The sequence below is a fragment of the Tritonibacter sp. SIMBA_163 genome, from assembly GCF_046535935.1.
GTDB lineage: Bacteria > Pseudomonadota > Alphaproteobacteria > Rhodobacterales > Rhodobacteraceae > Epibacterium > Epibacterium scottomollicae.
This window is the reverse complement of the sequence record NZ_JAWJBP010000002.1, coordinates 344882-458380: the sequence shown is the minus strand read 5'-3', so window position 1 is coordinate 458380 and position 113499 is coordinate 344882. Positions and strand designations below refer to the sequence as shown.

Below are 113499 nucleotides of genomic sequence, written 5' to 3'. Positions count from 1 at the left end.
GCCGAATTTCTCGAACAGCTCGCCCGCCGGAGCGGAGGCGCCAAAGCCCTCCATGCCGACAAAGCCCGCTTTCTTCTCTTGGCCACGTTCGCCCAGCAGCAGGCGATCCCAGCCGCCATCCCGCACGGCAGCCTCGATCGCCACACGCACCGGGCCTGCAGGCAGAACCTTGCGACGGTAGCTCTCGTCCTGCGCGTGGAACAGCTCCATACAAGGAACGGACACAACGCGGGTGCCGATGCCTTTGGCTTCAAGAAGATCCTTGGCTGCCATCGCAGTGGACACCTCGGACCCGGAGGCCATCAGGATCACCTGACGCTTGCTCTCGGCCTCGGCCAGCACATAAGCACCTTTCTCGGTGAGGTTCGACAGCTTGTGTTCGGTGCGCACGGTGGGCAGGCCCTGACGGGTCAGGGCGATCACCGACGGTGTCTCTTTCGAGGTAAGCGCGATTTCCCAGGCTTCCGCCGTCTCCACCGCATCCGCCGGACGGAACGTGTAGGTGTTCGGGGTGGCGCGGCAGATCGCCAGATGCTCGACCGGCTGGTGGGTCGGGCCATCTTCGCCCACACCGATGGAGTCATGGGTCATGACAAACACGGTGGGGATCTTCGACAGTGCAGCCAGACGCATCGCCGGGCGGGCATAATCGGTGAAGCAGAAGAAGGTGCCGCCATAGGGGCGAATACCACCGTGCAGCGCCATGCCGTTCATCGCCGCGGCCATGCCGTGCTCGCGGATACCCCAATAGACATAACGACCCTTGCGGTTGTCGGTGTCGAACATACCCAGATCGCCGGTCTTGGTGTTGTTGGATCCGGTAAGATCCGCCGAGCCACCAATGGTTTCAGGCATGATCGGGTTGATCACTTCCAGCGCCATCTCAGATGCCTTGCGGGTCGCGACCTTGGGCTGCGATTCAGAGACCTGTTTTTTCAGTGCCTTGATGGTGGCGGAGAGCTTCTTGGGGGCCTCCAGCGCAAAGATACGGTTGAACCGATCCTGCTTCTGCTGCGACAGCTCCGCAAAGCGACCTTCCCATTCCGCACGCGCGTCTGCGCCGCGTTTGCCGATCTCTTCCCACTGGGATTTGATCTCGGCAGGCACCTGATACGCGCCACCGGTCCAGCCATAGGCGTCCTTGGCAGCTTTGAGCTGATCCGCATCGGTCAGCGCGCCGTGACCCTTGGAGGTGTCCTGTGCCGCGTGACCCAGAGCAATATGGGTCTTGCAGGCAATCATCGACGGTTTCTTGGTCTTCTTGGCGGCTTCGATCGCGGCGTCGATCTGCACCGGATCATGGCCGTCGATTTCCTGCACATGCCAGCCGGAGGCCTTGAAACGCTGCACCTGGTTGGTGCGGTCCGACAGGTCCAGCTGACCGTCGATGGTGATGTTGTTGTTGTCCCAGAACACCACCAGCTTGCCCAGCTGATGACGCCCGGCAAGGCCCAGGGCCTCCTGGCTGATGCCTTCCATCAGGCAGCCGTCGCCGGCGATGACATAGGTGTGGTGATCCACAACCTTCTTGCCGTATTGCGCGCGCAGCATTTCCTCGGCCATGGCAAAGCCGACGGCGTTGGAAATCCCCTGACCCAGCGGGCCAGTGGTGACCTCAACGGCGTCCAGCAGGAAGTTTTCCGGGTGGCCTGCAGTCAGCGCGCCGGACTGGCGGAAGTTCTTGATCTGATCCAGCGTGACCTGTGCATCGCCCATGAGATAGAGCAGCGAATAGATCAGCATGGAACCGTGGCCCGCCGACAGAATGAACCGATCCCGGTCGGCCCATTTGGGGGCGGAGACGTCAAACTTCATGTGCTTTTCAAACAGCACGGTTGCAACGTCGGCCATGCCGATCGGCATGCCGGAGTGACCGGAGTTCGCACCCGCAACCGCATCCAGCGTCAGGGCGCGAATGGCGGCGGCTTTGTTCCAATGATCGGGGTTTTCAGAGCGCAGGGCTGTCAGATCCACTGAACTGTTCCTCTTTGGGTTCGCAGGGTTTGTCGCTGGATAGCAGCTAAGGGCCAAAGATCAAGCGCTGAGGGCTTGTTTTGCGGGGGGGCGCATGATCTCGCGCGTGCAAGTGCTTGAAAGCAATGGGGGGGTGTTTTACCCCATCATGCGATAAGCTGACGGCAGCTGATGGTTTCTGCGTTGATTCGTACCCCTGTCCAAGTGCCGGGGGCCATGACTGCAACAAGAAGCATCGTGAAAAACGGCGAAAGACCGGCTGTGGACCGATAGTGGCGACAGGCTCTGTCAGAGGTTCAGACGGGACGAGGCAAAGAGGAACGCATGGAGCAGTTACAAGACTTGCAGGGCCGCATCCAGACTGCGTTGCACCGTATATATGGCGGTGTCGCGGCGCTGGAGCAAAAGCACGCAAACCGGCCTGTGCCGACGTTGGAAGATCTGGACATGCAAAAGCATGCCGAGCTGCTGGCCGACCTCGATGATGAGAAAATGGCCAATGCGCAGCTTGAGGAACGTCTGAAGCTGTTGCATGCCCGGCTTGAGGATATGGAGAAGAAGGTCGCCGCCGTGGATGGCGCCGAGGATCTGATCGCCCTTCATTCCGAGCTTGAGTTGTTGCGCAATGCGGCAGGTAACTCGGTTGAAACAGAGGCCCTGAAAGCGGAAGTGGCGCGCCTGAAGCAGGATCTGGAAGCCGCGCGCAATCAGGCTGCCAGTGAACGCGAAACGCTCGAGGATGATCTGAGCGAAGCGACCGCACAGAACGAACAGTTGCAAGCCCAGCTGGAAGAGCTGTCGGCCATGCCCGAGGCCACATCCGATGCGGGTGCGACTGACAATGCAGGTGCGGCTGATCCGGCCGAGCTGGAGTCAGAGCTGAACGCGCTCCGGGTTGAGCGGGACGAATTGCGCGCCCGCGCCGAGGCTGCAGAGGCCACCGTCACGGAAGCTGATCCGGTGGACGAGGGCGTGAGCGCCGAGCTGGACCAGCGATTGAGCGAGCTTGATGGCGAGCTGCAAGGCCTGCGTGCCAGCAACGACCAGCTGCGCCAGTCCAACGCCGCCCTGCGCGCTGCCAATGCCGAGGGCGTTGGCGACACCTCGCTGATCAATTCTGGCCTCGAGGCCGAGGTCGAGGGGCTGAAGGCGGCACGCGCCACCGATCAGGCCGAAGTCAACGCCGTCTTGGCTCGGCTGGAACCGCTTCTGGCGACGGCCCCCAATCTGCCCGAAGGAGAGGAAGCCTGATGCCTGAAGTGACCATTCACATCGGAGGCCGCGATTTCGAGGTGTCCTGCCAGGAAGGCGAACAGAGCTTTTTGCAGATGGCTGCAGGGATGCTGGACGACGAGGCTCAGGTGCTATCGGACCAGATCGGACGCATGCCCGAGGCGCGTATGCTGCTGATGGCCGGTCTGATGCTCGCGGACAAGACGGCTGCCGTGGAGGACCGCATCAAGGAAGTCGAAGCCACATTGGCAGAAAAGGACGCCGAAATCGCTCGCAAGGAGGCCGAGATGGAGGAGCTGCGCAATGCGCCGCCGCCAGAGCCGGAGCAGGTCGAGGTGCCCGTAGTGCCGCCCCAGGTGGCCGAGACCTTGGCCGAGCTTGCAGCCCGCGCCGAGGCATTGGCTGCCGAGATCGAAGAGAAGGCGGCGCCGGATGATGATGACGACGAAGACGAAGAAGGAGTTGCTGTTGCGGATGAAGGCCCTGCCGCGGATGAGCATTTAGACGAGGCCGCTCCGCATCTGTCCGAACAGCTCTGAGTTCTGCCAGACCGGCGAGAGTATCTCGCCTTCGAATATGAAAAAGCCCGCCAGACCAAAAGGTCGGCGGGCTTAGTGTTTTTGCAGCGCATATTGCCCGGTGGCGGGCGATTGGCTCAGCCGTTGGCTTCGCGGATCTTGTCAGAGGCGTCCTTGTCGAAGCTGATGCCGTTCTGTTCGAACATGCCGTCCAACTCACCAGAGAGGGTCATCTCGGTGATGATGTCACAGCCGCCGACAAATTCGCCCTTCACATACAGCTGCGGGATGGTCGGCCAGTCGGAATATTCCTTGATACCGGAGCGAATGTCCTCATCCGCCAGCACGTTCACGTCGGTGTAGTCGACACCGATGTAGTTCAGCACGCCCGCAACACGGGAAGAGAAACCGCACTGCGGCATTTCCTTGGTGCCCTTCATGTAGAGCACGACGTCATTGGCTTTTACGGTGTCTTCGATACGGGTCTTTGCGTCGGTCATGATTGTGGTCCTTTGTCGTGGCGCCGGGAGCGCGATTACCGCGATAGTGTCCGGCTGATCGATCTGTTGTAGGTATCCGCCTTCTGGTTGGCGCGATGTACGAGTTTTACCGCCTCGAGGTTGGTGGCTTCCATGCCAAGCGGCAGGTCGGGAGAACCCTTGGAGCGGGAGACTGGTTGACTGTCTGCCAATCGGCGTGGCCGTTTGGATCGCCACTTTGCCTCCGCCAGGATGGCACCGGCGACAACGGCAAGACTGACCAATATCCAGCCCGTCCAACTCATTCCGGTGCTTTGGTGGTCAGGGCGAGGGCGTGCAGATCGCCGTCGGGGCCGTCCATCTTGCCTTTGAGCGCGGCATAGACGGCACGTTGCTGTTGCACGCGGTTCTTGCCGCGAAAGCTCTCGTCGACAACCATGGCGGACATGTGAACGCCATCGCTGCCGCCGACCTGGATTTCAGCATCCGGGAAGGTTTCGCGCAGGAGGGATTCGATTTCATGGGCCTGCATTGGCATAGGGCGCATCCTTGCTGTGGTGTTCTTTCGGCAAAATGTAGGGCTGCTGTGCGGGGGACGCAAGCAACTCTACCGTGATTGTAAGGTCTGATTTCGTTTGACGCTTGAGGTCGATCATCCAAACAGGTTCAGGGCGCGCTCCCGCCTGCTTATAGACCGGCCCCGAAGGGGCCTGCCCAACACAGTTGGGCCCGGCACCGCGCGGGCGCGGTGCCGGGCCCAAGGCCGCCAAGGGGGCTTTGCCAAAGGCAAAAGGCACCTGCGGGCGCGGGAGCACCCCCCTTATGAGACTGAGTTACGCGACGGCCTCGGCAAAGCTGGACCGGAACACCTGGCTCAATTCCTCAAGCGTGGCCTCGGAGCCACCGATTTTCACCGCGTCACCGGTAAATTTTCCAACCGTTTCCAGATGAACGCCGGACTGTCCGGCGGCGATCATCAGCGCCTCGGCCTGATCGAAGTTGCAGGCCACAAGATAGCGCGCCTGGTCCTCGCCAAACAGGGTCGGCGTGTCGGCAGCGTCGATCTGAACGCCGACGCCGGCCGCCTCGGCCATCTCGAAGGCCGCCAGCACCAGCCCGCCATCGCTGATATCCGTGCAAGCCTTGATGAAGTCGCGATTGTTGCGGATGAATTCGCCGTTGCGCTTTTCCAGATCCAGATCCACCGCAGGCGCATCGCCATCTTCGCGGTTGAAGACCTCATGCAGCAGCGCTGATTGGCCGAGATGGCCGGCTGTCTCTCCGACCAGCAGCAGCACGTGTCCGTCGCGGACCTCGCCTAGGATCGGCTCCTCATCCGCCGCAATCAGACCCACTGCACCGATGGTGGGTGTCGGCAGGATCGCCTGGCCGTCGGTCTCGTTATAAAGAGAGACATTGCCGGAAACGATCGGCATATCGAGCGCCGAGACAGCCTCGCCGATGCCTTTCAGCGCGCCGACAAACTGACCCATGATCTCGGGCTTTTCGGGGTTGCCGAAGTTCAGGTTGTCGGTGGTTGCCAAGGGCTTGGCTCCCACGGCGCAGAGGTTGCGATAGGCTTCGGCCACCGCCTGCTTGCCGCCCTCGACCGGGTTCGCCTTGACGTAGCGCGGGGTCACGTCAGAGGTGAAGGCCAGCTTCTTGTTGGTGCCATGCACGCGCACAACGCCGCCACCCAGTCCGGGTCGACGGGCGGTGTCGCCCATTACGGTGGTGTCATATTGCTCATAGACCCACTGTTTTCCGGCATAATTGGGCGAGGAGATCAGCGCCTTCAGCCCGTCGATCGGGTCGATGGTCGGCACATCCGCATCGGTCAGTGCCTCGGGGGCCTCGATCTCGATCCAGGGGCGGTCATATTCCGGCGCCGAGGAGGAGAGTTTTGACAGCGGCAGATCCGCTTTGACTTCACCATTGTGCAGAATCAGGAAGCGGTCCTCGGCAATGGTTTCGCCAACGATGGCAAAATCCAGATCCCATTTCTCGAACACTGCCTTTGCTTCAGCCTCAAGCTCGGGCTTCAACACCATCAGCATGCGTTCCTGGGATTCCGACAGCATCATCTCGTAGGCTGTCATGCCCTCTTCGCGCTGGGGCACATCCTCGAGGTTCAGCTTGACGCCAAGCCCGCCCTTGTCGCCCATTTCCACAGCCGAGCAGGTCAGACCCGCGGCGCCCATGTCTTGAATGGAGATCACTGCACCGGTCTGCATCAGCTCCAGCGTCGCCTCCATCAGGCGTTTCTCGGTGAAAGGATCGCCAACCTGCACGGTGGGGCGTTTTTCCTCGATGGTGTCGTCAAATTCCGCCGATGCCATGGTCGCACCGCCAACGCCATCACGTCCGGTCTTGGCGCCGAGGTAGACCACGGGCATGCCCACACCAGAGGCGGCGGAGTAGAAGATCATGTCGGTCTTCACCAGACCGGCAGCAAAGGCGTTTACCAGGCAGTTGCCGTTGTAAGCCGGGTGGAAGCGCACTTCGCCACCCACGCAAGGCACGCCGAAACAGTTGCCGTAGCCGCCAACGCCCTCAACCACGCCATTCACCAGCTGGCGCGTCTTGTGATGCGCCGGTTCGCCAAAGGACAGCGAGTTCATCGAGGCGATCGGGCGCGCGCCCATGGTGAAGACGTCACGCAAAATGCCGCCAACACCAGTGGCGGCACCTTGATAGGGCTCGATGTAGGAGGGGTGGTTGTGGCTTTCCATCTTGAAGACGACCGCGTCGCCATCACCGATGTCCACGATACCGGCGTTCTCGCCGGGGCCGCAGATCACCTGAGGGCCGGAGGTCGGCAGGGTGCGCAGCCATTTCTTTGAGGATTTGTAGGAACAATGCTCGTTCCACATGGCGGAGAAAATGCCGAGCTCGGTAAAAGTCGGCTCCCGGCCCATGATCTCGAGTATCAGATCGTACTCATCGGCATTCAGTCCGTGGCTTTCGATCACTTCAGGCGTAATGGCTGGTTCCTGCATGGCGCTTAGATGGCCCCCCGGGTCGCTTCAGTTGACGGCCTTTTAAAGCAAGGCTGGGGGCGGGGAAAGGGGGCATGATAGGCGATGCGACGCGTCCTGAAACTGCCCGGAAAATGGGCGTGACGGAGGTAGCGTGCCTGAATGCAGGGCGAGGCGCGTGATTTCTCAGGGCTGTGCGGTGCGTCCGCTACGCATTGCCGGGTATCTATTGTAACTCTAATGCACTACACACGCAGAATGCTGAATGCGGCATGTTTGTCTCGGGCCCAGAGCACTGGGGCAGACAAGGCAGGCATTGCGCCAAAAAAAAAGGCCGAGCACTAAGCTCGGCCGTAGTCCAACAGGGAGGTATGAAGTGCGGCGAGTGCCGCGTCTTCATGAGGGTCATTTAGGGTGCCCGCTTCGCTGTCGCAAGTGTTTTGGAACACAAGTTAAATCAAGCCCGCCATGCGCCGTGTGCATAGCTCGCATCAGTATGCGATAACTCTATATTTTTCCGAGTTCTTTCATGTGTTTACGGTGCGTGATGATCTCGTCCTGAACGAAGTCGCGGAAGGCAGAAACCCGCTGTGAGTGACGCAATTCCTCTGGGTAGGCGAGATAGACCGGAACACCGTTGCCATCTTCGTTCGGCAAAACCTGAACCAGATCCGGGAAATCCTCTGTCACATAGTCCGGCAGCACGCCGATCCCCAGATCCTGCAGCACACCCTGAAGCACGCCGAAATAGTTGTTCACCGTCAGCATTGACTTTGGATTATGGGTCATCAGTTTTTGCACCATCACCGCAGCGGACCCCACTTGGGCGGACCGCAGGCTCTGACAGATCAAACGGTGGTCACAGATTTCCTCGATGGTCTCGGGCCAGCTGAACTTGTCGATATAGCCGCGCGACGCATAAAGACGCATCTGCACCGTCATCAACCGCTTGCGGATCAGGTCGGCCTGGCTCGGCTCCTTCATGCGGATGGCGACATCGGCCTCGCGCATCGGCAGGTCGAGCACACGCTCTTCCAGCATCAGGTCGATCTTGAGGTTGGGGTACTGCTCATATAGCTTGGCCAGCCGTGGCGCGAGCCAGAGCGTCCCAAAGCCGGTGGTGGTGGTCACCCGCAATTCGCCGAACACGCCTTCCTCGCTGTCGCGAATCCGGGCCGATGCGGTTTCGAGTCGTTTGGCCATCGTCTTGGTGGCGTCAAACAGCAGTTCACCTTGTTCTGTGAGGATCAATCCACGCGCATGACGGTGGAAGAGCGTGGCGTTCAGGCTCTCCTCCAGTCCCCGAATCTGCCGTGAAACGGCCGATTGAGACAGGTTTAGCCGATCACCGGCGTGGGTCAGACTGCCCGCATCCGCAACCGCGTGAAAGATCCTTAGCTTGTCCCAATCCATTGTTTTTACTCTTTCTGCCTCTTTCTGCCAAACTACATGATGAACAGTATAAGATTCAAACCTTACCGGAGGCTGACACGGATTCTTTAAGAAACGGCTATACAGGTCAGCATTTATGACCTATTATTGGATCCAAAATGCAAGCAAGTCATGGTTGAGGAGGACCGGATGAGCACGCAAAAGATCTCGCTCAATGACCGTTATGATCTCGAAAAGTCGCCCATTCTGCTGAATGGCACGCAGGCGCTTGTGCGTCTGATGCTGATGCAGAAGGCGCGCGACGTGGCCGCCGGGCTGAACACGGCAGGGCTGGTCACCGGCTATCGCGGCTCGCCGCTCGGCGCTGTCGACATGCAGATGAAGCGGGCGGAGAAACTGCTGACGCAGTCCGACGTGACATTCCAATACGGTCTCAACGAGGATCTCGCCGTCACCGCGCTCTGGGGGGCGCAGCAGGCTGAGATCCGCGACGAGGGCAAATACGACGGGGTGTTTGGCCTGTGGTATGGCAAGGGCCCGGGCGTTGATCGCTCCGGCGATGCGCTGCGGCATGCCAATATGGCCGGCTCTTCAAAGCACGGCGGGGTTTTGGTCGCCATGGGCGATGACCATACCGGCGAAAGCTCCACCGTACTGCATCAGTCGGAATGGTCCTTGCTGGATTGTTACCTGCCGATCGTCAGCCCGGCAGGGGTGCAGGAAATCCTCGACTACGGCATCTATGGCTATGCTTTGTCCCGGTTTTCCGGTCTCTGGGTTGGCCTGAAGACGATGAAAGACACCATCGAGGTGACCTCGGTGGTGGACGGAGATCCCGACCGGGTGCAAGTGTCGGCGCCGCAGTTCGACATGCCGGCAGATGGTCTGAACATCCGTCTGGACGATGACCGCTTCCGCCAGGAAGACCGCATCATCGACTACAAACGCTTTGCTGCCGAGGCCTTCAGCCATGCAAACAAGATGGACAAACGCGTCTGGGGCAAGCCCGGCGCCAAGATCGGCTTTGTGGCGGCGGGTAAGAACTGGCTGGATCTGGTTCACGCGCTAAGCCTTTTGAATATCGATGAAAACATGGCTGATCGCCTTGGCATCACCACCTATAAGGTGGGCCAGACCTGGCCGATGGACATGAAGGGGTTCCATGAGTGGGCCGAAGGGCTCGACCTGATCGTGGTGGTCGAAGAAAAGCGCAAGCTGATCGAGATCCAGATCAAGGAAGCGATCTTTGATGATCGGCGCGGGCGTCGTGTCTACGGCTGGTACAAGGGTGGCGCGGGCACCATGCACCGCGAGGAGCTGTTTCCGACAAAATATGCGCTCGACCCGATCATGATTGCCGAGAAACTGGGCAATATCCTGATCGAAGAAGGCCGCGACACCGAGGCGATCCGCGCCGGTCTTGCCTCGCTCGACGATGCCAAACGGGCCGACAATGCCGAGGAAATCGCCGCGCGTTTGCCGTATTTCTGTTCCGGCTGCCCGCATAACTCCTCCACCAAGCTGCCGGATGGCTCGCGGGCCTATGCGGGCATCGGCTGCCACTTCATGGTGCAGTGGATGGACCGCGAAACCGTTGGCTTTACCCATATGGGCGGTGAAGGTGCGAACTGGATTGGCGAAGCGCCGTTCTCCAAAAGAAAGCATGTATTTCAGAACCTTGGCGACGGAACTTACAACCACTCCGGGGTGATGGCGATCCGCGCGGCGCTCGCCGAAGGCACCAATATCACCTATAAGATCCTCTATAATGACGCCGTGGCAATGACCGGTGGCCAGCAGGCCGAAGGCGGCCTCACTGCGCCGCAGATCGCCCATGAGCTGACCGCCATGGGGGTGAAGACCATCGCCGTGGTTTATGACGAAAAAGAGGATGTGGTCGCCAGCCAGTTCCCCTCCGGCATGCGGATGCATGAGCGGGCCGAACTGATGAAGGTCCAACGCGAGTTCGAGGAAGTGGGCGGCGTCTCCGCCATCATCTACATCCAGACCTGCGCGGCCGAAAAACGTCGCCGCCGCAAGAAGGGCCTGTTCCCGGACCCGGACCAGCGCGTGTTCATCAACTCTGATGTCTGCGAGGGCTGCGGCGATTGCGGCGTGCAGTCGAACTGTGTGTCGATCGTACCGAAAGAGACCGAACTGGGCCGCAAGCGCGCCATCGATCAGTCCAGCTGCAATAAGGATTTCTCTTGCGTCAACGGGTTTTGCCCGTCGTTCCTCACCGTTGAGGGCGCTAAGGTGAAGAAGAGCGCAACCGCCAGCCTGGAGCTGCCGGAGCTGCCCGACCCGCAACTGCCCGCGATCAACGGCACCCACAACGTGGTGATCACCGGCGTTGGCGGCACCGGCGTTGTGACCATCGGCGCGGTGCTGGCACAGGCCGCCCAGATCGATGGCAAGGGCGCTGGCATGATGGAAATGGCAGGCCTCGCTCAAAAGGGCGGCGCGGTGCATATCCATTGCCGCATTGCCGAGACACCTTCCGACATCAGCGCCATCCGCGTCGCCACCGGTGAGGCGCATGCGCTGATCGGCGGCGATCTGGTGGTGAGCGCGGGTGCCAAGACCCTTGGTCTGACCTCCACCGGGCGCACGGGCGCGGTGGTGAATAGCCATGAGATCATCACGGGAGAGTTTACCCGAAATACCGATTTTGCCTTGCCAAGCGATAGGTTGCAGGTCGCACTTCAGGCGCGGATGCGCGACCGGGTCGACCTGTTTGACGCCTCAGAGCTGGCGCGCATCAGCATGGGGGATTCGATCTTTTCCAACATGATGGTCTTTGGCGCGGCCTGGCAGCGAGGGTTGATCCCGGTGTCCTATGAGGCGCTGAAACAGGCGATCGAGCTGAATGGAGCTGCGGTCGAGAAGAACCTGCGCGCTTTCGATATCGGCCGCTGGGCGGTGCTGTACCCGCAAGACGCGGCCAAACTCTTGGAGCCGAGCGTTGTGGCGCTGCCGCAATCGCTGGACGACAAGATCGCCTATCGCCGTGCACAGCTGGTCGACTATCAAGGCGAGCGTTTGGCAAAGCGCTATGAGAAGCTCTTGGAGGCCGTTACCGATCCGCGGCTCAAGGAAGCAGTGGCGAAAGGCTACCACAAGCTCTTGTCCTACAAGGACGAATATGAGGTTGCGCGCTTGCTGCTGAGCAGCCGGGAAAAGGCTGAGGCGGAATTTGACGGCGATCTGAAGATCTCCTTCAACCTCGCGCCGCCGTTGCTGGGCGGCAAGGATGCCAATGGGCGTCCGAAAAAGCGCAAGTTCGGCCCCGGCACGGAGCGACTGTTCCGTCTTCTGGCCAAGCTGAAAGGCCTTCGTGGCACGCCGCTGGACGTCTTTGGTTACACCGCCGAACGCAAGATGGAGCGGGCGCTGATCAAACAGTACGAAGCCGACATGAAGACATGGCTGCCGCAGGCGGAGAGCGTCGACATGGACGCGCTGGTTGCCCTTGCGGAGCTGCCGCTGCAGATCCGCGGCTTTGGTCCGGTGAAGATGCAGAGCGAAACGCAGGCGGCCAAGCGTCGCGAGGAGCTGCTGATCGCCCTGAAGCAGGGCACAACGCCGCTGAAGGCTGCAGCGGAATAGTGGCCTACAGGCCACTGTGGCTATGGCACACGTCATGAAGCTGTTACCAAGCCTATGCAATATGCGCGCCCGGCCTTAGGTGGTCGGGCGCCTGTCATGCAGGTGTTATATCCCTTGTCTTTACGGAGACCTCAAAGACATGCTTGAGCGTCGGCACATCGCTCGTGATATCTCCTACTCCCATTCTGCGGAAACGCGGCCGGGACGCATCATGATCCGCCTGATGGAAAACACCACCGGCCGCCTGCGTCTGATCAAGCGGGCCAAGGGCTATGATTCCGAGATCGCCTCGGGGCGCAGCTTCTGGGATGTGATCGTGGAACGCTACGGGCTGACGCTCGACGTGACCGGCGGCAGCCTCGACAATATCCCCCAGGACAAGCCGGTGATCCTGATCGCCAACCACCCGTACGGCATCCTAGACGGGCTTATGATGGGGCATATCCTGTCGCGCAGCCGCGGCGATTTCCGCATGCTGGCACATCAGGTGTTTCGCAAGGCGGAGGATCTGAACAAGGTGATCCTGCCGATCGATTTTGCCGAAACCAAAGAGGCGATGAAGGTCAATCTGCAGACCCGCAAGGACGCACTGGAGTATCTGGGGCAGGGTGGCGCGATCGGGATCTTTCCGGGCGGCACGGTCTCGACTGCGTCCAAACCGTTTGCGCATCCTATGGATCCGGGCTGGCGGGGGTTTACCGCGCGGATGGTGGCGAAATCCGACGCGGTTGTGGTGCCGTTGTATTTCGACGGGCATACCTCGCGCCTGTTCCAGATCGCCTCGCATTTGCATTACACCCTGCGCATGGGGTTGCTGATCAAGGAGTTCCGCAAACGCGTCGACACGCCCGTGCGGGTGGTGATCGGCGATCCCATCGGGCGGGACGTGCTGGACCCGCTGGCCAAGGACTCCAAAGCAATGATGGATTTCCTGCGCAAAGCCACGTATGAGCTGTCTCCGACACCGCTCAAATCCTATGACTACGGGTTTGAGTTCGAAGACAAACACAGGGCCTGAACGGCCCTCGCTGAGAGGCAATGTGGCATGGCAGTTGGCATTTTTGATTCCGGCCTCGGCGGGTTGACGGTTCTGGACGCGGTACAGAAACGTCTGCCGGACGTCGATTTCCTGTACTACGGCGACAATTCGCACGCGCCTTACGGTGTGCGCGATGCGGAGGACATCTACCAGCTGACCAGCGCTGCGGTGCATGACATGTGGAATCGCGGCTGCAATCTGGTGATCCTCGCCTGCAACACCGCCTCTGCCGCAGCCTTGCGCCGGATGCAGGAGGCAGGTGTGCCCGAGGGCAAGCGCGTGCTCGGCGTGTTTGTGCCGCTGATCGAGGCGCTGACCGAACGCCAATGGGGCGACAATTCGCCACCGCGCGAAGTCGCGGTGAAACATGTGGCACTGTTTGCAACCCCGGCCACCGTCGCCAGCCGCGCCTTTCAGCGAGAGTTGGCGTTCCGGGCGATCGGTGTCGACGTGGAGGCGCAGGCCTGTGGCGGCGTGGTCGATGCCATCGAAGAGGGCGACATGATCCTGGCCGAAGCGCTGGTCAAGAGCCACGTCGACGCGCTGCAGCGCAAGATGCCGAAGCCCGAGGCCGCGATCCTCGGCTGCACCCATTACCCGCTGATGGAGGCGATCTTTCAGAAGGCGCTTGGCGCGGATGTGCAGGTCTTCAGCCAGGGTCGCCTGGTGGCCGACAGCCTTGCGCATTATCTTGAACGGCGCCCCGACATGGTCGGCGGTGGCGAGGCCGGCTATGTGACCACGGGCGATGCCGCACGGGTCAGCAGCCGGGCCACCCAGTTCCTGCGACGAGAAATCACTTTTGAAGCGGCCTGAGTGCTCTTATCTTCACGCCCAACCTGATTTCTGGTCTGCACGAGATGCGGACACCCCCTGACACATATAAAATTCGAGGTCTCGACATGACCCATTCCGTCGCAATTCTTGGCGCATCCGGCTACACCGGCGCCGAACTGATCCGGCTGATTTCCCAGCACCCATCCATCGAGATTGCCGCCCTCGGCGCTGAGCGCAAGGCAGGGATGGAGATGGCAAATGTCTTCCCGCATCTGCGTCACCTTTCGCTGCCAACCCTCTGCAAGATCGAGGAAATCGACTTCTCCAAGATCGATCTGTGTTTCTGCGCACTGCCGCATAAGACCAGCCAGGAGGTGATCGCCAAGCTGCCAGCGGATCTGAAGATCGTGGACCTGTCGGCGGATTTCAGGCTGCGCGATCCGGATGCCTATCAGCAATGGTACGGCAACCCGCATGCGGCTCTGGCCCAGCAAGAAGAAGCGGTCTACGGCCTCACTGAATTCTACCGCGACCAGATCAAGGATGCGCGGCTTGTGGCTGGGACGGGCTGCAACGCCGCCACCGGGCAGTTCGCGCTGCGGCCGCTGATTTCTGCCGGTGTCATCGACCTTGATGAGATCATCATCGACATGAAATGCGCGGTCTCCGGCGCCGGGCGGGCGCTCAAGGAAAACCTGCTGCATGCGGAGCTGAGCGAGGGCTGCAACGCCTATGCGATCGGCGGCACCCACCGGCATCAGGGCGAGTTCGAGCAGGAGTTCTCGGCTCTGGCGGGACGGCCCGTGCAGATCCAGTTCACTCCGCATCTGATCCCCGCCAACCGGGGCATTCTGGCCACCACCTACGTCAAGGGGGATGCGGAAGCGATCTATCAGACCTTTGCCAAGGCCTATGCGGATGAGCCGTTCGTGGAGCTGCTGCCCTTTGGTCAGGCGCCCTCGACCCATCACGTACGCGGCTCCAACTTCGTGCATATCGGGGTGACCGCAGACCGGATTTCGGGTCGTGCCATCGTCATCGCGGCGCTGGATAACCTGACAAAAGGTAGCAGCGGTCAGGCCTTGCAGAATGCCAACCTGATGTTAGGTGAACAGGAAACAGCCGGGCTGATGATGGCGCCGCTGTTCCCTTGAACAAGAGGTCCAGATGAAGTCCCTGAAAAAGCAGCGGCGAATCCAGGTCATAGCGCTTGCGACTGTCGCATTGGTGGGGTCCACCGTGTTGATCGGCTATGCGATGCGCGATGGGATCAATTACTTCCGCTCGCCGAGCCAAGTGATGGATGAGCCACCGCAGCCGACCGAGACATTCCGCATTGGCGGTCTGGTCGAGGAGGGGACGCTGACCAGAGGCCAGGGAGAGGCAGTGCTGTTTTCAGTGACCGATGGAGGTGCCAGCGTGCCGGTGACATTCACCGGCGTGCTGCCGGATCTGTTTGAGGAAAACCAGGGTATGGTGGGCACTGGACGCTATGTCGACGGTGTTTTTCAAGCCTCTGAAATCCTTGCCAAACATGATGAGACCTACATGCCCAAAGAGGTCGTGGATGCGCTCAAGGCACAGGGGGTCTATCAAGGCGACGACAGCTGAGTGTTGCGTCGTCGCCGTACGCTCCGCGCACCGGATCTCAAACCCTCATAGCTAGTGTCTCTACCAAACCATTGGTGGAGACCCCGGCATGGATGTGGCCCAGATCGCCCGAGAGATTGTCGCCCGCGAAGGCGGCTATGTGAATGACCCTGATGATCCCGGCGGGGCGACCAATCATGGCGTGACCATTCACACCCTGCGACGCCTTGGCCTGGATCTGACCGGCGACGCTCAGATCGACACGCGCGACGTCAAAGCGGTGGAGCCAAGCGATGCAGAAGCGATTTTCCTGCGCGAGTATTTTCGTCGTCCACGCCTGCATCTGCTGCCAGAACCACTACAGGCCAGCGTGTTTGACATGCATGTCAATGCGGGCGCAAACGCGGTGCGCATCCTTCAGCGGCTCTTGTGCGACATGGGATATGACGTTGCGGTCGACGGGGCGATGGGACCGCAAACCGCCAAGACGACACAGGCAGCAGGGCGCATCAACATGGAGGCGCTGGTCAACGCCTACGGGATCGCCCGGCGCAACTACTACTTCGACCTTGCCGACCGTCGTCCGCGCAGTCGCAAGTATGCCCGCACGCGGGCGGGCGGCAAGGGCGGCTGGATACGCCGTGCCGAGGAATTCATCGCCCCGCGCTACCACCTGAGTACGGAAGAGTTTCAATCCCGCACGGCCAACTGGCGCTGAGGAGGTTTCATGTTGTCAACGCTTTGGGAGATGCTCTTTGGCAATCGCCGCAATGTGATCCGCGAGACCGTCGAGGTGTTTCGCGAAAACAGCGAACAGACCGCCGTGCGCGCCCATGACCTTCAGGGCGCCGCATTGGCACAATTCGCGGCAGAATTTTCGGGCACGCGCAAGAGCGGCTTTGATCGGTTCATCGACGGGGTGAACCGGCTGCCACGCCCGATGTTGGCGCTCGGCACGCTGGGGCTGATGGTCGCGGCGATGGTAGACCCGCTGTGGTTCGCCGCACGCATGCAGGGCATCGCCTTGGTGCCGGAACCTCTGTGGTGGCTTCTGGGGATCGTCGTGTCATTCTATTTCGGAGCACGCAGCCAGGCAAAAACGCAGGCCTTTCAAGAAGGCATCGCGCGCAGCCTCGCGCGGGTGCCACAGGCGGTTCACAACATTGAACAGCTTGGAGATGTCGCGCAAGGCTCTGCAAATACGAAGGAAAACCAAAGCCATAGCAATTCGGCCCTGGCCGAATGGCATCAAGAGCGCGGCAACTGACCCGCAGCTGCCTGCGGCGGCGGGACGCGGGCAAATGTGATTGGCGTGGGCGGGCGTCGCGGATATAGAAACAGGTATGATTACAGAACTCGGTCACTTCGCCCTCATCCTCGCCTTCATGATCGCCATCGTGCAGACGGTCGTGCCCCTGATCGGTGCGCATAAACGCTGGCCCGGATGGATGGCGGTGGCGGAACCCGCCGCACAGGCACAGTTCCTGTTCACCGCCTTTTCCTTTGGTGCGCTGACCTGGGCCTTTGTGACCTCGGATTTCTCGGTGCGGTTGGTGACGCTCAACAGCCACTCCGCCAAGCCGATGCTCTACAAGATCTCCGGTACATGGGGGAACCACGAAGGCTCCATGCTGCTCTGGGTGCTGATCGTCAGCCTGTTTGGCGCTGCGGCCTCGATCTGGGGCGGCGGGCTGCCGCCAACGCTCAAGGCGCGGGTGCTGAGTGTGCAGGCCTCCATCGGTGTGGCCTTTTTCGGGTTTATCTTGTTTACCTCCAACCCCTTCCTGCGGCTTGGAAATCCGCCGTTTGACGGGCAGGATCTGAACCCGCTGCTGCAGGATCCCGGTCTCGCGTTTCACCCGCCGTTTCTCTACCTCGGCTATGTTGGCCTTTCGATGGCGTTCTCCTTTGCGGTTGCCGCCCTGATCGAGGGCCGCGTTGATGCTGCGTGGGGCCGTTGGGTGCGGCCCTGGACCCTGGCGGCCTGGATCTTCCTGACCATCGGCATCGCGCTCGGGTCCTGGTGGGCCTATTACGAACTTGGCTGGGGCGGTTTCTGGTTCTGGGACCCGGTGGAGAATGCCTCCTTCATGCCGTGGCTGCTGTCCGCCGCGCTGCTGCATTCGGCTATCGTGGTGGAAAAGCGCGAGAGCCTGAAAAGCTGGACCATCCTGCTGGCGATCCTCGCCTTTGGCTTCTCGCTGATCGGCACGTTCATCGTGCGCTCCGGCTTGCTGACCTCGGTGCATGCGTTCGCCAATGACCCGGAACGCGGCGTGGTGATTCTGGCGATCATGGCATTCTTTACCGGCGGTGCATTGGCGCTGTTTGCGCACCGGGCACAGGCGATGGAGGCCAAGGGCGTGTTCTCCATGGTCAGCCGGGAAAGCGCGCTGGTGGCCAACAACCTGTTGCTTGCAGTGAGCTGCTTCGTGGTCTTTGTCGGCACCCTCTGGCCGGTTGTGGCCGAGATGGCCTTTGACCGGAAACTGTCGGTTGGGGCGCCGTTCTTCAACGCCGCCTTCCCGCCCTTCATGGTGGCGCTCGGGCTGTTGTTGCCGGTGGGCTCGGTATTGCCGTGGAAGCGCGCCAAATTTGGCAAGACGCTCTGGAGGCTGCGTTATGCGGCGGCTCTTTCGCTGGCGCTTGCGGGGCTGATCTGGGCGATGCAGGCCGACAAGAGCCTGCTGGGGCCGGTGGGGGCCTTGTTGGGCGCCTGGATCGTCAGCGGGGCCGCGATGGATCTGTGGCAGCGCGCCGGACGATCAGACAAGCTGGCACGCTTGATGCGGCTGCCACGGGCCGACTGGGGCAAATCAGTTGCACATGCGGGCATGGGCGTGACGATCTTTGCGATCGCGGGTCTGACCGCTTGGCAGACCGAGGACATCCGGGTGGCCAACCTCAACGAGCCCTTCGATGTCGGCCCTTACCAGATGGTGCTGACCGATGTGGAGGAGGGGCGCGGCCCCAACTACTTTACCACAATGGGCGTGGTCGAGGTGACCCGCAACGGACGTGACATCGCAACCCTTCGCCCGGAAAAGCGCGTCTACCCGGTGGCGCAGATGCCCACCACCGAGGCGGCGATCGATTACCGCTTCACCCGTGATCTCTATGTGGTGATCGGCGATGCGCAGGCGGGCGGTGGCTTTACCATGCGCACCTATATCAAGCCCTTTGCCAACTGGATCTGGGGCGGCTGCTTGCTGATGGCGCTTGGCGGCCTGCTGAGCCTTTCAGACCGCCGTTTCCGCGTTGCCGCCGGGGCGAAGAAGACCACCGCACAGGGGGTGCCGGCAGAATGATCCGCATGTTCAAGGCCGTGATGGCGGTGATGCTGCTGTCGATGACGCCCGCGCTTGCGGTGCAGCCGGACGAGGTGCTGGAGGATCCGGTGCTGGAAGAACGGGCGCGCGATCTCTCCAAGGGGCTGCGTTGCCTGGTTTGTCGCAATGAGAACATCGACGAGTCCAACGCCGATCTGGCCCGTGATCTGCGGCTGCTGGTGCGCGAGCGACTGGTTGCGGGCGACAGCAATGATGAGGCGATGGATTTCATCGTGGATCGCTACGGTGAATACGTGCTGCTGAAGCCGACCATCCGCGGGGCCAATTGGCTGCTGTGGGCCGCGGGGCCGATGATGCTGGTACTGGCCCTGGCGGTGGCGCTGATGTATCTGCGCAAACGCTCTGTTGCGGGTGGTGCGCCGGAAGACCGTGGGCTGAGCGAGACCGAGCAGGCGCGGCTGAAGGAAATTCTCGACGAGTGAGTGCGCCCGTGTGCGTGCGCGTGATGGATTGCCGGGATCTGCGGGATTTGCTAAGCAGGCTTTGGTCTGCAGTTCACCAAGGCTCCGCCACGCGCTAAACCTGCGAGTTTTCTGACGTCAGTGGACTCCCAATCGGGGTGCCTCTGGACAAGGGCGGACATCCGCATGGCGCAGGCCATGTCCGGCATCCTGAAAACGGAGGACATGATGTCCAAGGATGTGATCCGTCTGACCATTCCCGATGTGTCGGGTTTTGCCAAACAACTGCGTGCCAACCTTCCCGAAAGCCCCGGCCATGTGGAAATGCTGAACCATGTGGCGCGCGCGGCGGGCTATCGCAATTTTCAACAGCTGCGCAGCCAGAACCCGCCCAGCCCGGAGATCGACCGCAAGCGGATCGAGCGCGCGGCACGCTATTTCGACGAACGCGGACGCTGGCAGAGCTGGCCGACCAAACGCGGCGTGCGCGAGCTGTGCCTCTGGGTGATCTGGGCGCGACTGCCCGCGCGCCAGAGCTGGAGCGAGCGCGAAATCAGCGCCCTGATCGACGAGGAAACCCTGTTTCGGGACGCGGCTCAGGTTCGTCGCAGCCTGGTCGAGATGCAGCTTTTGACCCGCGATCGCGACGGCTCCAACTATGCCAGGGTCGAGCGGGCGATGGATCCGCATGGGCTGGCGCTGATGGCAGACCTTGAGGCACGCCGGAAAACGCGGGAAAATCCCGATATTGCCTGACGCGGCGTTTGTCTTTTCGACCCCGGATGCTTAGGTCAACATGCGTATAAATCGAACAGGGACATTTCACGCATGGACTACCGCGACATCCAGTATTCTCTCGACAACGGGCTGGCGACCGTCACGTTGAACCGCCCGCAGAGCATGAATGCGCTGACCAGCCAGATGCGGGCGGAAATCACCCATGCTATGAAGGCCGCCGCCACCGAGGCGCGGGCGGTGGTGCTCACTGGGGCGGGCAGCGCGTTCTGTACCGGCCAGGACCTCAAGGACGCGTCCTCCGGTGGCAGCCAGATTGATCTGGAGCGGACCCTGCGCGATGAATATACCCCGATGCTGGAGGCGATCTATGATTGCCCCGTGCCGACGATTTCGGCGGTAAACGGACCGGCTGCGGGGGCAGGGGCCAACCTTGCGCTGGCGGCGGATGTGGTGATTGCCACGGAGAGCGCCTACTTCCTGCAGGCCTTTGCCAAGATCGGTCTGATGCCGGATGCGGGGGGCAGTTGGTTCCTGCCGCGTCAAATGGGGCTGGCCAAGGCGATGGGCGCGGCCTTGTTTGCGGACAAGATCTCGGCCCGTCAGGCGAGCGATTGGGGCATGATCTGGGAAGCGATCCCGGATGAGGAGTTCGAAGCCCATTGGAAAGCGCGCGCCACCTATCTGGCCACCGGCCCCTCAATGGCCTTTGGCGCCATCAAGCAGGCGCTGCGTCAGTCGACGGGCAACAGCCTGCCGGATCAGTTGTCGCTGGAGGCGCATCTGCAAGGGGAGCTGGGCCGTAGTCGTGACTTTATGGAAGGCGTCACCGCTTTTGTTGAAAAGCGCAAACCGGATTTCGAAGGGCGCTGATCGCGCGCATCGTTGCAGGCCACTAAAAAAGCCGCTCCAACCGGGGCGGCTTTTTTCATTCCAAGCACATATGGTGCCCGTGCGATCAGGCCGCCGTGCTCTGACGCAGGATCAGGTGGCTTTCGGGATCAAAACCGTCACCGACGTTCTCAAGATAGGCCACGACCTCGCCATTGGCGGTGACTTCCACATCGGTGGTGCCATCGGAGTTGAGCACGGTGTCATGTGCCAATTCGGGCGCGACATCGCCGGCGTAGCGATAGAGCATCACGTCTTCATCCACGTTGAAGTCATTGATGGTCGCGCGGTCTCCGGCCTCCAGCCAGTAGCCGACCTCGAAGCGGTCATCGCCGTCGCCGCCGGTCAGTTCGTCACCGGCACCACCAATCAACCGATCATCGCCGTCGCCGCCAATCAGCACATCGCGATTGCCATCATCCACGATGCGGTAGCTTTGATCGCCGACGGTATTGACGCGCTCGCCCTCAAGGAAGTCCTGGCGCAAGGTGATCGGGGAGGAACGGCTGGGGTCAAGCTCAGTTGTGCCGCCATTCAGAAGGTCGTTGCCCGCGCCACCGTCCAGCGTATCGGATCCGATCCCACCATGCAGCCCGTCACTGCCGTAGCCGCCATTCAGGCTGTCGTCGCCCGCGTCACCCTGCAGGTAATCCTGGCCAAGGCTGCCGTTCATAACATCGTCATCGTCACCGCCCATCATGACGTCCAGACCGCTGCCGCCGGTCATCCGGTCATTGCCAGCGCCGCCTTCCTGAATGTCAGCGCCGGCACCGCCCGAGATGAAGTCGTCACCGGAGCCACCATACATGTCATCGGTTCCGTCGTTGCCGTAAAGATCGTCCGATCCTTCGTTGCCCCAAAGCGCATCTGCGCCGGCGTCACCGTTGATTGTATCGTCGCCCGCGCCACCAAAGCCTCTGTCATCGCCGTCACCAAGCGAGATCTGGTCTGAATCGTCGGTCCCGAACACGAGATCAGTGTCATCCGTACCGAGCAACGCGGTGTTGACGTCCACTTTTTCAACGGGATCATCACCGGTGCCAACGTCGTCGTTGTTTCCATCATCATCGCCGTCAAACGCGACGAAGGCGCCAACAACTGCCAGCGATCCAATCAATGCCATCAGCAACATTGTACTACCTCATGAGTACGATTGAGGCATCAAGCCAAAATCGAAATACGGAATTGAGTCCGTGTCGTGGACCCTCAAATTTACGATCTGTTTACTGCAAAAAACCAAAAAAGGGTCAATTTAATGCTTCATTTAGGAAAACTCAAAGTTTCCGTTTTCACAACAATGGCGACCGACCGGTTTTTGCGGCGACCATTTTAGCTGGAACAGGGGGCAGCACAGAAAAACCCCGCCCGGAAAGCCGGACGGGGTCTTGGTAAATCAATGAAACCGAACTTAGCGGTTTTCGATATCCACGTAATTGCGCGGCGTTTCACCCAGATAGAGCTGACGCGGACGGCCGATCTTGTTCTGAGGGTCGCCGATCATTTCTTTCCACTGGGAGATCCAGCCGACGGTGCGCGACAGCGCAAAGATCGGCGTGAACATGGAGGTCGGGAAGCCCATCGCCTCGAGGATGATACCCGAGTAGAAGTCGACGTTCGGGAACAGCTTCTTCTCAATGAAGTAAGGGTCGTTCAGCGCTGTGCGCTCCAGCTCCTTGGCGACCTGCAGGAGCGGGTTGTCTTCGACACCCAGCAGTTCGAGAACCTCATCGGCGGATTGCTTCAGCACCTTGGCGCGCGGGTCGGTGTTCTTGTAAACGCGGTGACCAAAGCCCATCAGACGGAACGGATCGTTCTTGTCCTTGGCGCGTTCGATATACTCCGGAATATTCTCGACCGAACCGATTTCCTTGAGCATTTCCAAGCAGGCCTGGTTGGCGCCACCGTGTGCAGGACCCCAGAGGCAGGCAATGCCAGCTGCGATACAGGCAAACGGATTGGCCCCGGACGAGGAGGCCAGACGCACGGTCGAGGTCGATGCGTTCTGTTCGTGGTCCGCATGCAGGGTGAAGATCCGGTCCATTGCACGGGCGAGGATCGGGTCGACATTGTAGTCTTCCGCCGGAACCGAGAAGCACATGTGCAGGAAGTTCGCCGCGTAATCCAGATCGTTGCGCGGATACACAAACGGCTGACCGATGGAGTACTTATAGGCCATCGCTGCAATGGTGGGCAGCTTGGCGATCAGGCGGATTGCCGCGACCTCACGCTGCCACGGATCTGCGATGTCGGTGGAGTCGTGGTAGAAGGCGGACATTGCACCAACCACGCCAACCATCGTCGCCATCGGATGCGCATCACGGCGGAAGCCGCGGAAGAAGTTGTGCATCTGCTCGTGGACCATGGTGTGACGGGTCACACGGGTTTCAAAATCCTCAAGCTGGGTCGCGGTCGGCAGCTCACCGTAGAGCAGCAGGTAGCAGACCTCCAGATAGTGGGATTTCCCCGCCAGCTGGTCGATCGGATAGCCACGGTGCAGCAGCACGCCTTCGTTGCCGTCGATATAGGTGATCGTGCTGTCACAGCTCGCCGTGGAGGTGAAGCCCGGGTCATAGGTGAAGACGCCCGCCTGAGCGTAGAGTTTGCGGATGTCCAGAACATCGGGCCCCGCCGTCGGCGAGAAGATGGGAAGCTCGTAAGTCTCACCATTCAGGCTGAGCTGGGCAGTTTTCTGTGTGTCGGTCATAGATGTCCCTTCCTGTTACAGGCGCAGAGAGGGCGGGTGGCCCGTCCCGCGCAGCGGGGCGCCCGCACCGATTATAGTGCAGGCGAAGTCCTATCCGAACGGGCTTACCCAGATCTTAACGTCAGATCCCAGCGGGCAATCAGCCTGTTACGTCCTTGAGCCGGGCCAGAGTTTCATCCCGGCCCAGGCAAATCATCATATCGAAGACCGAAGGCGTTACCGCGCGGCCTGCAAGCACAGCCCGAAGGGGGCCAGCCAATTTGCCAAACTTCGTATCTTTGGCCGCGGCAAATTCATTCAGGGCGGCCTCAAGTTCGTCTCGCGTCCAGCTAGCATTTTGCAGATGCGGCGTCAATTCAGTCAGTATACCAAGGGATACAGGATCAAGTGCCTTTTCCGCCTTTGCATCCCGCTCCAATGGGCGTGAAGCAAGCACAAAATGCGCTTTTTCAAGGAGTTCAGGGAAGGTCTTCGCCCGGTCCTTGAGGCAGTGCATGGCAGCTTCGAGCCCGCGTGACTGTACGTCACTCAAAGCGGGCTGATCGGCAGCCGCAAGATAGGCTTCGATTTCCTGCCGCAACGCAGCATCATCAGCAATTGCAATATGTTGGCCGCAAAGGCTCTCCAATTTCTTGGTGTCAAATCGGGCCGGGCTTTTGCCGATTCCACTGAGGTCAAACCACTCTTTGGCCTGTGCATCGGTAAAGAACTCGTCATCCCCATGGGACCAACCAAGACGCGCCAGGTAGTTGCGCATGCCCGCCGCCGGGTAGCCCATCGCCTGGTATTCCTGCGCCCCGAGCGCCCCGTGACGCTTCGACAATTTTTTACCATCTGGTCCATGAATGAGCGGAATATGTGCCCAGACCGGCACGTCCCACCCCATCGCCTGATAGATCATCATCTGGCGCGCCGCATTATTGAGGTGATCGTCACCCCGGATCACATGGGTCACGCCCATGTCGTGATCGTCCACAACCACCGCCAGCATATAGACGGGCGAGCCATCGGAGCGCAGCAGGATCATATCGTCCAGTTGCGTATTTTTGATGGTCACATCGCCCTGCACCTCGTCCCGGATCACGGTGTCGCCATCACGCGGTGCCTTGATGCGGATGACATAGGGTGCGTCAGGATGCTCAGACGCGGGCGTATCACGCCATGGGGACTGAAACAGGGTCGATTTGCCTTCGGCCTTTGCGGCATCGCGGAAGGCGGCGATTTCTTCTTGTGTGGAGAAACACTTGTAGGCCTTGCCCTCGGTCAGCAGTTGATTGGCCACCTCCGCATGACGTGCGGCACCCTCAAACTGGCTCACCACTTCGCCGTCGTGATCCAGGCCCAGCCAAGCCATGCCCTGCAGAATGGCGGCGGTGGCTTCGGGTGTGGAGCGTGCCCGGTCGGTATCCTCAATGCGCAGCAGGAATTTACCGCCACGGCCCCGGGCATAGAGCCAGTTGAACAGCGCGGTGCGCGCGCCGCCGATGTGCAGAAAGCCGGTGGGAGAGGGGGCGAAGCGGGTGACGACCGGTTGGGACATGTGGGGCATTTACCTTTTGGAAACCTTGGAGGGCCTACGTTTGTCGCCTGTGTACCGAGCCAGAAGGCAGGGAGCAAGCGTGCGCATCCTGAGCGCCCTAGATGCAGTGTTGCAGGCCCAGAGGGGGCATTTGTTCCCTTGGGTTCCGGTGTTCTTTGGTCTTGGCATTGGCCTGTATTTTATCGCCCCGGCCGAACCTGATCTTCGACAGTATGGCATTGTTCTTCTCGGGTGTGGCCTGCTCATATGGCCAGCGCGGCGGGGCGACGGTTTTGGTTTGCTGGCTGCCGCCTTGATCCTGGTGGGGCTTGGGTTCAGCTACATGGGCGGACGGGCGCATCAGATTGGCGCGCCGGTTCTGACGTTTCGATACTATGGCGCGGTTGAGGGGCAGGTGGTCGCGGTGGATCGCTCTGCTTCCGATGCGGTGCGGATCACGCTGCGACATGTGCGGCTGGATGATGTCTCTCCGTCACGTACCCCGGCGCGGGTCCGGGTCTCCCTGATGCAAGGCACGGCGCCGGCCCCCGGAGACTGGGTCATGACAACGGCGCATCTATCCCCGCCGCAAGGGCCAGCGGAACCCGGTGGGTTTGATTTTCGTCGCCATGCCTGGTTTTTGCAGCTCGGCGCTGTCGGATATACTCGCGTGCCGGTTCTGCGCACCCAGAGGCCGGAGGCGTTACCCATCGCAACGCTGCGCACACAGGTGTCTGAGTGGGTGCGCAGTGCCATGCCCGACCGGACCGGCGGTGTCGGTGCGGCGCTGATCACTGGCGATCGAGCCCATGTGCCGCGTGCTGTCACGGATGCGTTGCGCGCCAGCAATCTGGCGCATCTGCTCGCAATATCCGGCCTTCATATGGGACTGTTCGCCGGGGTGATCTTTGCCAGTCTGCGCCGCGCCTTTGCATTGTCGCCGATCATCGCACTCCGTTGGCCAATCAAGAAAATCGCAGCTCTTTTTGCGTTGGTGGCGAGTTTTGGCTATTTGCTGCTGTCGGGTGCGAATATCGCGACCGAGCGGGCCTTTCTCATGGTCGCCGTCATGTTGGTCGCAGTGGTGCTGGACCGGCGCGCCATTTCGGTACGGGCCGTGGCACTGGCAGCGATTCTGGTGCTTTTGCGTCGACCGGAGAGCCTGCTGAGCGCCGGGTTTCAGATGAGTTTTTCGGCAACCTTGGCGCTTGTCGTGGTGTTCCGGGGAGTGCAACCGCTCTTTGCGGCGCGACGCGGCGGCTCATGGACGACCTTATGGCGCTGGTGTGCGGGGTTGGTGCTGTCCTCGCTTGTTGCGGGACTGGCAACTGCGCCCTTTGGCGCGGTGCATTTCAACATGGTCTCGCACTATGGCTTGATTGCGAATTTGGCAGCGGTGCCGTTCATGGGCGCAGTGGTGGTGCCTGGCGCGGTTCTTGCAATCTGCCTCGCGCCCATCGGGGCAAGCGGCGTTGGGTTCTGGATCATGTCGCAAGGGATCGGCTGGATCCTCACCGTGGCCGAAACAGTCGCACGATGGCCGGGGGCACGCGGCTATGTTGTGGCGCCGGATGACTGGATCCTTCCGGTTCTGATCTCAGGCGCATTGCTGGTCCTGCTGTGGCAAGGACGGCTTCGCTGGCTGGGCGTGGTGCCAGTCTGCATTGCGTTGCTGGCGTGGCCGCAGTCGCAACGCCCGCAGGTGCTGATCGCTGCGGATGGCGGCCTGATCGGAGTGATGACACAGGACGGCCGTGCCCTGTCGCGTGCGCGCGGCAAGAGCTTTGTCGCCGGGATATGGCTGGAGAATGATGGCGATGGCGTCGATCAGGAACGCGCCTTTGCGCGCGGGCAGGGTGACAGCTCCGCGCGCGTTCAGACATTTGAGTGGCAGGGGCGTCGGTTTATCCATGTGATCGGCAAGACAGGGCTGGCTCAGCTCAAGGCGACCTGCTTACGAGAGGAGGTCATCGTGCTGACAGTTGCGGCTGATCGGCCCGAAGGTGGCTGCGACTGGCTCACTCCGGCCCGGCTACGCGTGAGCGGCAGCATTGCCTATTTCGACGGCGGGAAAATGATTGCCGCGCATCAACGATCGCCACGTCTGTGGTCGCCGCATCGGACTAAGTGAGAGGACATGACGAACCAAAGGGGCCGGCAACGCAAAAAGGCCCCGATCAAATCGGAGCCATTGCTTGCCTAAGACCGCACCGCACAAGCGGCCCGAGATACTCAGTAAGTGCGGATCAGTCCGACGAGACGCCCCTGCACCTTCACCTGGTCTTCAGCATAGGTTTGCGTTGGATAAGCGGGGTTGGCTGCCTGAAGTTCGATCATGCGACCGCTGCGCACGTAGCGTTTGAGCGTGGCTTCATGCCCTTCGACAAGCGCCACAACGATATCGCCGTTATCGGCCGCTGCGGTTTCATGAATAACCACCACGTCACCGTCATTGATGCCCGCATCAATCATCGAATCGCCACGCACTTCGAGTGCAAAATGCTCACCCGAGCTGGACAGCATCCCGTTGGGGACCGCCACATGCGCGGAGGCTTGGCTGATCGCCTCGATCGGTACCCCGGCAGCGATACGGCCCATGACCGCGAGCTCGGTGGCGCCGGTATTCGGGGCGGGTTTCAACTCCGGTTCTGGCGCAGAGTCCGACCTGCCGCCAGAGATCACTTGCGGTGCAAAACTGTCCTGACCGCCGCCAAGACTGTCGGGCAAGCGGATCACCTCAATCGCGCGGGCACGGTGGGCAAGGCGGCGAATAAAGCCGCGTTCCTCCAGCGCCGTGATCAGGCGGTGGATACCGGACTTGGAGCGCAAATCCAGCGCTACTTTCATTTCATCAAAGCTTGGCGGGACGCCGTCCTTTTGCAGACGCTTATGAATGAACTCCAAAAGCTGAAGCTGTTTTTTCGTCAGCATGGCTGGCCTCTCTGCACGATACCTTTAGTCATGTTCTATTCATGTTCTCGTTTTGTGTCAACGGGTCGGATCATAAGGGGAACATAAAAAGCCCTGGCAAGTCGTGCCGCCAACAGGATTTTCGCGGGAGTGCTCGCTTAAAGGGGCAGGTATTCCACGTGGTCCGCGATGTCGCGCGCGGGGTCATGAGGCGGGCGCACGATCAGTGCTTCGGCCTGCGCCAGAACCGACAAGAGCGAACTGTCCTGGCTGTCAAAGGCCTGCAATCCCTGATCGGTCCAGGTCGCACGCATATAATGCTGGCGTGGTCCATTGGCCGGGAGTGCCACCGCAAGCGGCGCTTGCGCGCGTGCCTCTTCTGCAGTCGACAGGCCGAGCATGGCCTGCAGCATCGATACCACGAAGACCCGACCGCAGATCATCGCCGAGACTGGATTGCCCGGCAGGCCCACCATAGCGCCTGTGCCAAAACGACCGGCCATCAGCGGTTTGCCGGGGCGCATGGCGACCTTGTAGAAAGCGCGCTGCAACCCGAGGCTTTCGGCAACGCCGGCCACCAGATCGTGATCACCCACCGAGGCCCCGCCGATGGTCACCACCAGATCCGCATCCGCCGCAAGACTAAAGGCAGTGCGCAGCGAGGCGTCGGTGTCGCGGGCGATCGGAAGCATGCGGACCTCGGCGCCGTGCTCTTCGAACATCGCCTTCAGGCCGAAGGTATTGGAGACGATGATCTGATCCGGACCGGGAACCTCTCCGGGCATGACCAGCTCATCCCCGGTGGACATCAGAGCGACTACGGGACGGCGGCGCACCGGGACTTCGGCTATGTTCATGGCCGCAAGAAGCGCGATATCTGCAGGGCGCAGGCGGCGCGGGGCGTCGACCGTTTGACCTGCGCGAAAGTCGCGTCCGCGGTCGCGGATATTGGCGTTATCGCCCGGATCGTAGCTGATCGTGATGAGGTCGCCCTTGCGATCCACATCCTCTTGAATGACCACAAAATCGGCGCCGTCCGGCACCGGCGCGCCGGTAAAGATCCGCACCGCTTGCCCAGCACCGACACTGCCCTCAAAACCATGCCCGGCCGCAGCCTCGCCAATGACCTTGAACATCGCGTGCAGCTCAACTTCGGCAGCATTCACGGCATAGCCATCCATGGCGGAGGCATCAAACGGCGGCTGATCACGACGGGCAGTGACAGGCTCTGCCAGCACCCGGCCCGCCGCTTGCGCCAAGGGAATAGTTTGAACCTCGACGGGAGAGACCAGATCAAGCAGGGCGGCGCGGGCCTCAGAGACGGAGATCATGATCAGGCCTCGTAGCGGCCGGACTTGCCGCCGTCCTTGAGCAGAACGCGGATGCCACCGATTTCCATCGCCTTGTCGACGGCCTTGGCCATGTCATAGACCGTGAGGCAAGCGGTGGAGACCGCTGTCAGCGCCTCCATCTCGACGCCAGTCTGGCCGGCGGTCTTGACCGTGCCTTCGACACGTACACCTGGCAGATCAGGCTCGAGCGTCAACTCGACCGTGACTTTGGTGATGGGCAACGGGTGACAGAGCGGGATCAGCTCGGAGGTCTTCTTGGCCCCCATGATGCCAGCGAGACGCGCAACCGACAAGACATCGCCCTTCTTGGCGCGCCCTTCCGCAATGATATCAAATGTCTCGCGCGCCATCTTGATGTGACCCTCGGCCACGGCAATGCGTGCGGTCACATCCTTGTCGGAGACATCCACCATATGGGCGTCGCCCTTCTGATCAAAATGTGTGAGCGACATGGGCAGGCCTCCTCAGACGCCGGGAACAAGCGGGTTGGCGAGCAGCGCTCGGGTGGCGGCGGTCACATCGTCCTGACGCATCAGGCTCTCGCCAATCAGGAAACTGCGTGCACCATAGCGGGCCATATCGGAAAGATCCTCGGGCGTGTTCAGACCGCTCTCGCAGACGATCGCCCGCTCTGGCGGGACTAGACGCGACAGGTGGCGGGTGGTGTCCAGCGAGGTCTCAAAGGTGTTGAGATTGCGGTTGTTGATGCCCATCAGCCGTGATTTCAAATGGCTGGCCCGGTTCAACTCGTCCTCGTTATGGACCTCCAGCAGCACATCCATGTCCCATTCGATGGCACAGGCTTCCAGCTCTGCGGCCTGTTCGTCCGAGACGGAGGCGAGAATGATCAGTATGCAATCGGCACCAAGCGCGCGGGCCTCGGCGACCTGATAGGTGTCATACATGAAATCCTTGCGCAGGCAGGGCAGATCACAGGCGGCGCGGGCCTCGACAAGGAATTCCTTGGCACCCTGAAAACTCGGCGTGTCGGTGAGCACAGACAGACAGGTGGCACCGCCATCGGCATAGGCCTGCGCAAGGGCGGCAGGGTCGAAATCAGCGCGGATCAAACCCTTGGAGGGGCTGGCTTTTTTGATCTCGGCAATCAGACCGTAGCCCTCGTGTGTGGCCTGCTGCAGACGGTCGGCAAAGCCGCGCACGGGATCGGCTGCACGCGCCTCTGCCTCAACCTCCGCAAGCGGTTTGGCTGCCTTGTCGGCGGCGATCTCTTCGAGCTTATAGGCTTTGATCTTGTCCAGAATGGTCTCAGACATCAGCGGGGCTCCCTGAATAGGTCCGTGGGGCTGTCCACGAGATGGGCGGCTCGCCGCGGGCGGAGAGCCAGTCATTGATCCGTGTAAACGGACGCGATCCAAAAAAGCCGCGCCGCGCCGACAGGGGCGAAGGATGGGCCGTCTTCAGGATCAAGTGATCGCCGGGACGGATGTGTTTTTCAAGCGCCTGCGCCTGGTTGCCCCACAGGACATAGGCCGTCGGGCGTCGAGAGCTATGATCGAGCACCTGATGCGCAAGCGCCTGCCAACCCAGTTTCTTATGGCCATTGGCATCACCCGCAGGCACCGACAGCACCGTATTGAGCAGGAGCACGCCTTGTTCGGCCCAAGGGCGCAGATCGCCGGTCTCAGGGCAGCTGCCGATGTCGTCGCGCATCTCCTGAAAGATATTGCGCAGGGATCGGGGCAGGGGTGCCACATCCGGTTCAACCGAGAATGACAGCCCATGGGCGTGCCCCGGTGTGGGATAGGGGTCCTGGCCGAGGATTACCACGCGGGTGGCCTCTGGCGAGGTCAGATCCAGCGCCGCAAAGCGCTGGTGTGCTGGCGGTAGGATCTCACGCGCCTCAGCTGCGAGCTGTGCTTCGATCTCAGGCCAGTGTGTGTCAAAGAACGGCAGTTCCGCCCAGCCCCCGACGGCGGGTCGGGGGGCTGTGTGGAGGTCTCGCGCGGCCATTAGCTGGCCTCCGAGGTGATCCGTGCAACCGCCGTGACCTTGCCAAGGGCCGCACCGCTGTCGATGCTTTCGGCGGCGCGCTCGGCCCCTTCCTTGAGCGAGGACACGGTGCCCGCCACCACCTGTGCGGCAGCGGCGTTCAACAGCACGGCGTCGCGATAGGCGGAGGGTTCACCGTTCAAAAGCGCGCGAAACGCCTCGGCATTCTCGGCAGGGGTTCCGCCCACGATCGCCTCGAAGGGATGTTCGGGCAGGCCCGCTTCTTCCGGGTGGACCTCGAATTCGGAAATGCTGCCGTCTTCATTGAGGCCTGCCACCCAGCTGACGCCGGTGATGGTCAGCTCGTCGGTGCCGTCAGACCCATGCACCAGCCATGCTTTTTCCGAGCCGAGCTGTTGCAGGGTTTCCGCCATAGGGCGGATCAGGTCGCGGGTGAACGCCCCCGTCAGTTGGCGTTTGACATCTGCCGGATTGGTCAGGGGGCCGAGGATGTTGAAAATCGTCCGCGTGCCAAGTTCCTGACGGGTGGGCATCACATGGGCAATCGCCGGGTGATGCATCGGCGCCATCATGAAGCAGATGCCCGCTTCTTTCAGTGATTTTTCAACCACTTTCGGGCCGACCATGACCTGAATACCCATCTCGGTCAACGCATCTGCCGCGCCGGATTTCGAAGACAGATTGCGATTGCCGTGTTTCGCCACAGGCACACCTGTGCCCGCCACCACAAAGGCGGTCGCGGTGGAGATATTAAGCGTGCCCTTGCCATCACCGCCGGTGCCGACGATGTCCATCGCCCCTGCAGGCGCGGTGACCTTGTTGCATTTGGCGCGCATCACGGCGGCAGCGGCGGCATATTCATCCACCGTCTCGCCCCGGGTGCGCAGGGCCATCAGAAGGCCGCCGATCTGGCTTGGCGTCGCCTCGCCATTGAACAGCGCGGCAAAGGCGGTTTCGGCTTCGGTACGGGTCAGGGCGCGATCTGCGGCCAGACCGATCAGAGGTTTCAGCGCATCACTCATGCTGGGACCTTCATCTCATTCAGGAAATTCTGCAGGAGCGCATGCCCATGCTCGGAGGCGATGGATTCCGGGTGGAACTGAACGCCGTGGATGGGCAGCTCTTTGTGCTGCAGGCCCATGATGGTGCCGTCTTCCAGCTCTGCGGTGATCTCCAGACAGTCCGGAAAGCTCTCGCGCTCCACCACCAGCGAGTGATAGCGGGTGGCATCGAACGGCGACGGCAGCCCCTTAAAGAGGCCCTTGTCGGTGTGATGCATCTTGCCCATCTTGCCATGCACGATCTCATGACAACGCACCACCTTGCCGCCAAAGGACTGACCGATGGTCTGATGACCAAGGCAGACGCCCAACAGCGGCGTGCGGGTCTCGGCGGCCGCTTCGGTGAGCGCAAGGCAGATGCCCGCCTGATCGGGATCGCAGGGGCCGGGGCTCAGCAGGATGCCGGCGGGCTTCATCGCCATGGCGTGCTGCACATCCAACGCATCGTTTCGCCAGACCTCGATCTCGGCGCCCAGCTCGCCAAGATAATGCACGAGGTTGTAGGTGAAGGAGTCGTAGTTGTCGATTAGCAGCAACATCTTGGGACGCTCTTTTATGGGTGGCGGGCGGGGGCCGCGCCGCAGTATAGTGTGACGGACCATACATGTTCAGGGATGCGCGGCAGCGTCAAGGGCACATCCGGATTGCCAGGTGGCATGAGGGGCAGATGTTCAGCGTTCAGGCGTCTCACAGAAGGTCAGACCACGGGCACAGGACAGAGGGCGAAACAGGCATGCGAGGATTTCTGGGAGGCGTAAGCGTGGGGGCGCTGGTCGCGGTTGCAGGGGCGGCGGTGTGGTCGTTGTCGAGACCATTGCCGCAGGTGGTGCATGTCTCGGATCAGACACCGGAAACGATCCTTGCCAAACGGGTCGAACCCACGCCGCCACAGGACACCCCCGGCAGTGATGCGGATCTGGTCGAGACCGCGCCCGAGGCGCCGGCTCAGGATGCGGGCCTGCTCGATGATGCGCCGGACCAGATCGACACGCAGTCCGCAGCGCGCCCCGAGGTGACGGTTCCAGACGAGGACGCAGCGCAGATCAGCCCTGATGAGGGCGCGGGGGTAACGCCGGATGTTCAGGTCGCATCTGATGCATCCGTGGAGACCACGCCCGGTGGCGAGGGGCTGGATACGCCGACGGCGGATGTGTCGCCCGATGTGGTCGAGGGCAGCGCGCAGCCACCCGCCCCAACACCCATTGATGAACCCGTGCTTGCGGCTCCCGATGTGGAGCTTGATGTTCCTGCTGTGGACGGCGCCTCCGGCAACAGTGAGGCACCGCTTCAGCTTGACGAGGCAGCGATCCAGCCGCCCACGATCAACGCGGCACCAGAAATCACCGCGCCGCCCAGCGTGATGTCACCGCAGCCAACGCCCACACCACAGGTCGGCAGCGACGACAGTGCCTCCGAGGACGAAGACCTCGACCTCAGCATTTCAGAGCTGCCGCAGGCCGGAACCGACACAGCCGAGGACGAAGGCCCCAGCATTGGCACCCGCGTCCTGCCGCTGACCGAGCGGGACGAGGCGCAGGAAACTGCAACGGCTGATCAGGAGCCGCCGTTCCGGCGCAATGCGGAACCGGCTGATCCCGCACCGGGATTGCCGCTGATGTCCATCATTCTGATTGAGGAAGAGGGTGCAGTGGGTGCTGAGGCTCTGGAAGCCTTTCCCTATCCGCTGACGTTTGCCATCGATCCCAGCGATCCGCAGGCCGAGGACCGCATGGCCGCCCGGCGCGCCGCAGGGTTTGAGGTGCTTGTATTGGCGGATCTGTCCCGTGATGCGACTCCGCAGGACGCCGAAGTTGCCCTGCCGGTCTGGTTCGATCGCCTGCCCGAAGTGGTTGGTGTGCTGGAAGGCAACGACGGCGGGGTGCAGGGCAACCGGCCACTTGCCGATCAGGTGGCCACCATTGCCGCCGATCTCGGCTATGGGTTGGTGCTGCAGGACAACGGTCTGAATACGGTGCAGAAGATGGCGCTGCGCGATGGGAACCCTGCCGGTGTGGTGTTCCGCGACTTTGACGGCGCCGGGCAGGATCCGCGCGCCATGCGCAGGTTCCTCGATCAGGCCGCGTTCCGGTCCGGACAGGAAGGCGCGGTGATCATGCTGGGCCGACTGAAACCCGACACTATCTCTGCTCTGTTGATCTGGGGGCTGCAGGACCGCGCCAGCAGGGTCGAGCTGGTGCCCGTGTCCACCAGCCTGAAACGCCTTCTGGACCCGATCTCGCAGTAATCAGCACCTGCTATTCATGATAAAACAAAAAGCGCTCCGCGGAGATTTCCGGGAGCGCTTTTTTGTCTGGAATGCCTAATCAGATCAGCGGTTGCCGTTGCCGGTGAAGCGTGCCGCATCCGCGGCCGCGCGCCGGATCGCATTGGATTTATGCACGGTCTCCATATACTCAGAGTCCGGGTCGCTGTCGTAGACCACACCGCCGCCTGCCTGAATATAAAGCTTCTGATCCTGCACGATCGCAGTGCGCAGGGCGATACACATATCCATGTCGCCACCGGCACTGAAATAGCCGACACCGCCGCCATATATGCCGCGTTTTTCCGGTTCCAGCTCGTCGATGATCTCCATCGCGCGCACCTTGGGCGCGCCAGAGACGGTACCCGCTGGCATGCCGGCGAAAAACGCATCGAGCGCGTCTTTGTCCTCGTGCAACTCGCCGACAACATTGGAGACGATATGCATCACGTGGCTGTAGCGCTCTATGATGAACTCTTCGGTGGGGCGGACGGTGCCGATCTTGGCGACGCGGCCCACGTCATTGCGGCCCAGATCCAAGAGCATCAGATGCTCGGCCAGCTCTTTCTTGTCAGCCAGCAGATCCTGTTCCAGCGCCTTGTCTTCTTCGGGGGTGGCGCCGCGCGGACGGGTGCCTGCGATGGGGCGAATGGTGACCTCATCGCCAAAGACCCGCACGAGGATCTCGGGGCTGGCGCCGATCACCTGGAAACCGCCGAAGTTGAAGTAGAACATGAACGGCGAGGGGTTGGTGCGCCGGAGCGAGCGATAAAGCGCAAACGGTGGCTGCGGGAAGTCCTGCGTCCAGCGCTGCGCGGGCACCACCTGAAAGATGTCCCCGGCGCGGATGTAATCCTTGGCCTTCTCCACGGCGGCCATATAGCCGTCCTTGGTAAAATTCGACACCGGAGGGCCGACCTCCAGCGCCTCGCCCAGATCACGGGTTTCGGCGGGCATGGCGCGTTCCAGATCGCGCACCGCATCCATTACCCGTTCGGCAGCCTGAGCATAGGCCGCACGCGCCGATTGCCCGTCGCTGACCCACGCGGGAGAGACCACCGTGACCTCGCCCTTGACCCCGTCCAGCACCGCCACCGCAGAGGGTCGGATCATCACCGCATCGGGCAGGCCCAGCGGGTCGGGGTTCACATCGGGCAGATGCTCCACATGGCGGATCATGTCATAGCCCAGATAGCCAAACAGCCCTGCGGCTGCCTGCGGCAGATCATCCGGCAGGTCGATCCGGCTTTCGGCCAGAAGCGCGCGCAAAGTGTCGAGCGGATTGCCCGTCAGAGGTTCAAACCCCTCCGGGTCAAACCGGGCCGCCCGGTTCAGCTCTGCCTGTTCGCCCCGCGCACGCCAGATCAGGTCCGGCTTCATGCCGATGATGGAATAGCGCCCGCGCACCTCGCCGCCGGTCACCGATTCCAGCATGAAGGCATCCTTCTGCGCGCCGGTGAGTTTCAGCATCAGAGACACGGGCGTATCCAGGTCGGCTGCAAGCCGCGTGTAGACCACCTGGTTTTCGCCCGCCTCATAGGCTTTGGCGAATGTGTCGAAGTCGGGGATCAGAGCCATGAGAGCATGCGCCTCGAACTTAGGAGTTACTGGAAAGTGGCGTGAACTGCATTCACCGCCTGTTGGTTGACCTGCGGACGTGCGCGGGTCTGAACCGCCTGCATGTAGATCTGGAAGATCTCGTTCGACAGGGACTGATCGAGCTGTTCGCTCAGCGCCTGTGTCAGGAACTGCATGTCGTCGCTGTCGTCCGGCGGCAGCGTGTCGTCGAGGCGTACAACGACCGTACCCTCCGCATCGGACACCACGCGGACGTCGCCAACTTCCATTTCAAAGACCTCGTTCATCAGGTCAACCGGGGTCTGGTCGAGATAGGCAGTCCGTGTCAGGCCGGTTTGCTCGGTGACGTCGCGATCTTCCGGGAACTGGCCGTCATTGGCTTCGACCACCGCTTTCAGCTCATCTGCTTGTGCCTTCAGCGCTTTGGCAACACGATCTGCCTTGAACGCCTCGGTCACCGCTCGACGGGCGCTGTCGAACGGTTCGGGACGCGGATCCAACACCTCGTCAAGACGCAGCGCAAAGACACTGCCGTCATCGAGGTAATCAACGGTTGGAAAATCCTCGACGCTGACCGCCTCGGCTGCGGTGCGGAAGGTGTCATAGGCGGCAATGCCATCGGTGGTATCGGCGGTCCAGTCGATGCGACCCACGGCCAGACCGTTCTCTTCCGCGGCCAGTTCTTCAAGCGTGGCACCGCTGGCCAGAAGATCATCAATGCCTTCGGCGCGCGACTCGATCACCCGGCGGGCACGGTCAAGCGCCAGCTCTTCGCGCAGAGCGGGCAGCGCGTCCTCGAAACTGGTGAAGCTTGCTTCCAGCAGACCGTTCACACGGTAGAGCGCGGGGCCAAGATCGGAGGGCAGTGGCCCGGCCACGCCGCCCATCTCAACCGCGAACACCGCTTCGCCGGCGGCACCAAGGTCGTCCTGCGCCACGTCGCCTATGTCGATGTCGGACAGGCTCAGGCCGCGATCCTGCACCAGTGTCTCAAAGGTGGTTCCGCCAACGTCCAGCTGCGCTTTGGCCGTGTCTGCGGCGTCCTGATCGGCAAAGACCAGACGCTCAACCAGGCGACGCTCCGGGACATTGAACTCCGCGTCGCGTTCCTCATAAAGCGCGCGCAGGGCGGTCTCATCCACTTCGACCTCGTCGACCAGAGCATCGGGGCGCAGGGCCACATAGGTGATGACTTTGGTCTCGGGCAGGGTGAAGGCGTCGATGTTGGCCTCGTAATAGGAACGCAGCTCGTCCTCGGTCGGTTCGACCGCAGTCAGGACCGCATCCTCTGGCGAAAGCCGCACATAGGCAAAGCTGCGGCGCGCTCCGATATAATCGGTCAGCGTTTCGCCCAGTGCCGTAGGCATGCGCGTGCCGCCGACGATGGCCCCTTGCAGCAACGTACGGGCGGTCTCGGCACGCATGTCCTCTTCAAACTCGGGTTCGGAGAGGCCGGCGTTTTCAAGCGCAAAGCGATAGTTGTCACGGCTGAACGCACCGTCAGAACCCTGGAACGCCTGAATTTGGGTGATTTCCTTCAGCAAGGTCTCATCCCCGACGGAAATCCCGAGCGTTTGCATCTCGTTGTCCAAAGCGGCGGATGCGACAAGGCCCGAAAGCACACCGCGATCCACGCCCATGGAAATCAACTGCGACAGCGGTACCGATTGGCCGGACTGGGCCTGAATGGCGCGTTGTTCCTGCTGCAGCGCACGGGCGTAGTCGTCAACGCTGACGTCGGTCTCGCCCACGGTGGCCAGCGTGCGCGTGGTGCCGGACACGTTGATCGCGCCAAAGCCGGCAAGCCCCACGAACAACAGACCCATGAGGATCCAAACGAAGGTCTTGGAAAGGTGTTTCATGCCTGCGGCCCTTTATGTCGTCTTTTGGTGGCGCGCCGCAGCGTTGAAGCCGGGCGGCCAAATTGCGCCGAGCGGATCGGCGGTCTCCTGTTGCTGCCCTGAATACGCGTCTGCCCCGGCAGGGGCAAGCATAGAGGGCAACGCGCACATGGGGATGCACGGCGATGTCAGTCCGCGTCTGTCATCCGTCGAAATCAGCGAGGCGCGAGATCATGTCCGCAATGCCTGCACGGTCGACATTTGCAAAGGCAATGCGGAACTGGCGGTGGCCTTCGGGCGCCTCGGCGGGGGTGAACATGGTGCCGGGGAGCAGCAGCATCCCGGCCTCGCGCAGAAGCCTCTGCGCAAGAACATCGGAACTCTCCTCATAGGGATGCGCCACATAGGCGAAATAGGCGCCAAGGCCGAGAAGTTGCCAGCCCTTCGCCGCCAGAGGGGCAAAGCCGTCCTGAATTGCGGCGCGACGATCCAGGATTTCGGCTCGCTCCCCCGCCAGCCACTGGTCGAGATTGTCGATGCCCCATTTTGCCCCGATCTGCCCCAGCTGTGCCGGGCATATGGTGACGGTGTCGAGGAATTTCTCCATCTCGAACAGGCGATCAGGACCGGCGGCGATGGCGCCAACCCGATGCCCCGTGAGGCGATAAGCCTTGGAGAAGGAATAGAGGTGGACAAGGGTTTCCTGCCAGTCCTCGCGCTGCAACAGGCGATGCGGTGCGCCGCTGCGACTGTCGAAATCGCGATAGGTCTCATCAACGATCAGGGTCAGCCCATGACGCTGCGCGAGGTCAAAGAACGCATCCAATAGCGCTGACGGATATTCAACGCCGCAGGGGTTGTTTGGAGTGACCAAGGCGATGGCGCGGGTGCGATCCGTAATCAGCGCCTCGGCCTGTGCGACCTCCGGCAGCATCCCCTCGCCGACAGGCAGGGGCAGGGTCGTGACCCCCTGCATGTCCAGCCACATCTTGTGATTGAAGTACCACGGCGTCGGCAGAATCACCGCGTCCCCCTCGGCACAGAGGCTCTGGATCGTGGCGGCAAAGGCCTGATTGCAGCCTGAGGTGATGGCGATATTGGATGGGGCAATCGGGGCGTCGTAGTGACGGCTCATCTGATCCGCCAGCGCCGCGCGCAGATCCTCATTCCCAAGCACCGGACCGTATAGATGCGCACTGGTCTGGTTCAGAACAGCCTCTGCCATCGCCTGTCGCAGCCCTTCGGGCGGAGCGTCTGCAGGGGCGGCCTGACTGAGGTTCAACAAGGGCTGATCGTCAGCAAAAGTCACACCCGCGAGCCATCTGCGCGATTCCACGATCGGAGAGACGAAGGTGGCTTGGGTTCGGGCGGTCTTCATCGGCAGCTTCCTGTATTGGTCATGGCGTCGAGGCGCAGGCGGCATTAGGGCGATTTCAACTCGAGGACGCAAGAGGTTGAAAGCAGACGCAGAACAGAAAAAAGGCGCACCGGGCAGGGCGCGCCTTTTGAAACTCTCAACTTGGTCACGAGGATCAGTCGGTGCCGCGATAGGGTTCGACATATTGCAGCGCCATGTCCCACGGAAAGAAGATCCATGTATCCTGGCTGACGCCGGTGATGAACGTGTCCACCTGCGGCTCACCCTGAGGTTTGGCGTAGACAGTCGCCAGATGGGCCTTTGGGTAGAGGTCACGCACCAGTTCGAGCGTTTTTCCGGAATCGACAAGATCATCGACAATCAGAATGCCGGTGCCGTCGCCCATCATGTCGGCATCCGGGCTTTTCAGCACTTCGGCCTCGCGCCGCTGATCGGCCTTGCCGCCGCCAGAGTGATAGGATTTCACGCTGATTGTATCGACAGTGCGAATGTCCAGCTCACGCGCGACGATCATTGCGGGGGCCATCCCGCCCCGGGTGATCGCCACAACGGCGCGCCAGTGACCCTCGTCGGGCCCGAGCCCGTCCAGACGCCACGCCAGCGCGCGGCTGTCGCGATGGATCTGGTCCCATGAGATGTGAAACCCCTTCTCATGGGGCAGGCGGTTCGGGTCCTTGGTGGTCATCTGGGATTAGCCTTTCTCGATATCCGGTGCGTCCACGGCCTTCATGCCGACCACGTGATAGCCCGCATCCACGTGCAGGTTCTCGCCAGTCACGCCAGAGGCCAGATCCGACAGAAGGTAAAGCGCGGATTTACCCACGTCATCAGTGGTCACGTTGCGACGCAGGGGCGAATTGTACTCGTTCCACTTCATGATGTAGCGGAAATCACCAATGCCGGAGGCCGCCAGTGTCTTGATCGGGCCGGCAGAGATCGCGTTGACGCGGATGCCGTCCTTGCCCAGATCCTCCGCCAGGTATTTGACCGATGCCTCCAGCGCCGCCTTGGCCACGCCCATCACATTATAATGTGGCATCACCTGTTCTGCGCCATAATATGTCAGCGTCAGCATGGAGCCGCCCGCATCCATCATCTTCTCCGCGCGCTTGGCAACGGCGGTGAAGGAATAAACCGAGATGTCCATGGTCATTTGGAAGTTCGCGCGGCTGGTGTCGACATAGCGGCCGCGCAGCTCGCTCTTGTCGGAAAAGCCGATCGCGTGGACGATGAAATCCAGCTTGCCCCATTTTTCCTCAAGCGCGGCGAACAGCGCATCGATCGAGGCTTCGTCGCCAACATCGCAGGGCAGCACGATATCGCTGCCCAGTTGCTCCGCAAGCGGGCCGACACGCTTCTTGAGCGCATCCCCCTGGTAGGAGAACGCAAGCTCCGCCCCGGCCTCGGCGCAGGCTTTTGCAATGCCCCACGCGATGGATTTATCGTTGGCCAGGCCCATAATCAGGCCACGTTTTCCGGCCATCAGTTGACTAGACATGCAGGTTCTCCGCCTGTGATCAGTATAATAGAATGTCCTTTAGCTCGCTGCGACACTTGCATCAAGGGTGTACACCGATGCCCAGTCTTTCAATCGGGCACAAAGGTCACTAAGGTCCGCCTCAACAAGCAAGGACAAGGTACAGAATGTCGGACCGAGAAGGACTGTTCGCGGGAGATGACCCGTTCGAAATCGCGCGCCAGTGGCTGACGGAAGCTGAGGCCACGGAACCCAATGACCCTAATGCCATCGCGCTGGCGACCGTGGATGCTTCCGGCATGCCCAATAGCCGCATGGTATTGCTGAAGGAAATTGAAAACGCCGCCTTCGTTTTCTATACCAACTACGAGAGCGCAAAGGCCCAGGAACTTGAGGCCAGCGGCACGGCATCCTTCGTGATGCATTGGAAATCGCTGCGCCGGCAAATCCGGGTCCGCGGCCATATCGAGCGCGAAGACGGACCGCAGGCGGATGCCTATTTCGAATCCCGCTCCCTGAAGAGCCGTCTTGGGGCCTGGGCCTCCCAGCAATCCCGGCCTCTGTCGTCCAGAAATGCACTGCTGGCCGAGGTCGCCAAGGTGACAGCGACCAAGGGTACGAATCCCAAACGTCCCCATTTCTGGGGAGGGTACCGCCTGACGCCGATCGAGATCGAATTCTGGGCAGATGGTGCGTTCAGGCTGCATGACCGCTTTGTCTGGCGGCGGGGAAGTGCAGAGGATGATTGGACAATTACGCGCCTTAGCCCGTAGGTTCACGCTACGTCACATTTTCTTATATCCAACATTTTCCGACTATTTTGCTCTTGAAACTTCATGCGAAAATCGCGCAGTTAGGCGAGCAACACGGAAATAACAAACGAACCGGTGGAATTCGCAAATGGCCGAAGACTTGAGCAGTTTGCAGCATGTCCGTGGACTAGTGAAGTGGTTTGACCCTGCAAAAGGTTATGGATTTATCGTCTGTCCTGACGATGGTCCGGACATCCTTTTGCATGTAAATGTCCTGCGCAATTTCGGTCAGAGCTCCATCGCGGATGGGGCCGGGATCGAGGTTGTCACCCATCGCACCGATCGCGGTGTGCAAGCGGTCGAGGTGATTGCGATCACGCCGCCGGAGCGCGAGGACACACCTGTCCTCAGCGACCTTGCAGAGATGAACGCGGACGAAATCAGCAGCACGCCGCTGGAGCCTGCGCGTGTTAAATGGTTCGACAAGGCCAAGGGCTTTGGCTTTGCCAACATATTCGGCCGCGATGAGGATGTTTTCCTGCACGTCGAGGTTCTGCGTCAGTCCGGCCTGTCAGATGTACAATCCGGCGAAGCGCTGGCGATGCGCGTCATTGATGGCAAACGCGGTCACATGGCCGTGGAAGTCCTGGCTTGGGAGGCCGCCATGGGCGACCCGGAGCATAGCATCTAAATGCGCAAGGCGGTGGCGACATATCTCGGCGCCGCCTTGGTGTGGCTGGCAGCCACAAGCGCCAGCGCCACCTGCGCGCGCGATCATGTCGACCTGCGCGGCCCGTGGGGGCAGGCGCGGTTTTCCGTAGAAATCGCTGATACACCGGACAGCCGGGCAACAGGGCTGATGCATCGCGCTGAAATGCCCGCGCGTTCCGGTATGTTGTTCGTCTATGACCGACCGCAGCGCGTGGCCTTCTGGATGAAGAACACCCTGATCCCGCTCGACATGATTTTTGTTGGCGCGGATGGTGTCGTGAGTAGGATCCATGAGAATGCTGTACCGGGCGATCTGAGCTCCATTTTCGGTGGAGATCAGGTGTTTGTGGTGCTCGAAGTCAACGCTGGCATCGTCGAGTCCTATGGCATCTCCGTCGGTAGCGAGATGCGGCATGAAGTTTTTTCGCCAGAAACTGCAAAATGGTCCTGTTAGGGCTTTTCAATCCCAAACTTCACAGCTAGGAAGACGCACGGTCCGGGGCGTGGCGCAGTCTGGTAGCGCACCTGTTTTGGGTACAGGGGGTCGTGAGTTCGAATCTCGCCGCCCCGACCACTTCTTCCTCTATTGTAAGAAATCCCTGTCCCTTGGTTCACGAAAGTGAACCGAGCCGCCTCCGGGGGAGAGCGCGCCTCGCACGCACCCCTAGGGTCTGGCCGTGTCTAAAGGCAGGGTGACGGTTCATCACCAGAATCAAAGAATCACACCAAGGCTTGCGGACGCGTCGTCACGCTACGGGCACATCTGGCATTTACCTTTCGTTTAGAAGTTGACGCGACAGAGCATCAAATTGGCGTGCTGGACGCGTGATGAACGCCTGAAAGATTTGCGATCTGCGGCCACCAGCTGACAAGCGTTGCAAAAGGACCGCAACTTGTCAGCGTTGCCGATTATGAGGCGTGGCATGCGGGTTTCCGGAGCCGCCGAAACCCGTCGCGGCATTCAGGTGGATGACCTCGTTACAGCAACCCCCTCGCAATGCGTGAGTTTTCAGCTTTCGTTAACCAAACGGTCAAGCGGGAATTGCGGCAGCCGGGGATGTGGATGAATCATATCGCAGTGGCGACCCTCCAAACCGTTAAACTGGTCAACTCAATTGTGCCCCGTAAAATTTGAATTTTCACGTTGACCACCTTGGGTGACTTACGCGACATTGTATATGCCGCTAGGGGGCGCCACTAAATCTTGATGTGATTGAGCAGCCGCTCCCATCCGCAGTGCTAAGTGCAAAACCGTTAAATTCAGACCAGCACATGGTCTGCGCGCGTTGGGACAGCCGACGCCGCCCGAGAGGTTTTCTCTGCGCATCGCGTGGCATTTGATGCAGGCGTAACAGCGCCGAAACCGCAAGCCGGACTATTTGGGACAGGTGTAACCATGAAGATCGAACGTCGTTTCACAGAAGCAGGGCAGGATGCTTACGCGTCTTTGGATTTCATCGGGGCGACGTCCGAAATCCGCAATCCGGATGGCTCCATCGTGTTCCGTCTCGAGGGCATCGAAGTGCCCGCGTCCTGGAGCCAGGTGGCCAGCGATGTCATTGCACAGAAGTACTTCCGCAAGGCCGGTGTCCCGTCCCGCCTGAAGAAGGTGCGCGAGAAAGGCGTTCCGGAATTCCTGTGGCGCTCGGTTCCAGCGGATGACGACGTTGAGATGGGTGGCGAGACCTCTTCCAAACAGGTGTTTGATCGTCTGGCCGGCGCCTGGACCTATTGGGGCTGGAAGGGCGGCTATTTCACCACCGAGGAGGACGCTCGCGCCTATTTCGACGAGATGCGTTACATGCTGGCAAGCCAACGCGCGGCGCCCAACAGCCCGCAGTGGTTCAACACCGGCCTGCACTGGGCCTATGGCATCGACGGCCCCGCGCAGGGGCACCATTATGTCGACTACAAGACCGGCAAGCTGACCAAATCCGACAGCGCGTATGAGCATCCGCAACCGCATGCCTGCTTCATCCAGTCGGTCTCGGACGATCTGGTGCAGGATGGTGGCATCATGGATCTCTGGGTGCGCGAGGCGCGCCTGTTTAAATATGGCTCCGGTACCGGCACCAACTTTAGCCACCTGCGCGCCGAGGGCGAAACGCTCTCTGGCGGTGGCAAATCCTCGGGCCTCATGGGATTTCTAAAGATCGGAGACCGGGCCGCCGGCGCGATCAAATCAGGCGGCACAACCCGTCGAGCAGCGAAGATGGTGATCGTGGACGCCGATCACCCCGATATCGAACAGTTCATCGACTGGAAAGTGATTGAGGAGCAAAAAGTCGCCTCCATCGTGGCCGGTTCGAAAATGCACGAGAAGATGCTGAACGGCATCTTTACAGCCCTCCGGAGCTGGGACGGTCTGGCAGAGGACGCCTATGATCCTGCCGAGAATACGGCCCTGAAACAAGCGATCCGAGAAGCCAAGAAGGTCGCGATTCCGGAGACTTACATCAAACGCGTGCTGGATTACGCCCGTCAGGGCTATGACAGTATCGAGTTCCCGACCTACGACACCGATTGGGACTCCGAGGCCTATTCCTCGGTCTCCGGCCAGAACTCCAACAACTCCATCCGGGTCACCAATGCATTCCTGCATGCGGTTGAAAAGGATGCCGATTGGGAGTTGATCAACCGGACCGACGGACGTGTCGCGCGGACCGTGAAAGCACGGGATCTGTGGGAGAAAGTCGGCCATGCCGCCTGGGCTTGTGCCGATCCGGGCATCCAGTTCCACGACACCGTCAACGAGTGGCACACCTGCCCGGAAGATGGTGAGATCCGCGGCTCGAACCCCTGTTCGGAGTATATGTTCCTCGACGACACCGCCTGCAACCTGGCGTCGCTGAACCTGCTGACCTTCTATCAGGGCGGCGTGTTTCAGGCCGAGGACTTCATGCATGCCAGCCGTCTGTGGACGTTGACGCTGGAAATCTCGGTGATGATGGCGCAGTTCCCGTCCAAGGAAATCGCGCAGCTGTCCTATGATTTCCGCACGCTGGGCCTGGGCTATGCCAACATCGGCGGCCTGTTGATGAACATGGGCTACAGCTATGACAGCGACGAGGGGCGCGCACTCTGCGGTTCGCTCACCGCGATCATGACCGGTGTGGCCTATGCGACCTCGGCCGAGATCGCATCCGAACTGGGGCCGTTCCCGAGCTACGCGCGCAACGCCGATCACATGCTGCGGGTGATGCGCAACCACCGCACCGCTGCCTACGGTGCCACCGAAGGATATGACAAGCTCACCGTGCAGCCGGTGCCGCTGGACCTGCAAAACTGCCCCGATGCACGGCTGACGGAACTGGCGATGAGCGCCTGGGACGAGGCGGTGTCCTTGGGTGAGAAACACGGCTATCGCAACGCGCAATCGACCGTGATCGCGCCCACTGGCACCATCGGTCTGGTGATGGACTGCGACACCACCGGAATCGAGCCAGATTTTGCATTGGTGAAGTTCAAGAAGCTTGCAGGCGGCGGGTATTTCAAGATCATCAACCGCTCAGTGCCGTCGGCGCTGGAAGGGCTCGGCTATTCCTCCGCGCAGATCGAGGAAATCGTGTCTTATGCGGTCGGGCATGGCTCCATCGGTAACGCGCCGGGGATCAACCATACCTCGCTGACCGGACATGGCTTTGGTCCCAATGAGCTGGCAAAGGTCGACGCCGCGCTGGAAAGCGCCTTCGACATCCGGTTTGTGTTCAACCAATGGACCCTGGGCGAAGAGTTCTGCACCGGTGTCCTCGGCATCCCGGCGGACAAGCTGAACGATGCGGCCTTTGATCTGTTGCGCCACCTTGGCTTTACCAAGGCGGATATCGACGCGGCCAACGATCATGTCTGCGGCACCATGACCCTGGAGGGCGCGCCCCACCTCAAGGAAGAGCATTACTCGATCTTCGATTGTGCCAACCCTTGCGGCAAAAAAGGCAAGCGTTATCTTGGTGTTGACAGCCACATCAAGATGATGGCCGCCGCACAGAGCTTTATCTCCGGCGCGATCTCCAAGACCATCAACATGCCCAATGATGCCACCATCGAGGATTGTCAGAAGGCCTATGAGCTGAGCTGGTCGCTCGGCGTGAAGGCCAATGCGCTCTATCGTGATGGGTCCAAACTGAGCCAGCCGTTGGCCGCCGCATTGGTGGAAGATGACGACGAGGCAGCCGAGATACTCGAGAGCGGATCGGTGCCGGAAAAGGCGGCGACGCTCGCCGAGAAGATCGTCGAGAAAGTTGTCATCAAGGAAATCATGAAGTCGCATCGCACCAAGATGCCGCAGCGCCGCAAGGGCTATACGCAGAAGGCGGTTGTTGGCGGGCACAAGGTTTATTTGCGCACCGGCGAATATGAGGACGGCAACCTCGGCGAGATCTTCATCGACATGCACAAGGAAGGCGCGGGCTTCCGGGCGATGATGAACAACTTCGCCATCGCCGTGTCGGTCGGGCTGCAATACGGGGTGCCGCTGGAGGAGTTTGTCGACGCCTTCACCTTCACCAAATTCGAACCCGCCGGCATGGTGCAGGGCAACGACTCGATCAAGAACGCCACCTCGATCCTCGACTATGTGTTCCGCGAACTGGCGGTGAGCTACCTCGACCGCACCGATTTGGCGCATGTGAAGCCCGAGGGCGCAAGTTTTGATGATCTGGGCCGGGGCGAAGCGGAAGAAGGGGTCTCCAACCTCTCCGAACTGAGCGATGGCGCGGCCTCGAAATCGCTGGAGGTGCTGAAGCAGATTTCCTCCAGCGGCTATCTGCGCAAACGCCTGCCGCAGGAGCTGGTGGTGCTGCAGGGTGGCCAGACCAGCATCGCGGTGACCGCGCTTGACGGCAGCAAGGATCCGGTTTCGGCACTGCAGACCTTGGTGCCGGAAACCTCCGAAGCGCCTGCGATGGCGGGCGGCATGGATGCGCGCACCAAGGCCAGGATGCAGGGCTACGAGGGCGATCCTTGCGGCGACTGTGGCAACTACACGCTGGTGCGCAACGGCACCTGCATGAAATGCAACACCTGCGGCTCAACCTCGGGCTGCAGCTGACGAAATCTCCCGGCGCGACCTGCGCCGGGGCTGCGAACCGCATCCGAAGGCACACCACCTTGGGCGATGCGTAGGGGAGTGAGAGGCCCGGTTGGGCGTCACATCCCCGACGAAACAGGAAGCGGCGTTCCAAGCGCCCTTTCGCATGGATCAAAGGCACCTGACCCGGGCCTTTGACACCTGTCTGGGGTGGGTGCGCTCACTCCATACGCCGAGAAGGACCAGGCAAGAAAAAAACACCGGGCGGTCAACGAAAAGAGCCTGATCGGCGAACCTGACCTCCTCTGTTTCAGAGGGGGTCTTTTTGTGTGTTGTCATGTGCTTACAGGGGGAGGTGAATGCCGCGCTGTGTGCTGGTGGCTGGACTGGTGTCCGGGGGAGAGAGGCTCAGAGCGCAGCAAGTGGTCTGAGCGTTAAATTGTTCTCGCCAACGCGTAACTTGAACGAAGTGTTAAGCATAATGGACGACTGTGTTGATGGGGGATGCAGTCGTCTTCTGCATCCCACTCGCATTGACAACACTCCCGCAAAACGCCGGCGCTGCCAGATGAAAGGCACTCCCATGATGTCCCTCCCGCTCTTGATCTCGCCGCTCTGCTCGATCCGGTCTGGGCTGGCGTTTGGGTTCGGCGTCGGATCGCTTGTTCTGTCCGTCAGCGCGCTTTGGGCCGGAGAGGTGGAGCATGATTGGTCAGGTCGTTTTCTTGGCTCGATCGCCGCGCCGCCACAGATGGCGCTGCAGCCACCAACGGCCCTCATGGAGAGCCGCGATATGCCGTCCACAGCTGCCGAGCCGCGCGCTTTCCCGCAGCATCAGGCAAGCGGCACGCCGGGCGGCGGTACGAATCTGTGGCAGGGCGGCGCACGGCGTGCGCCAGCTGCGGAGAGACAGGTCCACACCACGCCGCCCTTCCGCAGCGGATTGCAAATTGTGCAGCCGAGGATCGGAGCTGCCGGACTGGCTCCGGGTGCGCTGGGGCTTGGGTGGGGCGTGGAAGTGTCATCGCAGGTCTACCTGCGGGGCAGCGTGTTTGGTCGCGAGGATGGCGAGGGCGGCTATTCGCTGTCACCGGAGAACCGGCAGCTGGCCCTCACAGCGTCGTTCCGTTTTTGAACCGCGCTGCGGTGACGCATCTCCTTGCTTCGCAGAAATGCTTGGCGGATCGCACTGGCTGTGCTACGCCCACTGTCATGGCACGATTTGAAACCCTGATTACCATCTGTATTGCCTGCTGATTTTCAGCGGGCTGGTTTCTGTCGTTCCCTTCCATATGACAAGTTGCTAAGCCCGCGCTGCGCGCAGCGCTGTGGGGGAGCCGTATCCCGCCGTGCTGCTGGGCCGACTTGTTGTCGAAGGAGCTGACATGACGACGATCAAACTGCACAACACCAAGAGCCGGTCGAAAGAGGCCTTTGCGCCGATCAATCCCCAGAACGTGCGGATGTATGTCTGCGGCCCGACCGTCTATGACCGGGCCCATCTCGGCAATGCGCGGCCCGTGGTTGTGTTCGACGTGCTGTTCCGGCTGCTGCGCCATGTCTACGGCGCGGATCACGTGACCTATGCGCGCAACTTCACCGACGTGGATGACAAGATCAACGCCCGCGCCGCCGAAAGTGGCCGCGAGATCGGCGAGATCACCGCCGAGACCACCCAGTGGTTCCTCGACGACATGGGCGCGCTTGGCGCATTGGAGCCGACGCATATGCCGCGCGCGACGCAGTATATCCCGCAGATGGTTGCGATGATTGCGGATCTGATCGCGCGGGGGCATGCCTATGCTGCCGAAGGCCATGTCCTGTTTGCGGTGGACTCCTGGCGCGAGGGGTATGGTCAGCTTTCGGGCCGGTCGGTCGATGACATGATCGCGGGCGCGCGGGTGGAAGTGGCGCCTTACAAGAAGAACCCGATGGATTTTGTGCTGTGGAAACCCTCGGATGCGGAACAGCCGGGGTGGGAGAGCCCCTGGGGACGGGGGCGTCCGGGCTGGCATATCGAATGCTCGGCGATGAGCCATGATTTGCTGGGTGACAGTTTCGACATTCACGGTGGCGGCAATGATCTGATGTTCCCGCATCATGAGAACGAGATCGCCCAAAGCTGCTGCGCCAACCCCAAGGGGGAGTTCGCGCGCTACTGGCTGCACAACGAGATGCTGCAGGTCGAGGGCAAGAAGATGTCCAAATCCTTGGGCAATTTCTTTACCGTGCGAGATTTGCTGGACAAGGGCGTGCCTGGTGAGGTCGTGCGGTTTGTGTTCCTGCAGACCCATTATCGCAAGCCGATGGACTGGACCGAGAAGAAGGCCGCGGAGGCGGAGAAAACGCTAAGGCGCTGGCGTAAATTGTCAGATGGTGTTCAACCTGGGAAGCCTGATGAGGTGGTTCTCCAGCCTTTGTATGATGACCTAAACACATCCGATACGATACAGCGTCTTCGCGCTATGGCACGAGCTATTGAACTGGATTTAGAAACCCCGGAAGGCAAAGAGAAGCTAGAGGACTTTGTTGCGACAGCTAATCTATTGGGGTTGTTGCACGATGGTTTGGGTGACTGGACCGCGGCACCGTCGGTTGATCTCTCGGCGCATGAGGCGCAACTGTTCGCGGCGCGCCAGACGGCCATGGAAACCAAGGATTTTGCCGAGGTGGATCGGCTCAAGTCGGCCTACACGGAGGCAGGGCTGGAAGTGCGCATGTCCAAGACAGGTGTGGAACTTGTGCCCGGCAGAGGGTTTGACGCCGCAAAGCTGGAGGCTCTCGCGTGACAGAACGGCTGTATCTATACGACACCACCCTGCGTGACGGCCAGCAGACGCAGGGGGTGCAGTTCTCCACCTCCGAAAAAAAGCAGATCGCCCAGGCGCTTGACGACCTAGGTGTGGACTATATCGAAGGCGGCTGGCCCGGAGCCAACCCCACCGACAGCGCCTTTTTCGACGAGGCGCCGGACACGCGGGCGACGCTGACGGCCTTTGGCATGACCAAGCGGGCAGGGCGCTCGGCTGCAAATGACGATGTGCTGGCAGCAGTAATGAACGCGGGCACGAAGAGCGTCTGTCTGGTGGGCAAGTCGCATGACTACCACGTGACCACGGCGCTTGGTATTTCGTTGGAGGAGAACCTCGACAATATCGCCCAGTCGGTGACGCATATCGTGTCGCAGGGGCGTGAGGCGCTGTTTGATGCCGAGCATTTCTTTGACGGTTACAAGGCCAATCCAGACTATGCGCTGGCGGCCTGTCGGGCGGCGTTGGAAGCGGGCGCGCGCTGGGTTGTTCTGTGCGACACCAATGGCGGGACGCTGCCGCATGAGGTCCACCGCATCGTATCCGAGGTGATCGCAGCGGGGCTGCAGGGCGACCATTTGGGCATTCACACCCATAACGACACAGAAAACGCGGTTGGCTGTTCGCTGGCGGCGGTGAATGCGGGCGTGCGCCAGATCCAAGGCACGCTCAACGGTCTGGGCGAGCGCTGCGGCAATGCCAATCTCACCACCTTGATCCCGACGCTGTTGCTGAAAGAGCCATACGCCAGCACCTATGAGACCGGAGTGCCGCAGGGGGCGCTCGTGCGGCTGACGACGGTAAGCCGGATGCTGGACGAGATCCTCAACCGGGTGCCGCAGAAACAGGCAGCCTATGTGGGGGCTTCGGCCTTTGCACATAAGGCGGGTCTGCATGCGAGTGCGATCCTCAAGGATCCCTCGACCTATGAACATATTGAGCCTGCGGTGGTCGGCAACAGCCGCATCATCCCGATGTCCAATCAGGCCGGGCAATCGAACCTGCGCCGCCGTCTGGCTGAGGCCGGGATCGAGGTCGAAAAGGGCGATCCCGCGCTGGGGCGCATTCTGGAGCGCGTGAAGGAACGCGAAACCGAAGGCTATTCCTACGACACCGCGCAGGCCTCGTTCGAGCTGCTCGCGCGGGATGAGCTGGGCCAGATGCCGCAGTTCTTTGAGGTCAAGCGCTACAAGGTCACCGTGGAGCGGCGCAAAAACAAATATGATCGCATGGTCAGCCTGTCGGAGGCCGTCGTGGTGGTCAAGGTCGACGGAGAAAAGCTGCTTTCCGTCAGTGAGTCCCTCGATGAGACCGGCAGCGACCGTGGTCCGGTGAACGCGCTGGCTAAGGCGCTGCGCAAGGATTTGGGGCGCTATTCCAAGGTGTTGGACGACATGCGGCTGGTCGACTTCAAGGTGCGGATCACCCAGGGCGGCACCGAGGCTGTGACCCGCGTCATCATCGACAGCGAAGACGGCAAAGGGCGGCGCTGGTCGACGGTTGGCGTCAGCCCGAACATATTGGATGCGTCTTTCGATGCGCTGCTGGATGCGATGAACTGGAAGCTGCTCCGGGATGCGGCCGAGGTGGTGGATGCAGTTTGACGATGATCTGATCGCCTGCGCCGAAGCGGTTCAGAAAGGCGATCCGGATCGCTTTATGGCCGCTATGGCCGCACCGGTTGAGGCGCGGCCACTGCTGTTTGCGCTCTATGCCTTTAACATCGAGATGTCGCGCGCGCCCTGGGCCAGTCAGGAGAGCATGATTGCCGAGATGCGTGTGCAATGGTGGCGCGATGTCGGGGCGGAGATCGCATCTGGCGGGCAGGTGCGCCGGCATTATGTTTCGACACCGCTGGCGCGGCTGGTCAACCACGAGGCGGCGCAGGTCATTGATGCGATGGCGGAGGCGCGGCGCTGGGATATCTACCGCGATCCGTTCGAGGATGAGGCGGCATTTGACGCTTATATCGACGCCACCGCGGGCGGCCTGATGTGGATGGCGGCGGCATCGCTTGGGGAGGCCGAAGAGCGCGTGGTGCGCGACTACGCCTATGCGGCGGGGCTTGCGGCCTATCTGCGCGCCATTCCTGAGCTGGAGGCGCAGAAACGCGTGCCCTTGCTGGATGGCACGACTGCCGGGATTGTCCGTCTGGCCGAGCGTGGATTGGACCGGCTTGCCGCCGCCAGACGGGATCGGCGGGCAATCTCCGCCGCGGCAAGCGCTGCCTTGCTGCCCGGTTGGCAAGCGGAAGCCCTACTGAAGCAGATCCGAGCGCAGCCGGAGCGGGTGGGCGCAGGCGCGCTTGGTGTCAGTGAGTTTCGCAGACGGGTGTCCTTGATGTGGCAGGCCGGCACCGGGCGCTGGTAACACGCCCCCGGTGCAAACTGCGATCAGGCGGTGGCGGATTTGGGTTTGAGCACCAGCCAGATCAACGCGCCACCCGCCAGCACCAGGAAGGGCGCCATCGCCATGTTGACGGCGGCCCAGCCCTCGACCGGGTTGCCGCCAGAGCAGTTCATCAACCCGCCAGAGGCCACAGAGGCGACGGTCACGCCACCAAACACCATCAGGTCGTTGAGACCCTGCATGCGACCGCGCTCATGGGCCTCATGTGCGCCCGCCAGCATCGTGGTCGCGCCGATGAAGCCGAAGTTCCAGCCCACACCCAGCAGGATCAGTGCGATAAAGAAATTGCCCAGCTCGACCCCCTGCAAGGCAACCGCACCTGCGCCCGCAAGGATCACCAGACCGGCGCCCACGATCTTCTCAACGCCGAACCGTGCAATCAGGTGGCCGGTAAAGAAGGACGGCACATACATCGCCAGAACATGCCAGGTCACGACGTCCGCCGCCGTGTTCTGACTGAAGCCGCAACCGACCACGGCGAGCGGTGTGGAGGTCATCACCAGGTTCATCAACGCGTAAGAGACCATGGCACAGATCACCGCCACGGCGATCGTCGGCGTTTTCAGCAGTTCCAACCGGCTGCGCCCTGCAGGGGCGTCTTCCTTGGGGGCTTCGGGGCGAGGAATGCGGAGGAAAGCAAAGAGCCCAACGCCCAGCACATTCACCGCGATCACCGCCATATAAGTGCCGAGGAAGGGAATGACGAAGGCATCGCTGGTGGCTTTCACCAGTTGCGGGCCGACGATGGCGGACAACAGACCACCGGCCATGACGTAGGAGATCGCCTTTGGACGGAAGCTGTCTGACGCAGTGTCGGCGGCGGCAAAGCGGTAAAAGCCCTGCGCACTCATATAGATACCGGTGAGGGCGCTGCCCACGAGGAACACCGGGAAGGACCCGAGGTAGAGACCGTAGCCGCCAATCAAGCCACCCAGCGCGCCGCCCGTGGCACCAATGGCAAATCCGGCGCGGCGCCCGAAGCGCTGCATGATCGCCGAGATTGGCGTGGCCGAGAGCATCGAGCCTGCGACGATCAGCGAAATCGGCAGCGTCGCCAGACAGGGGTTGGTCGCAAGCGATTGACCAGCCAGACCGCCGACGATGAAAATCATCGGCATCTGCGCGCCCAGAAAGGCCTGTGCAAGCACAAGAATCAGGACATTGCGCTTTGCAATATGGTCGTCGGGGGCAGGAGCGGTCATAGTCATGGCAATTGCGTAGCCCTGAACAGGTGAAGGAACAAGCAGCGTGATATGCACCAATACAATTTTGGCGAGACCCTCCATATGACGGTTGGTCGCATTATCGAAACACCCGCTTGTGTGGCTGAGGGGGCCGCATGGCTGGCAGCGCGGGATCCGGGCTTTGCGCAGGCGCTTTCGGTGACCGGGCCATTGCCGCTGAGACGTAAGCCCGATGGGTTTGCGCAGCTTCTGAGCGCCATTGTCAGCCAGCAGGTCTCAGTGGCGTCGGCCAATGCGATCTGGAACCGCCTGCGGGATGCAAAGCTCACGGGGCCGCGCAAGATCCTCTGGGCAACGGATGACGATCTGCGTGCCGTCGGCCTCAGCCGCCAGAAGATCCGATACGCCCGCGCACTGGCAGAGGCGCGCATTGATTTCAATGCGTTACGCGGCACCCCTACAGCGGATGTGATCGCAGAGCTGACGCAAGTGTCGGGCATTGGGGTCTGGACAGCAGAGATTTACGCGATGTTCTCCCTCGGACGTGCGGATGTCTTTGCGCCGGGTGATCTGGCCCTGCAGGAAAGCGCGCGGCTGTTGTTTGATCTGCCCGAACGCCCGAAGGAACGTGCCCTGCGAGACATGGCCGACGCGTGGTCGCCGTGGCGATCGGTTGCGGCGCGCTTACTCTGGGCCTATTACCATGTGGCAAAGGACAGGGAAGGGATCCGATGACACGCGTTTTGACTGCCGGCCGCAAAGAGCCGCTCTCTGGTGACACACGTTCTGCGGTGGTATTTCTGCATGGCTATGGCGCCAATGGGGCGGATCTCCTCGGGCTCGCCGACCCGCTGGCCGAACATTTGCCGGACACATTGTTTGTCGCCCCCGATGCGCCGGAGGCCTGCGCCGGGGCACCGATGGGGTTTCAGTGGTTCCCGATCCCGTGGATCGACGGCTCCTCGGAAGAAGAATCCATGCGCGGCATGTCGGCAGCAGTGGATGACCTCAACGCCTTTCTCGATGCCTTCATGGTCGACGAGGATTTGCTGCCAGAACAGGTGGTTCTGCTGGGCTTCTCGCAAGGCACGATGATGGCGCTGCATGTGGCCCCGCGCCGCGAAGATCCGGTGGCGGGTCTCGTGGCGTTCTCCGGTCGCCTGCTGTCGCCGGACACCTTCAGCGATGAGGTCGTGAGCCGGATGCCTGTGCTTCTGGTGCATGGCGATGAGGATGACGTGGTGCCGCCGCAATCACTGCCACAGGCGGCCGAAGCGCTGCAGGAAGCAGGCTTTCAAGATGTGTTTGCCCATGTGATGAAGGGCACCGGTCATGGGATCGCGCCCGATGGGCTGAGCGTGGCCTTGGCCTTCATGCGCGACAAGTTGAGCCTCTGACCCTAGCGCGTTGATTTGGATCGTGGTTTGCGGCGCTTTGAGGGAGGCCTTGAAGCGCCGTTTTCCGTATCTCGTGGCTCTGGCTTTCGGCGCGGTGGTTTTTGCGAGGGCTTTGGCGGGCCCGGAACGCGCGGCGGATCCAGGTCATCCCATGTGCCCTGCGCCAGCCCGTCCAGGGTCCAGGCGCCGATCGCATAGCGGATCAGCCGCAAGGTCGGGTATCCGACAGCTGCGGTCATGCGGCGGACTTGTCGGTTCTTGCCCTCGGTGATCTTCAACTCCAGCCAGGAGGTGGGCACGGATTTGCGTTCCCGGATCGGCGGAGTACGGGCCCAGAGCCCCGGCGGTTCGCTCATCAGACGCGCTTTGGCAGGGCGGGTCATTCCATCCTTTAGTTCAACACCTTGGCGGAGGCACTTGATGTCGTCGTCCGACGGTTGTCCTTCGACCTGAACCCAATAGGTCTTCTCCATCTTGTGCTTGGGATCGCTGATCCAAGCCTGCAGCCGACCTGTGTCGGTCAGCAACATCAACCCCTCGCTGTCGCGATCCAGTCGTCCCGCGGGATAGACACCGGGACACTCTATATAGGCGCTTAGCGTCGGGCGGGCGGCGCCTTCAGTGCCGCGATCGGTGAATTGCGGCAGAACATCAAAGGGCTTGTTGAAGCGGATCAATCGGGTCATGGGTTTGGTCCTACGCCGCACAGCAGAGCCGCGCAAGCACGCGGTGCCGCGACCGGTAGATGCCGCTTTGCGGAATGACGGATTTTTGGGCTGTGGATAACTGTCACGCACCTGTAACGGAATCATCTTATTCCACGCGATATCTGGTGTATCGTTGGGGCTTGTCAGGTCCCCGCCACGATATATAGTCAAACATATGCTGGGGCGGGTTCCCCGCTCTGGTGCCGTATCGAGGCAAGCAGGGCGAGGAAGACGTTGATGGACGGAGACTTCAGGACAGAATTCGTAAGGGAGCCGGGCGCTCTGAAGCAGCATCCGGCGTTGGTGCTCAATGCGGATTATCGTCCTTTGTCATACTATCCTCTGTCACTCTGGCCGTGGCAGGATGCCGTGAAAGCCGCCTGGCTGGATCGGGTCGCCATCGTGGCCGAGTATGACGAGGTCGTGCGCAGTCCGAGTACCGAGATCCGAATACCTTCGGTTGTTGTGCTCAAAGACTATGTAAAACCCCAAAAGCGCGTGGCCTTCACGCGCTTTAATTTATTCTTGAGGGATGAATTTCACTGCCAGTACTGCGGCGCAAGGGGCGATCTGACCTTTGACCATGTGGTGCCGCGTGCCGCCGGTGGGGTCACCAGTTGGGAGAATGTGGTCGCGGCCTGTTCGCGCTGCAATCTGAAGAAGGGGTCAAAGTCGCTGCATCGCGCCGGCATGTCCCTGCGCAAACCGCCGCGCCGTCCGGGCGCGGAGGAGCTGCGCAACACGGGTCGCAAGTTCCCGCCCGGGTATCTGCATGAAAGCTGGATGGACTATCTGTATTGGGACAGCGAGCTGGAAGCTTGATCCCGTTGTTTTGAAACACAAAGCGCGCCCCGAAAGGCGCGCCTTGTCATGCGTGCGTCAGATCTTGGCGCGCTGCACCATGCCAAAGAGATCACGCGGATCATCCGGGTCGGCCAGCATGTCGAGGTCGATGTAGAAATCCGTGCTCTTGATGCGATCGCGAATGTAGCGCAGGGCGGAGAAATCCTCGATCGCAAAGCCGACGCTGTCAAACAGGGTGATCTGACGGTCGCCGGTGCGGCCCGGCTTGGTGCCGGAAATCACTTCCCACAGTTCGGTGACAGCAAAATCCTCGGGCATCTGTTGGATCTCGCCTTCGACGCGGGTCTGGGGCGGGTACTCAACAAATACGTCCGAGCGGCTGAGGATGCCGGCAGCCAGCTCTGTCTTGCCCGGGCAGTCGCCGCCGATGGCGTTGATATGCACGCCGCTGCCGACCATGTTGTCGCTCAGGATGGTGGCGCATTGCTTGTCGGCGGTGCAGGTGGTGAGGATCTGCGCCCCCTCGATGGCCTGTTCCGGCGTGCTGCAGATCGTGACATCAACGCCCAGACCGGAGAGGTTTTGCGCGCATTTCTCGCTGGCCTTAGGGTCGGTGTCATACAGGCGCACAGCCTTGAGCCCGAGGATCGCCTTCATCGCGAGGGTCTGGAATTCCGACTGCGCACCATTGCCGATCATCGCCATGGTATCCGAGCCCTTGGGCGCCAAGTGTTTGGCCACCATCGCCGAGGTCGCCGCAGTGCGCAGCGCGGTGAGGATGGTCATCTCGGTAAAGAGCACCGGATAGCCGGTGTAGACATCCGCCAGAAGGCCAAATGCGGTCACGGTCTGGAGCCCCTCGGAGGTGTTCTTCGGGTGACCGTTGACGTATTTGAAGCCATAGGCCTCACCATCAGAGGTTGGCATCAGCTCGATCACGCCCACATCGGAATGGCTGGCCACGCGGGGGGTCTTGTCAAACAGTTCCCAGCGTTTGAAGTCGGCCTCGATATAGTCGGCAAGATCGCGCAGCATATCCTCGATGCCTACATGATGAATGAGACGCATCATGTTGTCGACGCTGACAAAAGGAACAAGGGCCTTGTCGGAGGGTTGGGTCATTTCGATGTCCTTTCGCGGGGGCTGAGGTGGATGCCGGCCAGCATGCAGCGCACCGAACCACCGGCCGTTTCAAGTGTTGGGATGGAGAGCGGCAGCAACTCTGCCGAGCGTTCGATCACCGCACGCTGCTCGGGCCGCAGCGCCTCCATGGCGCGCGCTGACAGGGCCAGCAGGCGTCGGTGGCCGGTCAGTTCCAGCGTATTGCCGAGGAATTCTGCGATCTGCTCCGGGGTCAGGTCGATGACGCTGCGCCCGCTTTCCTCCAGCCGCCGGGTGACTTCGGCCCGACGGGCGGGGTCGGGGATCATTTGCAGACAGATCAGCGCATAGTCGGTGCCGATGCCCATCAGAACATTGGTGTGATAGACATCGCGCCCTTCGGCGTCCTTGGCCTCGAACACCATAGGTTCAAAGTTGAAATGGGTGCAGAAACGTTCCAGCAGCACCGGATCGGCGCGGTTGGATTTCACCGTGTAGGCAATGCGCCCGATGTGGTCGAGCACCATGGCGCCGGTGCCTTCTAGCGCCAGATCATCCTGCTCCAACCCGGAATAGTCGATCACGTCTTGCACGCGGTAGTCGCGCTTCAGCATCTCGATCACGTCCCAGCGCCGCTCCTTACGCCGGTTGCCGGCAAACATCGGATAGACCGCCACATGACCCCCGGCGTGGGTGGAGAACCAATTGTTCGGAAACACCGAATCCGGTGTCTCCTGTCCAACATCATCAAACACATGCACGGTGACGCCCGCCGCGCGCAGGGCCGCAACTGCAGCGTCGAACTCTGCCAGAGCCCGGGCTGCGATACTGTCCGCGCTCGAGTCCGAGAGGGTCTGGAACGCATTGTCGTTGCGGGTTTCCGGGTTCGAGGTGAAGTGATGCGGGCGGACCATGACCACCGCTGCCGGGGCCTGAAGCGTCGTCATGTATTGTAGCTCCGGGTCGGGCGATCAAATACGCGACGGCCCATAGCAGAGGCACAGAGGTCGACCATCAGATGCGCGGTGCGGCCGCGCTCGTCCAGGAAGGGGTTCAGCTCCACCAGATCCATCGAGGTCATCAGGCCGCTGTCGTGCAGGATTTCGCAGACCAGATGCCCTTCGCGCACGGTGGCGCCGCCGGGGACAGTGGTGCCGACGGCGGGCGCGACGGAAGGATCAAGGAAATCCACGTCGAGCGAGACATGCAACATGCCGTTCTGGGCCGCGACCTTGTCCAGGAATGCGGACAGCGGGCGGGCAATACCGTTCTCGTCGATGTCGCGCATGTCATGGCGTTGAATGCCAACCTGCTCCATCGCCTCGCGTTCAGCCGTGTCGACGGAACGCAGTCCGATCATGCAGACGTTTTCCGGTGGCACCGGATGCGGCACTGGCGGAAACCCATCGAACTGCGCCTGATTGGTGAAGTAGCGCACCGGGCAGCCGTGCAGATTGCCAGAGTCGCTGCTGTCCAGCGAATGATAGTCGCTATGTGCATCCAGCCAGAGCACAAACAATGGGCGGCCTTCACTCGCAGCATGATTGGCAACACCGCGCACGGTGCCCAGGGCCAGCGCGTGATCTCCGCCGAGAAAGATCGGCAGGCCGCGCGCCATAGCGGCCTCGGCGGCCTCCGACAGGCTCTCGGTCCAGGCACGGGTCAGGTTCGGCTCGTGCAACGGGCCGGTGCCGTCATCGGGCGCATGCGGGGCAGGGGTGACGTTGCCGATATCCTCGACCGTGTGGTCAAGGCTCTCCAACGCGGCGGCCAGACCAGCGGTGCGATAGGCATCCGGCCCCATCAGACAGCCGGTGCGACGCTTGCCGCTGTCGACGGGCGCGCCTACGAGAATACAGTGGCGAGAAGACATGCAGGATCTCCTTGATTTGTGTTGCCCTTGATATTTCTCCGATTTGAGGTGGAAAACAGAGGGCAAATTGCTCATAAGGAGAAGAGATAGCACAAAACGGAGGCGCCTTATGGACAAAACGGATGAGCGACTAATCTCGGCACTGCGCCATGATGCGCGCGCTTCACTCTCCGATCTGGCCATGCAGCTGGAACTGTCGCGCACCACGGTGCGCACCCGGATCGAGCGGCTTCAGTCGCGGGGCGACATCCTCGGGTTCACCGTGGTGCTGAAGGAAGATGTGCTACGAGATCCCGTGCGCGGCCTGATGATGATCGGCATCGAAGGCCGCGGCACGTCGCGTATCACGCGGCAGCTGCAGGGCTTGCCGGAGGTGCGCGCGATCCACACCACCAACGGACGTTGGGATCTGATCGTGGAGCTGGGCACCGCCACGCTGGAAACGCTCGACGAGGCGCTGGCCAAGATCCGCATGTTCGACGGGGTGGTGTCCAGCGAGACCAATCTGCTCTTGGCCACCAAGAAGGACAGCCGCGCCTAAGCCTCAGCGGGTGTGACGGGCGGCGGCGAACCAGAGCGCGGCCAGCCCCAGCGAGATCACAGCGTTCCAGCCCGCCATCGACAGGCCCAGCATTTCCCACGGGATATCATCGCAACGCACCAGCGGCGCCGACATGATCTGGTTCATCAGATCATCGGCGCTGAGCCCGTCGATCGCACCGGAGGTGCAGGTGGTCGGACCTTCCCACCAGCCCTGTTCGACACCGGCATGAAAGGCACCGATGGCAGATGTCGCCAGTGCCGCCAGCGCTCCGAGATAGGGCAGGACCGCGCCGGGGATCAGCATCGCCAGAACACCTATGCCGACGGCTGCCCCATGGGGATAGCGCTGCCAGATGCACATCTTGCAGGGCGCAAGCTCGCCAATGTACTGAAACCCGAACGCGCCCAAAAGTAGCGCAGCGGAGCCGCCAGCGGCGAGCAGAATGAGAAAACGACTGAAGGTCATATATACCTCAAGGCAAAGAAGCCGCCGAAGAGCAGCAGGCAGAAAACGGTGAACACTAGGCCAAGGCGCTTTTCAATGAAGTTGCGCACCGGCGCGCCGAATTGCCACAGCAACCCCGCCACGAGAAAGAACCGAAGCGCCCGCGCGAGGATTGAGGTCGCCACAAACGTCAGGATCGGCATGCCGGTCCACCCGGACATGATCGTAATGACCTTGTAGGGAAACGGCGTCACACCCGCGATCAGCACAGCCCAGAAGCCGAAGTCATTGAAACGAGTGTTGAACTCGGCCATCTTGCCGGCCTTGCCCATCGCCTCCAGCACTGGCTGACCGATGCTGTCGTAGAAAAAGGCACCGACGGCATAGCCCAGAAGCCCGCCGGCAACCGAGGCCACCAGCGCAACCAAGGCAATCAGCCAAGCGCGAGATGGTCGCGCCAAAATCATCGGGATCATCAGCACATCTGGCGGGATCGGAAACACCGAACTTTCGATGAATGCGACTGCCGCCAAGCACCAGAGCGCGTACGGATGGTCAGCCAACGCCATGGTCCGATCATAAAGTGGGCGCAACATTTGAAAGAGCAAAACCTTGTTGGGTGAAGTCAGGGCCGACGTCGCACGCGGTCGCCAAAGCGTCAACTCAACAGTTTGCGACATGTGAGAAAACCATCAGATTTATGGCGCTACGATCAAATTTGCCTCTGGACCTCAATAAAAAGTGGCGATAGGAAACGTCACATGCCCAAGTGGCGGAATGGTAGACGCAGGGGATTCAAAATCCCCCGACTTAACGGTCGTGCCGGTTCGAGTCCGGCCTTGGGTACCACCTTGATTTTTCAAGGTTCTCCGTGAAAATGACGCGTAAAGTTAGCCTTTTTGGCTCCTCGTGTGTTTATCCCCTTTGTTCACGCATTCTGCTCAAACCTCGCGCGCGTGCCGCAGCCTGTTCCGACGGTTGATCTGTGAAGCCCCAGTCTGCCGCTTTAGGACCTCTCAGGGCTGGAGCGAGGGGCTCCGCCGACAGTGGAAGTGTGCGCGCTCAGGCACGATGTGTTTCCCGCTGCATTTTTACCTGCGAAAATCGCAAAATTTGATCGTCTAAGCATTGCTGTAATCGCAATTTTAGTACCGATAAACGCCGCCGCTCAGGGGGTAGGGATAGTTTTTAAGTTGCGATATGGAACGGTGTTCATGATTGATGCTTGCGTAAGGCGAGCAGAAAGAAACACAAAATGCCTGAGGTGTATATTGCAAGAGCACAATCTATTAACGCTATCACATAACTGCCTTGCGGGCCTGTCTGCAAGCTCAGTTGAATTGCTGCCAGTTCCGTCAATTATTGATTTCGAACGTAGAATGGCGGCTCTTGGGAAGCCACCAAACCACCCAATGATGTCTCCGAAATGGCATGACATGAGCCCTGTTGATAGCTTTGCGATCATGTTCGAGGTGGACGGACAGGAGATCGGAGGCGTCGCCGCGCGGTGTCTGGATCTGGGTGAGGATGCGCTCGCAAAGCACTGGCAGGAAACGTATTCCAGAATGTACACGAACGGCGAAACATCACCTGTCTCGGGGTTTTCGGGGGCTGCAAGTCGAGAAATTCGGGGAAGGGTCGTTTACCTGGGCGAGCTGTTCCTCGCAGAAGGCTGGCGAAAAGGCGTGGTCGATTGGCGCTTGGTGTTCCACTATTTGTTCGCCCTGTCATACCTGAAATGGCGCTCGGACTGGATCTATGGGTTTGTTCGCCAACAAGATGTTATGAGAGGCAAGGCCAGTCGATACGGATTTACGCGGCAATATGTGGGGCCGCAAACTTGGACAAAATGCGTTGAGCGGCGCAGCAGTCAGGAATATCTTGTTGCAATCTCCCGTCAGGACCTGTTCGACGCGGCAGCTTTCTATTCTGCCTCACCCGAAGATCTAAGGTCGCCCGCCACTTAAGCTCAGACGGGAAAGCAGTATGACAGTACAAATTTGTCCCCGCTCGGTGCAACCACAGGTAGTTGCAGTCGAAAATATTCTACATGTATTGATTTCGCGTCATGAGGTGTTGTTATGCGAGCCGAGATTGGCGCCGAGAGGGCGGGGCGTCCGCTGTCAGAGACTTCCCGATAGCTAGAAATCAACCGCTCTTGCGACTCTCGATCAAAGGTTCTGACGAGTTGAAGCAGCGCGTCAGCGGAGTCTGTTCCCAACATCTGCGCGGCAAGGCTGCGGGCGCCAACCTTCGCAGGTGTTACGATTTTATCTCCGGTCTCCGGTGCTTTGATGATATCAAAGCGGTCGGCCAGCATATCGTGACCAATCAGGCAGCCCCTTTGATCGTGCCACCACTGCAAAAGTAGCGGCAAAGTCGAATTTGATGCAGCTGTGGCTTCGTGTCCATATTTTTGCAACCGATTGTGAGCCACGCGAAAAACATCTGATAGAACCTTGGATGCTTGCTGGTTTACCTGTTCGGAGTAGCAGGAGTCCGATGACAGGGAAATCGCCCCTTCCTCTTCGAGCAGCTCGTGGATCGGAACGCGGAGTTCTCTCGCCAAGGCCATCACGGTGAAGGCGCCGGGGTCTCGTCCGGGCTTCAGCGTGTTGTACCAGGAACGATCCTTGTTGATCGCTCTGCAAATTTCGGCGATCGACCTTGGATCTTCGGCGATAAGTTGTCGCCATTTGGCGACCAGCCCCTCTGTCAGCATTCACGGCCTTTGAATATCTTCAACAATTTTGAGTTGTAGTTGACGATGTCGCGCGGTGTCAACACAGTCATCTGGCACTGAAGCGGTTGCTAGATCTATTGGACTTTGTACAGGATGCATGACTGCAAAACGACACAGAACGATGTCATTGAAAAACAACTGACTTCTGAGCTGAGCGCTGCGGTCTTTGTTTTTATTCTTCTGGAGGATGAGCGCCCGGACTTTGAGAGAGAAGGCCTTTTGCAGATCTTATCAAAAAATCCTGCTCTTCCGGTCTTAATTGAGACCATATGTCCAGGAGCGATCGACGTCGATCTTCTTCGAACTGCACCCCCTGAGCCTGAAAATACTTGAACAGCTTTGGCGCTTCATCTGCCTGAACCCGCCGTGTGCCGTTGAGAATCTTGGCAAGTTTATCGGTAGAAATGCCTGTGACACTCGACATTCTTGCCTGCTCACCGCGTTCTCCCGTTAGGCGCTCTCGAATCCATTTTCTGTTTATCTCGTCCATGAGCCCTCTTATGCGATATCACGTCTTCTTTCCTTCTATCGTATATCGCAAACATCTGCCTCTCTAAAGTTGCGATTATCGCATTATTTGTTGTTGTATTGATGCTCGGGCCAACGTTGCCCAATTGCCGCCGCAGGCAGTCCCGGATCGGACGCGTCTCAAGAACAAGAACTGACAAGGGCCGGGTGCGAACGACGACAGAGCGGGTGATCTTTGTTTGTCTGTCGTGCCGCGCTTTGAAGCGCCGGGCGCCCAACATAATTGAATGCGCGGTGGCCACTCATAGGCGAATTCGGGACAGGCGCGTCGGCCTGATGGCTGTCGCGGTTGAGTTCGCAAGCGCAGCCCCGATGGCCCGTCTTCGAATAGTCTTGGATCGCACAGCAGATGGGCCGGAGTGTCATATCCGGCCCATGCCTTTTAGGTCACCGATCTCAGATACGGCTGCCGCGTTCTGGGTGGAAAAAATGCACACGATCCCGGGGCAGAGTGATGGGCTGCGGGCCTGTTGCCGCCTGCTCATCCTTGCCTACGCTGAGCGAGAAGGGCTGCCCGCCCAATGTGCCATGCAGCAGGCGATGGGCGCCCAGTTCCTCGACAATCTCGACTTGCAGCACAACGGACCCATCACCGCCAAGGCGAACATCCTCGGGGCGGTAGCCAACCAGCACAGACTCCAGCGCCACGGCTGGCGGGTCGAGCGGCAGCGCGGTTTCCTCATTGAGCTGCAGTCGGCCTGCCGCGATTTGCGCGGTCATCAGGTTCATCGGCGGTGCACCCATGAAGCCTGCCACAAAGGTCGAAGCGGGCTGTTCGTAGATTTCGGTCGGGGTTCCAACCTGTTCGACCCGGCCGGCATTCAGGACGATGATGCGGTCGGCCATGGTCATCGCCTCGACCTGATCGTGGGTCACGTAGACCGAAGTCACCCCGAGGCGCTGCTGCAACGCCCGGATCTCAATCCGCATCTGGTTGCGCAGTTTCGCATCGAGATTTGACAGTGGTTCATCAAACAGGAACAGCTCCGGATCCCGCACGATGGCACGGCCCATGGCAACACGCTGACGCTGACCACCTGAAAGCTGGCTCGGACGGCGCTCCAGATACTCACCGAGGTTCAGAATACGTGCGGCCTCCTGCACTTTTTCATCGATTTCTGTCTTGGAGGCGCCGCGGTTTTTCAGCCCGTAGCCCATGTTTTTTGCCACGGACATATGCGGATAGAGCGCGTAGTTCTGGAACACCATGGCGATATTGCGATCCGCGGGGTCCTTGTCGTTGACCACATTGACGCCGATCATCAGCTCCCCATCGGTGATATCCTCCAGACCCGCGATCATGCGCAGCAGCGTGGACTTGCCACAGCCGGAGGGCCCGACAAGGACGACAAGTTCACCGTCAGGGATTTCGATAGAGCAGGGGTGAACAGCCTGATGGCCGTTGGGATAGGTTTTGCGAACTTGGTTCAGGGTGACCTGTGCCATTGGTTTCATTCCTTATTTATCGGATTCCGTCAGGCCCTTGACGAACCAGCTCTGGAAGAAGATGACGATGGCAACGGGCGGGATCATTGCGATCAATGACAGCGCCAGCGCCTTGCCGTATTCGGGGATCATTGCGCCTGTCTGGCCCAGGACCTGCACGATCTGTTTGATGCCGCGCACCAGGGTGAACATGCTTTCATCCGTGGTGATCAGAGTGGGCCAAAGATACTGGTTCCAGCCATAGACAAACATGATGATGAAGATCGCCGCGATCATGGTCTTGCTCAGAGGCACCAGAATATCGATGAAGAATTTCACTGGCCCCGCGCCATCGATACGGGCGGCCTCTACCAATTCTTCGGGGATTGAGCGGAAGAACTGGCGAAAGAAGAAGGTGCCGGTGGCTGAGGCGATCAGCGGAACAATCAGCCCGGTGTAGGTATTGGCGAGCCCGAGGCTCTGGATCGCCTCGTATGAGGGCAGAATACGCACTTCCAACGGCAGCAGCAGCGTGGTGAAGATGATCCAGAAGGCGAAGGTCGCGAACCGCAAACGAAAGTAGACGATCGCATAGGCGGCCATCATCGAGATCGCGATCTTGCCAATGGCAAAGCCGAAGCCAAGGATCAACGAGTTGATCAGCATCTTGGTGCCGGTAATCGACTTGCTGAAACCGGAAGCTTCGAACATCGCCGCCTCGAAGTTCTCCAGCATCTTGCCCTCAAGGCCGACCTGAAGGCCGTTCTTGACGATATCAACGTCTTCGAAACTGGTGGTCATCAGCACCAGGGCAACCGGAAAGACCATGAACAGCGCGCCGGCGATCAGTACCGCGTGATCTACGATATGGCGCAGCTTGATGTGCTTGCGTGGGCGTGGGGCCGTCGGGGAGAGGGCGCCGGTGTGGGTCATGTCAGCCATTTTCGTCTCCCTCTCAGGTATAATGGATCCGGCGCTCGATAAGCCGGAACTGAAACACGGTGAGCGCCAGAACGAGGATCATCAGGATCACCGATTGCGCGGAAGACCCACCCAGATCATTGCCGCGGAACCCATCGACAAAGACCTTGTAGACCAGTGTCACCGGGTTGTTGCCGGGCTCTGACCGCACCAGCGTGTCGATGATGCCGAAGGTGTCAAACAGCGCATAGGTGATGTTGATGATCAGCAGGAAGAAGGCGGTCGGCGCGAGCAGCGGAAAGGTCACATCCCAGAACCGTCCCGAGGCAGAGCGGTTGTCGATCAGGGCCGCCTCGCGCACCGATTTGGGAATCGACTGCAGGCCGGAGAGGAAGAAGATGAAATTGACCGGGATCTGCTTCCACACCGCAACGATCACCATGGCGGTGGCGGTGGAGTTGTAATCCGCACCGAGGCGGAAGTCCCAGCCGAAGAACTGGAACATCTCGGTCAGCGGGCCGTTGCGTTGGTCGAAGAACATCAGCCCGAGAAAACCGGCGACCGGCGGCGCGATGGCATAGACCCACATCAGCAGCGTGCGATAGGATTTCGCGCCCTTGATGACCGCATCCGCCTTCACCGCCAGCAGCAACGCCAGCGCCAGAGAGAAGAATGTGACAAGCGCTGTGTAGATCAGAGTGAAGCGCGCCACCTTGGCGTATTCGATATTGGTCATCAGGTCGGTGTAGTTCTCGACCCCCACGAAGGTGGATCCGAACCCGAAGGGATCCTGAAGGTAGAAAGATGACTGAACCGCCCAGGCAGCCGGCCAGTAGAAGAAGATCGCGATGATCATCAACTGAGGCAGCAGCAGCGCAACGGGCAGCCAGACAGTGGTAAATCCGGCACGTTTCATGAGGGGTATTCCATGGGCAAAAAGAATGAGGGCAATCCACGCGATCAACGTGGATTGCCCCGAAGGTTGGAGAGTGCTTAGCCTTGGGTCTTGGCGAAGCGGGCCAGCAGGTCGTTGGCCTCGTTCTCGATGTTGCTGAAGGCGTCCTCGACCGAGGTTTCACCGGACAGGATGCGGCCGTATTCGCGGTTCATCACGTCACGGATCTGCACGTAGAAGCCCATGCGATAGCCTTTGGTGTTGTCGCCACCGGGCAGGGACAGCTGCTGGATGCCGACTTCGGCAGCCGGGAAACGGTCATAGTGGCCGTCTTCCTTGGCCAACTCATAGGCGGCTTCGGTGATCGGCACATAGCCGGTTTCCTGGTGCCAGAAATACTGAACCTCGGGGGAGGTCAGATACTTGAAGAACTCTGCCGCAGCTTCGTTTTCTTCGGCGTCATGACCGGACATTGCAAACAGCGACGCGCCACCGATGAAGGTCTGCTTCGGCTCGCTGGTCACACCTTCCCAATAGGGCAGCACAGTGGCGGAGAATTCAAAGCCGAGATCCTTGGACATCAACCCGCCGAAGGAGCCGGAAGAGCCGAGCCAGATTGCGACATCACCGTCCTCGAAGGGCTGCTGGTTGTCGCCCCAGCCGGTGCCATACCATTCAAACAGGCCATTTTCCTTCCACTCGGTCAGAGCGGTGAAATGGGCTTTGATGGCGTCATTGTTGACCAGGATCTTGGTGTCTTCGGCGCCATCATAGCCGTTGTTGTTGGTGGCAAACGGCAGGTTGTGACGGCTATGGAAGTTCTCGGTAAAGATCCAGGGCAGATGCGACTGCGACAGCGCGATGTAGCCTGCGTCCTTCAGGGCAGGCGCGGTCACGGTCTGGAACTCTTCCCAGGTTTTTGGTGCGGAGACGCCAGCTTTTTCCAGCGCATCAACGTTGAAATACATGATCGGCGAGGAGGAGTTGAACGGCATGCCGATCATCTTGCCATCGCTGTCGGCGTAGAAGTAGCGCACGCCGGAGATATAGTCGTTGATGTCGAAGTCGACGCCATTGTCGGTCAGCAGATCCTGCACCGGGATGGTCGCGCCCTTGGCTCCGATCACGGTTGCGGCGCCGGCATCGAATACCTGCATGATGTTGGGCTGTTCACCGGCGCGGAAGGCGGCGATACCTGCGGTCAGGGTCTCTTCATAAGATCCTTTGAACACAGGCGTGATCTGGTAGTCATCCTGAGACGCGTTGAAATCCTCGGCGATCTGGTTGACCGTCTCGCCCAGCTGGCCGCCCATTGCGTGCCAGAGCGTGATTTCGGTTTCGGCGAAGGCCGCGGTGGCCGAGATGGCAACAGCGGCATTCATCGCTGCAATTTTCCAAAATGTCATCGACATCTCCAAGTCTGTGCCCCGTGAGCGGAGCTTGTTTTGGTGTTCAAACATCGAGAAGCTGGCAGCATTCCAGAAAAGAGAATGTTGCAGCATCGCACTCGTTTTCGCCGGTTCAGCCAATGGCGCACGTGCGAGCGTTTTGGCTCGAATGCGGCGCCGGAGTTGATTCCGGAGATACGAGTGCTCAGCTACAAGTCTTCATTAACGCTTTTATGACGGGCGCTAACATCGCGTCGCGTCAGTGCTGGAGTGAAGGCGCACACTGGCGGGGCGAATTAAACATGGCGCACCAATAGCATTGACAGAATTTGACACATTTGAAAGTTTGCGCGCGAAGATCGGGGTGGGGGACGGCATGAATGTGATCGGCAAGGCGACGGCGCTGCTGGCGGCAATGGTCATCGCGACTGCTGGCAGCATCCCGCAACATGCGCATGCCGAGGATTACATCACGATCGGAACCGGGTCTGTTTCGGGGCTGTATTATCCTTTGGGAACAGCGATTTGCCGTCAACTCAACAAGGATCGCCCGCGCCATGGCATTCGGTGCACCGCCGAGGTGAGCAATGGCTCGGTCGCCAATCTACAGGCCTTGCGGGATGGGCGCGTGGATTTTGCGATCGTGCAATCGGACTGGCAGGCCTTGGCCTATGAGGGGACGCCGTCGCTGTGGCGTGGCCTTCCATTTTCCGACATGCGCGCGGTATTTTCCATGCATGAGGAAATATTCACCGTTGTAGCGCGCGCGGATGCAGGGATCAGCACCTTTTCCGATTTGCGCGGAATGCGGGTCAATATCGGCAATCCCGGGTCCGGTCAGCGGGCGACAATGCTGGCTTTGATGAATTCCCTCGGCTGGACCTTCGATAGTTTTTCCGAAGTTTATGAGCTTTCTGCCGCACAGCAATCCGCCGGTCTGTGCGCCGGTGAATTTGATGCGATGGTCTTTGCCGTTGGTCATCCATCCGCTTCCGTCGAGGAGGCAACGACGGCTTGTGATTCCGTGCTGATTCCATTGGATGAGCCGGAAATTCGTGCGGTGATTGCCGGGAACAAGTTTTTCAATTTCACGCAAATTCCCGCAAATCTCTATCGTGGAAATCCGCTGCCGGTAAAATCGTTCGGCTTTGCGGCGACGTTGATCACCACGCGGCAACAACGTCTGAAGGTCGTGCAAGAACTGGTGCGGTCGGTATTTTCCGAGCTTGACATGCTGCGCCGTGCCCATCCCGCGTTCTATCAGCTAAAGGCCCCGGCGATGGTGGGGGAGTACCAGGCTGCACCACATCACAGAGCCGCGCGCGCCTACTACCGTGCCGAGGAACTGCTGCCGCGGAACTAATCACCGTAGCCGGTCATTTCGAGATAACCGGACCCATCATGGCTGCCGGTGACCCGCACAGGTCCTTCCCAATAGGAAAACGTCGTCCCCATCCACGCTTGCGGGTTGAGCGCCTCGATCGTGACAGACAGGTCGCGGGCGGGCAGGGAGACGCGCCACGCTGTCGGGATGTCACGCCCGCCCACATCCGACCACTGCAGCGGTACCGCTGCAAATTGGCCCGGTGCAAGTGGCTCTGCTTCGCCCTCTGCTGAAATCCAGGTGCCGGAGGTGAAATCCCCACGTGCGCCGCGCAGGACAAACCCCATGAGTTTCGTATCGTCATCAAAACGCAGGGAAAACCAATCCCAGCCATCCTGATCAGGGGCCAGCGGCTGGCTCGACCATTCGCGGTCCAGCCAGGCATCCCCGGTTACCTCGACCGGGCCGTCCGGCAGCGTCACGGTTCCGGTCACGGAATAGGCAGGCTGAGCATAGTAGAAGCTGGCCTGACCATCCGCTGATTTCACCGAATACCCTTGCTCACCATGCAGGACCAGCGGGCCGTGCGCGTTGAGTTGCAGATCGTAAGAGAATGCATCCGCACGCGCCTTCAGCCGGAGGCGATCCAATGTTGCGTCTATCGAGGACATTTCCCAATCGTCGATCCAGGCAGAAAAGGGGGCGGTGCGCGCACCCGCCTGACCAATGCCCCCGCGTGCGATCCGCTCGGCAAAGAGGTGATCGTCTTCGGTTGTCACCGCGGCGTGTCCCATCCAGACCTGCGGGTTTTGCCAGCCCTCTGCGTTGTCGGGCGCAAGTGCGGAGCGAAACAAGGTCCATTGGATGCCCAGATCCTCGCCAGAACTGGTGTGCAGGTTCGACGTCAGATACCACCATTCGATACGGTAGTCCGGGTGCGCCGCATGATCCGCTGGAAAGGACAAAGTGCCATTTGGGCTGGGCACGGCAAACCCCTCGGCCTCACTGCCCAGGTTGGCATAGCCCTGCGCCACAGCGAGAGTTGGCAGGGACAAAAGCGCGACGAGCGTGCGCAGCAGATTGGACCTATCTGTCACCGGCAAATACTCCCAGCAACGTGGCAGGGGACAGCCGTAGCAACCTGACGACCGGCACCAATGCGGCAAGCGCGGCCGCCACGCCGGTGAACAGAAACAGCCGCCCCCAGTCGGATGGAAACAGGAACATCGGCAAGCGCCATCCAAAGGCCTCCAGATTGATGATATTGAGCAGCACCCATGCCAGAAACAGACCAAGCGGGAGGGCGAGCAGGAATGTCAGCACGGCAAAGCTCAGGCTGCGCAGCAGTTCGAATTGCGCCAACTGGCGGCGTGTGACACCCATCGCCCAGACCGGCGCCAGCTGCGGTAGCCGCCGGTTCCATTGGCTGAGGAAGCTGGTCAACATTGCAAACCCCGCAACAGCCAGTGTCAGGATATTCAGCGCGCCGGTCACCACAAAGGTCCGGTCAAAAATGCCGATGGAGGCCGACCGCACCGTATTCTTCTCCACCACCGCACGGGCGGGCAGGTTGAGGTCGCGCCGCAGGGAACGCGCAAGCGCGTCGAGGCTGACGCCGGTTGGAGAGACCAGCCCGATCTGCGTGACCGCGATCTGGCTGGCCCTGTCCTGCAGAGTGGCAAGGGCGACAGTGGCTTGTCCATCCGGGTTGCCGTAGTCTGAATAGATCCCGGCAATTCTGGCGGTCCATGTTGGGGTGAGCGCCACCTCATCACCGATGCGCAGCGCCTCTCGGTGGGCGAGTTGTTCATTGATCAGCACTTGGCCCTGCTCATAGACGCGGTGCCAGGATTTCCCATCCCCGCGCACCATTGGCCAATTGTCTCGATAGAGGGGATCATCCACGACGCCATAAATCCGCAGTGGAGCCGTTGCCGTCCGGCTGTCACTGCGAAATTGTGGCAACGCCCGTGCACCATTGCGATCTGCCCAGTTCAGAACCCGCTCTGCTTGCTTAGGTGTTTCGACTTGCACATATATCTCGGCCGCCAGCCTTTGATCGATCCATTCGACAAACGTCAGTCTGAAACTGGACACCATCGTGCCGACCCCGATGTTGGTGGCAACCGCCAGCAGCAGCGCCATCAGCGACAGCGACAGGCCCGGCAGCTGCAGGCGACTGTCTGCCACCATCCAGCGCAGCAATGGGGCGCGTGTCAGGCGCAAGAGGCCGCTGCTCAAGCCATAGAAAACCAGCGGCAACAGCAAAGCCGCACTCAGCATCAGTCCCGCAAGGAACATGAAGCCACCCAACAGGCCCTGCACCAGACTGAGCGCAGCCCAGCCTGTGGCGATCAGCAGAACTGAGGCGGCCCCGCACATGGTATATGTCCGCCCCGCGCTACGCGTCACCGCGGCGTCGGACAAATTGCGTGTCATCCCGCGCAGCGCGATGAAGGCCTGCAAGCTGGCGATACAGGTGCCGAGTACAGCCATCGCCAGGCCGGACAGAACCCAAGACAGGCGCAGCGTCAGGCTGCCCTCGACCGGCGCGCCGTATAGACCACGCAGCGTGGCGCTAACATCCGGCAACAACAGCGCCGCAAGCCCGTAGCCGATCACCAGACCGACGGCCCCGGCCAGAAGCGCAAGGAGAATCAATTCCAAAAAAAGCGCCTGCATCAACGTGGCTGCCGATACCCCAAGGCACCGCAATGTGCGAATGCTGCCGCGCCTCTGCTCGACGCTGAGGGTGACGCTGCCCTGAACGATGAACAGACCCACGCAAAATGACAGCAGACCAAAAGCAGTCAGGTTCAGGTGAAAGCTGCGAGTCAAGCGTTCCGGGTCTGCCATGGCACTGTCGGAAGCGGCATTTTGCTGCAATTCGGGCACGATCTGATCGAGCGGCGGCAGGCCTGCCGGTTGATCCGGCAAAATCACAATGCGAGAGAGACGCCCTACATCGTCCAGCAGACGTTCTGCCAGGGAAATGTCGGTCAGCACAACGCTTGGTGGCAGCTGCTCCATTGGCAGCAGATGATAGGATCCGTCGAGGTCGGGCAGGGTCTCTGGATGCGCGAACAGCACACCGGGCGGACGCAGAAGTGCGAGCAGATCCAGATCGTTGTCTTCGGCGGCGCGCGACATTTCAGGCGCTCCGGGGTAGCTCAGCGGATCGACCCCCAGCACTGTCACAGCCTCTGACCCGCTTTGCCATTGGCCTTCCAGAACCGGGCTCACTTGCCAACCGGCACGCCGCAGCCGCACATAGTGATCCAGTGGGATCGTCCCCTCAGTCGCGGTCAAAACCGGCAAGTCTCTGGCGCCGAGTTCATCAACCGCGCGTGCGTAGGAGGCACGCGCTTCCGTGTTTATCGCCTGGACCGCAGACCAAAGCGCAGTCGCCAGCGCCAGCCCGGCCAGCAGCAACACCAGTTGCAATGGCGCACGCTGCCAATGGCGCAGGAAACTGTGCAGGGTCACGATCACCCGGCTGCCGCCTCAACCCGGCCACCGCTCAGATGCAGGTGTCGCGCGCATCGCGCTGCGATGTCATGCGAATGCGTGACGAGAAACAGCGCGCTTCCGGCCTCCGAGACCAGCTCCTGCATCAGACGCAGCACCTCGGCACTGGCGGTTTCATCGAGGTTCCCGGTCGGCTCATCCGCCAGCAACAGATCCGGGCGGACCGCCAGCGCGCGTCCGATCGCCACCCTTTGCTGCTGACCGCCGGAAATCTGCTCCGGGTAGCGATCCGTGAGATCCGACAGTCCAAGACGATCACTCAGCTCTTTGGTCCAATCGGGATCGTAGCGTTTGCCCAGACGGGCATGTAGCGCCAGATTTTCCGCGACGGTGAGGGCAGGAACCAGATTGAACTGCTGGAAGACCAAGGCGATCCGCCGTCGTCTCAGGTCCGATGCGGCCTTGTCGGTCAGACCGGCGATGTCATTGCCATCAAACATGATGCGTCCGCCGTCCGGCCGATCCAATGCGGCCAGCATGTGCAGCAGCGTGCTCTTTCCAGATCCGCTGTCGCCGGTGAGGGCCACACTCTCTCCACGCGCCAGATCAAAGGACGCGCCGCGCAGGACATTCCTGTTCTGTCCCGGATAACACCGGGTCAGACCGTCAACCGACAAAAGCATGAGGACGCCCCTTGAACCAAGATCTTGTCTTATGGATGTAATGCAGACGTTGCATGTTCAAGCCCCAATTTCTAAGTTGCGACAACGCATACGCCTCTGGACCGAGCGGAAAGTGAATACCCTGTCATGACATTGATCCAGCAGATTTTTTGGGGCAGCTTGTTCCTTGGCCTTTGTCTGGTTCTCGAAACCATCATGCTGTTGTGGTGTGGAGATACCCTGCGCCGCCACAAGGCGCGTTTCGGTCAGCGACGCGGCAACATGCAGCAGCTTGTCACGCTACTCATTTCCATCGGGTTTGTGGTTGGGGCGCACACGGCACAGATCTGGATCTGGTCGGCGGCTCTGATCCTGAAGGCGCAGACATTCGAAACATGGAACGCTGCCGTTTATTTCTCCATCGCCACCTACACAACGCTTGGCTACGGCGACATTGTGCTTGATGCTGAGCATCGGATCTTTGCCTCTTTCGCCGCCATGACCGGGATGCTGGCGTTTGGCATAAGCACCGCGTTTCTGGTCGCCGTCATGCGACCTGGACGGTCAGACAGTCCCTTTCGAAGCCACACATGAGTCTCTTCCCAATTCAACGCTCAGGAGTTCAACATGGCAGCAGGACGGCGATGTATGCAGGCCTTTAAGATCCTGCGCCGCGCGGTGGCGCGGTTCAACAACAAGAACGCCTGGGTGTTGAGCAGCCATATTGCCATGTCGATGATGATGGCACTGTTCCCCTTTGTCCTGTTCACAGTCGCCCTCAGCGGTGCGATCGCCAGTCTGTTTTCGCATAGAGTGGTCGTCGGGGACGTGGTGGATCTCGTCTTTGGCAGCTGGCCACCATCCGTGGCAGAGCCAATCACGCGCGAGGTCTATGCGGTGTTGGAGACCTCCGGCACCGGCTTGATGACGCTCGGCGGGGTATTTGCGCTCTACTTTGCCTCCAATGGTGTCGATGCGATCAGGGTATCGTTGCTGCGTGCCTATGGTCAGGACGAGACGCGGCCGTTCTGGAAGCACCGGCTGATTTCGCTGGGGCTGGTTGTCATGGGCGGGGCAGGGCTGCTGCTCGCGGCAGTGTTCGAGCTGTTCCTGCCGCTGGGTGCCCGTTTTGTGGCACGGTTCTTTCCCGATCTCGACTTTCTTCGCGGCTGGGAGAATGGCACCAACGGGTTGGTGGTTGCCGTTGTGCCGGTTGCCGCGGTGTTTCTCTATCACCTCGTCTTGCTGCCACGCCGCGCGTCGTTGCTTCATATCATGCCCGGAGCGGTTTTCACGTTGCTTCTGTGGTGGGGGGCAGGCGCCGGATTTGCGCTCTATGTATCCAGCTTCGCCAGCTACTCTGCCACCTATGCCGGCTTGGCCGGGGCCATGGCTGCGTTGATCTTCCTCTACCTGAATGCCGCGATCCTGATCCTTGGCGCGGAGATCAATGGCGTTCTGCAAACCGACCGATACGCCGACAAGGGATGACGCCAACTCCGTGACAATTGTCCGCAAGCACGCCGGTTTCGCCCCATTTCGACCACGGCTGCGTCGCGGTTCGCCATCATGCCTTGGTGGTGCGATTGAAACGGGGCGTGGTTATGAAAAAGACATCATCAGAACAGGGCCGCCAGAAGCTGCTGAAGCTGGCGCGGCTCTCTGCCTGCCCGGCGGGGCAGGCGCTGCGCAATGAAACGTCGGCCCAGCGGGCGTCCAAATCCGAAACACAGGCAATCAACAGCTTGAAAGATCAGGCGATCCGCTCTTTGCGCAAGCCGGGTTTTCGCTTCATGCCGCGCTGAGGTCAGCCCCGAAATCCGGTGGCGACGACAAATTTCTCAGAGCTGTCTGCGCGCGATGAGGGGGGCTTTACGTTTGCGACCGCCTTGAACTTCTGCTTCAGAAGCTTTTGCAAGTCTCCTTCGGCACCACCGGCCAGAACCTTCGCCACAAAGGTGCCGCCCTCGGTCAATACGTCAAAGGCGAAATAGGCAGCGGTTTCACACAGCGACATGATGCGCAGGTGGTCCGTCTGTTTGTGACCAGAGCTGGAGGCGGCCATATCGGACATGACCACATCGGCCTTGCCGCCAAGCCATTCCTTGACCTGATCGTCTGCACCCTCATCCATGAAATCGAGTTGATGGAATTCTGCGCCTGCAAGGGGTTCAAGCTCCTGCAGGTCGATGCCGACAATGCGCCCGACCGCCTTGCCGGATTTCTCTCCCAGCGCATTCACGCGGGGCACCGCCACCTGCGCCCAGCCACCGGGGGCACAGCCAAGGTCCACAACCAGCGCACCGGGCACAAGAAAGCGGTACTTGTCGTCGAGCTCCATGATCTTGAACGCCGCACGTCCACGATAGCCTTCGATCTGCGCACGTTTCACATAAGGGTCGTTCAATTGCCGTTGCAGCCAGCGGGTCGAGCTGAGCCTACGTCCGCGCGCAGTCTTGACCTTCACGGTCAGATCGCGCTGCCCGCGGCCAGACGTGTTCTTTCCAGTCGGTTTCTTCGCCATCAACTCAGCCTCCAAAGGATGGGTGCAGATAACGGTTCGCGCGCCGGGGATCAAGTACGGTGCGGGGCCTTTGCCAGTGTCAATACAGACCAAGGGGCTACAAAACGTTCAGAAAGGGCCGTCTTCCAGAACGCCATCGGCGCTCATCTGGGCATAGAGCAGCCCCTCGCGCAAACCTCGATCCGCAACCGACAATCGGTCCGTCGGCCAGCAGCGCAGCAACGCCTGCAAGATTGCGGCACCGGACATGATCAGCGCCTGCCGGTCCTCCCCAAGGCGGGGATCCCGGCGACGGCCTTGCGGGCCAAGCTCCAGGTAGCTGCGGATCACCTTGTCGATCTGATCCGACGTCATGCGCAGCCCGTCAACCTTCGTCCGGTCATAGCGTTTGAGGCCAAGATGCGAGGCTGCGACCGTGGTGACGGTGCCTGAGGTCCCGACAATCTGGAACCCTTCACGGGCCTGCTCATCCTTGTAGGGGGCAAAATCAGCGAGGTTTTCCTCGAAAAACCAGCTCATCAACGCGAACCGGGCCGCGTCGTCTTCTACATCGTTGAATTGATCCCTGAGCGTGGCCACACCAAGGGGCACTGAAATCCAGTCCACCACCTTGGCCGCCGGAAAGGGGCTGTCCGACGTGTGGAACCCTGCATGCAACCGCATGATGGCAGAAGGACGATCCCGGCGCGCGATCGAGGAAATGTCGATCCATACCAATTCGGTCGAGCCACCGCCGATATCCACCACCAAGAGCTGTTCGGTCTTGGTTGAGACCAGCGGAGCGCAGGAGATCACTGCCAGACGCGCCTCTTCCTCGGGCTGGATGATATCCATGGACAGGCCAGTTTCGCGTTTGATCTGACGCATGAAGTCGCGCCCGTTCTTGGCACGTCGACAGGCCTCTGTCGCGACAAGGCGCATGCGCTTTACGCGGTTGCGAGAGATTTTCTGCTGACAGATGCGCAGCGCCTGAATGGTGCGCGCCATGGACGAGCGCGACAAGCGCCCAGTCTTCTCCAGGCCGGAGCCAAGCTGCACCGACTTCGAGAAACTGTCGACCACATGAAAGCCGCTGCCCTTTGGTTGGGCAATCAGCATCCTGCAGCTATTCGTACCAAGATCCAGCGCCGCATAGAGCGCATCCGGATCCGGCCGGGCTGGTACAGGGGTTTCTACCGCTTTGGGAAACGCTCCTGTACCTTTGGAACGCCTGGGCGCCATGATTCACGCCCTCCGATTATCGTGTTACCCCAACAGTACGTTCGCAGTGACAACTCTGCAAGGGACTGTGAAACGGCGCGCTGTTGAAATCGTGAAGAAAACGGCAACCGCAGCGCGGGCGTGTTCACAATTTTGTTGAGAATTTTTAAGCGGCCAAGCGGTGTTCCGTGTTCTGATGGAACTCGTTTAGAAGTGGAAAGGTCGCTGATCCCACCTTTGTTGTCGAAATCCGACGTACCTGGCGACCTGCGGCGGATTAGAAACACGGTACGACAGGCGTATCGGAAAGGAACGGCAATGCCAGACGTCACCATCGTATATTGGCGCGACATCCCGGCTCAGGTCATCGTGGGCAAGGGGCGACGCGGCGCGAAACGTCAGCTCGAGGAACGGTTCGAGCAGGCCATTGATCGCGCAGCCATGAAGGTGAACGCCAAGGACAGCGATGCCTACCTTGCGGAATGGCGCAAGGCCAAACCTTTCAGTGTGGAGGGGGAGCCCGGCGATGTTGCCGAGGCCGAAGCCGCCCGTCTGGAGCAGGACTACGATCAGGACCGCCTGAAGGACCTGATCGCGAACGACGGCTGGGCATGACAGCCCTCACTTCACTATGGGAGGCCGCCATGGCTTTGCTGAACTTCAAGAAACGCGCATCCGAGACCGAACTCACCGTAAATCCGCAGGTCGAAAGCTTCCTGCAGGACTATTCGATCGAGGTCATGCCGCGCACCGCACAGAAGGTCGAGGATTTCCGCGAGCTGCTGCCCGCCGGAACGCGCGTCTATATCGCCCATATCGAAGGCACCCCGATCGAGGAAATGGTCGCGACCGCCAAGCGCCTGAATGACGACGGCTTCCCGGTGATGCCGCATTTCCCGGCTCGGATCATCAAGGATGAGGCCACTCTGGCCGACTGGATCGCGCGCTACCAGGGCGAGGCAGACGTCAAGCAGGCGCTGATGCTGGCGGGCGGCGTGGCGACACCGCATGGTGATTTCGACAGCTCCATGCAGCTGCTGGAAACCGGCCTCTTTGACAAGGCGGGCTTTACCAACCTGCATGTGGCGGGCCACCCGGAAGGCAACAAGGACATCGACCCCGATGGCTCGATGAAAAACGTCTCCGAAGCGCTGTCCTGGAAACAGAAATTCTCCGAGCGCACGGATGCCAAGATGGCGCTGGCGACGCAGTTCGCCTTTGAGGCGAAGCCAATCATCGCCTGGGCCAATGGCCTGAAAGACGCGGGCATCGATCTGCCGATCCACATCGGAATCGCCGGTCCCGCCAAGCTACAAACTCTGATCAAATTCGCCATCGCTTGTGGCGTCGGCCCGTCGCTGAAAGTGCTGCAAAAACGCGCCATGGATGTCACCAAGCTGATGCTGCCCTACGAGCCCACCGAGGTGCTGACCGAACTGGCAGCCTACAAGGCGGCGAACCCGAATTTCAACATCACCAACGTGCATTTCTTCCCCCTGGGCGGCATCAAGACGAATGCCACCTGGGCCATCAACAATGGCGGCGAGTCCACGCAGCCTGTCAAACAGCAAGGATAATCAATGACCCGTACTGTCGTAGAATCTAAGTCAAAAACCGCCATTCTGGGCTTTGACCAGCCGTTCTGCGTGATCGGTGAGCGGATCAATCCCACCGGCCGCAAGAAGCTGGCTGCGGAGCTGGAAGCAGGCGATTTCTCCACCGTGGAGAAAGACGCGCTCGCACAGGTGATGGCGGGGGCCAACATCCTCGATATCAACGCGGGCGTGGTCTACAATTCCAACCCCAACCCCAATGAGACTGAGCCGCCGCTGATGACCAAGATCATCGAGCTGGTGCAAGGTCTGACCGACACGCCGCTGTGCATCGACTCCTCTGTTCCCGCCGCGCTTGAGGCTGGTCTGCAGGCCGCCGAAGGCCGTCCGCTGCTGAACTCCGTCACCGGCGAAGAAGAACGTCTGGAACACGTTCTACCACTGGTTAAGAAGTACAATGTTCCGGTGGTGGCAATCTCCAACGACGACACCGGCATTTCCGAGGATCCCGAAGTCCGCTTTGAAGTTGCGCGCAAGATCGTGCAGCGCGCCGCTGACTTTGGCATTCCCGCGCATGACATCGTGGTTGACCCATTGGTGATGCCGATCGGCGCGATGGCGACCGCGGGCCAGCAGGTCTTTGCCCTGGTGCGCAAACTGCGTGAAGAGCTCGGCGTGAACACCACCTGCGGGGCGTCCAACGTGTCCTTCGGCCTGCCGAACCGTCACGGCATCAACAACGCCTTCCTGCCGATGGCCATGGGTGCGGGCATGACGTCTGCGATCATGAACCCGGTCGCGCTGCCGGTGAACCAGAAGGCGATCACCGAGAAAAAGGAACAGGTTGCAGCCGCTGGCATCATCCTGCCCGAAGACATCGATGACGAGACCTTTGTGACCCTGTTCGGCCTCGGCTCCACCAAGCCGCGTGCGGGCAAGGAGATGGAGGCGATCCGTGCCGCCAACCTGCTGACCAACAACGACCCGCATGGTGGCGACTGGATCAAGTTCAACAAGGCCCCAGTCAAAGAGGGCGAGGAAGCCCGTGGTCGTGGTGGTCGCGGTGGCGGTCGTCGCCGTCGCGCCTGATCCGCGGCCTTTGAGATATGCAAAAAGCCGGGTTTATCACCCGGCTTTTTCTATTGTGGTTCATTGTCTCGTAGTGGAGACCGCCGCGCGTTCCAGATTTTGCAAACAAGGCAGTGCGATCAAGGCCGCGGAGCAAATCGAGACGCGCGAAACATTAAAGTCGTCGCGCGTAGGATGCAGGTCGAGTTATCTGCTGAGACATGTCTGTGACGTGCCCGCACGCTATCCAGTGAAGCTGACAACTCACTTTGAATATCGTGGGGAATAATGGCGGAGAGACAGGGATTCGAACCCTGGGAACCCGTGAAGGCTCAACGGTTTTCGAGACCGCCCCGTTCGACCACTCCGGCACCTCTCCGCGGGGGGTGTGAGGGCGTTTAAAGGTGATTTTCACCACGTGCAAGGGGCGAAATCACAGTTACTTCAAGAAAGTGGGATTTTGTTTTGCGCCGGCGAAGCAAGCCCCTACATTCTCCACTATGATCATCACTCGCACAGCGTTCCGCCGCCCCGCCACCCGTGTCGCGCCTCTCTTGCGCAGTCTCTGCGCGCTTGCCGCGTGCCTCGTTCTCTTTCAGCCCAATCCGGCGCGCGCTGTGGAGCGGGATCAGATCAAAGCCTTCCTCGAGGTGACCGGCTTTGACGTCGCGCTCGAGAGCATTGCCCAATCCGCGAGCGATGCGCCGGCGATACTGGGTGCGGATGCTGGCGACTTCGGTCTCGAGTGGGAGCGCCTGACAGAGGAGGTCTTTGCTCCGGATCTGATGCAGACGATGGCGCTGGATATACTTGAGGACACGCTGTCCTCGGAGGCGCTGTTCCACGCAGCCGAATTCTACGCCTCGGATCTCGGTCAGCGGCTGGTCGTCGCTGAGAATGCATCCCATCAAAACCAGGACGCCACCGCCGCGCGTGAGGCGGGTGAGCAGCTGATCAGCGACCTGGTAGAGAACAGTGACCCGCGAGTCGCCCTCTATCGGGACATGAACACTGCGATCGGGGGCACTGATACGGCAATCCGGGCGGTGCAGGAAATCCAGTTCCGCTTTCTGATGGCAGCCTCGGCAGCGGGTGTAATTGACATGCGGATCGATGCGGATGGGTTGCGCGCGCTGATGAAGGCACAGGAAGGCGAGATGCGCCGCAGCATGGCCGCGTCCAGCCTTGCGAACTCTGCTTATACCTATAGGGACTTTTCGGCCGACGAGGTCGCAGCCTACGTAGAGGCGCTGGAGGACCCGTTGATGCAGGAGGTCTATGAGCTTCTCAATGCGATCCAATATGAGATTCAGGCCAATCGCTTTGAAGAACTGGCTCACCGCATGCGGGAGCTGCAACCGGTTCAGGATCTGTGATCAAGGGCCGGGCATGGCGGCTGCCCCCTTTTTTAGGTATGCGCTGTGGATAACGGGTTGACTTAGGGCTGCATCAAGGTCAAAAGCCCGCATCCCGGCCCGGAGTCTCCGCGCCGGGGTTTATTGTCATACCGCCCCGATCAAGGGGCGCGCTGTTCGAGGTGAGAGGGCACGGCCCTGTCGCAAACACCCCGAAAGGGGGACCGAAGGACGCGGTGAGAAAAGGAAAGACTGAAATGTTCGCAGTCCTAAAGACTGGCGGCAAGCAGTACAAAGTTCAGGCGGGCGATATGCTCCGCGTGGAAAAATTGTCTGCAGACGCTGGCGAAACCGTACAATTCAATGACGTTCTGATGATCGGTGGCGACAGCCCCGTTGTCGGCGCTCCGCTCGTGTCCGGCGCTGCCGTTCAGGCGGAAGTGGTCGATCAGATCAAGGGTGACAAGGTCATCAACTTCGTCAAACGTCGTCGTAAGCACTCCTCCAAGCGGACTGTCGGTCACCGTCAGAAGCTGACCCTGGTCAAGATCACCGAGATCCTGGCCTCTGGTGCGGATGCCTCCGGCGTCAAAGCGGCAACTGGCAAAGGCGACGCGGCTCCGGCTGCCAAAGCGCCGAAAGCCAAGGCTGCCAAAGCTGCTGCGCCCGCAGCCGCTGGTTCCGACGACTTGACCCAGCTGACCGGTGTTGGTCCCGCTGCTGCAACGAAGTTGCAGGCCGCCGGCCTCACCACCTTCGCTCAGATCGCAGCCTTGTCCGAAGACGACATTGCTGGTATCGAGGCCGTCAAGATCAAACCCGAGTGGGTTGAGCAGGCCAAAGAGCTGGCTCAAGGCTAAGGAGAGACAAGAATGGCACATAAAAAAGCAGGCGGTTCGTCCCGTAACGGTCGCGACTCCGCAGGTCGCCGTCTTGGCGTGAAACTGTATGGTGGTCAGTCGGCCATCTCCGGTAACATCATCGTGCGTCAGCGCGGCACCAAGTTTTGGCCGGGCGAAGGCGTTGGCATCGGCAAAGATCACACCATCTTTGCAATCGCCAACGGCAACGTGACCTTCCACAAAGGCCTCAAGGGCCGCACCTTTATTTCGGTTCTCCCGGCGGCGGAGGCCGCTGAGTAAGCCGAACCTAAGGGTAGTAAAAACTTCAGGGGGATCGGTTATACGACCGGTCCCTCTTTTCGTTTTTGATGGGAATTTTCAAAGCTGCGAGAGACCTGAGGCACGGCCTGCCTTGTTTCTTGAACCGGCGCGTCCCATTTCATCGGCAACGGGATGGAGGAGCAAGTCCTTGTTCTGCCGATATTATGAGTATTGAGGAGGATCGAGGTCATGGATTTGGATCAACTGGATCAACAGGCCATAATCAACGCAGATCGGTTCGACCTGCGCCCCCTGCGTCCGTCGGATGCCGGGTTGATTGCCTATTATGCAGGGGACGCGCGGGTTGCCAAGATGACCGCTCCGATCCCGCACCCCTATCCGCCTGGCGCCGCCGAAGCCTATGTGAAGCGCGCGATGGAAGCGGAGAAGGGGGAATTCACCTGGGCCATTGACGGCACCAAGGATGAGAACGCCGAGCTGATGGGGGTGATCTCCCTGAAATCCATGGATCGCAACCAGTCGGAGGTTGGCTATTGGGTGGCGCCGCCATTCTGGAACACCGGCTTGGCGTCCATGGCTGTTCAGTTGCTGGTGGAAACCAATCCCCTGGGCGATGCCGCCATGTTCGCAAGCGTGTTTCAAGATAATCCTGCCTCGGCACGGGTTCTGACCCATTGCGGGTTTGAGTATCTGGGCGATGCGGAGGATTTCTCCGTTGCGCGCGATGCAAACGTGCCGACCTGGACCTACAGCCGCAAGCTGTAAGGCCAAAAGACACAGATCAACGCGGGCGCGTCAGGCGGCGGGCTCGCGTGTTTGATCCATGGCCTGACCCGCGCGAGGCGCGCCACAGCCATGCACAGACATCAATAGACGCAGGGTTGAGCCATCCCCTGAATTCAAGTATTGGCGATCCAGCTCTAACACTGAGGCCCACTCATGAAATTCCTCGATCTGGCAAAGGTCTACATTCGCTCCGGCGCCGGCGGGAACGGATGCATCAGCTTCCGACGCGAGAAGTATATCGAATACGGCGGTCCCGATGGCGGTGATGGCGGCAAAGGCGGTTCGGTCTGGGTTGAGGTCGTGGACGGCCTGAACACCCTGATTGATTTCCGCTATCAACAGCACTTTTTTGCCAAGAACGGCCAGTCGGGCATGGGGCGTCAGCGCTCCGGCAAGGACGGCGAAGACATTGTCCTGCGGGTGCCTGTGGGGACCGAGGTCCTTGATGAAGATGAAGAAACCGTTCTGGCGGATCTGACCGAGATCGGCGAGCGCTTCCTGCTTGCGAAGGGTGGTAACGGCGGTTTTGGCAACCTGCACTTCAAGTCCTCCACCAACCAGGCGCCGCGACGTGCAAATTCCGGCCAGGATTGCGTTGAACGCACCATCTGGCTGCGGCTGAAACTGATCGCCGATGCAGGTCTGCTGGGACTGCCGAATGCCGGCAAGTCGACCTTCCTGTCGTCGACCTCCAACGCGCGGCCGAAGATTGCCGATTACCCCTTTACCACCCTGCACCCGAACCTCGGCGTGGTGGGGATTGATAATACCGAATTTGTGATGGCCGATATTCCCGGCCTGATCGCAGGCGCGCATGAGGGTCGCGGTATTGGCGACCGGTTCCTCGGCCATGTGGAACGCTGCGCGGTGCTGCTGCATCTGGTGGATGGCACCTCGGAGACGGTGGCCGAAGATTACCGCACCATCATCAATGAGCTGGAGGCCTATGGCGGCGAACTGGCCGACAAGCCCCGCGTGACCGCGCTCAACAAGATCGACGCGCTGGATGACGAGGAACGTGCCGAAGCCCGTGCTGCACTCGAAGCAGAGGTTGGCGGGCCGGTGATGATGATGTCCAGTGTCAGCCGCGAAGGTCTGGATGGTGTGCTGCGCGCAGTCCGCTCCCAGATCGACGATGACCGCCTGCGGATCAAACAGGCGGAGGCATCTGAGGAGGAGGACTCCCCTTGGCAGCCCTGACCACGGCCCGACGGGTCGTCATCAAAGTCGGCTCGGCGCTTCTGGTTGACCGCAGCAGCGGCTCCCTGCGTCAGGACTGGCTCCTGACGCTGGCCGAGGACGTGGCACGATTGAAAAGGCAGGGCAAGGATGTGATCCTGGTTTCCTCCGGCTCCATCGCGCTGGGGCGTGGCGTGCTTGGACTGCCATCTGCGGAGCTGCCGCTGGAACAATCCCAGGCCGCCGCCGCCGTCGGACAGATCCGCCTGGCCCGCGCCTATGAGGAAGCCCTTGCCCCGCATGGGATCACCACGGCGCAGGTGCTGGTCACGCTGGAGGACAGCGAGAACCGCCGCCGCTACCTCAATTCCCGCGCCACGCTGGAGACGCTGATCGGCCTTGGCGCGGTGCCCATCGTCAATGAAAACGACACCATCGCCACCGATGAGATCCGCTACGGCGACAATGATCGGCTGGCGGCGCAGGTCGCGGTGACAGTGGAGGCTGATGTCTTGATCCTTCTGTCGGATGTGGACGGGTTCTACAGCGCCAATCCCGCGCTTGATGCGGGTGCCAAACGCTTTGACCGGATCGACACCATCACGCCCGAGATCGAGGCTATGGCGGGCGACGGGGTCTCGGGCCTGTCCAAGGGCGGCATGATCACCAAACTGCTGGCGGCCAAGATGGCAACCGCTGCGGGCTGTGCCATGGCGATCACCGAAGGGTCGGTGATGTCGCCGGTGCGTGCCCTGGAAGAGGGTGCGCCTTCGACGTGGTTCACCGCACAAGGCGACCCGCAGGTGGCGCGCAAACGCTGGATTGCCGCGATGAAAACCCGTGGTGTGATCACCATCGACGAAGGCGCGGCGACAGCGCTGGCCAATGGAAACAGTTTATTGCCCGCAGGGGTGCGTCATGTGGAGGGCGATTTTGGCCGCGGGGAACCGCTGGCCATCCTCGGCCCAGACGGGCGCAAACTGGGGCAGGGGCTGAGCCGCTATACAGCGGAAGAAGCCCGGGCCATTCAAGGGCACCGCTCCGCAGAGATCGAGGACATCCTCGGCTACGCGGGACGCGCGGCCCTGATCCACCGGGATGACATGACCCTTTGATCCTGTCATTCTAAGGACAGCGAGAATTTTCTCCGGCGCATGACGTGGCGGAGAGACTCGAACCCCGCCTGGGAAAGAAAAGGGCATATGACATGAAAGATCTCGACAACATCCCCGCGCTGATGGCGGAGATCGGCACGCGTGCGAAACTGGCGGCACAACATCTCGCTACCGCAAGCGCCGCGCAGAAGGAACAGGCACTGAACGCCGCCGCAGAGGCCGTCTGGGCCGCGCGCGCCGACATCATTGCCGCCAACGCCCGGGACCTGGAGTTTGGCCGCGACAAGGGGTTGTCCGCGGCGATGATGGACCGGCTGATGCTGGACGAGGCGCGTATTCAGGGCATCGTTGATGGACTTCGGGCCGTGGCTGCACAGGAGGATCCGGTTGGTGCCGTCCTAGACGAATGGACCCAACCCACGGGCCTGCGCATTCAACGCGTGCGCACACCGCTCGGCGTCATCGGCGTGATCTACGAGAGCCGCCCGAACGTAACGGCAGATGCGGGTGCGCTTTGCCTCAAGTCCGGCAATGCGGTGATCCTGCGCGGTGGCTCCGAGAGCCTGCATTCGGCGCAGGCGATCCATTCCTGCCTTGTCACAGGTCTGCGCACGGCGGGGCTGCCGGAAGACGCGGTGCAGCTCGTGCCGACCCGGGATCGCGCGGCGGTGCAGGAACTGCTGACCATGACCGATCATGTGGACGTGATTGTACCGCGTGGCGGCAAGGGGCTGGTCGGGCTGGTGCAGCGCGAAGCCCGCGTGCCGGTCTTTGCTCACCTCGAGGGCATCGTGCATATCTACATCGATAAACACGCGGATCGCAAAAAGGCCATCGACGTGGTCCTGAACGCCAAGACCCGCCGCACCGGTATCTGCGGCGCGGCTGAATGCCTGCTGATCCATCAGGATGTGGCAGAGAGCATCGGCAAGGACGTGCTGGACCTGCTGGCGATGGGCGGGGTGGAAATCCACGCCGAGGAAGGTCTGCCCGGTCCCGACGATATGCAGATCGCCACGGCAGAGGATTGGGGCAAGGAATACCTGGATGCGATTATCGCCGCCAAGAAGGTTGCCAACATCGACGCAGCGATCGCTCATATTCGCACCCATCACTCGGCCCATACCGATTGCATCATCACCGAGGATGACGCGGCGGTTGCCCAGTTCTTTACCGAACTTGATAGCGCGATCCTGATGCACAATGCTTCCACCCAGTTTGCAGATGGGGGCGAGTTCGGCATGGGGGCCGAGATCGGCATTGCCACTGGCAAGATGCATGCGCGCGGTCCGGTGGGGGCTGCGCAGCTCACCAGCTTCAAATACCTTGTGCGCGGTGACGGTACAGTTCGTACCTAAAGCCAAGCAAATACGCCGAAACCAAAGAACGCCGCTGGAATTCAGCGGCGTTTCTCATTGTATCAGCGAGGGCTTCAGAAGCTGATCGAAATCTTCTCAAGGCTCTGATTGAATGACAATTGCCTGTCTGCCTCGCGCGCCGCAGCCGGCAACAGAGCGAACTGCACGAGAGCGGGCGTAATCTCCACCTCGGCTGCGTCGGTTGTGAGGCTGGCCCACAGGTTTTCGTCAACATTGATTTTGCGACCTTCTCCGGTCACGGTCCAGCCATCCGTGCTGCGAAGGATCTGGATTGTGCCGCCATAGGGCAGGGCGCTTTCCAGGCACAGACCAGCGAGAAACGCCATCCGCACATCACGCCGTGCTGCAGCCTCCTGCGAGGACCAGTTGTAGTTGATACGCGCGCCTTTGCTGACATCGCCGAGCACGCTTGCGATCTCCATGCGGCCCAGTTCCTGCTCACCGGCGGCACCGAAGGCGACGCGAAAAAACCGAATGCGAGCATTGGCATTGTTGACGCTGTCAGAGATCAGCTCCAATTCCGGCCCCTCGAGCGAATTGGACATGCCCAAAAGCTCCAGACCGTTGTTGATCGCCCCAACCGGGCTGATCAGATCGTGACAGATCCGTGAACCTACCAATGCGGCCAAATTGGCGCTATCTACACCCATAACATTCCTCCAATAGGGCCATTCAAAACATGAACGACCTGAATACCATCTTCGCACCCGGCATGTTTGCCCGACACCCCGACCACCCGGAATGGGGGCTGGGGCAGGTGCAGTCAAACGTGGGCGGCAAGATTACTGTCAACTTTCCCGACCAGGGCAAGGTCGTTTTCGATGGCGCGCGCATTGCCCTTGTTCCAGTCTTTGATCCGTAAAAACGGTTTATGAAACGTTAACCAAACGCATACAAGTGTGCATATATCTTGCGCGCGAATATGCCTATGCGCTATTTGCCCGCCAAAAAGTAAGGATAAAGCAGAGCCATGCAGGACGGCGCGCCAGAGTTTTCCGTGAGAATTGCCGAAACTGAGCAGGACCTGCGAGCCGCGCAGGCCCTACGCTACGAGGTCTTCGTGCGTGAGTTGGGCGGCAGTGGTGCGATGGTGGACCATGAGGCCGGATTGGAGCGGGACAAGTTTGACCCGTACTTCGACCATATGCTTGTAAGCGATGACCGCTTGGGCGAAGTGGTGGGAGTCTACCGCCTGCTGCGCAGCGATCAGGCGCAAAAGCTGGGCCAGTTCTACTCCGAAGATGAATACGATCTGTCGGCATTGCGCAGCTCCGGGCGCAAACTTCTTGAGCTGGGCCGATCCTGTCTGCATGCCGAGTATCGCGGCGGTATGGCGATGTTTCACCTCTGGAACGGACTGGCCGCTTATGTCGCGGATCACGAGATCGACGTTCTGTTTGGGGTCGCCTCTTTTCACGGCACGGATCCGCAGGCTCTGGCGCAACCCTTGTCGCTGCTGCATGCCAATCATTTGGCGCCAGAAGATTTGCGCGTACGTTCAAGAGCCTACCAGCCGATGAACCTGGTGGACGCGGATCAGATTGATCGCCGCGCCGCGATGGTGGAAACACCCGCGCTGATCAAGGCCTACCTGCGGCTCGGTGGATTTGTGGGGGATGGGGCCTATGTGGATCACGCGTTCAACACCACTGACGTCTGCCTGATCCTCGACACTGCGCGGATGAATGAACGTCAAAGCCGCCTCTATACGCGCGGGACCGCCGCTGAATGACCGTCAGCTGGAAGAGTGAGACACCGCCGGAACAGGTTCGGATTACGCCGATGGGATGGCTGCGGGTCGGTCTACGTGGCACCGCCTTGGCGATGCTGGTCTTTGGTTGCCTGTTGCTCTTGCTATTGGTGCGTCTGATTGAACGTCCCGTTTGTGGGGTGCAGCGGCCGGTCACGCCCTTCATCACCATGTTTGTCTGCCGCAATGCATTTCGCATCCTGGGCTTGCGCTTTGACACCAAGGGCGCGCGGATGCATCACCCAGGTATCATTGTCGCGAACCATACGTCATGGCTCGATATTTTTGCCCTCAACGCACGCAAACGGATCTATTTCGTGTCCAAATCCGAAGTGGCGGCATGGCCCGGCATTGGCTGGCTGGCGCGCGCCACCGGCACGGTGTTCATCGAACGTGATCGCAAGAAATCCAACCAGCAGAAGGCGCTGTTCGCACAGCGTCTGAAAGCAGGGCATAAGTTGCTGTTCTTCCCGGAAGGCACCTCAACCGACGGTCTGCGGGTGCTGCCGTTCAAGACGACACTGTTTGCTTCACTGTTTGAGCCAGAGTTGCGCGATATCCTGTATGTGCAGCCGGTTTCGGTGGTGTTTCATGCCCCAAAGGACGCCGAGCGCCGGTATTACGGCTGGTGGGGGGATATGGATTTTGGCAGCCACCTGCTGAAGGTGCTCGCGACCCAGCCGCAGGGCAGGGTGGAGCTGACCTACCACGCCCCTGTTGCGGTGCAGGCGTTTCAGGATCGCAAGGCGCTTGCTGCTTATTGCGAGGAGACAGTGCGCAAGGGGCACATGCAAATGCGCAAGCAGCTGCCGGAACAGCGCTGAGACGTTGGTTTTGCGCTTGCGCACCTGTCCAAGCTGGCTTATACGCGCGCCATCGAACCCACAAGCGGGGTTTGGCCTGATCGGGGGAGACATCCCTGACAGACCGCCGGTTGGCCGCGAAAGCGTCTGAACCCCCGCTGAGGATAAAACCGGAAAAGGATAGAATAGCATGGCTCTTCCCGAGTTCTCCATGCGTCAGCTGCTGGAAGCTGGCGTACACTTTGGTCACCAGACGCAGCGTTGGAACCCCCGTATGGGTCCGTTCATCTACGGCGCGCGCAACGGCATCCACATCATGGACCTGACGCAGACTGTTCCGATGCTGGACCAGGCACTGACCGCGATCCGTGACACCGTTGCCAAAGGCGGCCGCGTTCTCTTCGTTGGCACCAAGCGTCAGGCCGCAGCGCCGATCGCCGAAGCTGCAGAGAAATCCGCGCAGTACTACATGAACCACCGCTGGCTCGGCGGCACGCTGACCAACTGGAAAACCGTTTCCCAGTCGATCAACCGCCTGAAGGAAATCGATGAGCGTATGGCAGCCGGCGCCGACGGCCTGACCAAGAAAGAGCGTCTGCACATGGAGCGTGACCTGGAGAAGCTGCAAGCCTCTCTCGGCGGTATCCGCGACATGGGCGGTGTTCCTGACCTGCTGTTCGTCATCGACGTCAAAAAAGAAGCACTGGCCATCGCCGAAGCCAACAAACTGGGTATCCCGGTTGTGGCCATCGTCGACACCAACTGCTCCCCCGATGGCGTAGACTACATCATTCCGGGCAACGACGACGCGGCCCGCGCGATCACGCTTTACTGCGATCTGGTTGCTCGTGCAGCTCTGGACGGCATGACCGCTCAGATGGGCGCTGCCGGTGTTGACCTCGGCGCACTGGAAGAAGCACCGGTCGAGGAAGCGGTGGCAGAAGAAGCCAGCGCCTAACCCGACAGCGTGTCATCGATTTGACATGTGGGGCAGGTTAGACCTGCCCCAAACCGCATTTGACTTGAGGAGAGGCCAAGATGGCAATCACTGCAGCAATGGTGAAAGAACTGCGCGAATCCACCGGCGCAGGCATGATGGACGCGAAGAAAGCACTGGTCGAAAACGACGGCGACATGGAAGCCGCTGTTGACTGGCTGCGCACCAAGGGCCTTGCCAAAGCGGCCAAGAAATCCGGCCGTACCGCCGCAGAAGGCCTGGTGGCCGTGGTCGTCGACGGTGGCACCGGTGTTGCTGTCGAGGTGAACTCCGAAACCGACTTCGTTGCGAAAAACGCCGATTTCCAGGCCATGGTGTCTGGCATTGCCAAAGCAGCCCTGACTGTGTCCACGGTTGAAGAACTGGCAGAAGCGGATCTGGACGGCAAAACTGTCGCCACCACCGTGACCGACAAGATCGCCACCATCGGCGAGAACATGGCGCTGCGCCGGATGGCGAAGCTGGAAGGTGAAACCGTCGTGTCCTACGTGCACAATGCGGCCACCGACGGCATGGGCAAAATCGGCGTTCTGGTTGCACTGACCGGCGGCGACGAGGCGATCGGCAAGCAGGTTGCGATGCATATCGCAGCTGTGAACCCGGCGGCTCTGTCCGAGGCAGACATGGACCCGGCGATCGTCGAAAAAGAGCGTCAGGTTCAGATCGACATCGCGCGCGAATCCGGCAAGCCGGAGCAGGTCATCGAGAAGATGATCGACGGTCGCATGAAGAAATTCGTTGCTGAATCCACCCTGCTGAACCAGCAGTTCGTGGTGAACCCGGACCTGACCGTGGAAGCGGCAGCGAAGGAAGCAGGCGCGACCATCACCGGCTTTGTTCGTGTGGAAGTTGGCGAAGGCATCGAAGTCGAGAAAGAAGACTTCGCAGCTGAGGTGGCCAAAGCCGCAAAAGGCTAAGCCTAGGTCGCAGCATTGAGCTGATTTGACCCCGGTGCGCGTGTCGCGCCGGGGTTTTTCTATGCGCTATTGATGGCCTTCTGCCGAAACGCTGACAGCGGATCGAAATGACAGCCGACCGAAGCGCGCGCTATCAAGTACCTGATCTGAGATGAAATGGGGGGAGTGGTCTCCGGCTGTTGACGCGGAAGAATACACGCCAACAACCAGACAGGTCAGAGAGCCTTGAAATAGCAAGGTTCGTTTCCCGAAGTCCCTAGGCTAAGCCACCACTCACGGAACAGTTGTATAGTGCCGCATAAACACCCGTAGGTGAAGTGCTGTTTTCCTTACCTTGTGAAAGGCTTATCGCATGAAATGTTCGCCGAACTGTCACCAGCCCGTTTCAATAGTCGACAGCCGCGCGCTTAGTATTCGATCGCGTACATCTGATTGTGTAGTGCTGCCTTCAGGATCGCCTGAGCAGTCGTTTCGACTGACAGGGCTTCTCGCGCAAGACGCAGGTGCTTTTCAATGGTCGCGGTGGTCAGCCCCATCAACAACGCGATGTCCTGGGTCGTCTTCCCATCACCCACCCACTGCAAAACTTCGCGTTGGCGCCGCGTCAAACCACGATTGGGGGCGTTATAGGGCAGGGTGAGGATCTTGAGATGGGCGACATTGTTCATCAACACGATGTCCTGACCATGCTCGGCCCAGATCTGATCCACGTCCGCCTGACGCAATTCGCGGCGCGCTGCCAGGGCGATGGCGCCCTTGAAGCGATCCGTCGCGGAGTTGAAGCTGATGGTGTAGCCCGCATGCACGCCCATCTTCTGGTTGAAATCGTGAACCGCCTGCGCCTTGCAATCAAGACGTCCTTGCGCGGCCAACTCATGCGCAATCCCCCAGCTGGCAAAGCCTTCGTTTTGCAGCGCCCAGGTCAGCATCGGCGCGTGAGAGTAGAGGCCATCACCCAGAAATCCGCTCAGATATTCGGGGCTGTGGTTCGATAGGACGACGAAGTCATCAGGGTCGCCGAGAGACGTCTTTGTCTTGAAAAGAGTATAGCCATAGATCAACCGATCAAACCCGAACCGGCTCATTTGACGGACGTGGCCATGCCACAGCTCTTCGATCGAATTGCACTGCGTGACGTAGTGAAGATATTCGGACGTGATCATGGATCTTGTTTGCCCGAACAGTGCTGAACAAGCGCATCCAAGGCCAACAGATAGCCGAACGACCCAAAACCACAGATCTGCCCGATCACCGCCTTGGAGATGTAGGAGGTCTGCCGGAAGGCTTCACGCGCATGAATGTTCGACAGATGCACCTCGATCGTGGGCAGCTCAACCGAGTAGATCGCGTCCATCAATGCAACGGACGTATGGGTATAAGCGCCCGCATTGAGGATGATCCCGGCGTGCGTCCCTTTGGCTGCATGGATCTGATCCAGCAACGCGCCCTCATGGTTTGATTGAAAGCAGCTGACCTCAACCCCGAGTGTGGTGCCGTGGCGTCGGCAACGATCCTCGATCATCTCCAACGTCTCGGACCCATAGACCTCCGGCTGACGGGTCCCCAGCAGGTTCAGGTTCGGGCCGTTGAGGATCAATACGCGCGTCATTTTCTGTCCTTTCAGGGCATCGACCAGTATCAGCGTGATCGCCCATCGTGTTCTTCTTTACCCGTTGATCGTAGCTCCTGCGAACACAGGCACAACGAACGTATTCTGCACTTCTGCTCCAGACCGCGAACCGGTTGAAGGCGTTAGAAACATGCTAATGTTTTTCATAAAATGCCATGCTGGCAAAGGAAGAGCCAGTTTCACGAATATTTTGATCCACCCAAACGCGAGAGTCGAGGGGGAAATACGCGCGAAAGGCTGTCAGTCATGAGGCATCGGCACGGGGGCACCTCGTATCCTGACAGAGGGTGTGATCTGGTATGACGTGACGTCGCCATTCCGCCCCCTACGTTGTACCGGGGCCGTCCGGCTGACATCCTCGTCATCAGATGTCCGCCGCGCGCGTCAGGTTCCAGCAGGGGATCATCGGGGATCGGGGAGCTCGCATTGAGTAGAACACTATCGCAGCCAACCCTGCACTTGTGTCGTGTAACGCCGTGGCGCCTGGAGAGTTTCGTTTGTTTCTGGTTACTTGAAAGTGACAGTTGATGCAGGAGTTTTCGCATGAGTACCTCCACGGCGCAGCTCGACACCGAAGCCGTCGCGCGCTTTGTCTCGGGAAGATTGCCGGGGTTCACAGAGGCTGTGACTGCGCAAAAGTTTGCAATGGGGCAGTCGAATCCGACCTATCTCTTGCAGGCCGGTGACCACAGATATGTTCTGCGGCGCAAGCCTTTGGGAACACTTTTGAAATCAGCACATGCTGTGGACCGGGAGTTCCGCGTCCTCACAGCGCTGCGCGGGACTGCGGTTCCAGTTCCGACCGTGCATCTCCTGTGCGAAGACGAGGACCTTATTGGCTCTGTCTTCTACATCATGGATCATGTCGAGGGCAGGACGTTCGGCGAACCCCGGCTGCTTGAATTGCCTAGAGCTGACAGAGCTGCAACGCTGGACGAGATGAATCGCGTTCTTGCAGAATTGCATATGATCGATGTGGATGACGTCGGGCTTTCTGATTATGGGCCACCTGGCAATTATTTCGCGCGGCAGTTGGCCCGCTGGTCCAAGCAGTACCACAGCTCGCAGACTGTTCGCATCGATGCGATGAACGCGCTGATCAGAGAACTGGAAGCCACTCTGCCAGAAGATGATGGTCAGCGAACGCTGGTACACGGGGATTTTCGGATCGACAATATGATCTTCAGCCCGGACGGGCGACAGTGCCGCGCCCTGCTTGATTGGGAGCTTTCTACGCTTGGCCATCCCTATGCGGATCTCGCCGGTGTCATCATGCAGTGGCAAATGCCGCCCGGCAGCGAGGGCCGTGGGCTTGCCGGCGTGGATCGTGCCGCGCAGGGGCTGGTCACTGACACGGCCTTCGTTCATGCGTACTGCGACCGGCGGGGCCTGACGGGAATTCCCGATTTTGGTTTCTATCTCGCGTTCAGTTTTTTTCGCATGGGCGCGATCCTGCAAGGGGTTTTGAAACGCGCTCTGGACGGTAATGCGTCCAATCCAGAACAGGCGCAGAAGCTTGGCAGTTATGTTCCGCAGTTCGCACGCGCCGGGTTGGATGCGCTAGAGAAACCGGATCTTTAGAGTCGCAAACCCATACAATTGAACGCGTCTTCCCCTGCGTTGGTAACACATTGGCAAACCTCAAGGTCCAGAGTCGGACGTGGTGGGCGTACAGTTTTTTTCTGCATACGCCGTTAAATCGGGAATTTTGGGGGCAATATGGAACGCGACGAATGGCTCAACCGCCGGCTACATGGTGATGGGGTGGTTGAACTGCAGCTTGGACACGCACCGGAGAACCAGCTAACACAGGATTTTCTGAGAGATTTCACACTTCAAATCAAAGAGATGTCCGTCGATCCTGATGTGAAGTCCGTTCTCCTCAGCAGCCCGTTCAAGGATTTCTCAACTGGCGTTGCACCTGATGCAAGTGCGGTTGGGGCGGATCTGAACGCGGCCTTTCTCGCACTTTATGCATGTCCGAAACCGGTGGTGATCGCCTCTGTCGGTCTCTGCTCCGGCGCCGGCATGTTCTTTGTTCTTGCCAGCGATGTGCGTGTCGCGCACGCGCGTGCAGGTTTCGAGATGACTGAGGTTCAGCTTGGCTCCGAATATCCGATTGCGCTTATGGAGATTGCGCGGGCGTCGCTGGACAGCAACACGCAAAGGCGCCTGATGTTGACGGGGCAACGTCTCGGTCCGATTGCGGCGCGCAATGCCCAAATCATCGAAGTGATCGCTGACGATTTGGAGGACCTGCACGGCTATGCACTGAAGGAGGCACGTAAACTCGCGGCTCTGCCTGCAGAGGCTTTCGCGCGGATCAAATTTGAATTGCGTGCTGGCACGATCAATCGGATCGAAGATCTCTTGGACGCAACGCTATCGCAGGATCAGACCACACCGCGCATGGCCGGCTGACACGGGGATACGACACTTGGCGCCGCCGCTCTGCCGTTGTAGGGAAACGGAAACAAATGGGCTGCAAGAGGCGAGGGACCATGAAGGGAAACAAGATCGAAGTGAGCCGCACGGACGATGGAAAAATCCTCGTCAACAAGGGCACATGGACCGATGTTTTCCCCGAGGACCAGCGAGAGCCCTGGGCGCAGTGGTATGAACAGATGCATACGCACTACGCCTACGAAGGCTATGCAGACATGGCAAAGGCCTTGCGCGCATTGACGTAGCACAGATCGTGCCCAAGGCGCTCGTGTGTCAGCCTTTACACCGCAAAGGGATCACGTCGGGCTGCATCACCCTTCGCGGCGCTGTTTCAGTTTGACCTGCGACTTTGAGAATGTCGCCGACCGCAGTCTGTCAGCGCTGTATGGAACGTATCGCGCGCAAGACTAACAGCATCTTGCCAAGAGGTAGCAAAGGCTGCGCGCTTCGAAAACCGTCAATGTTTTGATGTAATGGCGCACCTGAGAGGATTCGAACCTCTGGCCTCTGCCTTCGGAGGGCAGCGCTCTATCCAGCTGAGCTACAGGTGCGTCTGTGAGGGCGGATATACGCGGATGTCGAAAAGTCTGCAATGAAAAAAACGCGTTATCCGCGAATTCGTTACGCTCATCTCTACGACAACAAGCCGGCCTCAATACGCGGCGCACACGCCGAAACGACAAACGGCGCGCTGTAAGATGACAGCGCGCGATCCCGATACAGGTCAACAGTCTTGACGTTCAGCCGCGCCACGTGCGGACAACGCCGCAATCCATATGCACGAAATTGGAGCCGTAGTAGCGACCAACGCCACCTGCTTTGCACGCCTGAGCAGCCTGCGCCATCTGACCAACAGAGCGCGAGGCAAGACGCAGATCGGCGGCCTGACCCGACATGTGCAGCGATTTCTTGGCCACACCGCGTGACCGGCTGCGAAGCATCGCGTTGGTTTGCGGGCTTCTATAACCAGACAGCAGGAGGTAGGGCTCGTTGACCTCGAGGAGGTTCAGAGAGGCTGACATGATGTCAATCGTGCGCAGATCAATCGACTTGACCTGATCGGTCCGCCAATCGCGCATGAAATGATTAACTTCCTTGACGGCATCTTTGATATACTTGCCATCAATCCAGTAGATCATATCCAAACGCTCGCCTGTACGGCCTGAATACATGCGAATTCTACGGATGTCGCCGCCTCCGCGAAGGAAGCCGGCGGCCTGAGAGTATGTTGGGGCTGCTGCGACTGTTGTGGCCGCAAATGCCTTCAAGAGTGCTCGACGGGAAAACCCGGTATTTTTTTCTGCCATTGTGATGAGCGTTGTCCCATACGCTTTTGTGGTCACAGGTCCCGATATTTCGGGTACCTTTTCGCGCCTTTGTTGCGCAGCTGTTGTATGGCACAGCAGGAATCAGCTGCCAACAAATGAATGGCGGGCCATCCGAATGTGGTGTTTTTTCGGCAGAAACTTGCGCAACAGGGGAGGTGAGAGGTCATTTTCCCCCTCATCGCATGGAACAATTCGCGGTTATTGGGGCCTGACGGCATCATCGCCACACCTTCGGTACGCCTGATGCAAATGTGAGTGGACTTGCAAGGGGCCCGTTTACCTACACTCGGATAACGTCTATCCGCACCTCTTGCGTTGTATCTTGGAGTTTATTGAAAGATGTCGCTGGCCTGCGCACCAAAGTTCTCTTCCCTCATCACCGGTGGCCTTCTGGCTGCAGTGCTGGGCGCCTCTGTATTCTTCGCCGATGACGCGGCTGCGTCGTCCACGGGGTTCCGTCAGGCCGTGGCTGAAATGGCTTGGGAGGATGAGGCTGTTGCCTCCTTCTACCGCGAGACCGGCTATGCGCCGCTTTGGACTGCGGACACGCCCGAAGCCAAAGCGCGGCGACAGGCCTTTATGCAGGCGCTGGAAGAGGCCTCAATGCATGGGCTTCCGGATATGTCGCTCCGCGCCTCCGAACTGGTGGCGCAAATGCGAAATGTTCGCTCGACCCGCGATTTGGGCGCGGTCGAAGTGGCCCTGAGCCGGGCGCTGGTCGACTATGCAACCGACCTGCAAACCGGTCTGGTGAATACGCCCTCCTCGATCGACGAAGGGATTGTCCGGAACAAGCATAAGGTAGACGCCACAGGGTTCCTGAGCGGTATATCGAGCGAGCGCCCCTATGCGTTTCTGCAAAACCTTGTGCCGGCCTCTCCCCAATACCGTGCGCTGATGCGTGAAAAGATGCGGCTTGAGGCCCTTCTTAGCGCCGGTGGCTGGGGGGCAATCGTCCCCGTCCGCAAGATGGAGCCCGGCGACACTGGCCCCACAGTGATTGCCCTGCGCAATCGGCTCGTTGCCATGGGGTATCTGAATCCCACGGCGACGCGCAGCTATGACCTCGCGCTCGAGGATGCGGTGCGCCGTTTTCAGGATGAACACGGGCTTGCGGTAGACGGCGTCGCGGGTGAGGGCACCCTGAATGAGATCAATCGCCCGGTGACGGATCGTATCAAATCTGTGCTGGTGGCGATGGAGCGGGAGCGTTGGCTGACCCCGGATCGCGGCGAACGCCATATTCTGGTGAACCAGACCGATTTTACAGCCAAGATCATCGACGATGGCGAGATCACATTCGAAACACGATCCGTCATTGGCAGCAATCGCAGTGATCGCCGCACGCCAGAATTCTCCGACGTGATGGATCACATGGTGATCAATCCAAGCTGGTATGTGCCGCGTTCGATCATCACCAAGGAATATCTGCCGAAGCTGAAAAACAACCCCAACGCCCACAGCTACATCGAGATCACCGATAACCGGGGGCGGGTTGTAAATCGCAACAACGTGGATTTCAGCCAGTTCACCGCGCGCAGCTTTCCGTTCGCGATGCGGCAACCGCCGAGCAGCCGCAACGCGCTTGGTCTGGTCAAGTTCATGTTCCCGAACAAATACAACATCTATCTGCACGACACGCCACAAAAGAGCCTGTTCGGGCGCGAAGTGCGCGCCTTCTCGCATGGCTGCATCCGCCTGCAGAAACCGTTCGAGTTTGCGTATGCGCTTCTGGCACGGCAATCCGACACGCCGAAGCAGTATTTCCACCAGGTGCTGAACAGTGGCAAGGAGACCAAGGTCACGCTTGAGACCAAGGTGCCCGTGCACATGATCTATCGCACCGCCTTTGTGTCTGAAGATGGGCGCGCAGAATTCCGCCGTGACATCTATGGTCGTGACGCCAAGATCTGGTCCGCGATGGAGCGGGCAGGGGTGGCGCTTCCCGGCGTTCAGGGCTAAGTCTCGGGCCAGGATCCGCTTTTGGAGGAATGGCCCGATGTACACCGTTCGTGAGATCGCCGATGCCCTTGGGGCCGAGGCCGCTGGTGCAGTCGATCTGACCATCACCGAAGCCGCAGAGCCACAGGACGCCGGTCCTGATGCGCTCGCCATGGCGATGTCACCCAAATACGCCGAGGCGCTGTCTGCAGGCACAGCCCGCGTTGCACTCGTCTGGGAGGGGGCCGACTGGCAAGGCATGGGGCTGGACGCCGCTATCTTTGTCGTCCGTCCGCGCCTCGCCATGGGCGGTGTCACGCGTATGCTCGACCCTGGGCAACGAGAAGCGCCAGGCATTCATCCCTCCGCGGTCATCGACCCGACCGCCGTGATCGAACAAAATGTCACCATCGGCCCACTTGCGGTGGTCGGCCCCAACGCCGTCATCGGCGCAGGGAGCCTGATCGGCGCGCATTGTTTCATCGGTGCGGATGTGACCATCGGCGTGGACGCCAACCTTCGCGAAATGGTCTCGATCGGGGCTCGGGTCTCGATCGGGGACCGGTTTCGTGCCCAGCCCGGAGCGCGTGTGGCCGCGGATGGGTTTTCCTATGTGACGGCCGAAACCTCTGGCGTCGAGAACGCACGCAAGACCTTGGGCGACCAGGGCGAAACAGAGACACAGCCCTGGCTTCGCATACATTCACTTGGGTCTGTAAGGATCGGAAATGACGTTGAAATCGGCGCCAACTGCACGATCGACAACGGCACGATCCGCGACACGGTGATCGGCAATGGTACCAAGCTCGACAACCAGGTGCACATCGGTCACAACTGCCGCATCGGTGATGATTGCCTGCTCTGCGGACAGACGGGTCTGTCCGGGTCGGTCGACGTCGGCAACAATGTGGTACTGGGTGGCCAATGCGGCGTCGCTGACAACCTCTTTATCGGCGACCGGGTGATTGCCGGCGGCGGCACCAAGATCCTGTCGAATGTGCCCGCGGGCCGTGTCGTAATGGGCTACCCGGCCGTGAAGATGGACACCCATACGGAAATGTACAAAGCACAGCGCCGGCTGCCACGGCTGATGCGCGATCTCGACGCATTGAAAAAGGCTGTTTTCAAATAACCTTTCAGTCAGTAAACCTCAGGCAATCTCATCTCCCGCAGGAGCCGCTCATGAGCACGCAGGATAAGGTCATCGCAATCATCGCTGAGCAGGCGGTATTGGAGCCCTCGGATGTAACCCTCGACAGCACGCTGGAAGATCTCGGCATCGACAGCCTGGGCCTTGTTGAAAGCATCTTTGCGATCGAAGAAGAATTCGACATTACCATCCCCTTCAACGCCAACGAGCCTGAGCAGAGCGATTTCGATATCTCGAATGTCGCCGCCATCATCGCCGGGATCGACAAACTGGTCGCCGAAAAGAACGGCTGATCGCACTGGGTGTCATCGGACAAGAGGACTTGCCATGAAACGCGTTGTGATCACCGGCGCCGGAACCATCAATGCGCTCGGACATACGGTTGCCAAAACCATGGAATCCATGCGCGAAGGCCGATGTGGCATTGGCGACCTGGATTTTCGTGACGTTGATCGGCTTGCCATCAAGATTGGCGGTCAGGTCCGCGATTTCGAGGCAGAAGGCCGCTTCAACCGGCAACAGATGGTTCTCTATGATCGCTTTACCCAATTTACGCTGGTTGCAGCGGGTGAAGCGATCCGTCAATCGGGCCTCGAGTTCACGGGCGAGCTGGCCGCGAAATCAGGTGTTGTTCTTGGCACCGCCGGGGGTGGAGTGTCCACTTGGGATGACAACTATCGTTCCGTCTACGAAGACGGAAAGAACCGGGTTCATCCCTTTGTTGTCCCCAAGCTGATGAACAACGCGGCGGCCAGCCACGTGTCCATGGAATATAACCTCAAAGGGCCCAGCTTTACGGTCTCGACCGCCTGTGCGTCCTCCAACCATGCCATGGCGCAGGCTTTCCAGATGGTCCGCAGCGGCATGAGCCCCGCGATGGTGACCGGCGGGTCGGAATCGATGCTCTGTTTTGGCGGGGTGAAGGCCTGGGAAGGGCTACGCGTCATGTCGAAGGACGCCTGCCGCCCGTTCAGCGCAAATCGCAACGGCATGGTTCAGGGCGAAGGCGCCGGGGTCTTTGTGTTCGAGGAATACGAACATGCGAAGGCCCGCGGGGCAGAAATCCTCTGCGAAATCGTCGGCTACGCCATGAGCTCTGACGCCGCCGATATCGTGATGCCCAGCAAACAGGGCGCCGCGCGTGCGATCTCCGGCGCGCTGAAGGATGCGCAGATCAATGCGCAGGACGTGGGCTATATCAACGCCCATGGCACTGGCACTGCGGCCAATGACAAGACTGAATGCGCCGCCGTGGCTGATGTGTTTGGCCCGCATGCCGACAACCTGATGATCTCCTCCACGAAATCAATGCATGGCCATCTGATCGGCGGCACCGGTGCGGTGGAGCTGCTGGCCTGCATCATGGCGTTGCGCGACGGCGTTATAGCCCCGACCATCGGCTATGAAGAGCCCGATCCGGAATGCGCGCTCGATGTGGTGCCGAACGAGGCGCGGGAAGCAACGATCGATGTTGCGCTCTCCAATGCGTTCGCCTTTGGGGGGTTGAACGCTGTCCTGGCGCTGAAGCGGGTCTGACCGTCGTCTCGGAACAAAAAACGCCCGCCTGAAGTTTGATCCTCGGGCGGGCGTTTTTGTTTCAGGACCCAGTTCTTACTGCTTCACGACATCCACAGCATTGAAGCCCGCGGTGAAGCCCTTCAGCGACATCGGCACAGAGACCGTGGTTTCCGGCGAAGGAGCAGGGCGCAGGCTGAAGACCGCTTCGCTGCCTTGTTTGAACGCATTGATATCTGCTTCTGTCAGGCCAATCTGTGCGACACAGCCGGCTTTATTGCAGAAGGAGAAGTTGTAGCGCTTGCCCGGCGCACCATCCACAGAGACGGTCAGACCTGCCGGCAGCAGGGTTTCCAGCGGAGCGATCACAGTCGCGCCAGCCACCGCCTGGCCGCCACCGGACGTGTCGATGCGGAACAGCGAGACTTCTGCCACGGGGCCGCCTTCTTCGTCGACAAGAACCTGGAGCAGCGAGCAAGGATCTTCATCCGACTGGGTGTTGACGCAAGCCAGATCCCAATCTCCGAATTTCTCCTTTGAGTACCGCTGCCCGACGCGCAGCGCCGCATCGGCGGGTGTGCCAAGATCCAGCAGCTGGTCTGCATTCGGCGCGGGCGCTTCTGCATCTTGCTCTGCAGTTTCTGCAGTCTGATCGGTTGTGTCCTGATCCGTCGTCTCTTGCGCAACCAGCGGCGACGCCGCGAGGAGGAGGGCAAGGGAGACCGAGCTGAGGGATTTCAACATGAATGCCTCTTTTGTTTGAATCTATCTTCGCCATTTAACATGGCATCCAGCAAGTGTCAGGGGAATAACAGCAGTAAAACGGGCAAATGACTGATTTCCGCCGATGTTCTACAGCTTGGATACTCAATCAACCATCCAAAAGACAGCGCGGACAGGCCAGACATCGAAAAAGGGGGCCGAAGCCCCCTTTTACGTAGATATCTCCCCGTCGGACTGGCCGACTTAGTTATTGTTCAGAACGTTACGAGCGAAAATCGTATCGGTCAACATCCAATAGAAAAAAAATGATATTACAGCCAAAGCACCCTTTTGCCGGTGTTCTACTATGGAATTATGACAGATTGTGTCGCACCCTCGCGTCGAGACAAAAAAAAGGCCGTGCACTAAGGCACGGCCAGTCTGACAGGGAGGAAGTGTCCGTTGATCCAACCGCATTCGAACCATCGGACCTCTTAACGCTGGCAGAAAAAGGTTAACAATGTATTTGGGTGAATACGCGCCTTGAGGAGTTCAGCAGGCATGCCAAAGGAAGTTTTCATCGGCGGAGGGGGCGAAAGCTATGCAACGCCACAGTACCTCAGCCTAAAGTATGCCAATCGGCATGGGCTGATTGCCGGTGCGACGGGAACCGGTAAAACGGTTACACTTCAGATCCTTGCAGAGAGTTTCTCGAGCGAAGGCGTGCCGGTAATCCTGGCGGATGTCAAAGGAGATCTCTCCGGTTTGGCAAAATCTGGCAGTGCGGATGCCGCGCTTCACGACCCCTTCGTTAAAAGAGCGAAAAAAATAGGATTTACCTCGTTTGACTACCATTCGGTGCCTGTCACCTTCTGGGATCTCTTCGGAGACCAGGGGCATCCCGTGCGCACAACCGTCGCCGAAATGGGGCCGCTGCTGCTGTCACGCTTGCTGGAATTAAGCGAAGCGCAAGAGGGTATCCTGAACATTTCCTTCCGTCTGGCCGACGAACAAGGGCTGCCGCTGCTGGATCTCAAGGACCTGCAAGCCTTGCTGGTTTGGGTCGGTGAGAACCGCGATAGCCTGTCGTTGCGATATGGTAATGTCTCTACCGCCTCGATCGGCGCGATTCAGCGTCGGCTGCTGGTTCTGGAAAACCAGGGCGGGGCAAGCATGTTCGGGGAACCGGCGCTCGACCTTCAGGATCTGATGCGACGTGATGATCTTGGGCGAGGTATGGTTAACGTGCTTGCCGCCGACAAGCTCATGGCCTCGCCCAAACTCTATGCAACGTTCCTGCTGTGGTTGCTGAGCGAACTGTTCGAGACGTTGCCAGAGGTCGGAGATCCGGACGAACCAAAGCTGGTGTTCTTCTTTGATGAGGCGCATCTATTGTTCGACGACGCGCCCAAGGCTCTGATCGACAAGGTTGAACAGGTGGCGCGCCTCATCCGCTCCAAAGGGGTCGGCGTGTATTTCGTCACCCAATCCCCGGATGACATTCCCGAGGACATCCTTGGCCAGCTGGGCAATCGGGTCCAGCATGCGATTCGTGCATTCACCGCCCGAGACCGAAAAAAACTGAAACTGGCGGCGGAAACATACCGCGAAAACCCCAGATTCTCGACCGAGGACGCCATCCGCGATGTGGGCGTGGGCGAGGCGGTCACCTCAATGCTGGAGAAAAAAGCCGTGCCGGGCGTGGTCGAGCGCACGTTGATCCGGCCGCCCTCCAGCCAGTTGGGCCCCATCACACCATCGGAACGCACGGCGGTGATGCAGGCCTCGGTCATGGCGGGCAAGTATGATGCGAGTGTTGACCGTGAGTCCGCATATGAGATTTTGAAGGCCCGCGCCGAAACAGCGGCACGCGAGGCGGCTGCGGCGGAAGAACAGGCAGAGACTGCTCCGGACCCGATGGTGCGAGAATTCAGCGCCGCCCGTCGCTACAGCGGCAGCCGGGTTGGACGGTCCACATCGCGCCGCATCGGGGGCGCAGATACGATCGCCTCTGCCATGTCAGAAGCAGTGATCAAGGAGCTGAAAGGCACAACCGGACGGCGCATCGTGCGCGGCATCCTTGGCGGGTTGTTCAAGGGGCGCTGACCGGGCGCAAGCACGCGGAAAACGGAAAACGCCGCCCATAAAGGGCGGCGTTTTTTGTTACTTTTCAGGGATCAAGCCGCGTGGGCTAAACCTGAGAACCAGGAGCAATATCAGGCCCATCGTAAACAGTCGCATATGCGCCGCGCTTTCCAGAAGATGCGCGCGAAGCCCGTTGTCTTCGGCCATGCCAGAGGTGATCATTTCGATCACCAGAACGCCAAGCGGCTCGACCTTGATCCACAGGAACCAGACCAGAAGCCCGCCCAGTACCGCGCCAAAGTTATTGCCCGAACCACCAACAATCACCATGACCCAGATCAGGAAGGTGAACCGCAGGGGGTTATAGGTGCCCGGCGTCAGCTGACTGTCGAGCGTGGTCATCATCGCGCCCGCCACACCACATATGGCAGACCCGAGAATGAAGATCTGCAGGTGACGGCGGGTGACGTGCTTACCCATTGCGTTTGCGGCCACCTCGTTGTCGCGGATCGCACGCATCATCCGGCCCCATGGACTCTTGAGCGCCATTTGCGCCATCCACAGCAGCACCAGCAGAACGATCGCGAAGAGAGCCGAATACCCCAGTTTCACATAGATCGTTGACGCGGTGGTTGCATCGAGACCCCAGGACGCCGCCTTTTCGACAAAGGCCGGATCACCTTGCAAATCGACCTCGTAGGGCAGTGGGCGGGGCAGGCCGACCACATTCTTGACGCCGCGGGACAGCCAGTCCTCGTTTTTAAGAACTGCAATGATGATCTCAGCAATCCCCAGCGTGGCAATCGCCAGATAGTCAGAGCGCAGTCCCAGCGCTGTTTTGCCGATCAGCCAGGCGACGCCCGCCGCCAGCAGACCACCCAAGGGCCAGGCCATCAGAACCGGCAGCCCAAGACCGCCAATATTGCCTTCAAGAGCGGCGTTGATCCCCTCGACAGCCTCAACCCCCGGATCAAGAACCGCACGGTAGATCACAAAGCCGACAATCAGGATGGCCAGCATGGTCGCGGTGCGTGCCAGCCCGGCGGTCATTTTCTGATAGGCAAGGATCGCAAGGCCGATGGTCGCGGCGCCAAGCACCAGAGCCATCAGGATCTGCTGGCCGCCCGCCTCCCAGGCGCCCGGCGTGGGTGACATGGAGGTGAGAACCACGGCAAGCCCGCCGAGCGCAGTGAAGCCCATGATGCCGACATTGAACAGACCGGCGAAGCCCCATTGCAGGTTCACCCCAAGCGCCATGATCGCGGAGATCAGACCCATATTGAGGATCGTCAGCGATGAATTCCACGAGCCGGAGAAAACACCAAAAGCGGTGGTTGTCCCTTCCAGCACCAGCAGCAGGCCGACGCCGACGAACAGAAGCGTATGTTTCAAAGTATCGCTCATACTGCTTTCCCCTTGAAGATACCTGTGGGTTTGAACAGCAGCACGATCACAAGGATCGCGAAGGATACTGCGAATTTATAATCGGTGCTCAGGAGCTGCGCGAGCCCGTCCGGCGCCAGGCTTTCGGGCAGGATGTAGCCGCCGACCTTTTTCCAGGCGTAGGTGATCATGACTTCGCTCATGGCGATGACAAAACCGCCGGCGATCGCGCCGAGCGGGCTACCAAGCCCCCCAACGATGGCCGCCGCAAAGATCGGCAGGAGCAACTGGAAGTAAGTGAACGGTTTGAAAGACTTATCAAGCCCGTAAAGTGTGCCTGCGATCGTCGCCAATGCCGCCACGATCAGCCATGTGATGATCACCACACGCTCCGGATTGATGCCTGACAGCAGCGCCAGATCTTCGTTGTCGGAGTAGGCGCGCATGGATTTACCGGTACGGGTCTTGTTCAGGAACCAGAACAACAGCGCCACCACGATGATTGCAGTGATGACTGTAATGCCTTGTGAAGTCTTGATCGCAAGCCCCTCATCGAGGCCGGTCATATTCTTGAACGCCCGGGCCTTGATGATGAAACGCTCGCCATCGCCGAACCGCTGATCGCCGGGGCCGATGATAAAGCGCACGAGCCCGTTCATCATGAACATCACCCCAAGCGAGACCATAACGAACACCACCGGCTTGGCCTTTTGCTCGCGATAGAATTTGAACACGGCCCGGTCCGTGACCACCACAAGCGCCATGGTGAAAACAATCCCGATGGGCAGGGCGAGCAGCGCCGTCGGCAGGGGCCCCGCAGAGATCCCCCAGGACTGAAACAGCCAGGTGAACAGGATCGTGACCATGGTCCCAAATGCCATGGTGTCCCCATGGGCAAAGTTTGAGAACCGCAAAATCCCGTAGATCAGCGTCACCCCGAGCGCGCCAAGCGCCAGTTGGCTGCCATAGGCGATGCCGGGAATGAGCACGAAGTTTGAAAGCGCCACGAAGGCGTTGAGGAAATCCATCTCTTAGCCTCCCAGAAAAGATTTGCGCACTTCGGGATCGGCCAGAAGCTCTTGCCCGGTGCCGGTATAGGCATTTGCGCCTTGCACCAGAACATAGCCTTTGTCCGCAATTTCAAGCGCTTGCTTGGCGTTCTGTTCCACCATCAAGATCGGCAAACCAGTGCGCGCGACCTCGATGATACGGTCGAACAGTTCGTCCATCACGATGGGTGAGACACCCGCCGTGGGCTCATCGAGCATCAGAACCTTGGGCTTGGTCATCAGCGCGCGGCCCACGGCTACCTGCTGACGTTGACCACCTGACAGCTCGCCCGCTGCCTGATAGCGCTTGTCCTTCAAGATCGGAAACAGGTGATAGACCTGCTCCATCGTGTCGGAGAAATCATCCGTGCGGATGAACGCCCCCATTTCCAGATTCTCTTCTACCGTCATGGATGTGAAAATATTGCTGGTCTGCGGCACAAACCCCATGCCCTTGACCACGCGTTCCTGCGGGCTGAGATGGGTGATATCCTCGCCCGCGAGCCGAACCGCGCCGGAGCGCACATTCAACATGCCAAAGACAGCCTTCATGCCGGTGGATTTACCAGCGCCATTGGGGCCAACGATGACAGCGATTTCGCCGGAGTTCACGGCGATGGTGCAGTCGTGCAGGATGTCCGGCCCCTTGCCGTAGCCTCCCGTCATGCTGTCGCCGATCAGAAAGGGTTCGCTCATGCGTCCGCCCCCTGCAGTTTATCTTTATTTTTCAAACCAGTGCCCAGGTATGCTTCGATCACCTGCTCGTTGGCCTTGATCTCGTCCAGGGTGCCTTGGGCCAGTTTCTTGCCCTCCGCCATGACGATCACCGGATCACACAGGCGGTCGATGAATTCCATATCATGCTCGATCACCACGAAGGTGTAGCCGCGTTCTTCGTTGAGGCGCTTGATCGCATCGGCAATGGTATAGAGCAGCGTCCGGTTCACCCCGGCACCCACCTCGTCAAGAAAGACGATCTTGGCGTCGACCATCATGGTGCGTCCCAGTTCCAGCAGCTTTTTCTGACCGCCGGAAATCTCGCCCGCCTTCAGGTCCGCGATATGGCTGATGGTGAGGAACTCTAGCACTTCATCCGCCTTGGCCCGCAGGGCGCGTTCCTCATCTGCGATGCGCTTGCGGCCAAACCAGGTGTTCCACAGCGTCTCACCCGACTGATCGCCGGGAACCATCATCAGGTTCTCGCGGCAGGTCATCGAGGAAAATTCATGCGCGATCTGGAAGGTGCGCAGCAATCCCTTGTGGAACAGCTCATGTGGCGGCAAGCCCGTGATGTCCTCGCCATCCATCAGGACCCGGCCTGAGGTTGGCGGCAATACACCTGCCACAACATTGAAAAGAGTGGTTTTTCCGGCGCCGTTTGGCCCGATCAAACCGGTAATGGAGCCCTTTGCAATCTCCAGCGAAGCGCCGTCAACCGCATGGAACCCGCCGAAGTGCTTATGCAAATCCTCGACGACGATCATGTCATTTTTCCCCTGCCGTCAGTTACTGCGGCCCTATTATTTGGAACAGCCCGAGGCGCATATGGCTCCCGGGCTGATCAGATTTCTATATCGCGACGAGATCCGACTTAGCGGAACTTGACCGTCGTGTTCTTGCCGTCCTGCACTTCGATCTCGCGGTAGGAGCCTGCGCTCTCACCGGGGCCGATGAGGTTGACGCCAGTGGCGCCCTCATAGTCGATCTCGCCGCCATTGGCGAGGATCTCAAGCGCCTTACCAAGTTCGCCGGGGTTGATTTTCTCGCCCGGTGCATTGGCAACTTCGGTGATCTTGGACACGTAATCCTTTGGATCAACAGAGCCGGAGGCCTGCATGGCCAGCAGGAAAAGTGCAGCCGCATCATAGCTTTCGGGCGAGTAGGCAGAGGTTCCGTCGAACCCGGCTTCATTCGCCATCTCGGCAAAGATCTCTGCGCCTTCGCTGTCGGAGCCAGCGATCTGACCAAACGAGCCATTCAGGTCCGAGCCGATGTTTTCGGGCAGCGAATCACCGATCATGCCATCGGGCAGACCAAAGGTATCGAATGCACCGGTATCGAGTGCGCTCTGGATGATGCCCAGACCACCTTGGTCGAGATACCCGGCAACAACCAGGATATCGCCACCCGCAGATGCCAGTGCCGCCACTTCGGCAGAATAGTCGCCTTTGCCGTCTTCGTGCGAGGTCACGATCGTGACGTCACCACCACCGGCCTCAAACGCGGCTTGGATCGAATCCGCCAGGCCCTTGCCGTAGTCGTTGTTGGTGTAGGTGATGGCGATGCTGTCGACATCACGATCCGCGAGAATCGACGCCATGATCTCGCCCTGACGCGCGTCAGACGGGGTGGTGCGGAAGAACAGGCCGTTGTCCTCCATCGCAGTCAGACCCGGCGAGCTGGCCGACGGCGAAATCATCACCATGCCGTTTGGAATGGCGACGTTCTGCAGGATCGCGCCCGTCACGCCAGAGCAGTCGCCACCGACGATGCCGTTGGCGCCATCCGCGATCAGTTTTTCCGCGTTGGCAGTGGCCAGACCATTGTCGATGCAGCCTGTTTCGGCGCGCAGCGGGGTTACTTTGGCAGCATCCAGCAGCTTGCCGGATTCGGTGACTTCAGCCATCGCCAGCTCGGCACCAGCCGCCATGGTCGGTGCCAGGGACTCGATCGGGCCAGTGAAACCGAACAGAACGCCAAGCTTAACTTCTTTGGCATGGCCATCGGCAAACGCGGTGCCGGCGCTCAGCGCAATGGCCGCCGTCGCAGTCAGCAGTTTTTTCATTTGAAAACTCCCTTGTTGGAACAATGTTGTTCGTCAGGAACCCTATGCAAGCCCCGCAGGAAAGGGAAGAGCGATCAGACCCGCTTTTTTCTGCCCTCATATGTGGGCGCTAACACCCGCCTTTCAAAGGAGAAAGCCGATGTTTCGATGTCTCGCCTTGATCATCACTCTTGCCCTTGGCGCCGGGGTGCTTGCACCTTTCGGCGCACGCGCGATGGAAAGCAGTCAGGGAAGTTTACGCGTTCAAAAGATCGCCGATGGCTTCAATGTCCCCTGGGGGTTCACCTTCCTGTCTGAGGGCGGCGTACTTCTGACGGAACGCAACGGTGCGCTGTGGTACGTCAATGAGGGGAGCAAACAGCAGGTCCGTGGCGCGCCGCAGGTTGCCGCAGATGGGCAAGGCGGTCTTTTGGATGTCGTTGCAGCGCGCGATTTCGCCCAGAGCCGACGCGTCTACTTTACCTTCGCAAAGTCACAGGGGCGTGGAGCGGGAACCGCGGTCGCCGTCGGAACACTCAGCAATGACCTTTCAGAAGTCACTGACTTGAAAGTGATATTTGAGGCACGAGCCGGAGCCCGCGGAGGGCGACATTTCGGGTCGCGCCTCGTTGAAGCGAAAGACGGCAGCCTGTTTGTGACGCTGGGGGAGCGCGGTGATCGCCCCAGCGCACAGGATTTGTCGCGCGAGCAGGGGTCCATTATCCGGATCCTGCCCGACGGTCGCATTCCGGGCGACAACCCGTTTGTGAACGTTGAAGGCGCGCGCCCGGCCATCTGGTCCTATGGCCATCGTAATCCGCAGGGCTTGGCAATGGACGATCGCGGACAGCTCTGGGGCGTCGAGCACGGGGCAAAAGGTGGCGACGAGGTCAACCTGATCGAGAGGGGACAGAATTACGGCTGGCCCGTGATTTCCTATGGGCGGCATTACTCGGGTCGCAAGATCGGCGAGGGGGCTGAGAAGCCGGGACTGAAGCAGCCGGAATGGTATTGGGATCCCTCCATCGCGCCCTCCGGCATGATGATCTACTCGGGCGCCCTCTGGCCGCAATGGCGTGGTGATATCTTTGTTGGATCTTTGAAGTTCGATTACATTTCAAGGCTCTCTGGGTCGAATCTGCAAGAGGCCGAGAAGTTGAAAGCGCCGCAGACCGGCCGCGTCCGCGACCTGCGAGAGGCCCCGGACGGGTCGATATGGTTTATCTCGGAGTATGAGGGCGCCCTCTACCGGATCACCCCGGAATGACGCTCAGGTGACCTGACGCGCGCCCTTGCTGCCACGCTCACGATAGGGCGTGGTATCGTAATGGGCGCGATAGCATTTGGAGAAATGCGACGGTGAGGCAAAGCCACAGGCCAGCGCGACGTTGATCACGCTCATATCGGTTTGCATCAACAGGTTGCGCGCTTTCTGCAGACGCAGCTCCATGTAATAGCGTTTGGGGCTGCGGTTGAGATAACGGCGGAACAATCGCTCCAGCTGGCGGGTCGACATGCCGACATCCTCGGCGAGGATGGACGGGCTGATCGGTTCCTCGATGTGTTTCTCCATCATCTGGATTACCATCGACAACTTGGGATGACGCACCCCGATGCGGGTCGGAATGGACAGGCGCTGCACGTCCTGATCGGTCCGGATGGAGGAATAAATCAGCTGATCCGCCACCATGTTGGCCAGTTCCTCACCATGATCTTCGGCGATGATCTTCAGCATCAAGTCGATGGAAGAGGTGCCGCCAGCGGTCGACATACGGTTGCCATCAATGACGAAGACCGACTTCGTCAGATCGACCTCCTCAAACTCTTCGGCAAAACTGTCGGAGTTCTCCCAATGGATGGTCGCACGCTTGCCATCCAGCAAGCCGGCCTTGGCCAGCGTGTAGGAGGCCGTACAGAGCCCAGCGATGGTCAGCCCCTTGCGGGACTCGCGCCGCAACCAGGACAGGACCCGCTTTGTGGTGGCTTTTTGCACCTCGATGCCACCGCAGAGCATGATCGTGTCATCACGTTGCAGCTCATTCAGATCAGATTCGACCTGAAAGACCGTTCCAGCAGAGCAGGTTACGGTTTCCCCGCCTTCGCCTAGGACGTTCCAGGAATATAACTCCTGACCAGCCATGCGATTGGCGATCCGAAGCGATTCCATCGCGGCGGAAAAACACAGGAGCGTAAACTGATCCAGAAGAACAAACGTAAACCGGCGATGTTTGCCATCTGAAGTCAGTTCAGGTGGCGCCTCTGGCTTGGCTTGCATGGCTCGGGTCCTTACAAAACGGGTCTTCATAGACGGTGCTGGGAAAGCCGCGCGACGTAACGTCGCGAATTCAAAAACCTGCTCACAGGATAGCACCGGGGTCAAGACGTGGAAATTCTAAACTGGCCACTGTTAGCGCTCTTCTATATACGCTTCTTTCGTAAAACCGGGTTCCAAAGTTATTTTCGGAGTATGAGCCATGAGCGATTGGCAAAAAACGAACTGGCGCAACAAGCCGCGAGTCCAGATGCCGGACTATCTGGATCAGGACGCGCTGCACTCCGTCGAAGCGCAATTGGGGAAATATCCGCCGCTGGTTTTTGCCGGTGAAGCGCGCCGCCTGAAGTCCCAGCTTGGGGCAGCGGGACGCGGCGAGGCCTTCCTGCTGCAGGGCGGCGATTGCGCCGAGAGCTTTGAGCAATTCAGCGCCGATGGCATTCGCGACACCTTCAAGGTGATGTTGCAGATGGCGATGGTGCTGACCTACGGCGCCAAGGTGCCGGTGGTGAAAGTAGGGCGCATGGCCGGGCAATTCGCCAAGCCGCGTTCCGCCCCAACCGAGACCATCGACGGTGTTGAGCTGCCGAGCTATCGCGGTGACATCATCAACGAGCTGGCCTTTACGTCCGACGCGCGCATTCCGGATCCGAAGAAGATGCTGAAGGCCTATACTCAGGCCGCGGCGACGCTGAACCTGATCCGCGCCTTCTCCACCGGCGGCTACGCAGATGTGCATCAGGTTCACGCCTGGACGCTTGGCTTTACCGAAGGTGAAAAGGCCGAGGCCTATCGCGACATGGCGAACCGGATCACCGATACGCTGGACTTCATGAAGGCGGCAGGCGTCACCAAGGACACTGCGCATACGCTGCAGACGGTGGAATTCTACACCAGCCACGAAGGGCTGCTACTGGAATATGAAGAGGCCCTGACACGTCTTGATTCGACCTCCGGCAAATGGCTGGCAGGCTCCGGTCACATGATCTGGATCGGCGACCGCACCCGGCAGCCGGACGGCGCGCATGTGGAATTCTGCAGCGGTGTGCTGAACCCGATCGGTCTGAAATGTGGTCCGACCACCACCGCCGACGATCTCAAGGTCCTGATGCAGAAGCTCAACCCGGAGAACGAGGAGGGCAAGCTGACCCTGATCGCGCGCTTCGGTGCTGGCAAGGCGGGTGAGCACCTGCCGCGTCTGGTGCAGGCGGTCAAGGAAGAGGGGGCCAAGGTGACCTGGGTCTGCGATCCGATGCATGGCAACACCATCAAATCCGCCACGGGCTACAAGACACGCCCCTTCGATTCTGTACTGCGCGAAGTGCGCGACTTCTTCGGAGTGCACC

The 113499-nt window shown here is 60.2% G+C and carries 105 protein-coding genes, 4 tRNA genes and 2 pseudogenes (2 of these 111 only partly in view); 59 read left to right on the top strand and 52 right to left on the bottom strand.

Annotated elements, in window-relative coordinates:
• Window positions 1–1974: the 5' portion of a transketolase gene (gene tkt, locus R0J92_RS06095; protein WP_317386276.1), read on the bottom strand. Its footprint begins 48 nt before the window's first position; only the first 1974 of its 2022 coding nucleotides appear in the window; it begins with the start codon at window positions 1972–1974; its stop codon lies beyond the left edge, outside the window.
• A 324-nt stretch (window positions 1975–2298) separates the two neighbouring features.
• On the opposite strand from tkt, the gene R0J92_RS06090 reads away from it, so the two are divergent.
• Window positions 2299–3225 carry a hypothetical protein gene (locus R0J92_RS06090; RefSeq protein WP_411051050.1) on the top strand — a complete coding sequence of 309 codons (927 nt, stop codon included), beginning with the start codon at window positions 2299–2301 and terminating at the stop codon, window positions 3223–3225.
• A pseudogene (locus R0J92_RS06085) lies at window positions 3225–3635 on the top strand (cell division protein ZapA); the annotation flags it as partial. The gene R0J92_RS06090 and the pseudogene R0J92_RS06085, both read left to right, overlap by 1 nt.
• Window positions 3636–3862: 227 nt before the next feature.
• Here R0J92_RS06085 and grxD read toward each other — a convergent pair.
• The 5 genes from grxD to R0J92_RS06060 all read right to left on the bottom strand — a co-directional run bounded on the left by grxD (window position 3863) and on the right by R0J92_RS06060 (window position 8595).
• Window positions 3863–4225, bottom strand: coding sequence for a Grx4 family monothiol glutaredoxin (grxD, locus tag R0J92_RS06080; RefSeq protein ID WP_106163570.1), 363 nt, complete (start codon window positions 4223–4225; stop codon window positions 3863–3865).
• A 35-nt stretch (window positions 4226–4260) separates the two neighbouring features.
• A complete protein-coding gene (locus R0J92_RS06075; RefSeq protein WP_411051049.1) occupies window positions 4261–4509 on the bottom strand; it encodes a hypothetical protein in 249 nt (82 codons plus the stop codon).
• Window positions 4506–4742, bottom strand: coding sequence for a BolA/IbaG family iron-sulfur metabolism protein (locus R0J92_RS06070; protein ID WP_106163571.1), 237 nt, complete (start codon window positions 4740–4742; stop codon window positions 4506–4508). Before R0J92_RS06070 ends, R0J92_RS06075 begins: the two co-directional genes overlap by 4 nt.
• 295 nt (window positions 4743–5037) lie before the next feature.
• On the bottom strand, window positions 5038–7203 hold the full coding sequence (purL, locus tag R0J92_RS06065; RefSeq protein WP_411051048.1) for a phosphoribosylformylglycinamidine synthase subunit PurL: 2166 nt from the start codon (window positions 7201–7203) through the stop codon (window positions 5038–5040).
• Between the two features lie 486 nt (window positions 7204–7689).
• Window positions 7690–8595, bottom strand: coding sequence for a LysR family transcriptional regulator (locus tag R0J92_RS06060; RefSeq protein WP_106163573.1), 906 nt, complete (start codon window positions 8593–8595; stop codon window positions 7690–7692).
• 150 nt (window positions 8596–8745) lie between these two features.
• On the opposite strand from R0J92_RS06060, the gene R0J92_RS06055 reads away from it, so the two are divergent.
• From R0J92_RS06055 to R0J92_RS06005, 11 genes are all read left to right on the top strand, one after another.
• Window positions 8746–12183 carry an indolepyruvate ferredoxin oxidoreductase family protein gene (locus R0J92_RS06055; protein WP_411051047.1) on the top strand — a complete coding sequence of 1146 codons (3438 nt, stop codon included), beginning with the start codon at window positions 8746–8748 and terminating at the stop codon, window positions 12181–12183.
• A gap of 139 nt (window positions 12184–12322) precedes the next feature.
• Window positions 12323–13201: a lysophospholipid acyltransferase family protein gene (locus R0J92_RS06050; RefSeq protein WP_106163574.1), complete on the top strand. Its 879-nt coding sequence runs from the start codon at window positions 12323–12325 to the stop codon at window positions 13199–13201.
• Window positions 13202–13228: 27 nt separating this feature from the next.
• Window positions 13229–14038 (top strand): glutamate racemase, encoded by an 810-nt coding sequence (gene murI / locus R0J92_RS06045; RefSeq protein WP_411051046.1) that lies wholly within the window; start codon window positions 13229–13231, stop codon window positions 14036–14038.
• A gap of 86 nt (window positions 14039–14124) precedes the next feature.
• Window positions 14125–15153 carry an N-acetyl-gamma-glutamyl-phosphate reductase gene (argC, locus tag R0J92_RS06040; protein WP_411051045.1) on the top strand — a complete coding sequence of 343 codons (1029 nt, stop codon included), beginning with the start codon at window positions 14125–14127 and terminating at the stop codon, window positions 15151–15153.
• Between the two features lie 13 nt (window positions 15154–15166).
• The gene (gene ccmE, locus R0J92_RS06035) at window positions 15167–15610 is read left to right on the top strand and encodes a cytochrome c maturation protein CcmE (RefSeq protein ID WP_106163577.1); all 444 of its coding nucleotides are present in this window, start codon (window positions 15167–15169) and stop codon (window positions 15608–15610) included.
• An 88-nt stretch (window positions 15611–15698) separates the two neighbouring features.
• A complete protein-coding gene (locus R0J92_RS06030; protein ID WP_411051044.1) occupies window positions 15699–16307 on the top strand; it encodes a holin-associated N-acetylmuramidase in 609 nt (202 codons plus the stop codon).
• Window positions 16308–16316: 9 nt separating this feature from the next.
• Entirely contained in the window at window positions 16317–16856 is a 540-nt protein-coding gene (locus R0J92_RS06025; protein ID WP_411051043.1) for a holin family protein, read from the top strand.
• A 76-nt stretch (window positions 16857–16932) separates the two neighbouring features.
• A complete protein-coding gene (locus R0J92_RS06020; RefSeq protein WP_411051042.1) occupies window positions 16933–18897 on the top strand; it encodes a heme lyase CcmF/NrfE family subunit in 1965 nt (654 codons plus the stop codon).
• Entirely contained in the window at window positions 18894–19361 is a 468-nt protein-coding gene (locus R0J92_RS06015; protein ID WP_411051041.1) for a cytochrome c-type biogenesis protein CcmH, read from the top strand. Before R0J92_RS06020 ends, R0J92_RS06015 begins: the two co-directional genes overlap by 4 nt.
• A gap of 165 nt (window positions 19362–19526) precedes the next feature.
• On the top strand, window positions 19527–20096 hold the full coding sequence (locus tag R0J92_RS06010; protein ID WP_411051040.1) for a DUF2087 domain-containing protein: 570 nt from the start codon (window positions 19527–19529) through the stop codon (window positions 20094–20096).
• 72 nt (window positions 20097–20168) lie between these two features.
• Complete coding sequence (locus R0J92_RS06005) at window positions 20169–20948, top strand: enoyl-CoA hydratase-related protein (protein WP_411051039.1); 780 nt, start codon at window positions 20169–20171, stop codon at window positions 20946–20948.
• Between the two features lie 85 nt (window positions 20949–21033).
• On the opposite strand, the gene R0J92_RS06000 is transcribed toward R0J92_RS06005, so the two are convergent.
• The 3 genes from R0J92_RS06000 to gltX form a co-directional block, all read right to left on the bottom strand.
• On the bottom strand, window positions 21034–22089 hold the full coding sequence (locus R0J92_RS06000) for a calcium-binding protein (RefSeq protein WP_411051038.1): 1056 nt from the start codon (window positions 22087–22089) through the stop codon (window positions 21034–21036).
• A gap of 285 nt (window positions 22090–22374) precedes the next feature.
• Window positions 22375–23670 carry a citrate synthase gene (gene gltA / locus R0J92_RS05995; RefSeq protein ID WP_106163584.1) on the bottom strand — a complete coding sequence of 432 codons (1296 nt, stop codon included), beginning with the start codon at window positions 23668–23670 and terminating at the stop codon, window positions 22375–22377.
• A 139-nt stretch (window positions 23671–23809) separates the two neighbouring features.
• Window positions 23810–25210, bottom strand: coding sequence for a glutamate--tRNA ligase (gene gltX, locus R0J92_RS05990; RefSeq protein ID WP_411051037.1), 1401 nt, complete (start codon window positions 25208–25210; stop codon window positions 23810–23812).
• A gap of 79 nt (window positions 25211–25289) precedes the next feature.
• Here gltX and R0J92_RS05985 point away from each other — a divergent pair, with 79 nt between their 5' ends.
• Window positions 25290–27320, top strand: a complete 2031-nt coding sequence (locus R0J92_RS05985) for a ComEC/Rec2 family competence protein (RefSeq protein WP_411051036.1) — start codon at window positions 25290–25292, stop codon at window positions 27318–27320.
• 101 nt (window positions 27321–27421) lie between these two features.
• On the opposite strand, the gene lexA is transcribed toward R0J92_RS05985, so the two are convergent.
• The 7 genes from lexA to R0J92_RS05950 form a co-directional block, all read right to left on the bottom strand.
• Entirely contained in the window at window positions 27422–28120 is a 699-nt protein-coding gene (lexA, locus tag R0J92_RS05980; RefSeq protein WP_106163586.1) for a transcriptional repressor LexA, read from the bottom strand.
• Between the two features lie 137 nt (window positions 28121–28257).
• Window positions 28258–29430, bottom strand: coding sequence for a gephyrin-like molybdotransferase Glp (glp, locus tag R0J92_RS05975; RefSeq protein WP_411051035.1), 1173 nt, complete (start codon window positions 29428–29430; stop codon window positions 28258–28260).
• Window positions 29431–29432: 2 nt separating this feature from the next.
• Window positions 29433–29903, bottom strand: coding sequence for a cyclic pyranopterin monophosphate synthase MoaC (gene moaC / locus R0J92_RS05970; RefSeq protein ID WP_411051034.1), 471 nt, complete (start codon window positions 29901–29903; stop codon window positions 29433–29435).
• Between the two features lie 12 nt (window positions 29904–29915).
• Window positions 29916–30725 carry an indole-3-glycerol phosphate synthase TrpC gene (gene trpC, locus R0J92_RS05965; RefSeq protein WP_411051033.1) on the bottom strand — a complete coding sequence of 270 codons (810 nt, stop codon included), beginning with the start codon at window positions 30723–30725 and terminating at the stop codon, window positions 29916–29918.
• The gene (locus R0J92_RS05960; protein WP_411051032.1) at window positions 30718–31422 is read right to left on the bottom strand and encodes a uracil-DNA glycosylase; all 705 of its coding nucleotides are present in this window, start codon (window positions 31420–31422) and stop codon (window positions 30718–30720) included. Before R0J92_RS05960 ends, trpC begins: the two co-directional genes overlap by 8 nt.
• Entirely contained in the window at window positions 31422–32444 is a 1023-nt protein-coding gene (gene trpD, locus R0J92_RS05955; RefSeq protein ID WP_411051031.1) for an anthranilate phosphoribosyltransferase, read from the bottom strand. Before trpD ends, R0J92_RS05960 begins: the two co-directional genes overlap by 1 nt.
• Window positions 32441–33022, bottom strand: a complete 582-nt coding sequence (locus R0J92_RS05950; RefSeq protein ID WP_411051030.1) for an anthranilate synthase component II — start codon at window positions 33020–33022, stop codon at window positions 32441–32443. The genes trpD and R0J92_RS05950 overlap by 4 nt, the downstream gene beginning before the upstream one ends.
• Window positions 33023–33216: 194 nt before the next feature.
• Here R0J92_RS05950 and R0J92_RS05945 point away from each other — a divergent pair, with 194 nt between their 5' ends.
• The gene (locus tag R0J92_RS05945) at window positions 33217–34728 is read left to right on the top strand and encodes a divergent polysaccharide deacetylase family protein (protein ID WP_411051029.1); all 1512 of its coding nucleotides are present in this window, start codon (window positions 33217–33219) and stop codon (window positions 34726–34728) included.
• A gap of 84 nt (window positions 34729–34812) precedes the next feature.
• On the opposite strand, the gene trpE is transcribed toward R0J92_RS05945, so the two are convergent.
• The 5 genes from trpE to fabI form a co-directional block, all read right to left on the bottom strand.
• Window positions 34813–36324, bottom strand: coding sequence for an anthranilate synthase component I (gene trpE / locus R0J92_RS05940; protein ID WP_411051028.1), 1512 nt, complete (start codon window positions 36322–36324; stop codon window positions 34813–34815).
• A gap of 26 nt (window positions 36325–36350) precedes the next feature.
• Window positions 36351–38186 carry a peptidyl-prolyl cis-trans isomerase gene (locus R0J92_RS05935; RefSeq protein ID WP_411051027.1) on the bottom strand — a complete coding sequence of 612 codons (1836 nt, stop codon included), beginning with the start codon at window positions 38184–38186 and terminating at the stop codon, window positions 36351–36353.
• Window positions 38187–38367: 181 nt separating this feature from the next.
• The gene (locus tag R0J92_RS05930) at window positions 38368–39543 is read right to left on the bottom strand and encodes an aminotransferase (RefSeq protein ID WP_411051026.1); all 1176 of its coding nucleotides are present in this window, start codon (window positions 39541–39543) and stop codon (window positions 38368–38370) included.
• Window positions 39544–39697: 154 nt separating this feature from the next.
• Complete coding sequence (gene gpt, locus R0J92_RS05925) at window positions 39698–40228, bottom strand: xanthine phosphoribosyltransferase (protein ID WP_106163597.1); 531 nt, start codon at window positions 40226–40228, stop codon at window positions 39698–39700.
• A 6-nt stretch (window positions 40229–40234) separates the two neighbouring features.
• Window positions 40235–41041: an enoyl-ACP reductase FabI gene (gene fabI / locus R0J92_RS05920; RefSeq protein WP_106163598.1), complete on the bottom strand. Its 807-nt coding sequence runs from the start codon at window positions 41039–41041 to the stop codon at window positions 40235–40237.
• Window positions 41042–41181: 140 nt separating this feature from the next.
• On the opposite strand from fabI, the pseudogene pdxH reads away from it, so the two are divergent.
• The 9 genes and pseudogenes from pdxH to R0J92_RS05875 all read left to right on the top strand — a co-directional run.
• A pseudogene (gene pdxH, locus R0J92_RS05915) lies at window positions 41182–41793 on the top strand (pyridoxamine 5'-phosphate oxidase); the annotation flags it as partial.
• Window positions 41794–41920: 127 nt separating this feature from the next.
• The gene (locus tag R0J92_RS05910; protein WP_317386246.1) at window positions 41921–42463 is read left to right on the top strand and encodes a cold shock domain-containing protein; all 543 of its coding nucleotides are present in this window, start codon (window positions 41921–41923) and stop codon (window positions 42461–42463) included.
• A complete protein-coding gene (locus R0J92_RS05905) occupies window positions 42464–42937 on the top strand; it encodes a DUF192 domain-containing protein (RefSeq protein WP_411051025.1) in 474 nt (157 codons plus the stop codon). It begins immediately after the preceding gene.
• A 43-nt stretch (window positions 42938–42980) separates the two neighbouring features.
• A tRNA-Pro gene (locus R0J92_RS05900) sits at window positions 42981–43057 on the top strand.
• An 822-nt stretch (window positions 43058–43879) separates the two neighbouring features.
• Window positions 43880–47533 (top strand): vitamin B12-dependent ribonucleotide reductase, encoded by a 3654-nt coding sequence (locus R0J92_RS05895; RefSeq protein ID WP_411051024.1) that lies wholly within the window; start codon window positions 43880–43882, stop codon window positions 47531–47533.
• 547 nt (window positions 47534–48080) lie between these two features.
• Window positions 48081–48647 (top strand): hypothetical protein, encoded by a 567-nt coding sequence (locus R0J92_RS05890; protein WP_411051023.1) that lies wholly within the window; start codon window positions 48081–48083, stop codon window positions 48645–48647.
• Between the two features lie 250 nt (window positions 48648–48897).
• Window positions 48898–50301, top strand: coding sequence for a cysteine--tRNA ligase (gene cysS / locus R0J92_RS05885; protein ID WP_411051022.1), 1404 nt, complete (start codon window positions 48898–48900; stop codon window positions 50299–50301).
• Window positions 50298–51926 carry a citramalate synthase gene (gene cimA / locus R0J92_RS05880; RefSeq protein WP_411051021.1) on the top strand — a complete coding sequence of 543 codons (1629 nt, stop codon included), beginning with the start codon at window positions 50298–50300 and terminating at the stop codon, window positions 51924–51926. The genes cysS and cimA overlap by 4 nt, the downstream gene beginning before the upstream one ends.
• Entirely contained in the window at window positions 51916–52692 is a 777-nt protein-coding gene (locus tag R0J92_RS05875) for a squalene/phytoene synthase family protein (protein ID WP_411051020.1), read from the top strand. The genes cimA and R0J92_RS05875 overlap by 11 nt, the downstream gene beginning before the upstream one ends.
• A 23-nt stretch (window positions 52693–52715) precedes the next feature.
• On the opposite strand, the gene R0J92_RS05870 is transcribed toward R0J92_RS05875, so the two are convergent.
• Entirely contained in the window at window positions 52716–53939 is a 1224-nt protein-coding gene (locus R0J92_RS05870; protein ID WP_106163733.1) for an MFS transporter, read from the bottom strand.
• Between the two features lie 78 nt (window positions 53940–54017).
• Between R0J92_RS05870 and R0J92_RS05865 the strand changes: the two genes are divergently transcribed.
• Together R0J92_RS05865 and R0J92_RS05860 are read left to right on the top strand one after the other, a co-directional pair.
• Window positions 54018–54650 carry a DNA-3-methyladenine glycosylase family protein gene (locus R0J92_RS05865; RefSeq protein ID WP_411051159.1) on the top strand — a complete coding sequence of 211 codons (633 nt, stop codon included), beginning with the start codon at window positions 54018–54020 and terminating at the stop codon, window positions 54648–54650.
• Window positions 54647–55312 carry an alpha/beta hydrolase gene (locus tag R0J92_RS05860; RefSeq protein ID WP_317386239.1) on the top strand — a complete coding sequence of 222 codons (666 nt, stop codon included), beginning with the start codon at window positions 54647–54649 and terminating at the stop codon, window positions 55310–55312. Before R0J92_RS05865 ends, R0J92_RS05860 begins: the two co-directional genes overlap by 4 nt.
• Window positions 55313–55314: 2 nt before the next feature.
• Here R0J92_RS05860 and R0J92_RS05855 read toward each other — a convergent pair whose 3' ends face one another.
• Window positions 55315–55998, bottom strand: coding sequence for a pseudouridine synthase (locus R0J92_RS05855; protein WP_411051019.1), 684 nt, complete (start codon window positions 55996–55998; stop codon window positions 55315–55317).
• Between the two features lie 258 nt (window positions 55999–56256).
• On the opposite strand from R0J92_RS05855, the gene R0J92_RS05850 reads away from it, so the two are divergent.
• Window positions 56257–56841: an HNH endonuclease gene (locus tag R0J92_RS05850; protein ID WP_317386237.1), complete on the top strand. Its 585-nt coding sequence runs from the start codon at window positions 56257–56259 to the stop codon at window positions 56839–56841.
• 57 nt (window positions 56842–56898) lie between these two features.
• Here the strand turns inward: R0J92_RS05850 and R0J92_RS05845 are convergent, their stop codons facing one another.
• From R0J92_RS05845 to rocF, 3 genes are read right to left on the bottom strand one after another with little or no spacing between them, the layout of a single operon-like run.
• Entirely contained in the window at window positions 56899–57945 is a 1047-nt protein-coding gene (locus R0J92_RS05845) for an ornithine cyclodeaminase (protein ID WP_106163611.1), read from the bottom strand.
• Window positions 57942–58871 (bottom strand): citrulline utilization hydrolase CtlX, encoded by a 930-nt coding sequence (gene ctlX, locus R0J92_RS05840; protein WP_411051018.1) that lies wholly within the window; start codon window positions 58869–58871, stop codon window positions 57942–57944. The genes R0J92_RS05845 and ctlX overlap by 4 nt, the downstream gene beginning before the upstream one ends.
• Window positions 58868–59797, bottom strand: coding sequence for an arginase (gene rocF / locus R0J92_RS05835; protein WP_411051017.1), 930 nt, complete (start codon window positions 59795–59797; stop codon window positions 58868–58870). Before rocF ends, ctlX begins: the two co-directional genes overlap by 4 nt.
• A gap of 109 nt (window positions 59798–59906) precedes the next feature.
• On the opposite strand from rocF, the gene R0J92_RS05830 reads away from it, so the two are divergent.
• Window positions 59907–60338, top strand: a complete 432-nt coding sequence (locus R0J92_RS05830; protein WP_317386234.1) for an Lrp/AsnC family transcriptional regulator — start codon at window positions 59907–59909, stop codon at window positions 60336–60338.
• Between the two features lie 3 nt (window positions 60339–60341).
• Here the strand turns inward: R0J92_RS05830 and R0J92_RS05825 are convergent, their stop codons facing one another.
• Both R0J92_RS05825 and R0J92_RS05820 read right to left on the bottom strand, forming a co-directional pair.
• Window positions 60342–60806 carry a disulfide bond formation protein B gene (locus R0J92_RS05825; protein ID WP_411051016.1) on the bottom strand — a complete coding sequence of 155 codons (465 nt, stop codon included), beginning with the start codon at window positions 60804–60806 and terminating at the stop codon, window positions 60342–60344.
• Window positions 60803–61381 carry a YqaA family protein gene (locus tag R0J92_RS05820; protein ID WP_411051015.1) on the bottom strand — a complete coding sequence of 193 codons (579 nt, stop codon included), beginning with the start codon at window positions 61379–61381 and terminating at the stop codon, window positions 60803–60805. The genes R0J92_RS05825 and R0J92_RS05820 overlap by 4 nt, the downstream gene beginning before the upstream one ends.
• 167 nt (window positions 61382–61548) lie before the next feature.
• On the opposite strand from R0J92_RS05820, the gene R0J92_RS05815 reads away from it, so the two are divergent.
• Both R0J92_RS05815 and R0J92_RS05810 read left to right on the top strand, forming a co-directional pair.
• A tRNA-Leu gene (locus R0J92_RS05815) sits at window positions 61549–61634 on the top strand.
• Window positions 61635–62056: 422 nt separating this feature from the next.
• Window positions 62057–62752 (top strand): hypothetical protein, encoded by a 696-nt coding sequence (locus tag R0J92_RS05810; RefSeq protein WP_133166715.1) that lies wholly within the window; start codon window positions 62057–62059, stop codon window positions 62750–62752.
• A 2-nt stretch (window positions 62753–62754) separates the two neighbouring features.
• Here the strand turns inward: R0J92_RS05810 and R0J92_RS05805 are convergent, their stop codons facing one another.
• The 6 genes from R0J92_RS05805 to R0J92_RS05780 form a co-directional block, all read right to left on the bottom strand.
• Window positions 62755–63507 (bottom strand): hypothetical protein, encoded by a 753-nt coding sequence (locus tag R0J92_RS05805; RefSeq protein ID WP_106163617.1) that lies wholly within the window; start codon window positions 63505–63507, stop codon window positions 62755–62757.
• Between the two features lie 193 nt (window positions 63508–63700).
• Window positions 63701–64018 carry a hypothetical protein gene (locus tag R0J92_RS05800; protein WP_411051014.1) on the bottom strand — a complete coding sequence of 106 codons (318 nt, stop codon included), beginning with the start codon at window positions 64016–64018 and terminating at the stop codon, window positions 63701–63703.
• A gap of 434 nt (window positions 64019–64452) precedes the next feature.
• On the bottom strand, window positions 64453–65502 hold the full coding sequence (gene ugpC / locus R0J92_RS05795) for a sn-glycerol-3-phosphate ABC transporter ATP-binding protein UgpC (RefSeq protein ID WP_411051013.1): 1050 nt from the start codon (window positions 65500–65502) through the stop codon (window positions 64453–64455).
• A gap of 12 nt (window positions 65503–65514) precedes the next feature.
• On the bottom strand, window positions 65515–66423 hold the full coding sequence (gene ugpE, locus R0J92_RS05790; protein ID WP_411051012.1) for a sn-glycerol-3-phosphate ABC transporter permease UgpE: 909 nt from the start codon (window positions 66421–66423) through the stop codon (window positions 65515–65517).
• Between the two features lie 13 nt (window positions 66424–66436).
• Window positions 66437–67318, bottom strand: coding sequence for an ABC transporter permease subunit (locus tag R0J92_RS05785; protein ID WP_106163621.1), 882 nt, complete (start codon window positions 67316–67318; stop codon window positions 66437–66439).
• A 77-nt stretch (window positions 67319–67395) separates the two neighbouring features.
• Window positions 67396–68703, bottom strand: a complete 1308-nt coding sequence (locus tag R0J92_RS05780; protein ID WP_106163735.1) for an extracellular solute-binding protein — start codon at window positions 68701–68703, stop codon at window positions 67396–67398.
• 358 nt (window positions 68704–69061) lie between these two features.
• Between R0J92_RS05780 and R0J92_RS05775 the strand changes: the two genes are divergently transcribed.
• Window positions 69062–70048, top strand: a complete 987-nt coding sequence (locus tag R0J92_RS05775) for a TAXI family TRAP transporter solute-binding subunit (protein WP_411051158.1) — start codon at window positions 69062–69064, stop codon at window positions 70046–70048.
• Here the strand turns inward: R0J92_RS05775 and R0J92_RS05770 are convergent.
• From R0J92_RS05770 to R0J92_RS05760, 3 genes are read right to left on the bottom strand one after another with little or no spacing between them, the layout of a single operon-like run.
• On the bottom strand, window positions 70045–71106 hold the full coding sequence (locus R0J92_RS05770) for a lipocalin-like domain-containing protein (protein WP_411051011.1): 1062 nt from the start codon (window positions 71104–71106) through the stop codon (window positions 70045–70047). The two genes, R0J92_RS05775 and R0J92_RS05770, sit on opposite strands and share 4 nt — an antisense overlap.
• Entirely contained in the window at window positions 71096–73501 is a 2406-nt protein-coding gene (locus R0J92_RS05765; RefSeq protein WP_411051010.1) for an FtsX-like permease family protein, read from the bottom strand. The genes R0J92_RS05770 and R0J92_RS05765 overlap by 11 nt, the downstream gene beginning before the upstream one ends.
• A complete protein-coding gene (locus tag R0J92_RS05760) occupies window positions 73498–74160 on the bottom strand; it encodes an ABC transporter ATP-binding protein (protein ID WP_411051009.1) in 663 nt (220 codons plus the stop codon). The genes R0J92_RS05765 and R0J92_RS05760 overlap by 4 nt, the downstream gene beginning before the upstream one ends.
• Before the next feature lie 126 nt (window positions 74161–74286).
• Here R0J92_RS05760 and R0J92_RS05755 point away from each other — a divergent pair, with 126 nt between their 5' ends.
• The 3 genes from R0J92_RS05755 to R0J92_RS05745 all read left to right on the top strand — a co-directional run bounded on the left by R0J92_RS05755 (window position 74287) and on the right by R0J92_RS05745 (window position 75944).
• Window positions 74287–74733, top strand: a complete 447-nt coding sequence (locus R0J92_RS05755; RefSeq protein WP_317386224.1) for a potassium channel family protein — start codon at window positions 74287–74289, stop codon at window positions 74731–74733.
• A 33-nt stretch (window positions 74734–74766) separates the two neighbouring features.
• Window positions 74767–75630 carry a YihY/virulence factor BrkB family protein gene (locus R0J92_RS05750; RefSeq protein ID WP_411051008.1) on the top strand — a complete coding sequence of 288 codons (864 nt, stop codon included), beginning with the start codon at window positions 74767–74769 and terminating at the stop codon, window positions 75628–75630.
• Between the two features lie 113 nt (window positions 75631–75743).
• Window positions 75744–75944: a hypothetical protein gene (locus R0J92_RS05745; RefSeq protein WP_411051007.1), complete on the top strand. Its 201-nt coding sequence runs from the start codon at window positions 75744–75746 to the stop codon at window positions 75942–75944.
• A gap of 2 nt (window positions 75945–75946) precedes the next feature.
• Here the strand turns inward: R0J92_RS05745 and R0J92_RS05740 are convergent, their stop codons facing one another.
• Window positions 75947–76663 (bottom strand): RlmE family RNA methyltransferase, encoded by a 717-nt coding sequence (locus R0J92_RS05740; protein ID WP_106163627.1) that lies wholly within the window; start codon window positions 76661–76663, stop codon window positions 75947–75949.
• Window positions 76664–76771: 108 nt separating this feature from the next.
• Window positions 76772–77884 (bottom strand): Ppx/GppA phosphatase family protein, encoded by a 1113-nt coding sequence (locus tag R0J92_RS05735; protein ID WP_106163628.1) that lies wholly within the window; start codon window positions 77882–77884, stop codon window positions 76772–76774.
• 297 nt (window positions 77885–78181) lie between these two features.
• Here R0J92_RS05735 and R0J92_RS05730 point away from each other — a divergent pair, with 297 nt between their 5' ends.
• The 3 genes from R0J92_RS05730 to R0J92_RS05720 are packed head-to-tail and all read left to right on the top strand — an operon-like array spanning window position 78182 to window position 80505.
• Window positions 78182–78478: a virulence factor gene (locus tag R0J92_RS05730; protein WP_106163629.1), complete on the top strand. Its 297-nt coding sequence runs from the start codon at window positions 78182–78184 to the stop codon at window positions 78476–78478.
• Window positions 78479–78507: 29 nt separating this feature from the next.
• A complete protein-coding gene (locus R0J92_RS05725) occupies window positions 78508–79440 on the top strand; it encodes a methylenetetrahydrofolate reductase (protein ID WP_411051006.1) in 933 nt (310 codons plus the stop codon).
• Window positions 79441–79443: 3 nt separating this feature from the next.
• On the top strand, window positions 79444–80505 hold the full coding sequence (locus R0J92_RS05720) for a methyltetrahydrofolate cobalamin methyltransferase (protein WP_411051005.1): 1062 nt from the start codon (window positions 79444–79446) through the stop codon (window positions 80503–80505).
• A gap of 268 nt (window positions 80506–80773) precedes the next feature.
• Here R0J92_RS05720 and R0J92_RS05715 read toward each other — a convergent pair.
• Window positions 80774–80863, bottom strand: a tRNA-Ser gene (locus R0J92_RS05715).
• A 121-nt stretch (window positions 80864–80984) separates the two neighbouring features.
• Between R0J92_RS05715 and R0J92_RS05710 the strand changes: the two genes are divergently transcribed.
• From R0J92_RS05710 to R0J92_RS05680, 7 genes are all read left to right on the top strand, one after another.
• Window positions 80985–81860 (top strand): DUF2059 domain-containing protein, encoded by an 876-nt coding sequence (locus R0J92_RS05710; protein WP_411051004.1) that lies wholly within the window; start codon window positions 80985–80987, stop codon window positions 81858–81860.
• 236 nt (window positions 81861–82096) lie between these two features.
• Window positions 82097–82699, top strand: a complete 603-nt coding sequence (locus R0J92_RS05705; RefSeq protein WP_106163633.1) for a 50S ribosomal protein L21 — start codon at window positions 82097–82099, stop codon at window positions 82697–82699.
• A gap of 12 nt (window positions 82700–82711) precedes the next feature.
• Entirely contained in the window at window positions 82712–82981 is a 270-nt protein-coding gene (gene rpmA, locus R0J92_RS05700) for a 50S ribosomal protein L27 (RefSeq protein WP_106163634.1), read from the top strand.
• Window positions 82982–83191: 210 nt separating this feature from the next.
• Window positions 83192–83728: a GNAT family N-acetyltransferase gene (locus R0J92_RS05695; RefSeq protein ID WP_411051003.1), complete on the top strand. Its 537-nt coding sequence runs from the start codon at window positions 83192–83194 to the stop codon at window positions 83726–83728.
• A 174-nt stretch (window positions 83729–83902) separates the two neighbouring features.
• Complete coding sequence (gene obgE, locus R0J92_RS05690; RefSeq protein WP_411051002.1) at window positions 83903–84949, top strand: GTPase ObgE; 1047 nt, start codon at window positions 83903–83905, stop codon at window positions 84947–84949.
• Window positions 84937–86043, top strand: a complete 1107-nt coding sequence (proB, locus tag R0J92_RS05685) for a glutamate 5-kinase (protein ID WP_411051001.1) — start codon at window positions 84937–84939, stop codon at window positions 86041–86043. The genes obgE and proB overlap by 13 nt, the downstream gene beginning before the upstream one ends.
• Window positions 86044–86135: 92 nt before the next feature.
• Window positions 86136–87401, top strand: a complete 1266-nt coding sequence (locus tag R0J92_RS05680) for a glutamate-5-semialdehyde dehydrogenase (RefSeq protein ID WP_411051000.1) — start codon at window positions 86136–86138, stop codon at window positions 87399–87401.
• A gap of 74 nt (window positions 87402–87475) precedes the next feature.
• Here R0J92_RS05680 and R0J92_RS05675 read toward each other — a convergent pair whose 3' ends face one another.
• Window positions 87476–88072, bottom strand: coding sequence for a histidine phosphotransferase family protein (locus R0J92_RS05675; RefSeq protein ID WP_106163639.1), 597 nt, complete (start codon window positions 88070–88072; stop codon window positions 87476–87478).
• 29 nt (window positions 88073–88101) lie between these two features.
• Between R0J92_RS05675 and R0J92_RS05670 the strand changes: the two genes are divergently transcribed.
• The 5 genes from R0J92_RS05670 (at window position 88102) to tsf (ending at window position 91889) form a co-directional block, all read left to right on the top strand.
• On the top strand, window positions 88102–88284 hold the full coding sequence (locus R0J92_RS05670; protein ID WP_106163640.1) for a DUF3553 domain-containing protein: 183 nt from the start codon (window positions 88102–88104) through the stop codon (window positions 88282–88284).
• A 108-nt stretch (window positions 88285–88392) separates the two neighbouring features.
• A complete protein-coding gene (locus R0J92_RS05665) occupies window positions 88393–89154 on the top strand; it encodes a GNAT family N-acetyltransferase (RefSeq protein WP_411050999.1) in 762 nt (253 codons plus the stop codon).
• Entirely contained in the window at window positions 89151–89996 is an 846-nt protein-coding gene (locus R0J92_RS05660; RefSeq protein WP_411050998.1) for a lysophospholipid acyltransferase family protein, read from the top strand. The genes R0J92_RS05665 and R0J92_RS05660 overlap by 4 nt, the downstream gene beginning before the upstream one ends.
• A 169-nt stretch (window positions 89997–90165) precedes the next feature.
• A complete protein-coding gene (gene rpsB / locus R0J92_RS05655) occupies window positions 90166–90933 on the top strand; it encodes a 30S ribosomal protein S2 (protein WP_106163643.1) in 768 nt (255 codons plus the stop codon).
• 80 nt (window positions 90934–91013) lie between these two features.
• A complete protein-coding gene (gene tsf / locus R0J92_RS05650) occupies window positions 91014–91889 on the top strand; it encodes a translation elongation factor Ts (RefSeq protein ID WP_411050997.1) in 876 nt (291 codons plus the stop codon).
• Between the two features lie 407 nt (window positions 91890–92296).
• Here the strand turns inward: tsf and R0J92_RS05645 are convergent, their stop codons facing one another.
• Both R0J92_RS05645 and aroQ read right to left on the bottom strand, forming a co-directional pair.
• Entirely contained in the window at window positions 92297–93052 is a 756-nt protein-coding gene (locus R0J92_RS05645) for a LuxR family transcriptional regulator (protein WP_106163645.1), read from the bottom strand.
• Complete coding sequence (gene aroQ, locus R0J92_RS05640) at window positions 93049–93498, bottom strand: type II 3-dehydroquinate dehydratase (protein WP_317386214.1); 450 nt, start codon at window positions 93496–93498, stop codon at window positions 93049–93051. The genes R0J92_RS05645 and aroQ overlap by 4 nt, the downstream gene beginning before the upstream one ends.
• Before the next feature lie 564 nt (window positions 93499–94062).
• Here aroQ and R0J92_RS05635 point away from each other — a divergent pair.
• The 3 genes from R0J92_RS05635 (at window position 94063) to R0J92_RS05625 (ending at window position 96209) form a co-directional block, all read left to right on the top strand.
• The gene (locus R0J92_RS05635; RefSeq protein ID WP_411050996.1) at window positions 94063–95100 is read left to right on the top strand and encodes a phosphotransferase family protein; all 1038 of its coding nucleotides are present in this window, start codon (window positions 94063–94065) and stop codon (window positions 95098–95100) included.
• Window positions 95101–95238: 138 nt separating this feature from the next.
• The gene (locus R0J92_RS05630; protein ID WP_411050995.1) at window positions 95239–95940 is read left to right on the top strand and encodes an enoyl-CoA hydratase/isomerase family protein; all 702 of its coding nucleotides are present in this window, start codon (window positions 95239–95241) and stop codon (window positions 95938–95940) included.
• A gap of 80 nt (window positions 95941–96020) precedes the next feature.
• Window positions 96021–96209 (top strand): hypothetical protein, encoded by a 189-nt coding sequence (locus R0J92_RS05625; RefSeq protein ID WP_106163649.1) that lies wholly within the window; start codon window positions 96021–96023, stop codon window positions 96207–96209.
• 229 nt (window positions 96210–96438) lie between these two features.
• On the opposite strand, the gene R0J92_RS05620 is transcribed toward R0J92_RS05625, so the two are convergent.
• Window positions 96439–96515 (bottom strand) — tRNA-Arg (locus R0J92_RS05620).
• Window positions 96516–96704: 189 nt separating this feature from the next.
• Window positions 96705–97271, bottom strand: a complete 567-nt coding sequence (locus tag R0J92_RS05615; RefSeq protein WP_106163650.1) for a YcbK family protein — start codon at window positions 97269–97271, stop codon at window positions 96705–96707.
• Window positions 97272–97631: 360 nt separating this feature from the next.
• Between R0J92_RS05615 and R0J92_RS05610 the strand changes: the two genes are divergently transcribed.
• The 4 genes from R0J92_RS05610 to R0J92_RS05595 are packed head-to-tail and all read left to right on the top strand — an operon-like array spanning window position 97632 to window position 101919.
• On the top strand, window positions 97632–99254 hold the full coding sequence (locus R0J92_RS05610; protein ID WP_411050994.1) for a L,D-transpeptidase family protein: 1623 nt from the start codon (window positions 97632–97634) through the stop codon (window positions 99252–99254).
• A 37-nt stretch (window positions 99255–99291) separates the two neighbouring features.
• Window positions 99292–100365 (top strand): UDP-3-O-(3-hydroxymyristoyl)glucosamine N-acyltransferase, encoded by a 1074-nt coding sequence (gene lpxD, locus R0J92_RS05605; protein ID WP_411050993.1) that lies wholly within the window; start codon window positions 99292–99294, stop codon window positions 100363–100365.
• 50 nt (window positions 100366–100415) lie between these two features.
• Window positions 100416–100676 (top strand): acyl carrier protein, encoded by a 261-nt coding sequence (locus R0J92_RS05600; RefSeq protein ID WP_411050992.1) that lies wholly within the window; start codon window positions 100416–100418, stop codon window positions 100674–100676.
• 34 nt (window positions 100677–100710) lie between these two features.
• Window positions 100711–101919, top strand: coding sequence for a beta-ketoacyl-[acyl-carrier-protein] synthase family protein (locus R0J92_RS05595; RefSeq protein ID WP_317386208.1), 1209 nt, complete (start codon window positions 100711–100713; stop codon window positions 101917–101919).
• Window positions 101920–101994: 75 nt separating this feature from the next.
• Here the strand turns inward: R0J92_RS05595 and R0J92_RS05590 are convergent, their stop codons facing one another.
• Entirely contained in the window at window positions 101995–102642 is a 648-nt protein-coding gene (locus R0J92_RS05590; RefSeq protein WP_106163655.1) for an invasion associated locus B family protein, read from the bottom strand.
• A 519-nt stretch (window positions 102643–103161) separates the two neighbouring features.
• Between R0J92_RS05590 and R0J92_RS05585 the strand changes: the two genes are divergently transcribed.
• A complete protein-coding gene (locus R0J92_RS05585; RefSeq protein ID WP_411050991.1) occupies window positions 103162–104706 on the top strand; it encodes a helicase HerA-like domain-containing protein in 1545 nt (514 codons plus the stop codon).
• Between the two features lie 57 nt (window positions 104707–104763).
• On the opposite strand, the gene R0J92_RS05580 is transcribed toward R0J92_RS05585, so the two are convergent.
• From R0J92_RS05580 to R0J92_RS05560, 5 genes are all read right to left on the bottom strand, one after another.
• Window positions 104764–106089 carry a branched-chain amino acid ABC transporter permease gene (locus tag R0J92_RS05580; RefSeq protein ID WP_411050990.1) on the bottom strand — a complete coding sequence of 442 codons (1326 nt, stop codon included), beginning with the start codon at window positions 106087–106089 and terminating at the stop codon, window positions 104764–104766.
• Window positions 106086–107096, bottom strand: a complete 1011-nt coding sequence (locus R0J92_RS05575; RefSeq protein ID WP_106163658.1) for a branched-chain amino acid ABC transporter permease — start codon at window positions 107094–107096, stop codon at window positions 106086–106088. Before R0J92_RS05575 ends, R0J92_RS05580 begins: the two co-directional genes overlap by 4 nt.
• Window positions 107097–107099: 3 nt before the next feature.
• Window positions 107100–107813, bottom strand: coding sequence for an ABC transporter ATP-binding protein (locus R0J92_RS05570; protein WP_106163659.1), 714 nt, complete (start codon window positions 107811–107813; stop codon window positions 107100–107102).
• Window positions 107810–108601, bottom strand: a complete 792-nt coding sequence (locus tag R0J92_RS05565; RefSeq protein ID WP_317386205.1) for an ABC transporter ATP-binding protein — start codon at window positions 108599–108601, stop codon at window positions 107810–107812. The genes R0J92_RS05570 and R0J92_RS05565 overlap by 4 nt, the downstream gene beginning before the upstream one ends.
• A 107-nt stretch (window positions 108602–108708) precedes the next feature.
• Complete coding sequence (locus tag R0J92_RS05560) at window positions 108709–109902, bottom strand: ABC transporter substrate-binding protein (RefSeq protein ID WP_106163661.1); 1194 nt, start codon at window positions 109900–109902, stop codon at window positions 108709–108711.
• A 139-nt stretch (window positions 109903–110041) separates the two neighbouring features.
• Here R0J92_RS05560 and R0J92_RS05555 point away from each other — a divergent pair, with 139 nt between their 5' ends.
• Window positions 110042–111148: a PQQ-dependent sugar dehydrogenase gene (locus R0J92_RS05555; RefSeq protein ID WP_411050989.1), complete on the top strand. Its 1107-nt coding sequence runs from the start codon at window positions 110042–110044 to the stop codon at window positions 111146–111148.
• Between the two features lie 3 nt (window positions 111149–111151).
• On the opposite strand, the gene R0J92_RS05550 is transcribed toward R0J92_RS05555, so the two are convergent.
• Window positions 111152–112156 carry a GlxA family transcriptional regulator gene (locus R0J92_RS05550; protein WP_106163663.1) on the bottom strand — a complete coding sequence of 335 codons (1005 nt, stop codon included), beginning with the start codon at window positions 112154–112156 and terminating at the stop codon, window positions 111152–111154.
• Between the two features lie 199 nt (window positions 112157–112355).
• Between R0J92_RS05550 and R0J92_RS05545 the strand changes: the two genes are divergently transcribed.
• Window positions 112356–113499: the 5' portion of a class II 3-deoxy-7-phosphoheptulonate synthase gene (locus R0J92_RS05545; protein ID WP_411050988.1), read on the top strand. The gene runs 227 nt beyond the window's last position; the window shows 1144 of its 1371 coding nt (coding positions 1–1144); it begins with the start codon at window positions 112356–112358; the stop codon falls past the right edge of the window.

Bases quoted from the DNA above. Each gene is read 5' to 3' on its own strand.
- lexA (WP_106163586.1), bottom strand. From the start codon at position 28,120: ATGCTGACGAAAAAACAGCTTCAGCTTTTGGAGTTCATTCATAAGCGT.
- R0J92_RS05595 (WP_317386208.1), top strand. From the start codon at position 100,711: ATGAAACGCGTTGTGATCACCGGCGCCGGAACCATCAATGCGCTCGGA.
- R0J92_RS06015 (WP_411051041.1), top strand. From the start codon at position 18,894: ATGATCCGCATGTTCAAGGCCGTGATGGCGGTGATGCTGCTGTCGATG.
- R0J92_RS05905 (WP_411051025.1), top strand. From the start codon at position 42,464: ATGCGCAAGGCGGTGGCGACATATCTCGGCGCCGCCTTGGTGTGGCTG.
- R0J92_RS05845 (WP_106163611.1), bottom strand. From the start codon at position 57,945: ATGACCCAACCCTCCGACAAGGCCCTTGTTCCTTTTGTCAGCGTCGAC.
- R0J92_RS06070 (WP_106163571.1), bottom strand. From the start codon at position 4,742: ATGCCAATGCAGGCCCATGAAATCGAATCCCTCCTGCGCGAAACCTTC.
- R0J92_RS05735 (WP_106163628.1), bottom strand. From the start codon at position 77,884: ATGGCGCCCAGGCGTTCCAAAGGTACAGGAGCGTTTCCCAAAGCGGTA.
- R0J92_RS05615 (WP_106163650.1), bottom strand. From the start codon at position 97,271: ATGGCAGAAAAAAATACCGGGTTTTCCCGTCGAGCACTCTTGAAGGCA.
- R0J92_RS05750 (WP_411051008.1), top strand. From the start codon at position 74,767: ATGGCAGCAGGACGGCGATGTATGCAGGCCTTTAAGATCCTGCGCCGC.
- R0J92_RS06025 (WP_411051043.1), top strand. From the start codon at position 16,317: ATGTTGTCAACGCTTTGGGAGATGCTCTTTGGCAATCGCCGCAATGTG.
- R0J92_RS05780 (WP_106163735.1), bottom strand. From the start codon at position 68,703: ATGACATTTTGGAAAATTGCAGCGATGAATGCCGCTGTTGCCATCTCG.
- grxD (WP_106163570.1), bottom strand. From the start codon at position 4,225: ATGACCGACGCAAAGACCCGTATCGAAGACACCGTAAAAGCCAATGAC.
- rocF (WP_411051017.1), bottom strand. From the start codon at position 59,797: ATGTCTTCTCGCCACTGTATTCTCGTAGGCGCGCCCGTCGACAGCGGC.
- fabI (WP_106163598.1), bottom strand. From the start codon at position 41,041: ATGTCTAGTCAACTGATGGCCGGAAAACGTGGCCTGATTATGGGCCTG.
- R0J92_RS05565 (WP_317386205.1), bottom strand. From the start codon at position 108,601: ATGATCGTCGTCGAGGATTTGCATAAGCACTTCGGCGGGTTCCATGCG.
- R0J92_RS05910 (WP_317386246.1), top strand. From the start codon at position 41,921: ATGGCCGAAGACTTGAGCAGTTTGCAGCATGTCCGTGGACTAGTGAAG.
- R0J92_RS05850 (WP_317386237.1), top strand. From the start codon at position 56,257: ATGGACGGAGACTTCAGGACAGAATTCGTAAGGGAGCCGGGCGCTCTG.
- ctlX (WP_411051018.1), bottom strand. From the start codon at position 58,871: ATGACGACGCTTCAGGCCCCGGCAGCGGTGGTCATGGTCCGCCCGCAT.
- R0J92_RS05820 (WP_411051015.1), bottom strand. From the start codon at position 61,381: ATGTTGCGCCCACTTTATGATCGGACCATGGCGTTGGCTGACCATCCG.
- R0J92_RS05930 (WP_411051026.1), bottom strand. From the start codon at position 39,543: ATGAAGACCGCCCGAACCCAAGCCACCTTCGTCTCTCCGATCGTGGAA.
- rpsB (WP_106163643.1), top strand. From the start codon at position 90,166: ATGGCTCTTCCCGAGTTCTCCATGCGTCAGCTGCTGGAAGCTGGCGTA.
- ugpE (WP_411051012.1), bottom strand. From the start codon at position 66,423: ATGGCTGACATGACCCACACCGGCGCCCTCTCCCCGACGGCCCCACGC.
- gltX (WP_411051037.1), bottom strand. From the start codon at position 25,210: ATGTCCCAACCGGTCGTCACCCGCTTCGCCCCCTCTCCCACCGGCTTT.
- R0J92_RS05725 (WP_411051006.1), top strand. From the start codon at position 78,508: ATGGCTTTGCTGAACTTCAAGAAACGCGCATCCGAGACCGAACTCACC.
- R0J92_RS06050 (WP_106163574.1), top strand. From the start codon at position 12,323: ATGCTTGAGCGTCGGCACATCGCTCGTGATATCTCCTACTCCCATTCT.
- R0J92_RS05935 (WP_411051027.1), bottom strand. From the start codon at position 38,186: ATGAAACACCTTTCCAAGACCTTCGTTTGGATCCTCATGGGTCTGTTG.
- R0J92_RS05665 (WP_411050999.1), top strand. From the start codon at position 88,393: ATGCAGGACGGCGCGCCAGAGTTTTCCGTGAGAATTGCCGAAACTGAG.
- R0J92_RS05745 (WP_411051007.1), top strand. From the start codon at position 75,744: ATGAAAAAGACATCATCAGAACAGGGCCGCCAGAAGCTGCTGAAGCTG.
- R0J92_RS06005 (WP_411051039.1), top strand. From the start codon at position 20,169: ATGGACTACCGCGACATCCAGTATTCTCTCGACAACGGGCTGGCGACC.
- R0J92_RS05870 (WP_106163733.1), bottom strand. From the start codon at position 53,939: ATGACTATGACCGCTCCTGCCCCCGACGACCATATTGCAAAGCGCAAT.
- R0J92_RS05740 (WP_106163627.1), bottom strand. From the start codon at position 76,663: ATGGCGAAGAAACCGACTGGAAAGAACACGTCTGGCCGCGGGCAGCGC.
- R0J92_RS05575 (WP_106163658.1), bottom strand. From the start codon at position 107,096: ATGGATTTCCTCAACGCCTTCGTGGCGCTTTCAAACTTCGTGCTCATT.
- R0J92_RS05710 (WP_411051004.1), top strand. From the start codon at position 80,985: ATGATCATCACTCGCACAGCGTTCCGCCGCCCCGCCACCCGTGTCGCG.
- R0J92_RS05670 (WP_106163640.1), top strand. From the start codon at position 88,102: ATGAACGACCTGAATACCATCTTCGCACCCGGCATGTTTGCCCGACAC.
- R0J92_RS05555 (WP_411050989.1), top strand. From the start codon at position 110,042: ATGTTTCGATGTCTCGCCTTGATCATCACTCTTGCCCTTGGCGCCGGG.
- obgE (WP_411051002.1), top strand. From the start codon at position 83,903: ATGAAATTCCTCGATCTGGCAAAGGTCTACATTCGCTCCGGCGCCGGC.
- R0J92_RS05680 (WP_411051000.1), top strand. From the start codon at position 86,136: ATGAAAGATCTCGACAACATCCCCGCGCTGATGGCGGAGATCGGCACG.
- R0J92_RS05830 (WP_317386234.1), top strand. From the start codon at position 59,907: ATGGACAAAACGGATGAGCGACTAATCTCGGCACTGCGCCATGATGCG.
- rpmA (WP_106163634.1), top strand. From the start codon at position 82,712: ATGGCACATAAAAAAGCAGGCGGTTCGTCCCGTAACGGTCGCGACTCC.
- R0J92_RS05590 (WP_106163655.1), bottom strand. From the start codon at position 102,642: ATGTTGAAATCCCTCAGCTCGGTCTCCCTTGCCCTCCTCCTCGCGGCG.
- R0J92_RS06075 (WP_411051049.1), bottom strand. From the start codon at position 4,509: ATGAGTTGGACGGGCTGGATATTGGTCAGTCTTGCCGTTGTCGCCGGT.
- R0J92_RS05865 (WP_411051159.1), top strand. From the start codon at position 54,018: ATGACGGTTGGTCGCATTATCGAAACACCCGCTTGTGTGGCTGAGGGG.
- lpxD (WP_411050993.1), top strand. From the start codon at position 99,292: ATGTACACCGTTCGTGAGATCGCCGATGCCCTTGGGGCCGAGGCCGCT.
- R0J92_RS05875 (WP_411051020.1), top strand. From the start codon at position 51,916: ATGCAGTTTGACGATGATCTGATCGCCTGCGCCGAAGCGGTTCAGAAA.
- argC (WP_411051045.1), top strand. From the start codon at position 14,125: ATGACCCATTCCGTCGCAATTCTTGGCGCATCCGGCTACACCGGCGCC.
- aroQ (WP_317386214.1), bottom strand. From the start codon at position 93,498: ATGACGCGCGTATTGATCCTCAACGGCCCGAACCTGAACCTGCTGGGG.
- R0J92_RS05580 (WP_411050990.1), bottom strand. From the start codon at position 106,089: ATGAGCGATACTTTGAAACATACGCTTCTGTTCGTCGGCGTCGGCCTG.
- R0J92_RS05760 (WP_411051009.1), bottom strand. From the start codon at position 74,160: ATGCTTTTGTCGGTTGACGGTCTGACCCGGTGTTATCCGGGACAGAAC.
- R0J92_RS05825 (WP_411051016.1), bottom strand. From the start codon at position 60,806: ATGACCTTCAGTCGTTTTCTCATTCTGCTCGCCGCTGGCGGCTCCGCT.
- ugpC (WP_411051013.1), bottom strand. From the start codon at position 65,502: ATGGCACAGGTCACCCTGAACCAAGTTCGCAAAACCTATCCCAACGGC.
- R0J92_RS05705 (WP_106163633.1), top strand. From the start codon at position 82,097: ATGTTCGCAGTCCTAAAGACTGGCGGCAAGCAGTACAAAGTTCAGGCG.
- R0J92_RS06000 (WP_411051038.1), bottom strand. From the start codon at position 22,089: ATGGCATTGATTGGATCGCTGGCAGTTGTTGGCGCCTTCGTCGCGTTT.
- R0J92_RS05675 (WP_106163639.1), bottom strand. From the start codon at position 88,072: ATGGGTGTAGATAGCGCCAATTTGGCCGCATTGGTAGGTTCACGGATC.
- cysS (WP_411051022.1), top strand. From the start codon at position 48,898: ATGACGACGATCAAACTGCACAACACCAAGAGCCGGTCGAAAGAGGCC.
- R0J92_RS05890 (WP_411051023.1), top strand. From the start codon at position 48,081: ATGAAAGGCACTCCCATGATGTCCCTCCCGCTCTTGATCTCGCCGCTC.
- R0J92_RS05960 (WP_411051032.1), bottom strand. From the start codon at position 31,422: ATGGCCGCGCGAGACCTCCACACAGCCCCCCGACCCGCCGTCGGGGGC.
- R0J92_RS05785 (WP_106163621.1), bottom strand. From the start codon at position 67,318: ATGAAACGTGCCGGATTTACCACTGTCTGGCTGCCCGTTGCGCTGCTG.
- trpD (WP_411051031.1), bottom strand. From the start codon at position 32,444: ATGAGTGATGCGCTGAAACCTCTGATCGGTCTGGCCGCAGATCGCGCC.
- R0J92_RS05950 (WP_411051030.1), bottom strand. From the start codon at position 33,022: ATGTTGCTGCTAATCGACAACTACGACTCCTTCACCTACAACCTCGTG.
- gltA (WP_106163584.1), bottom strand. From the start codon at position 23,670: ATGACCGACACACAGAAAACTGCCCAGCTCAGCCTGAATGGTGAGACT.
- R0J92_RS05560 (WP_106163661.1), bottom strand. From the start codon at position 109,902: ATGAAAAAACTGCTGACTGCGACGGCGGCCATTGCGCTGAGCGCCGGC.
- R0J92_RS05630 (WP_411050995.1), top strand. From the start codon at position 95,239: ATGGAACGCGACGAATGGCTCAACCGCCGGCTACATGGTGATGGGGTG.
- R0J92_RS05660 (WP_411050998.1), top strand. From the start codon at position 89,151: ATGACCGTCAGCTGGAAGAGTGAGACACCGCCGGAACAGGTTCGGATT.
- ccmE (WP_106163577.1), top strand. From the start codon at position 15,167: ATGAAGTCCCTGAAAAAGCAGCGGCGAATCCAGGTCATAGCGCTTGCG.
- R0J92_RS05895 (WP_411051024.1), top strand. From the start codon at position 43,880: ATGAAGATCGAACGTCGTTTCACAGAAGCAGGGCAGGATGCTTACGCG.
- R0J92_RS06010 (WP_411051040.1), top strand. From the start codon at position 19,527: ATGGCGCAGGCCATGTCCGGCATCCTGAAAACGGAGGACATGATGTCC.
- R0J92_RS05600 (WP_411050992.1), top strand. From the start codon at position 100,416: ATGAGCACGCAGGATAAGGTCATCGCAATCATCGCTGAGCAGGCGGTA.
- R0J92_RS05695 (WP_411051003.1), top strand. From the start codon at position 83,192: ATGGATTTGGATCAACTGGATCAACAGGCCATAATCAACGCAGATCGG.
- R0J92_RS05625 (WP_106163649.1), top strand. From the start codon at position 96,021: ATGAAGGGAAACAAGATCGAAGTGAGCCGCACGGACGATGGAAAAATC.
- R0J92_RS05645 (WP_106163645.1), bottom strand. From the start codon at position 93,052: ATGATCACGTCCGAATATCTTCACTACGTCACGCAGTGCAATTCGATC.
- R0J92_RS05610 (WP_411050994.1), top strand. From the start codon at position 97,632: ATGTCGCTGGCCTGCGCACCAAAGTTCTCTTCCCTCATCACCGGTGGC.
- murI (WP_411051046.1), top strand. From the start codon at position 13,229: ATGGCAGTTGGCATTTTTGATTCCGGCCTCGGCGGGTTGACGGTTCTG.
- R0J92_RS05860 (WP_317386239.1), top strand. From the start codon at position 54,647: ATGACACGCGTTTTGACTGCCGGCCGCAAAGAGCCGCTCTCTGGTGAC.
- R0J92_RS05585 (WP_411050991.1), top strand. From the start codon at position 103,162: ATGCCAAAGGAAGTTTTCATCGGCGGAGGGGGCGAAAGCTATGCAACG.
- trpC (WP_411051033.1), bottom strand. From the start codon at position 30,725: ATGTCTGAGACCATTCTGGACAAGATCAAAGCCTATAAGCTCGAAGAG.
- R0J92_RS05755 (WP_317386224.1), top strand. From the start codon at position 74,287: ATGACATTGATCCAGCAGATTTTTTGGGGCAGCTTGTTCCTTGGCCTT.
- moaC (WP_411051034.1), bottom strand. From the start codon at position 29,903: ATGTCGCTCACACATTTTGATCAGAAGGGCGACGCCCATATGGTGGAT.
- R0J92_RS06090 (WP_411051050.1), top strand. From the start codon at position 2,299: ATGGAGCAGTTACAAGACTTGCAGGGCCGCATCCAGACTGCGTTGCAC.
- R0J92_RS05945 (WP_411051029.1), top strand. From the start codon at position 33,217: ATGCGAGGATTTCTGGGAGGCGTAAGCGTGGGGGCGCTGGTCGCGGTT.
- R0J92_RS05635 (WP_411050996.1), top strand. From the start codon at position 94,063: ATGAGTACCTCCACGGCGCAGCTCGACACCGAAGCCGTCGCGCGCTTT.
- gpt (WP_106163597.1), bottom strand. From the start codon at position 40,228: ATGACCACCAAGGACCCGAACCGCCTGCCCCATGAGAAGGGGTTTCAC.
- R0J92_RS05800 (WP_411051014.1), bottom strand. From the start codon at position 64,018: ATGGACGAGATAAACAGAAAATGGATTCGAGAGCGCCTAACGGGAGAA.
- R0J92_RS06060 (WP_106163573.1), bottom strand. From the start codon at position 8,595: ATGGATTGGGACAAGCTAAGGATCTTTCACGCGGTTGCGGATGCGGGC.
- glp (WP_411051035.1), bottom strand. From the start codon at position 29,430: ATGATCTCCGTCTCTGAGGCCCGCGCCGCCCTGCTTGATCTGGTCTCT.
- R0J92_RS06030 (WP_411051044.1), top strand. From the start codon at position 15,699: ATGGATGTGGCCCAGATCGCCCGAGAGATTGTCGCCCGCGAAGGCGGC.
- R0J92_RS05730 (WP_106163629.1), top strand. From the start codon at position 78,182: ATGCCAGACGTCACCATCGTATATTGGCGCGACATCCCGGCTCAGGTC.
- purL (WP_411051048.1), bottom strand. From the start codon at position 7,203: ATGCAGGAACCAGCCATTACGCCTGAAGTGATCGAAAGCCACGGACTG.
- tsf (WP_411050997.1), top strand. From the start codon at position 91,014: ATGGCAATCACTGCAGCAATGGTGAAAGAACTGCGCGAATCCACCGGC.
- R0J92_RS06020 (WP_411051042.1), top strand. From the start codon at position 16,933: ATGATTACAGAACTCGGTCACTTCGCCCTCATCCTCGCCTTCATGATC.
- R0J92_RS05570 (WP_106163659.1), bottom strand. From the start codon at position 107,813: ATGAGCGAACCCTTTCTGATCGGCGACAGCATGACGGGAGGCTACGGC.
- R0J92_RS05720 (WP_411051005.1), top strand. From the start codon at position 79,444: ATGACCCGTACTGTCGTAGAATCTAAGTCAAAAACCGCCATTCTGGGC.
- R0J92_RS06055 (WP_411051047.1), top strand. From the start codon at position 8,746: ATGGTTGAGGAGGACCGGATGAGCACGCAAAAGATCTCGCTCAATGAC.
- R0J92_RS05550 (WP_106163663.1), bottom strand. From the start codon at position 112,156: ATGCAAGCCAAGCCAGAGGCGCCACCTGAACTGACTTCAGATGGCAAA.
- R0J92_RS05775 (WP_411051158.1), top strand. From the start codon at position 69,062: ATGAATGTGATCGGCAAGGCGACGGCGCTGCTGGCGGCAATGGTCATC.
- R0J92_RS05805 (WP_106163617.1), bottom strand. From the start codon at position 63,507: ATGCTGACAGAGGGGCTGGTCGCCAAATGGCGACAACTTATCGCCGAA.
- R0J92_RS05855 (WP_411051019.1), bottom strand. From the start codon at position 55,998: ATGACCCGATTGATCCGCTTCAACAAGCCCTTTGATGTTCTGCCGCAA.
- trpE (WP_411051028.1), bottom strand. From the start codon at position 36,324: ATGGCTCTGATCCCCGACTTCGACACATTCGCCAAAGCCTATGAGGCG.